Consider the following 115343-nt stretch of genomic DNA (forward strand, 5'->3'; position numbering starts at 1 on the left):
TCCACTGGAAGGTGTGCTGATAGTTAGCGATAAACTGATTAAACAGCGCCGGGAGCTCAGGAAGAGATTGCGCCTGAGCGGCAATATGCGGCGTGTCGGAGAGCAGCTGCTTGCAGTGCCAGATAAACTCGCTAAAGCCGCTAAACCCTAGCTTCTGACACAGCCGCATAATGGTGGCGGTAGAAACAAACGTCGCCTGCGCCAGCTCGCGCACCGTAATGTTGCCCACCAGCAGCGGATGCTCCGTCAGGTGGGCGAGGACGCGATACTCCGCGCGGGTCAGGGACGCCCCGCGCGTTAACAGCGTGGCCAGGCGGTTATCCATTATTTCGCCGGTTCAACTGGCAGATCGTCACGCGCCCCCCATTCGCTCCAGGCGCCGTCGTAGAGCGTAACGTCGTTGACGCCGAGGGTGGCGAGCGCCAGGATCACCACGCAGGCCGTCACGCCGGAGCCGCAGCTGGCAATAATCGGGCGATGTAAATCCACGCCCGCGCGGTCAAAAATGGCACGCAGCTCGTCGGTAGTTTTCAGCTCGCCCTCAAACACCAGGTCGCCCCACGGCACGTTCAGCGCACCTGGAATATGGCCTCGTCTCAGCCCCGGACGTGGTTCATCCGCTTCAGCGTTAAAGCGTGGTGCAGGGCGCGCATCGACGATTTGCGCCGTCTTTTCATGGCTCGCGACCAGTACGTCGGTCAGGCGCTTCACCACGTTAGCGTCGAACGTCGCGTCGAACTCGCCTTCCGGCAGCGTCACGTCGCCCTGCTGGAGCGGCAGCTCGCCACGCTTCCAGCCCGCCAGACCGCCCGCCAGAATCGAGACTTTTTCCACGCCAAACTGTTTCAGCATCCACCATGCGCGCGGCGCGGAGAACAGATTGCCTTCATCGTAAACAACAAGATGTTTGTCTTTGCTGACGCCCAGCTCGCGCATCGCCACGGAAAACGCTTCCGGGCGCGGCAGCATGTGCGGCAGGGGTGATGTATGATCGGAGAGGGCTTCGATATCAAAAAATACCGCGCCAGGCAGATGCCCGGCGCGGTATTCACCGGGAACGTCACGATGCTCTTGCCCCGGCGGGGCCATACGCGCGTCAATAATCTGGACTTCCGGATCGTCGCCGTGCTCAATCAGCCAGTCGGCGGCGACAAAATATGAGGTGGACATGGGTTGCCTCCATTCTTTTCCGTAAAAAAGGATTGTCGGTGTTTTTTCTGACACCGACAAGCAAACCACGTTCAACTCGCGAGCAAGCCCCTATTTTTTCACCGTTTCGCCGTCCTGCCAGGCTTTTTGCAGCGCAGGCCAGTAGTCGCGGTTGGCTTCTATCATCTCATCCAGAATCGCTTTTGCGTGCTCCATGGTGGGCACGGTGCGGTTGAGGGTGAACGCCTGAAGCGCTTTCTCATAGCTGCCTTCGATGGTCGCCTCTACCAGCAGTTGTTCAGATGCCAGCTGCTGTTGCAGCAGGGTCTGGTGGAACAGCGGTACCAGCCCCACGCGCACAGGCTCCGGCCCTTCGGAGGTGATGTAGGCGGGTACTTCCACCACCGCATCGTATGGCAGATTAGTAATCGCCCCGCGGTTCTCCACCATTACCAGATGGCGTTGGCGCAGGTTAAAGGCCAGCGAGCAGGCGACATCGACGATAAACTCGCCGTGAACGCCCACGTGGAAGGCATCCGGTAAAATCCCGGTGCGCTTGTACTCTTCAGCAGCAGCAAAAAGTTTTTTCTCACGCCCGTTCATCACTTCATTGGCGCGGGTATAGTCGGGGTTCTGTTGCTCCACAATCTGGTTCGGCATCAGGTAGTACTGCAGGTACGGGTTCGGCAGGTACTCCGGGAAGTTATCCATAATCGGCTTGATGTTGCGCCAGGTTTTAACCCACGAAGGATCCGAGTGCTGCGGATCGGTTTTTGCGGCATCTTCCGTCAGCAGGCCAAACTTCGCGATATGTTTACGCAGCTCCGGTAATTTGTCCTCGCCGTCCACCAGCACGCGGGTAAACCAGCCGAAGTGGTTCAGGCCAAAGTAGTCCACCTCCAGTTTGCGACGATCGACACCCAGAATGGCCCCCATATTACGCATCGCCGCGACCGGCATATCGCAGATGTTCAGCACGCGAGCATTTGGTCGCAGGCGTCGCACGCCCTCCGCGACGATCGCCGCCGGGTTGGAGTAGTTCACGATCCAGGCTTTCGCATGCGCGTAGCGATCCACCAGATCGATAAGCTCGACCATCGGCAGGATCGTGCGCAGTCCGTAGGCCAGCCCGCCGGGGCCGCAGGTCTCCTGGCCGACCACGCCGTGACGCAGCGGGATCTTCTCATCCTGCTCACGCATTTTGTACTGGCCGACGCGCATCTGGGCGAAAACGAAATGCGCGCCGCTGAAGGCCACTTCCGGGTCACTGGTGACGGTAAATTTGATGCTCTGACTGTGGTCGCGAATCACTTTCTCAACCACCGGCGCAATGGTGTTCTGACGCGCCTCGTCGATGTCATAGAGGCGGATTTCGGCCAGCGGGAAATCCTGCAGGCGCACCATCAGGCTTTTCACAATACCCGGCGTGTAAGTGCTGCCGCCGCCGGCAATCGACAGAATGAATGGGGGTGTAAACATCTTTAGCTCCTTTCAGAGAAACGTCTCAACGGCTTCTCGCATTTTTTTGACGTGCAGCCCGTAGACCACCTGAACGTTGTTACCTTGTTTGATAACCCCTTTCGCGCCGGTCGCCTTCAGGCGCGGCTCGTCGATGATGGCAACATCCTTCACCGTGACGCGTAAGCGGGTGTAGCAGTTATCCACAACCTCAATATTTTCCCGGCCGCCCAGGCCCACCACGATGGACTCGCCCAGCCCGTCGTTATTGCCTTTCGCCTGGTACTCCTGCTTGCTGTAGAGGCGTGTCTCCTGATCTTCATCCTCACGGCCCGGCGTTTTCATGTTGAAACGCAGGATCAGGAAGCGGAACACCACGAAGTAGAGGGCAAACATGATCAGCCCAACCACGATGTACATCGGCCAGTTGGATTTCTCGGTGCCGAGCGGCAGGTTGTAGAGAATGAAATCGATAATCCCGTTGGCACCGATGGCATGAACGCCCAGCAGCGAGAACAGCATCATGCCAATACCGGTCAGGACCGCATGCACCACGAACAGTAGCGGGGCGACGAACAGGAAGGAGAATTCAATCGGTTCGGTCACGCCGACCAGCAGCGAGGTTAGCGCCGCCGGGATCAGAATGGCTTTCGCAACGGCTTTACGCTCCGGCTTCGCGGTCATGTACATCGCCAGCGCCGCGGCGGGCAGGCCGAACATCTTGCTGATGCCGCGCGCGTCCCACACTACCGTGCTGCTGAGCTGCTTCACGTCCGGGCAGGCCATCTCGGCGAAGTAGATATTGCGCGCCCCCTGATAAGCCGTGCCGCACACCTCCTGCGTGCCCCCCAGTTCGGTATACAGGAACGGCGTATAAACCAGATGGTGCAGGCCGGTCGGCACCAGAATGCGCTCAAGGAAACCGTAGATCGCCACCCCGAACGGGCCAGAGCCTTTAATTGCCAGCGCCAGGGTGCTAATGCCGTGCTGGGCAAACGGCCAGAGTTCGCTCATTACCACGCCGAGCAGCATAGAGACGGGCAACATGACAATGGCGACAAAACAGTGGCCGGAGTAAATCGCCATCGCGCCGTTAAACTGTACGACGGAGTATTTGTTGTACAGATAACCGGAGAGTGCCCCGGTCAGGATCCCGGCGAAAACGCCCATCTCCAGCACCTGGACGCCCAGCACCATGCTTTGCCCGGCGGCTTTCATCTGCTCAGCAGGGGCCAGCTCGCCCTGCAGCTGCAGCGTCACGTTCATGGCGTTGATAAACACCACGAAAGTCACCAGCCCAATCAGCGCCGCGTAGCCTTTATCGCGCGTCGCCAGACCAGTCGGGATCCCGACGGCAAACACCAGCGCCAGGTTGACCAGCACCGACACGGCAGATTTGGCGATCAGCTGGCCGATACTCTGGATAAGCGGATGACCAAGGAACGGCAGGTATTCGGCCAGGTTACCGTTGCCCAGCACATTGCCAAAGGCGATAAACAGACCGACAATCGGTAAGATAAGTACCGGTCCGTATAATGATTTTCCGAAATTTTGTAGGGCGTTCACGGCTCGTTTCATGGCTTTCTCTCTTTTTGAACCGCGCACTCGGGGTGCGTCATGGTCATAAAACTAGCAGGCTCTGAGCGAACATATCCAGCTATCTTCTTGTTTTAAAAACAAATGACGTAAAAGGTAACATGTGACGTTATGCGCTGTGATCGCGGTTCCATCCCGGTGTAGCGGCGTGATGCCATTCTGCGAGGCGCTTTCCAGATTCTTAAATTGGACTTTTTGTATTAACGAAACTTGCGGATAATACTTATCCGGACGACGACCAACAGGCCCCCTCAGGCCAGGGACACAGGATGAAACCGTTTCGCTTAGCCGCGATCTCTCTCGCGCTGCTCACCACCTTTACGCTTGTCGGCTGTGATAACAGCGACGATAAACCTCAGGCTGCGGCTCCCGCAGCATCCACCGCATCAACACCGAAAGCCGCGGAAAAGCCCGACGCTGAAAAGCTGGCTAAAATGGCCGCCCAGAGTCAGGGAAAAGCGCTGACTCTGCTTGATGCGTCTGAAGTGCAACTGGACGGCGCCGCTACGCTGGTGCTGACCTTCTCTGTCCCGCTGGATCCGGAACAGGATTTCGCGAAAACAGTGCATGTTGTGGATAAGAAAAGCGGCAAAGTTGACGGGGCGTGGGAACTTGCGCCTAACCTGAAAGAGCTTCGCCTGCGCCATCTGGAGCCTAACCGAAACCTGGTTATCACCGTGGATCGTGGGCTGGTGGCGCTGAACAAAGCGACTTTTGGCATTGATTATGAAAAAGCTCTGACCACGCGAGATATAGAGCCGACGGTCGGTTTTGCCAGCCGCGGCTCGCTGCTGCCGGGCAAGGTGGTGGAAGGGCTGCCGGTGATGGCGCTTAACGTCAACAATGTGGACGTCAATTTCTACCGCGTGAAACCGGAATCGCTGGCCTCGTTTGTCAGCCAGTGGGAGTACCGCAACTCGCTGACCAACTGGGAATCTGACAATCTGCTGAAGATGGCGGAACTGGTCTATACCGGTCGTTTTGACCTCAACCCGGCGCGCAACACGCGTGAAAAACTGCTCCTGCCGCTTAAAGATATCAAGCCGCTTCAGCAGTCCGGCGTTTATATCGCCGTCATGAACCAGGCAGGGCACTACAACTACAGCAATGCCGCAACGCTCTTTACCCTGAGCGATATCGGTTTGTCTGCTCACCGCTATCATAACCGGCTGGACATTTTCACCCAGAGCCTGGAAAACGGTGCGGCGCAGTCCGGCGTCACCGTCACGCTGCTGAATGACAAAGGTCAGACGCTCGCCGAAGCCAGCAGCGACGCCGACGGCCATGCGAAGCTTGAAACAGACAAAGAAGCCGCGCTGATCCTCGCCAGCAAAGACGGCCAGACAACGCTGCTCGATCTCAAGCTGCCAGCGCTCGACCTGGCAGAGTTCGACATCGCCGGTAGCCCCGGCTTCAGCAAGCAATTCTTTATGTTTGGCCCACGCGATCTTTATCGTCCGGGTGAAACGGTGATCCTTAACGGCCTGCTGCGCGACAGCGACGGAAAACCGCTTCCAGATCAGCCCGTGAAGCTTGACGTGCTGCGCCCGGACGGCCAGGTGGCACGCACGATCGTTGTTCAGCCTGAGAACGGCCTCTACCGCTTCAACTACCCGCTGGATAGCGGCGCGCAGACCGGCATGTGGCATATTCGCGCCAATACGGGCGATAACCAGCAGCGCCTGTGGGATTTCCACGTCGAAGATTTTATGCCCGAGCGTATGGCGCTCAATCTGACGGGACAAAAAGCACCGGTTTCCCCACAGGATGAGGTGGACTTCAACATCGTGGGCTATTACCTGTATGGCGCTCCGGCCAACGGCAATTCTCTTCAGGGCCAGCTTTTCCTGCGTCCGCTGCGTGAGGCCGTTGCTGCGCTGCCCGGCTTCCAGTTTGGTGATATTGCGGAAGAAAACCTGAGCCGCAGTCTGGATGAAGTGCAGCTTACGCTGGATGAGCAGGGGCACGGGCAGGTCACCATCGAAAGCCAGTGGAAAGAGGTACACTCTCCTCTGCAGCTGATCCTGCAGGCGAGCCTGCTGGAATCAGGCGGCCGTCCGGTGACGCGCCGCGCGGAGCAGGCTATCTGGCCGGCGGCGCAACTGCCGGGTATCCGTCCGCAGTTCGCCAGTAAGGCGGTCTACGACTACCGTACCGATACCACCGTCAACCAACCGATCGTCGACGAGAACGGCAACGCCAGCTTTGACATCGTCTATGCCGATGCCAGCGGCGCGAAAAAAGCGGTATCCGGCTTACAGGTACGCCTGATCCGTGAACGCCGTGACTATTTCTGGAACTGGTCCGAGAGCGAAGGCTGGCAGTCTCAGTTTGATCAAAAAGAGCTGATTGAGGGCGAGCAGGAGCTTAGCCTTAAGGCCGATGAAACCGGCAAAGTCACCTTCCCGGTGGAGTGGGGCTCATACCGTCTGGAAGTGAAAGCGCCTGATGATGTGGTCAGCAGCGTGCGCTTCTGGGCAGGTTACAGCTGGCAGGATAACAGCGACGGCACGGGTGCGGTGCGCCCTGACCGCGTGACCCTGAAACTGGATAAACCGGCCTATCAGCCAGGCGATACCATCCAGCTGCACATAGCAGCGCCAGCCGCAGGCAAGGGCTATGCGATGATCGAGTCCAGCGAAGGGCCGCTGTGGTGGAAAGAGATCGACGTACCGGCAAACGGGCTCGATCTTTCCATTCCGGTGGATAAAGCCTGGAAACGTCACGATCTCTATCTCAGTACGCTGGTGGTGCGTCCTGGCGATAAATCCAAATCCGCCACGCCGAAGCGCGCGGTTGGTCTGCTGCATCTGCCGATGGGCGACGAAAATCGCCGCCTGAACATTGCGCTGGATAACCCGCAGAAAATGCGTCCAAACCAGACGCTCTCTGTGAAAGTGAAAGCCAGCGTAAAAGAGGGGGCGGTTCCGCAGAAAGTGAACGTGCTGGTCTCGGCGGTGGACAGCGGCGTGCTGAACATTACCGATTACGTTACGCCAGATCCATGGCAGGCCTTCTTCGGCCAGAAGCGTTACGGCGCCGATATCTATGATATCTACGGCCAGGTCATTGAAGGGCAGGGCCGCATGGCCGCGCTGCGTTTCGGTGGTGACGGCGATGAACTCAAGCGCGGCGGTAAACCGCCGGTGAACCACGTCACCATTATTGCCCAGCAGGCTCAGCCGGTTACGCTGGATGCCAACGGAGAAGGCACCGTTACGCTGCCGATTGGTGATTTCAACGGCGAACTGCGTCTGATGGCGCAGGCGTGGACGGAAGATGATTTCGGCAGCAGCGAAAGCAAGGTTGTGGTGGCCGCGCCGGTTATTACCGAGCTTAATACTCCGCGCTTCCTGGCAAGTGGAGATACCTCACGGCTGACGTTGGATCTCACTAACCTGACCGACAAACCGCAATCGCTGAACGTCGCTCTGAGCGCGACAGGAAAAGTGTCGCTGGAAGGTGCACAGCCGCAGCCGGTTCAGTTGCCGCCGGGCGCGCGCAGTACCCTGTTTATTCCGGTGCGTGCGCTGGAGGGTTATGGCGACGGTGAGGTGACGGCGCAGGTTACCGGCCTGGAGCTTCCGGGCGAAACCTTTGCCCCGCAGCAGAAGAGCTGGAAAATTGGCGTACGTCCGGCATTCCCGGCGCAGACGGTCAATACCGGTGCCATGCTGAACCCCGGCGAGTCCTGGAACGCACCGGCGCAGCACAGCAACGGTTTCTCTCCTGCCACCCTGCAGGGGCAACTGCTGCTGAGCGGCAAACCACCGCTCAACCTGGCGCGCTATATTCGTGAACTGCAGGCGTATCCGTATGGCTGCCTGGAGCAGACCACCAGCGGCCTGTTCCCGTCACTCTATACCAACGCCGCGCAGCTTACCGCGCTTGGTATAAAAGGAGATACCGATGACCAGCGCCGTGCTGCCATTGATATTGGGATCTCCCGTCTGCTGCAGATGCAGCGTGATGATGGCGGTTTTGCCTTGTGGGATAAAAATGGCCCTGAAGAGTACTGGCTGACCGCCTATGTGACTGACTTCCTGGTGCGCGCGGGCGAGCAGGGTTATAGCGTACCTGCCGATGCGGTGAACAACGCCAACAACCGTCTGCTGCGCTACCTGCAGGATCCGGGCATGATGTCTATCCGCTACAGCGACGACACCCAGGCCAGCAAATTTGCCGTGCAGGCGTATGCCTCGCTGGTGCTGGCGCGTCAGCAAAAAGCCCCGCTGGGCGCGCTGCGTGAAATCTGGGAGCGCCACGGGCAGGCGGCTTCCGGCCTGCCGCTGATGCAGCTGGGCATGGCGCTCAAACTGATGGGCGATGCGCCGCGCAGCCAGCAGGCGCTGGATCTGGCGCTCAAAACACCGCGTAACGACAGAAAAACATGGATGGCCGATTACGGCAGCCCGCTTCGCGATAACGCGCTGATGCTCTCCCTTCTGGAGGAGTATAAATTGCTGCCGGATGCGCAAAATACGCTGCTGAATGCTCTTTCTGAGCAGGCATTCAGCCAGCGCTGGCTATCCACCCAGGAGAGCAATGCGCTGTTCCTGGCCGGACGTTCGCTGCAAACCCTGTCAGGCGCATGGCAGGCGAAAACCACGTTGTCTGATACCGCATCAGGCGGCGATAAGGCGCAGGTACAAAACGTAAGCGGCGACCAGCTTGGTGCGCTTCAGGTAACCAATACCGGCACGGCACCGCTGTGGGTACGTCTGGACAGCACCGGCTATCCGGAATATGCGCCTCAGCCGAGTTCCAACGTGCTGCAGGTTGAACGTCATATCCTGGCAACCGATGGCAGCAGCAAATCGCTCTCTTCGCTGAAGAGCGGTGAACTGGTGCTGGTCTGGCTTGAAGTGAAAGCCAGCCAGAACGTTCCGGATGCGCTGGTTGTGGATCTCCTCCCTGCTGGTCTGGAGCTGGAAAACCAGAACCTGGCGAGCAGCAGCGCAAGCCTGCAGGACAGCGGCAGCGAAGTGCAGAACCTGCTCAGCCAGATGCAGCAGGCGGACATTCAGCACATGGAGTTCCGCGACGACCGTTTTGTGGCCGCCGTGCCGGTAAACAGAGGTCAGCCGGTTACGCTGGTTTATCTGGCCCGTGCCGTAACGCCGGGCACCTACCAGGTACCGGTTCCGATGGTGGAGTCTATGTACTTTCCGCAGTGGCGGGCAACGGGTGCGGCCAGCGGCCCGCTGATTGTTGTTCCGTGATATGTTGATAGCGCGTCTGACACGCTCCCGCTGGCTTTGGCTGGCGGGAGCGCTTCTCGTTTTAGGGGGGCTGATTGTCGCCGCCGACCGCCTGTGGCCGCTGCCTCTGAAAGAGGTTAACCCCGCACGAGTTGTGGTGGACGAGAAGGGCGCGCCGCTCTGGCGTTTTGCCGACAGCGAAGGCATCTGGCGCTACCCGGTGACCATTGAAGAGGTTTCTCCCCGTTATCTTGAGGCTCTGATCCAGTACGAAGATCGCTGGTTCTGGGAGCATCCGGGCGTAAACCCGCTCTCTGTCCTGCGCGCCGCCTGGCAGGATCTCAGCTCCGGAAGAGTGGTTTCGGGAGGAAGCACGCTTACCATGCAGGTGGCACGCCTGCTGGATCCGCATCCGCGCACCTTTGGCGGCAAAATTCGTCAGCTCTGGCGGGCGATGCAGCTGGAATGGCACCTCTCTAAGCGTGACATTCTTACGCTCTATCTCAATCGTGCTCCGTTTGGCGGCACGCTGCAGGGCGTGGGAGCAGCAAGCTGGACCTACCTTGGGAAACCCCCGTCGCAGCTGAGCTACTCCGACGCGGCGTTGCTGGCGGTACTGCCGCAGGCACCCAGCCGTCTGCGCCCGGATCGCTGGCCCGAGCGGGCCGAAGCGGCACGCAACAAAGTGCTCGATCGCATGATGATTCAGGGCGTCTGGTCAGCAAAGCAGGTGAAAGAGTCCCGTGAAGAGCCGGTATGGCTGGCTCCCCGGCAGATGCCGCAGCTGGCGCCGCTCTTTGCACGCATGATGCTCGGCAAAAGCCGCGACACAAAGATTGTCACTACGCTGGATGCCGGACTGCAACGGCAGCTGGAAGAGCTGGCGATGAACTGGAAATCCCGCCTGCCGGCACGCAGTTCGCTGGCGATGATCGTGGTCGATCATACCGACATGAAGGTGCGCGGCTGGGTCGGCTCGGTGGATATCAACGATGACACGCGTTTCAGCCATGTGGATATGGTTAACGCGATCCGATCCCCGGGATCGGTATTGAAACCGTTTATCTACGGTATGGCGCTGGATGATGGCCTGATCCATCCCGCCTCGCTGCTTCAGGACGTGCCCAGAAAAACCGGTGATTATCGCCCGGGAAATTTTGACAGCGGGTTCCACGGGCCGGTCAGCATGAGTGAAGCGCTGGTGCGCTCGCTCAACCTGCCAGCCGTCCAGGTGCTGGAAGCCTACGGTCCCAAACGGTTTGCCGGGATGCTGAGTAACGCAGGCCTGCCGCTGATCCTGCCTGCCGGAGCGCAGCCGAATCTGTCGCTGATCCTGGGTGGCGCAGGTGCGAGGCTGGCGGATATCGCCGCCGCGTACAGCGCCTTTGCAAGGCATGGCAAGGCGGGCCGGCTGCGCTTACAGCCGGGCGACCCGCTAACTGAACGCCCGCTGTTATCGCCAGGTTCGGCGTGGATTATTCGCCGTATTCTGGCGAATGAAGCGCAGCCGCTGCCGGACAGTGCGCTGCCGCAAATTGCGCCGCTGGCGTGGAAAACGGGCACCAGCTATGGCTACCGCGATGCCTGGGCCATCGGTCTGAATGCCCGGTATGTAATAGGTATCTGGACAGGGCGACCTGACGGCACGCCGGTAGCGGGGCAGTTTGGTTTTGCCAGCGCGGTTCCGCTATTAAACCAGGTGAATAACCTGCTTCAGTCACGCTCGACAATAGACGAGGCCCGCCTGCCGCGCGATCCGCGCCCGGAAAGCGTTGGGCGGAGCGTGATCTGCTGGCCGGGCGGCCAGTCGCTGCCGGAAGGCAGTGAAAACTGTCGGCGTCGTCTTTCGACCTGGCTGCTCGAAGGGAGTGAACCACCCACGCTGCTGCTGCCGGAACAGGAAGGCATTCGCGGCATTCGTTTCCCGGTCTGGCTGGATAAAACGGGCAAGCGTGTGGCGGCAGATTGCCCTGATGCCACAGAAAAAGTTCTCGACGTCTGGCCGCTGCCGCTGGAGCCGTGGCTGCCCGCAGCGGAAAAAAGGGCTGTGCGTCTTCCTGCGAGATCGACGCTCTGCCCGCCGCTGGATAATAACAATGCGGCACCGCTTATGATTTCGGGTATCAGAGAGGGGGCTGTTATTAAGCGACTCCCTGGTGAAGGGAACGTGACGCTATCTGTTATTACGACTGGAGGAGAAGGTGGGCGCTGGTGGTTTTTAAATGGAGAACCGTTAGAAGGCCGCAATAATACTCATTCATTAAAATTATATTTGCCTGGCGAATATCAATTACTTGTAATGGATGACTCAGGACAAACGGCGACGGTGAATTTTGAATTAGACCGTTAAGTGTTACCCCCGAAGAGTTAGTTTGATAATTATCAATATTCGTTCCTGAAAAAAAACGAGAATGCGTTTTTATTTTAAGGAACGAGCAATGAAGAAAAATAAAAATCAGGGAGAGGGGCTTATTCCCGCGCTATCCCGGCGTCATTTTATTCAGGCAGGGTCGGCGCTCGCCGCCCTTCCTTTTGTAGCGACAACAGGTAAAGCACAGGCACAGAGTACGGCGGCAACACACGCGACGCCTGAAGAAAAAGTGGTGCAAACCTGCAGCACGTTTGACTGCGGCGGTAAATGTGATATTCGCGCTCACGTCAGTGAGGGCGTAGTCACAAGAATTTCAACGCGTCCGGATAATGAACTGGATCCTCAAATGCCTGTTATGCGCGCCTGCGTTCGTGGCCGCGCTTATCGGAAATTTGTTTATCATCCCGATCGGCTTAAATATCCAATGAAACGCGTGGGTAAACGTGGCGAAGGAAAATTCGAGCGTATTACCTGGGATGAAGCCACCACGCTTATTGCGAATCAATTAAAAACGATTACACAAAAATACGGCGCTGCCTCACGCTATGTGCATGTGGGCACTGCGGTATCCGGCGGAACGTTTTCCGGCGATAAAATGGTTCGTCGTCTGCTCAACTTAACCGGCGGCTATCTCGAAAGCTATCACTCGGTCAGTATGGGCAACACGGCGGCAGCCACGCCGTATACCTACGGCACCGCCGCCAGCGGCAGCTCTCTGGACACGCTGCTGGACACCAAACTGGTCATTCTCTGGGGACATAACCCGACGGAAACGATCTTTGGTCACAGCAACTACTTCTATCAGAAGATGAAGCAAAACGGCACGCGCTTTATCGTTGTCGATCCGCGCTATTCCGATACGGTTTCCTCTCTTGCCGACCAGTGGATCCCGCTGCTTCCCACAACAGACAACGCCCTGATGGACGCGATGATGTACACGATTGTCACGGAGAACCTGCACGATCGCGACTTCATCCAGCGCTATACCCTGGGCTTTGACGAAGCATCCATGCCGGAAGGCGTTCCGGCCAATGAATCCCTGATGGCTTATCTGAGCGGCGCAAAAGATGGTGTGGCGAAAACGCCCGAGTGGGCAGAGAAAATCACGCACGTGCCTGCGCAGACCATTCGTCAGCTGGCGCGCGACTACGCAACCACCAAACCCGCCGCGCTGATCCAGGGCTGGGGACCGCAGCGCCATAACTGCGGCGAGCGCACCGCGCGCGGCTCGACGTTACTGGCAACGCTGACGGGTAACGTTGGGGTGAAGGGCGGCTGGGCGGCAGGCTATGGCGGCTGCGCTAATCGTAAATTTGCTGCCGGGCCGGAGATGCCGGATAACCCGGTAAAAGCCAAAATATCGGTGATGAACTGGGTGCAGGCCGCCGATGATGCTTCTAAGGTAACGGCGGAAGACGGCCTGAAGGATGCAGAGAAGCTGGACAGCAATATCCGCATCCTCTTCTCGCTGGCGGGAAATTATCTGGCTAACCAGAACCCGGATCTGCATCAGGCGACGCGCGTGCTGGAAGACGAGTCGAAAATCGAGTTTATCGTGGCAAGCGATCTGTTTATGACGCCGAGCGCCCGATACGCCGATCTTCTCCTGCCGGAAACCAGCTTTATGGAACGCTGGAATATCGGCGAAACCTGGGGCACGGCAAGCTATCTGATCCTGTCGGAAAAGCTGATTGAACCTGAATTCGAACGCCGTTCAGACTACGACTGGCTGCGGGAAGTTGCTGCTAAGCTTGGCGTCGAACCTGCATTCAGCGAGGGCCGTGACGAAAAAGCGTGGATTGAGCACATCTGGGAGCAGACGCGGCTCTCCATGCCAGATGAAAACCTGCCGGACTTCGCGACGTTACAAAAGACGCGCCAGCATCTTTTCAAAAGCGCGCCGTTCGTCGCTTTTGAAGACAATATTCGCGATCCGCAAAATCATCCGTTCCCGACGCCCTCAGGGAAAATTGAGATCTTCTCGAAGCGTCTGTACGACATGCAGCACCCGGAGATTCCGGCGCTGTCGCACTACGTGCCCGCCCACGAAGGGCCGGAAGACGAACTGGCGAAAACCTTCCCGCTGCAGCTGATCACCTGGAAAGGGAAAAACCGTGCTAACTCAACCCAGTACGCCAACCCGTGGCTGATTGAGGCGCAGCAGCAAAAGCTGTGGATCAACCCGCAGGACGCGCAAAAGCGCGGCATTTCCCAGGGGGATACCGTGCGCATTCATAACGCGCGCGGCATTTGTGAAATTCCGGCTGAAGTCACGCCGCGCATCATTCCGGCCGTTGTTGCCATGCAGGCAGGCGCCTGGTGGCAGCCGGACGAACAGGGCGTCGATAAAGGCGGCTGCGCGAACGTGCTCAGCTCTGCCCGTATTACCGCGCTTGCGAAAGGGAATTCCCATCAAACCATGCTGGTGGAGGTAGCTAAAGCATGAGTCAGTTTAAACACTACGCGCCGGTGAGCGATAAACAGCTGGGTTTCTATATTGACTCTTCCCGCTGCTCGGGCTGCAAGGCATGCCAGGTGGCATGCAAAGACAAAAACAACCTTGAGGTCGGACGTCGTTTCCGTCGCGTATACGAAGTCAACGGCGGGAATTTCATCCCAACCGGGCAGGGCGGCGTTAGCAACAATGTTTTTGCCTACACGCTCTCTATTTCCTGTAACCACTGTGCGGACCCGATCTGCACCAAAAACTGTCCGACCACCGCAATGCACAAGCGTCCGGGCGACGGCATCGTGCGCGTCGATACGGACAAGTGCGTTGGCTGCGGCTACTGCGCGTGGTCTTGCCCTTACGGCGCGCCACAGCTCAACGAGCAGACCGGGCAGATGTCCAAATGCGATTTTTGCGTGGATCTGCAGGCGAAGGGCGAGCAGCCCGTCTGCGTGGCAACCTGTCCGCTTGAGGCGATCAAATTTGGGCCTATTGATGAACTTCGGGCGAAATATGGTGCTGTATGCGATGTGAGGGGCTTGCCTGATTCCTCGATTACAAAACCAAACCTGGTGATCAAAGCGCATCAGGGCGCAGAGAAAGAGGGGAAACGTCATGCATGAGTTACCGCTGCTGATTTTTACGCTGTTCCTGCAGGGATCGGTTGGCGTGACGCTCTGGCTGGCGTTCGGGGGAGCGCATACTACACCGCGTAGCGCGCTGCTGCCTGCCGCTGGGGCGTTTGTGCTGGCGAGCCTGGGGCTGCTCGCCTCAGCGCTGCATATGGGCTATCCGCTCAACGCCCTGAACGCGCTACGCCACGTCTCCAGCTCGTGGCTGAGCCGTGAGATTATCTTTGCCAGCCTTTACCTGGCGGCGCTTGGCCTCGCCGTGCTGCTGATGTTTTCCAATAAGCCAGGCTGGAAGCTGCTTTTGGCCGTGGCGGGTCTTGTCGGGCTGGTGGACGTGTTCTGCATGGCACAAATCTACATGCACGCGTCCGTGGTGACCTGGCAGCACATTAACACGCTGGTACTGTTTATCGGCTCGGTGGGTATCATCGGTTCAGCCTGCATGGCAGTTGGGATGCGTTCCCAGACTACCCTGCGTGCGGCGGTTGTCATTATCACGCTGGTGGTGCTTGTGCGTCTGGTGATGCAGCCCGTCTGGCTGGCAGACATCACTGTCATGGACAATACCGTGGTGACGTTCCCTCACGCACCGCTACGGATGCTCGAACAGCTGCGCGCGGTACATCTGCTGAGCTGGTGCGTGTCCGTTGCAGGTATGTTCTGCTTTGCTGCGGGCGGCCTGAAAGCGGCGCGCGGCACGCTGCTGCTGGGCAGCGCCTTGCTGATTGTGGGTGAGTTGATGCTGCGCTTCGTTTTCTTCAGTATTGGCTGATGGGCAGATTGACGTTTGCCCCGGCGATGGACGTGACGCATGCGTGCGTCCGTCGCCGTTTTCGCCACGCTTCCTGCTGCGCCTGCGCGGACGTTTGTCCAGCGCAGGCTTTTTCTTTTACGGAAACCGGCGTCTCGGTTGATGAAAATCGCTGTATTGAATGCGGTGACTGCCTGTTCGTCTGCCCCTCCGGGGCCATTACCGGCATCGCGCCGCGAAAGCGATTTCTGCGTGGAGATACCCTTGTTGGGCCTTTTACTGAACGCGCACCTGGGATGAATGAACTGCTGCTGTGGCACGCGCAACGCCAGGTTCGTTTTATCAGTATCGACGCAGAGCAATACCCTGACTGGCTGCTGGCGCTTGCCCGGCTTAATCTTGCGCTTCGTCGCCGTGGTGAAGCGGAGTGGGGGTTTAAGCTCATACCGATCGGCGAGGTGAATATCGCTCGCCGTGCGCTGATGCACGTTCCCCGCGAGGATGTAAAAGCCTGTCGCGTTTCCCCGGGGCCGCGGGAGCTGCGCAGGGCATTCTCGACGTTTAGCGAGTCAGATATCGCACTCGATATTAATAAGTGCGTGCTGTGCGGTGCGTGCTGGCGAAGCTGCCCGGAAAACGCGATTCGGTTTGAGAACGCCGCGCTGGTGGTGGAGACCGGGCGCTGTACCGGCTGCGGTGGCTGTGAGGCAGTATGTCAGCACGAGGCGATAAACGTCGCAGAAACAGATGGACCGGCAAAAAACGTGGCCACTCCCGCATATAAAGCAGTTTGCCTGACGTGCCAGCGCCAGTTCTGGTCATTTACGCCTGATGAAAAGCAGTGCCCGCTCTGTTTACGCCATCAACACGGTATGCGAAATCCTGCCTGTTGCTAATCTTCGTCTCATTTTAAAAAAATGTTATGCAGAACCATAGGCAATGGCGCTATTGCTCTTTATAATCCGCGCCACACCATACTCAGGTATGCAAAACAACAGAACATTTTACAGAGGTTATCAATGGCTATTGAACGTACTTTTTCCATCATCAAACCAAACGCGGTGGCAAAAAACGTTATTGGCAGCATCTTCGCTCGCTTTGAATCAGCAGGGTTTAAGATCGTTGGCACCAAAATGCTGCACCTGACCGTTGAGCAGGCTCGCGGTTTCTACGCTGAGCACGAAGGTCGTCCATTCTTTGACGGCCTGGTGGAGTTCATGACCTCCGGTCCAATCGTGGTCTCCGTGCTGGAAGGCGAAAACGCAGTACAGCGTCACCGCGATCTGCTGGGTGCAACCAACCCGGACAACGCGCTGGCAGGTACCCTGCGCGCTGACTACGCGGACAGCTTCACCGAGAACGGCACCCACGGTTCCGACTCCGTTGAGTCTGCCGCGCGCGAAATCGCGTTCTTCTTCGCTGAAGGCGAAGTGTGCCCGCGCACTCGCTAATAATTTCGTAAATGCCGCGTGCAAACGTGGCATCCCTGCGCCAGACTTTGTACAATGCAACGCCCCGGACGAGCAGACCGCTTTCCGGGGCGTTTCTATTCAACCCTCCACGGGCCACAACGTGTAACAACGAGGCCGGAAAAAAATTATGTCTGAACTAGTGAATACCTCCGAAGTCGCCATTCCTGCGGTTCCCAATAAAAATGGAAAAATTAACCTGCTGGACCTGAACCGTCAGCAGATGCGCGAGTTCTTTAAAGATATGGGTGAGAAGCCGTTTCGTGCCGATCAGGTAATGAAATGGATGTACCACTACTGCAGCGACAACTTTGATGAGATGACCGACATCAACAAAGTGCTGCGCAACAAGCTCAAAGAAGTGGCTGAAATCCGCGCGCCGGAAGTGGTGGAAGAGCAGCGCTCGGCAGACGGCACCATCAAATGGGCGATTGCCGTAGGCGATCAGCGCGTTGAAACCGTCTACATCCCGGAAGACGATCGTGCCACGCTGTGCGTCTCTTCTCAGGTGGGCTGTGCGCTGGAGTGCAAATTCTGCTCTACGGCTCAGCAAGGTTTTAACCGTAACCTTCGCGTGTCTGAAATCATCGGTCAGGTCTGGCGCGCCGCGAAAATCGTGGGTGCAGCAAAAGTGACCGGCACGCGTCCTATCACCAACGTGGTAATGATGGGAATGGGCGAACCGCTGCTGAACCTGACCAACGTGGTGCCGGCGATGGAAATCATGCTGGATGACTTCGGTTTTGGCCTGTCCAAGCGCCGCGTGACGCTGTCTACCTCAGGCGTTGTGCCTGCGCTGGATAAGCTCGGCGACATGATTGACGTTGCGCTGGCTATCTCCCTGCACGCGCCAAACGATGAAATTCGTGACGAAATTGTACCGATTAACAAAAAGTACAATATCGAAACCTTCCTCGCTGCCGTGCGTCGCTACCTGGAGAAATCCAACGCAAACCAGGGCCGCGTCACCATCGAGTACGTGATGCTGGACCACGTCAACGACGGTACTGAGCACGCTCATCAGCTGGCTGAACTGCTGAAGGATACGCCATGCAAAATCAACCTAATCCCATGGAACCCGTTCCCGGGCGCGCCGTATGGCCGTAGCTCGAACAGCCGTATCGACCGTTTCTCCAAGGTGCTGATGGAGTATGGTTTCACCACCATCGTGCGTAAAACCCGCGGTGATGATATTGATGCTGCATGCGGACAGTTGGCCGGTGACGTCATTGACCGTACCAAACGTACCCTGCGTAAACGCATGCAGGGCGAGACCATTGCGGTTAAAGCTGTTTGATTATTATGCATCACGGCGCATTATCTACGCTGTGATGCATAATCTGACTGAATAATCAGTCAGATTCGTGACGTTTGATTAATAATTACGGTGCGTTTCATATGAGTTTCGGGCAGTATGTAACGACGTAACAACAGTTTAGCCACGCGGGCAGAGCTGCACTGTCATCTACCGGCTGACAGTCTTATACTGTCTGTTCAAGGTTAACTGACCTGAAGTTTCGCGGTGCGGGCGGCATTGTGACTCACCGGCACCTGAACCCTTTTTTTCACGTACCAGTAGTTGTAGCGAATGAATACTGAAGCCACTCACGACCAACATGAAGCACTCTCCACTGGCGTTCGTCTTCGCAACGCCCGTGAACAACTCGGACTCAGCCAGCAAGCTGTTGCAGAACGCTTGTGCCTGAAAGTTTCCACGGTTCGCGATATTGAAGAAGATAAGGCGCCTGCCGATCTGGCTTCAACATTTCTGCGCGGCTATATCCGCTCTTACGCAAAACTGGTGCACATCCCCGAAAACGAATTACTGCCAATGATGGAGAAGCAGGCACCGGTTCGTGCAGCAAAAGTTGCCCCGATGCAAACTTTCTCCCTGGGGAAACGTCGTAAAAAACGTGATGGCTGGCTGATGAGCTTTACCTGGCTGGTGCTGTTTGTTGTTGTCGGCCTGACTGGCGCATGGTGGTGGCAAAACCACAAGGCGCAGCAGGAAGAGATCACCACTATGGCCGATCAATCCTCCGCTGAACTCAATCAGGCGAGCAATGGTGGTGCCCAGAGCGTTCCGCTGAACACCGACGGTGCGGCGGCCTCAAGCGAGCCGCAAACAACGGCTCCGGCAACCGATGCAGCACAGGCTCCGGCCGCAACGGCGAACACCGCTGCGCCTCAGGCTCAGGATCAAAACGCGGTCGTCGCCCCTTCTCAGGCAAATGTCGATACTGCGGCGAACGCCCCTGCAGCGACTCAGCCGGCGAACAACGCCGCGGCGTCCCTGCCGACCGACCCGGCGGCAACCGCCGCGCCAGCCGCCGATCCAAACGCGCTGGTGATGAACTTTACGGCTGACTGTTGGCTGGAAGTGACTGACGCGACAGGTAAAAAACTGTTCAGCGGCCTGCAGCGGAAAGATGGCACGTTAAACCTAACGGGTCAGGCACCTTACAAACTTAAAATCGGCGCTCCGGCAGCGGTACAGATCCAGTATCAAGGAAAACCTGTCGACCTGAGCCGCTTTATCAGAACTAACCAGGTTGCACGTCTTACCGTTAATGCCGAACAATCAGCAGCACAGTAACAGACGGGCAACGCGGGAGATTTTTCATGCATAACCAGGCTCCGATTCAACGTAGAAAATCGAAACGGATTTACGTTGGGAATGTGCCAGTCGGCGATGGGGCACCTATCGCCGTCCAGTCGATGACCAATACGCGCACCACGGATGTGGAAGCAACGGTCAACCAAATCAAAGCATTAGAGCGTGTAGGCGCGGACATTGTCCGCGTCTCAGTGCCCACGATGGATGCCGCTGAGGCGTTCAAGCTGATCAAACAGCAGGTCAGCGTGCCGCTGGTTGCAGATATCCACTTCGACTACCGTATCGCGCTGAAAGTTGCTGAATACGGCGTTGATTGCCTGCGTATTAACCCGGGCAACATCGGCAATGAAGAACGCATTCGCATGGTGGTTGACTGCGCCCGCGACAAAAACATTCCAATCCGTATCGGCGTGAACGCCGGCTCTCTGGAAAAAGATCTGCAGGAAAAGTATGGCGAGCCAACGCCGCAGGCGCTGCTCGAATCCGCCATGCGTCACGTCGATCATCTGGATCGTCTTAACTTCGATCAGTTCAAGGTCAGCGTAAAAGCCTCTGACGTTTTCCTGGCCGTTGAATCGTATCGCCTGCTGGCAAAACAGATCGACCAGCCTCTGCATCTCGGGATCACCGAAGCGGGCGGCCTGCGTAGCGGTTCGGTGAAGTCTGCGATCGGCCTGGGCCTGCTGCTCTCCGAAGGGATCGGCGACACCCTGCGCGTCTCGCTGGCGGCGGATCCGGTAGAAGAGATCAAGGTCGGTTTCGATATTCTGAAATCGCTGCGTATCCGCTCGCGTGGGATCAACTTCATTGCCTGCCCAACCTGTTCGCGTCAGGAATTTGACGTGATCGGCACGGTGAATGCCCTGGAGCAGCGTCTGGAAGACATCATCACCCCGATGGACGTCTCCATCATCGGCTGTGTCGTGAATGGTCCGGGTGAAGCGCTGGTCTCAACCCTGGGCGTAACCGGCGGTAACAAGAAAAGTGGTCTCTATGAAGATGGCGTTCGTAAAGATCGTCTGGATAATAGCGACATGATTGACCAGCTTGAAGCCCGCATCCGCGCCAAAGCCGCGATGATGGACGAGACACAGCGTATCAGCGTTCAGCAGGTTGAAAAATAACGTGATGGGAAGCGTGCCGCTTCCCATGTATGATTGAACCCATTCTTTGGGTTTTTTTTGTATATAGAAAGAGAATAAACGTGGCAAAAAACATTCAAGCCATCCGCGGCATGAACGATTACCTGCCTGGCGAAACCGCCATCTGGCAGCGCATTGAAGGCACGCTGAAGCAGGTGCTCGGCAGCTACGGTTACAGCGAAATCCGTTTGCCGATTGTAGAGCAGACCCCGTTATTCAAACGCGCGATCGGTGAAGTGACCGACGTGGTTGAAAAAGAGATGTACACCTTTGAGGACCGCAACGGCGACAGCCTGACCCTGCGTCCGGAAGGTACGGCGGGCTGCGTACGCGCCGGCATCGAACATGGTCTTCTGTACAATCAGGAGCAGCGCCTGTGGTATATCGGCCCGATGTTCCGCCACGAACGTCCGCAGAAAGGTCGTTATCGCCAGTTTAACCAGCTGGGTGTGGAAGTTTTTGGCCTGCAGGGCCCGGACATCGATGCCGAACTGATTATGCTGACCGCTCGCTGGTGGCGCGCCCTCGGTATCTCTGAGCACGTTTCGCTGGAACTGAACTCAATCGGTTCTCTGGAAGCGCGCGCTAACTACCGCGATGCGCTGGTGGCGTTCCTGGAGCAGCATAAAGAGAAGCTGGACGAAGACTGCAAACGTCGCATGTACAGCAACCCGCTGCGCGTGCTGGATTCCAAAAACCCTGATGTTCAGGCGCTGCTGAACGATGCCCCTGCGCTGGGTGACTACCTGGACGACGAGTCTCGCGAACACTTTACCGGCCTGTGCAAGCTGCTCGAAGCGGCGGGCATTGCCTACACCGTGAACCAGCGTCTGGTGCGCGGTCTGGACTACTACAACCGCACCGTGTTTGAGTGGGTAACCACCAGCCTCGGTTCTCAGGGCACCGTGTGTGCCGGCGGCCGTTATGACGGTCTGGTTGAGCAACTGGGTGGCCGTGCCGCGCCTGCGGTTGGCTTCGCGATGGGTCTTGAGCGACTTGTTTTGCTGGTGCAGGCAGTTAATCCGGAATTTAAAGCAGATTCCGTTGTCGATATATACCTGGTGGCTTCAGGCGCGGAAACGCAGTCTGCGGCGATGCAGCTTGCCGAACGCGTGCGCGATGCGCTGCCGGGCGTTAAGCTGATGACCAACCATGGCGGCGGCAACTTCAAAAAACAGTTTGCTCGTGCCGATAAGTGGGGCGCAAGTATTGCACTGGTGCTGGGCGAGTCCGAAGTGGCTAACGGCGAAGTGGTAGTAAAAGACCTGCGCTCTGGTGAGCAGACAACGGTAACGCAGGACGGCGTTGCGGCGCACTTGCGCACTCTATTGGGCTAAGGAGAAAGACGGCGTGGAAATGTACGAGAACGAACACGATCAGGTCGACGCGATTAAACGCTTCTTTGCTGAAAACGGCAAAGCGCTGGTTGTTGGGGTTATTTTAGGTGTGGGTGCGCTGGTGGGCTGGCGTTACTGGAACAACCATCAGGCGGATTCCGCGCGCGGCGCGTCCCTGTCCTATGAAAATACCGTTAGCGCGATTCGTGCCGACCAGCCGCAAACGCTGGCTGCGGCAGAGAAATTTGCCGCTGACAACAAAAACACCTACGGTGCACTGGCAGCGCTGGAAGTGGCTCAGCAGTACGTTGATAAAAACGAACTGGATAAAGCCGCTGCTCAGCTGTCTCAGGGCCTTGCTGCTGCCAGCGATGAAAACCTGAAAGCGGTGATCAATTTGCGCCTGGCACGTATTCAGGTTCAGCAGAAAAAAGCTGACGACGCGCTGAAAACGCTCGATACCATCAAAGGCGAAGGTTTTGCTGCCATCGTTGCCGATCTGCGCGGTGAAGCACTGCTGAGCAAAGGTGACAAAGCGGGCGCGCGTAAAGCGTGGCAAGCTGGCGTAGAGAGCAAAGCGTCACCTGCGCTGAGCGAAATGATGCAGATGAAAATAAATAATTTGTCCGTCTGAGAGGGACCCGATGCAATTGCGTAAATTACTTCTGCCAGGACTGCTTTCTGTTACGTTATTAAGTGGTTGTTCACTGTTCAGTGGCGAAGAAGACGTTGTGAAAATGTCCCCACTGCCGACGGTTGAAAACCAGTTTACCCCATCCACCGCGTGGGATGTCTCCGTGGGCAGTGGGATTGGTGATTTCTATTCCAACCTTCATCCTGCGTATGCAGACAGCGTTGTCTATGCCGCTGACCGCAAAGGTACCGTGAAAGCGGTGAACGCCGATGACGGGAAAGAAGTGTGGTCCGTTAACCTGGCGGAAAAAGACGGCTGGTTCTCCCGTAAACCTGCACTGCTGTCTGGCGGCCTGACCGTTTCCGGTGGGCATGTCTACGTGGGCAGCGAAAAAGCGCAGGTTTACGCGCTGAATGCCAGCGATGGTTCTGTTGCATGGCAGACCGCTGTAGCCGGTGAATCCTTGTCACGTCCGGTCGTGAGCGACGGGCTGGTGCTGATCCATACCAGCAACGGCCAGCTGCAGGCGCTGAACGAAGCGGACGGTCTGGTGAAATGGACCGTTAACCTAGATATGCCTGCGCTCTCACTGCGCGGTGAATCCGCACCTGCAACCGCATTTGGTGCTGCCATTGTGGGCGGTGACAACGGTCGCGTGAGTGCCGTGCTGATGCAGCAGGGCCAGATGATCTGGCAGCAGCGTATCTCGCAGGCCACTGGCTCAACGGAAATCGACCGCCTGAGCGACGTAGACACTACCCCGGTTATCGTTGACGGTGTGGTTTACGCCCTGGCCTATAACGGCAACCTGACCGCGCTGGACCTGCGCAGCGGCCAGATCATGTGGAAACGTGAGCTGGGCTCTGTGAATGATTTCATCGTTGACGGTAACCGCATCTATATGGTTGACCAGAACGATCGCCTGCTGGCGCTGAGCACCGAAGGCGGCGTGACGCTGTGGACGCAAAGCGATCTGCTGCACCGTCTGCTGACCGCGCCAGTGCTGTACAACGGTAGCCTGGTGGTTGGCGACAGCGAAGGCTATATGCACTGGGTTGATCCAGAGAATGGCCGCTTCGTGGCGCAGCAGAAAGTGGACGGTTCAGGCTTCCTGACCGACCCGGTTGTGGCTGACGGCAAACTGCTGATTCAGGCAAAAGACGGCACGCTGTACGCGATCACGCGTTAATTACCCGGCGGTTGTAGTATACTAAACGGCTCCTGTTCACTCAGGAGCCGTTTTGACATTTTTAAAAACGCCGCGAATGCGACGTTTATTTGAATTTTATGAGGCTTCAAACATGGTACCTGTGGTCGCGCTTGTCGGGCGCCCTAACGTTGGAAAATCCACTCTTTTTAACCGTTTAACACGCACCCGTGATGCGCTGGTTGCGGATTTCCCGGGGCTGACGCGTGACCGTAAGTACGGTCGTGCAGAGGTGGAAGGACGCGAGTTCATCTGTATTGATACCGGCGGTATTGATGGCACAGAAGACGGCGTTGAAACCCGCATGGCGGAACAGTCCTTGCTGGCGATTGAAGAAGCGGATGTCGTACTGTTCATGGTGGATGCGCGCGCTGGCCTGATGCCGGCGGACTCCGCAATCGCTAAGCACCTGCGTTCTCGCGAAAAGCCAACTTTCCTGGTGGCGAACAAAACTGACGGCATCGATGCCGATCAGGCTATCGCGGACTTCTGGTCTCTGGGCATGGGGGATATCCACCCGATTGCGGCATCGCATGGTCGCGGTGTGACCAGCCTGCTGGAAACCGTTCTGCTGCCGTGGGTGGACGAAGTGAACCCGCCGGAAGAGGTGGACGAAGACGCCGCATACTGGGCGCAGTTCGAAGACGGTGAAGAGGGCGAAGAAGAAGAGCCTGAGGATGACTTCAACCCGCAGGATCTGCCGATCAAGCTGGCTATCGTCGGTCGTCCAAACGTAGGTAAGTCTACGCTTACTAACCGTATTCTGGGTGAAGAGCGCGTGGTGGTTTACGACATGCCGGGCACTACGCGTGACAGCATCTACATCCCAATGCAGCGTGATGAACGTGAGTATGTCCTCATCGACACCGCCGGTGTACGTAAGCGCGGAAAAATCACCGACGTGGTGGAAAAATTCTCCGTTATCAAAACCCTGCAGGCGATTGAAGATGCCAACGTGGTGCTGCTGGTCATCGACGCGCGCGAAGGTATCTCCGATCAGGATCTCTCTCTGCTCGGCTTTATCCTCAATAGTGGGCGCTCACTGGTCATCGTCGTCAACAAGTGGGATGGCCTGAGCAATGAAGTGCGCGAGCAGGTGAAAGAGACCCTGGACTTCCGTCTGGGCTTTATCGACTTTGCCCGCGTGCACTTTATCTCAGCGCTGCACGGCAGCGGCGTCGGTAACCTGTTCGAATCCGTGCGTGAAGCCTACGACAGCTCCACCCGTCGTCAGAGCACCGCCATGCTGACCCGTATCATGAATATGGCTGCAGAAGATCACCAACCGCCGCTGGTGCGCGGTCGTCGCGTGAAGCTGAAATATGCCCACGCCGGTGGCTATAACCCGCCAATCGTGGTGATTCACGGCAACCAGGTGAAAGACCTGCCGGATTCCTACAAGCGCTACCTGATGAACTACTTCCGTAAATCGCTGGACGTGATGGGCACGCCTATTCGTATCCAGTTTAAGGAAGGGGAAAACCCGTTCGCCAACAAGCGCAACACCCTGACGCCGAACCAGATGCGTAAGCGTAAGCGTTTGATTAAGCACATTAAGAAAAGCAAATAACCTTCATCAAGCCTCACAAAGTTTGATGCATTATCAAAACCCGCTAACCATGCGGGTTTTTTTTCATAATTAAAACAGGATCTATTTTTAGCACGGTCATAACGAAAGAAGCGGTGGAGGCGCGCTGTGGCAGCGGTACACCGCAAAGACTGCCAGATGATACTTAATAGCGTAAAGCGTCATTCAGACACCGCTGGAAATTACATATTAATATTCACAGCAATTATTTTTATCAGTGATTTATTTGAATATTCGATATGAACCAAAAATGCTGTTCGAAAATGATAAACCCTTATCCGTAGTAGAATTATTTAGTTTTTTAATTAACTGGAATTAAGGGCGTTTATATGGATCAGCAATGCACCAATGAATTAACGCCAGAAATAAAAGCCCAGCAGGAAAAGTCGCTATTTACAGCGGAAGAAATTATCGCAATGGACGATGAAGCACGCGCGATACTTGCAGAGGGAAGGGTTTTGGTACGGAAGCATCCCGCAAATGATATCTGGCGCATAGCAATGGAAGGGAGCATAACCCGCCGCGGGGAAATCGTAGCCTATCCTGACGGCAGCACAGCCGCCATAACCACCAGTGCCGGAAAGGCCAGCTTTTGCAAGGGGGCTGGCGTTGCGCTGGATGGGAGCGTGCTTAATAACGGCGATGAAATTATCAGTATCCTGCAAAGGCACACTTATCTGGTAACGCGTAATGGGATCGCATCCGGGGCGGATTTTCTGACAGTTACCGGAGCGTAACGCATGGGATACCGTACCGATAATTATGGTCGGGGGCAGGCGCTTGAGAATGATAAAACGACTACCGGTGCCAGGTGTATTGCGTCTATAACGGACAGCACCGAATTTGGCCGCAGAATACTCAGGGTAGGTGATAAAACCACACCCTGTCCCAAATGCGGGAAACAGGGCGTCATAGTATCAGGTGAAGAACGCGTGACATTTCACGGGGTGCCCGCAGCCGTTCACGGTTCAAAAGTACACTGTGATTGCCCTCCGGGTTCGAACCGGGTGATTGCTCCGGCAGGTCAGTGGCTGGGACGGGGACGGGACCCGGTTGAGGTTGCCAGGGAAGAACACGCTGCCAGGCTGGTTGCAGAAAAGCAAGCCGAAGAAAAACGCAGGGCGGAGGAAAGGGAACGTAACCGGGTATTCGCAAAATCCTGCCTGCGCGGTGAGGGGTGTAATGATGCCGGTGACCAGCGCGAGCCTCATACCAATTTTGCTGATATGGCTTTTTTTCAGGCCATGCCCGCCAGCGACCCTGCAACCGATTCAGACACCCCGCAGCACGCCCGGACCGCAAAAAAGAAAAAGCCAGACGATATCCCCAAACCGAAAAAGCGCAGCGCCCTGTATCGCTGGTGGAACGGCAACCATGAGGAGATGGATTATCAGGCCGCCGTTGCTGCCGCAGCTGCAGCTTCACGTGCACAGACGGCCACGGCAGGCGCAAGCCTGCTGGAGCTGATAAGCGGCAGGGCGCTGACCTACGGCACCTGGGCGGTACGTGGTGCCGCCGGGCTGGGTGAGACAGCCGCCGCCGGAGCGGGTGCATCCGTGGCCGGGCTGCTGGTGGGAATGATGCCCGGAAGGCTGAACGACGGCGAACAGGATTTTATCGACCGTATGCGCCTGGAGCAGATGCGTGAAGCCCCGAGCCGGGTGCGCTATACGTGGGAGAACGACAGCAGCGGGAACGCGGTCCCGCGTGGCTGGCATACGCCACCCGGCCGGGACAGTGTTCGCGTCAGAAAAATGGAGTATGACAGCAGCGCGCAGGCGTACACCTTCACCACGGAAGAAGAACCGCACATCACCATTGTGTGGACGCCTGACCGGACAGACGAGAATAAACCCTGGAATACCGGCAACCAGGCGCGTCCGGTGCTGCCGAACCCGGTTGTTGTTGACCCGCTGCCGGATAACACAGGCATAACGGCGACCACCAGCCCGGCGCCAGAGGAAAAGCGTTTCGCGGATTACATTCTGATCCTGCCGTTCCCTGACCTGCCGCCGATTTATATTTATCTGAGGCACAATCCCGGACAAGTCACGGGCAAAGGGAAAAAAGTAAGTGGCGTATGGCTGTCTGATGCTGATAAGGGGGATGGTTCTCCAATTCCAGAGCAGATAGCTGACAGACTGCGTGGAAGGTCATTTACCAATTTTGACCGCTTCAGAGAGGCTTTCTGGCAGGAGGTGGCACGAGATCCTGAATTGTCCAGACAATTTAATACCCATAATTTAGCCAATTTACAAAAAGGGAAAGCGCCAGTGCCCTGTAGGAGTGGTTGGGTAGGGAGGCGAGGTAAATTTGAAATACACCATGTAAGGCCCATAGCACAGGGTGGAGAGGTTTATAATGTCGACAATATGAGCATCACAACACCTAAGCGTCATATAGAACTGCACCTGGAAAAGTAGGAAAAAAGATGAGTGAGAAGAAAAGCTTTTGTGATTATACAGAACAAGAATTTTTAGATTTAGTTCGCAAAATATGCATGGCTGACGGAGAAACCGAAGAAGATGATATTAATAATCTTTTGGAGTTTGAAAAAGTAAGCGAGCATCCTGATGGCTCTGATCTGATTTATTACCCACAGGATGGACAGGATAATAGTCCTGAAGGAATTGTCAAAGAGGTCAAGCAGTGGCGTAAAGCCAATGGTAAACCTGGCTTTAAAGAATCTTGAGCATCAAGCCTCGGAAGGGGCTTTTTTATGTGCGTTTGATTTTGTGCATTTGAGGTTGAAGCTACAAAGTTTCTGGTAAAGCGAAAACGTCAAGTCAGTTATACGGAAAGGGAAGAACGAGAGGGAAGAGAACCAACAGAACATGCTTTTCACCGTTTGAAAGTATCTTCGAGAATTTTAGACTGCTGGTGGGAATGTATCCGGACCGCACGAACTACGGTTATGCGTAGGATTGGGTAATGCTCGTTGATTGTACAAAAGAGATAGGCACTTTTGTTTTGCGTGGGCAAATGGGTGTACACAAAGAAATTTCCATGTGTGAAAAATTCTTTTATTACAATAAATTAATGGTTTGTTTGCTATTCATACTACAAAAGCAAATATCCTTAGCTGAACCCATTAAAACCCTTGCCTGCCGCTGTTTTTTTTCGCGCTTTCACAGCAATGACTAACACTGTGTGAAGTCAATCACTATTCACTCCCAACCATCTTTAAATCCAGAAAAGTAGACAATCGTCGAATTTTCATCTTAAAGTCCCTGGTCCGGTACTAGACAAAACTAGCGACTGGTTATCAAATGGTTAACTAACTTTTCGCCGCATGTAAAAAATCGGTCAGATACGTAACTGGCCGGCGTACCTGCTGGTGTTTACAAGCACGACACATACCTTTCGGGAGAATTATGCAATCCTCTGTTAATCAAAAAGAGAGCCGAACCTTCTTCGGCCATCCTTATCCGCTCGGTTCGCTGTTCTTTACCGAGATGTGGGAGCGTTTCTCGTTCTACGGCATTCGCCCGCTGCTGATCCTTTTTATGGCCGCCACCGTCTATGACGGCGGGATGGGGCTGGCGCGCGAAAACGCCTCGGCGATTGTCGGTATTTTTGCCGGCACCATGTACCTGGCCGCGCTGCCGGGCGGCTGGCTGGCGGATAACTGGCTCGGCCAGCAGAGAGCCGTCTGGTACGGTTCGATTCTGATCGCGCTCGGCCACCTGTCGATTGCGCTGTCGGCCATCATGGGCAACAACCTGTTCTTTATCGGCCTGATGTTCATCGTGCTCGGCTCTGGCCTGTTCAAAACCTGTATCTCGGTAATGGTCGGCACCCTGTATAAAAAAGGCGATGCACGTCGTGACGGCGGTTTCTCGCTGTTCTACATGGGCATTAATATGGGCTCGTTCATCGCCCCGCTGATTTCCGGCTGGCTGATAAAAACCCACGGCTGGCACTGGGGCTTTGGTATTGGCGGCATCGGGATGCTGGTGGCGCTGATTATCTTCCGCGTGTTTGCGGTTCCGGCGATGAAGCGCTACGACAGCGAAGTCGGTCTGGACTCCACATGGAACAGCCCGGTGGTGAAGCGCAACGGCGTGGGCGTCTGGCTGCTGGCGCTGGCGGCAGGCGTGGCAACGCTCGTGACGCTGATCGCGCAGGGCGTGATTGTCATTAACCCGGTCGCGGTAGCCAGCGTGCTGGTCTACGTAATTGCGGCGTCCGTTGCCCTCTACTTCATCTACCTGTTCATCTTCGCGGGCCTGAACCGTAAAGAGCGCGCCAGGCTGCTGGTCTGCTTTATTCTGCTGGTCTCCGCCGCGTTCTTCTGGTCCGCGTTTGAGCAGAAGCCAACCTCGTTCAACCTGTTTGCCAACGACTACACTAACCGCATGATCGGTGATTTTGAAATTCCGGCGGTATGGTTCCAGTCGATCAACGCCCTGTTCATCATCCTGCTGGCCCCGGTGTTCAGCTGGGCATGGCCAAAGCTCGCGAGCATGAACATTCGCCCGAGCAGCATCACCAAGTTTGTTATCGGTATTCTGTGTGCGGCAGCGGGCTTTGGCCTGATGATGCTGGCGGCACAGAACGTGCTGAGCAACGGCGGGGCGGGCGTATCGCCGTTCTGGCTGGTGGGCAGTATCTTGATGCTGACGCTGGGTGAGCTGTGCCTGAGCCCGATCGGTCTGGCGACCATGACCCTGCTGGCGCCGGAGAGAATGCGCGGCCAGATGATGGGGCTGTGGTTCTGCGCCAGCGCGCTGGGTAACCTGGCGGCGGGCCTGATTGGCGGTCACGTGAAGGCCGACCAGCTGGATATGCTGCCGGATCTCTTCGCGCGCTGCTCCATCGCGCTGCTGATTTGTGCCGCAGTGCTGATCGTCCTCATTGTTCCGGTGCGCCGCATGCTGGAAAATGCACAAACTAAACCGGCAGCTAGCGCCTCATAAACCTCAGTGTGCCGGGGCAGGCGTTATGCCCCGGCACTGTACTTCCTGAGGTGAAACCATGCAGTTAGGATTTGTTGGTCTTGGTGCGGTAGTGGAAACAGCGTATCTGCCCGCACTACGTAATCTGTTCGATGGCGCTGTTCGTTGTTTCGGCTTTGATGTTCTCCCCGCAAAGTACCCTGAAGGCGTTACGCGCTGCGTCTCGCTTGCGGCGCTTTTAGCCACCCCGCTGGATACCCTTTTTATTACCACCGCATCGCTGCACCACCTTGAGGCCCTTGAGCTGGCGATTGCCTCGCCGGTTCCGCGGATTGTGATTGAAAAACCGATTGTCGCCACGCTTCCTCAAATCGAAAAACTCAACGCGCTGCTGGCAACGCCCGGCGTGGCGTCCCGCGTGCTGGCGCTCGACCACTGGATGGCGCGCATCGAAACGGTGAAGCGGTCGCTGGTCGGCCATGTATCTGACATTGCCAGAATCGAAGGTTTTTTGCAGGAGCCGAGCGGATATAACGCCGCAGGGGAACCCATCGCGCTCAATTTCGCGACCGGAGAACCGGATACCAGAACGCTTCGCCACCCGGACGGCGTGATTCTGGATATCGGAACGCACGTGCTGGCGATGCTGCGTGAAACGCTGCGCTATCTGGGCGGTCAGGACGATATGACGCTGCAGGTGGTAACGGCTAAAGACCGCCTGGGCCACGATATCGCAAAGGGTGACCTGACCACCGCGGAAGGCGAGGCGCACTTGCAGGGAACCATCAGCGGCGTGCCGGTGGATATCTGGCTTAATAAATACGCGGGACCCGCGGGCGGGCAAAAGGGCCTGCGTCTCTATTTACGCGACGGCCGCATTATCAACTACGACCGACGCGGCGCGGAAGATGTGCTGGAGCTAGTTAAAGGTAAGAATACTCAGCGCTGGCATATCCCCGGCACGATCTACGAACGCTGTCTTGCCGGTCATATTCTTGGCGCAAACAGTCTGTTTGAGCGCGATCCGCAGGAGGTGAGCCGCACAACGCGCCGCAGGATCGATGAGGTGGCGCTGCTGCTGACCTTGCAGCAACAGTTGCGTGGCCCGCACTGAAGACGTGGTAAAATTATCGCAGACCTGAACGCCCTGAAGGAGACACCATGACCATTACCTGCCCGGATTGCCAGGCACAGCTTGAACCCCTGAACGGGGCGGCGCACTGCGACAGCTGTAATAAAGATATTGCGCTCGAAGCCCGCTGCCCGGAGTGCCATCAGCCACTCCAGGTCTTAAAGGCCTGCGGGGCGGTGGACTATTTCTGCCAGAACGGCCACGGCTTAATTTCTAAAAAGCGCGTGGAGTTTGTTCCGGCCGAAGATTAATCGCACACGCAGTCTTCGCCTTTTTTCCACAACTCGACCAGCGACTCGGGCGCTTCCTGCTCGGGTACCAGCACGATGATATCGGCGTAGTGCGCCTGATTTTGGCCGGTCCAGATAATCTGGATACGGAAATAGCGCTGGTCACCGCTGCCGGGTGACGACGTCTGACCCGGCGGCTGACCGCGTGGAAAGGCCTGCTCAAGGATGCTCACCAGGCGCTGGCGCTGGGCCTCATTAAGCGAGGAGAGCGCGATGGTACGCTGGCCGCTCAGCTTAGGAATAAAAGCGACGCCGCCTTCCCGGGCCAGCTCAACCACGGCGTCATCCGTCAGTTCCGGAACCTGCATTTACAGCACTCCCACCTGTTCCCAGGCCTGTTTTATCGCCGCCCCAACGTCGCTACCGGAGCGTTTCTCTCCGTGCGCTATCGTCAGTTTTGCAAAGGCATCAAAATCCGCATCCTGCGCCAGATTGCGATCGCAAACCGTGTCGTACCATGCATAACCGGCTTTTTCCCAGGCGTAACCGCCGATCGCCGTCGCGGCCAGGTAAAATGCCCGGTTGGGGATGCCGGAGTTAAGATGGACGCCGCCGTTATCCTCGCGCGTTTTGATGAAATCTTTCATGTGCGCGGGCTGCGGGTCTTTGCCGAGCAGGGGATCGTCGTAGGCGGTGCCGGGTTCAGACATGGAGCGCAGCCCTTTGCCGTTAATGCCCGCGGCCAGCAGCCCTTCACCAATCAACCAGTCTGCTTTATCGGCGGTTTGCTTGAGATGGTACTGTTTCACCAGCGAACCAAACACGTCTGACAGGGACTCATTCAGCGCGCCCGACTGTTCGAAATAGATTAGCCCGGCTTCGGTCTCGGTGACGCCGTGGCTCAGCTCGTGCGCCACCACGTCGATGGCAATCGTAAAGCGGTTAAAGATCTCCCCGTCACCGTCGCCAAACACCATCTGCTGACCGTTCCAGAAGGCGTTCTGATATTCCCGGCCATAGTGAACGGTGCCGGTCAAAATCAGCCCCTTATTATCGAGCGAATCGCGCTGATATTCTTTCCAGAAGAAATCATGGGTAATACCCAAATAATCGTACGCCTCGTCCACGGCCACATCGCCATTCGACGGCTGGCCCTCGTAACGCACCTGGGTACCCGGCAGCTCTTGGGTCTGTTTCGCATCGTAGATATCGCGCTCAAGCTGACCGGCTTTATTCACGTGCGGCGCGGCGGGTTTGCCCGGCATATGCGCCATCAGCGTCTGGACGTGGGTTAAGGTCTGACGGGCATAGCGCTGCTGCGGTTCGGAACCGCTTTCGATAATACGACGAAGAATATAAGGGGGAATAACGCTACGAAGATGGGACATGCTGCTCTCCTTATTAAAAAAGGGAATAGCAGCAGTATAGTAAGTAACCGGCGAAGAATTATCCGGTTTTGCGCTGACGCGTCTTTTTCACCGGTTTAATTGATTTCACTTCGCTTTCCACCCAGCCGTCAGACAGGCGGGTGGTAAGAACGTCACCGGTGTTCACCTGTTTGGTTTGCTTCAGCACTTTGCCGTCCGCTGCCGTCGTTACGCTATAGCCGCGCGCCAGCGTGGAGAGGGGGCTGACGGCTTCCAGATGGGTCACCGCGTTGCCAAAACGCTCACGTGTGGTGCTCAGGCGCGCCCGGAGAGTCTCCGCCAGACGATATTCCAGCTGCTGAATGCGCGTTTGCGCACGATAGATTTTCGGTTGCGGATTCTGCTGGTTCAGGCGCTGGGTCACACGCTGCTGGCGCGTCACCGCGCGCTTAAGCTGATTATCAAGCGCAAAGTTCATGCGCTGACGCAGGCGTTCCAGCACGGTCTGCTGACGCGCCAGACGAAGCTGCGGGTGCTGCTGCTGAAGACGGTGATGAAGCTGGGTAAAGCGGCGGGTACGGTTGGCAAGGAAGTAGTCCATCGCTATCTCAAGACGCTGCTGGCCGTTCTGAAGCTGACGCAGCAGCTCCAGCTGGTTACGGCTCACCACTTCCGCCGCCGCGGACGGCGTAGGCGCACGCAGATCCGCAACAAAATCCGCGATTGTCACGTCCGTTTCATGCCCGACGGCGCTCACCACGGGGATCTCGCTTGCAAAGATTGCCCGCGCCACGCGCTCGTCGTTAAAGCTCCACAGGTCTTCCAGCGAGCCACCGCCGCGCCCGACGATCAACACGTCACACTCCTTACGCGCATTTGCCAGTTCAATGGCGCGTACAATCTGGCCTGGCGCATCGTCACCCTGAACGGCGGTCGGGTAGATAATGACGGGCAGGGAAGGATCGCGACGCTTCAGTACGTGCAAAATGTCGTGCAGGGCGGCACCGGTTTTCGAGGTGATGACACCCACGCAGTGGGCAGGTGAGGGCAGCGGCTTTTTGAACTGTTGGTCGAAAAGTCCCTCTTCGGAGAGCTTCGCCTTTAACTGTTCATACTTTTGCTGCAGCAGGCCTTCGCCCGCGGGCTGCATGCTTTCAACGATGATTTGATAATCGCCGCGCGGCTCATACAGGGTGATATTGGCGCGAACCAGAACCTGCTGGCCGTGCTGCGGACGGAACGTCACGCGACGGTTGCTGTTGCGGAACATCGCGCAGCGCACCTGGGCGGTATCGTCTTTTAAGGTAAAGTACCAGTGTCCGGAAGACGGTTGCGTGAAGTTTGAGATTTCACCGCTGATCCAGACCTGCCCCATTTCCTGCTCAAGCAGCAAACGCACCGTCTGATTAAGGCGGCTGACAGTATAAATTGAGGGGGATTGAGAGGATAACATGTGAGCGGGATCAAATTCTAAATCAGCAAGTTATTCAGTCGATAGTAACCTGCTGAGAGGCATTAGCAAGCATTTTTTCAAAAAAGTGTAGATGCAATCGGTTACGCTCTGTATAATGCCACGGCAATATTTAACCACCCAGGTCAGAGATATTGCCCATGCTACGTATCGCTAAAGAAGCACTGACGTTTGACGACGTCCTCCTCGTTCCCGCTCATTCCACCGTTCTGCCGAATACTGCCGACCTCAGCACGCAGTTGACGAAAACCATTCGTCTGAACATTCCTATGCTCTCCGCGGCAATGGACACCGTGACTGAAGCGCGCCTGGCTATCGCCCTGGCACAGGAAGGCGGCATTGGCTTTATCCACAAAAACATGTCTATCGAGCGTCAGGCGGAAGAAGTTCGCCGCGTGAAGAAGCATGAGTCCGGCATCGTGTCCGATCCTCAGACCGTTCTGCCAACCACTACCCTGCACGAAGTGAAAGCCCTGACCGAACGTAACGGCTTTGCCGGCTACCCGGTAGTGACCGAAGACAATGAACTGGTGGGCATCATCACCGGTCGTGACGTGCGCTTCGTGACTGACCTGAACCAGCCTGTCAGCGTCTACATGACGCCAAAAGAGCGTCTGGTGACCGTCCGCGAAGGCGAAACTCGCGACGTGGTGCTGGCGAAAATGCACGAAAAACGCGTTGAGAAAGCGCTGGTTGTGGATGCGAACTTCCACCTGCGCGGCATGATCACCGTTAAAGATTTCCAGAAAGCAGAACGTAAACCGAACGCCTGTAAAGACGAGCATGGCCGCCTGCGCGTCGGCGCTGCCGTAGGCGCGGGTGCAGGTAACGAAGAGCGCGTTGACGCGCTGGTGGCGGCGGGCGTTGACGTCCTGCTGATTGACTCCTCTCACGGCCACTCCGAAGGCGTGCTGCAGCGTATTCGCGACACCCGTGCAAAATACCCTGACCTGCAGATCATTGGCGGCAACGTGGCGACGGGCGCAGGCGCTCGCGCGCTGGCTGACGCCGGCTGCAGCGCGGTGAAAGTGGGTATCGGCCCTGGCTCCATCTGTACCACCCGTATCGTGACCGGCGTAGGCGTTCCACAGATCACCGCGGTTTCTGACGCGGTTGAAGCGCTGGAAGGCACCGGTATTCCGGTTATCGCTGACGGCGGTATCCGCTTCTCTGGCGATATCGCGAAAGCCATCGCCGCGGGCGCTGCTGCCGTAATGGTAGGCTCCATGCTCGCTGGTACCGAAGAATCCCCGGGCGAAATCGAACTCTACCAGGGCCGTTCTTACAAATCTTACCGTGGGATGGGCTCCCTGGGCGCGATGTCCAAAGGTTCCTCTGACCGTTACTTCCAGACCGATAACGCTGCTGACAAACTGGTACCGGAAGGTATCGAAGGCCGCGTGGCCTATAAAGGCCGTCTGAAAGAGATCATTCACCAGCAGATGGGCGGCCTGCGTTCCTGTATGGGTCTGACCGGCTGTGGTACCATTGACCTGCTGCGTACCAAAGCGGAATTCGTACGCATCAGCGGTGCGGGTATCCAGGAGAGCCACGTTCACGACGTGACTATCACCAAAGAGTCCCCGAACTACCGTCTGGGCTCCTGATAAGTTTCCGCGCCCGGCTTCTGCCGGGCGCTTTGTTTTGTTTCACTTGCCTCGGAATTAGCGTCAATGACGGAAAACATTCATAAACATCGCATTCTCATCCTGGACTTCGGTTCTCAGTACACTCAGCTGGTCGCGCGCCGCGTGCGTGAACTGGGCGTTTACTGTGAGCTGTGGGCGTGGGATGTCACGGAAGCACAGATTCGCGAATTCAATCCAAGCGGCATCATCCTGTCCGGCGGCCCTGAAAGCACCACCGAAGAGAACAGCCCGCGCGCGCCGCAGTACGTGTTCGAAGCGGGCGTACCGGTATTCGGCGTCTGCTACGGCATGCAGACCATGGCGATGCAGCTGGGCGGCCACGTAGAAGGCTCTAACGAGCGCGAGTTCGGCTACGCGCAGGTTGAAGTCGTCACCGACAGCGCGCTGGTGCGCGGTATCGAAGACTCCCTGACCGCAGACGGCAAGCCGCTGCTGGACGTGTGGATGAGCCACGGCGACAAAGTCACCGCCATCCCGTCCGACTTCGTGACCGTTGCCAGCACCGAAAGCTGCCCGTTCGCCATCATGGCGAACGAAGAAAAACGCTTCTACGGCGTGCAGTTCCACCCGGAAGTGACCCACACCCGTCAGGGTATGCGCATGCTGGAGCGCTTCGTGCGTGACATCTGCCAGTGTGAAGCCCTGTGGACCCCGGCAAAAATCATCGACGACGCCGTTGAGCGTATCCGCCAGCAGGTTGGCGATGACAAAGTGATCCTCGGCCTCTCCGGCGGCGTGGACTCCTCCGTCACCGCGATGCTGCTGCACCGTGCCATCGGCAAAAACCTGACCTGCGTCTTCGTGGACAACGGTCTGTTGCGTCTGAACGAAGCGAAGCAGGTCATGGACATGTTCGGCGACCACTTCGGTCTGAACATCGTTCACGTGGAAGGCGAGCAGCGCTTCCTGGACGCGCTGAAAGGCGAGAACGATCCGGAAGCGAAACGTAAGATCATCGGCCGCGTGTTCGTGGAAGTGTTCGACGAAGAAGCGCTGAAGCTGGAAGACGTGAAGTGGCTGGCGCAGGGTACTATCTACCCTGACGTGATCGAGTCTGCGGCATCCGCAACCGGTAAAGCGCACGTCATCAAATCTCACCACAACGTGGGCGGCCTGCCGAAAGAGATGAAGATGGGTCTGGTTGAACCGCTGCGCGAGCTGTTCAAAGACGAAGTGCGTAAGATCGGTCTGGAACTGGGTCTGCCGTACGACATGCTCTACCGTCATCCATTCCCGGGTCCGGGTCTGGGCGTGCGCGTGCTGGGCGAAGTGAAGAAAGAGTACTGCGACCTGCTGCGTCGCGCGGACGCGATCTTCATCGAAGAGCTGCACAAAGCTGACCTGTACAACAAAGTGAGCCAGGCGTTCACCGTGTTCCTGCCGGTTCGCTCCGTCGGGGTAATGGGCGATGGCCGTAAGTACGACTGGGTTGTTTCCCTGCGTGCGGTGGAAACCATCGACTTCATGACCGCGCACTGGGCGCACCTGCCGTATGACTTCTTAGGCCGCGTGTCTAACCGCATCATCAACGAAGTGAACGGTATTTCCCGCGTGGTCTATGACATCAGCGGTAAGCCACCGGCTACGATTGAGTGGGAATGATGGAGTAAATTTTTTCATTGCCTGACTTAATAAAAGAACACCAATAAATTTTATCTATTGGTGTTCTTTTTAAAAGTTAAAGATTTAAATATCCTAATTGAATTTATAATACCTTATTGTTCATAATCCCAGCCCCATGAATGTAAGCATTGTATTGCATGAAGGAGAGCACATAAATAAATACTTTTGGATATTGAGAAATAATTCCTCCCACTAAAAGATTTATCCAAGTCCTCAGGTATATTTATATAGCCTAATGTTTTCAATTGTGTTTTTGTTCTTTTTATTTCAGAATAAAGTTGTGGAGATTCTCTCAGTGGGAAGTGCTCTTTATTTCCCTGAAGGATTAAATCGTCAAGATAATTAGCACTTATGGAGAGATCGGCTTTTAGATTGTTGTGCAACATATTAAAGTTAATCATTTCTTTTTGAACGTTGCTCATCAGTTCTTGCAGTTTAGATTGATCAACTCTTGCTTTCATCTCTAAAACCAGATTGCAAAAATAAGTATCATTCAATAAATCCGCCTCTAGATATGCATTTGGATCTAAATCATACTTTGAATGAATTTTCTTCCTGAAAGAACGATCTCCAAATATATTTTTAATAGGATTAAGGTTATCCTCAAGGAAGGATATTTGGTAAAATCTATGTGATATGTTTTCTGAGGTTTGCCAGGCGAGTTGCCCTTGGAATGTACGGAAAACCATTTCTGAACTTTCATGCAGTAAATGTCGTAGATATCTCTCTGCATGCTGATTGGTATCATATTGATCGAAGTGGTTTACTATTCTTATTAATGTTTCCCCAGCTAGTCTACTTAATTTAATAAGATCATTTTTATGTTTTTTTTGTGTTTCAGTTAGTGCACTTCTATATTTTAAATGAGATTGAGATAAATGAGAACGATAGTCATTGAAATGATCTTTCTTCGCAAAATCACTTTGCTTTTTTGCATATAACATACTTAATGCCGATACAATTAATGCGGCAAATGATAAAATTTCAGTTAGTCCAATATTCATCGTATCCATAACATATCATCTATTATTCCACGTCCTAGGATTATACTTTGTTGAACATTTCTGCATCAAGGAAATTGTTTAGAGGATTAGAATTTTAAATATCCAATAGCGATCGTTATGAGACTGATTATTCTGAACCCTGCATGGTTACCGCTGCAGGATATATTTACATCACTGCAATAAATGAATTAGCCAGAAGAGTATGCATTTCGCGTAGTCTTGTAAGCGTTAGTGTAGGGGAACACTGAATTTGTCCTCGTGGACTTAGGAGTTATGCTCATCTCAGACCAATACATAAGTCCCAATGAAATGAAGAAATTTCAGCGTAGAGTTTAAACATAAATACGCCAAACTATTATATTTAGTTGTTGAATTGTTAGTTGAGTTATGTCTGCAGGATATTCCTGTTGTTTGACATATTATTCTCTCAAATCACCATCTATCAAACCGCAATCTCGCAACCTTCGAGAAAGTAAACTGATTGATTTTTCTTCTATAAATGCCTTCAATAAAAGGCTCAGATAGTCCTTTGAATAAAAGAACTGACCGAAATGCCGGATGACGGCTGTGTCGTTTCCGGCCGGCTAAGGCAATGCAGACTATTTCTCTCCACTCCCCAACCTATACGCCAGCGCCACCACCAGCGACTGCACCAGGCACAGCGTTGCCGACTGAGACCGAAACGCGTCCACCTGCGCCTCCTTCACCACAAAGCAGAGATCGCTGAACGTTGCCAGCGGGCTTATCTGACTGTCCGTAATCACGATCTGCCGGGCGCCGACGCTGGCGGCGGTTTCGCTGACCATCACCGTCTCTTCCGCGTACGGCGAGAAGCTGATCGACACCACGATGTCGCGCGCCTTAATGCGGCTGATTTGCTCGCGCAGCATCCCGCCCATGCCGTCGAGCAGGATAGGGCGGCACTCCAGGTGGCTCAGGGCGTAGGTGAGGTAGGCAGCGACGCTAAACGAGCGGCGCAGTCCGGCGATGTAGATAGTGTCGGCGTCGGCCAGCAGCTGTACCGCGCGCTCCAGCATTTCCGGCTCGGCGCGGGCGGCCAGCTGCTGCAGCGCCTGCGCGTTCGAGCGGGCGAACTCCTGCAGAATATCGAGCGGCGTTTCCGGCACGGCCTCGCTCTCCATTTCGCGGAACAGCCGCGCGCGGTCGCTGTAGCTGGCAGTCTCCTCCACCAGGTTCATGCGAAACAGCTGTTTCATTTCGTTGAAACCGGTGAAGTCAAAGGCGTTAGCAAAGCGGATCAGCGTCGAAGGCGGCACGTCGGCGCGCTCGGCAATGACGGCAACCGTATCAAAGGCCACGCTGTTGGTGTTATCCAGCACGTAGCGGGAGACCTGCTGCAGCCTCTTGCTCAGGCTATCGTAACGATCGCGGATTTGCTGCTGCAGTTCGTTCAGGCTGGTTGCTGTCGTCATGTTATCCCCCAAATACAGTCTGATGATTCTAAACGCAAAACCGCGTCTTTTAAATGTCGGCCATCCATCTGGCAGCAAAAATGAAACAGAAGCTTCAGTTATTTCCTCGCCCGAAATCCCTTAATAGCGCACGCAGCGCCAGTGTTGCTGGCTGTTAACATAAAAATCCATCCTTGATCACAATAATCATCATTTATTTTATTTCAACTTAAAATGGAATATTTGTTTCATATATAGTGTCCAGTACACAGCGTTCAGGTAACAGTCACGTATCAACAGCGAGAGGTTAAGGATGGAGACGGTAGCGAATTTTATTCACGGCGAATGTGTCACCGGTTCAGGCCAGCGCGTTCAGGCGATCTTCAACCCGGCCACCGGCGAGCAGATCCGCCAGGTGGTGATGAGTACGGCACAGGAAACGGAGCAGGCGATTGCCGCCGCGCAGCAGGCGTTTCCCGCGTGGGCGCGCCAGGCTCCGCTTAAGCGCGCGCGCGTGATGTTCCGCTTCAAGGCGCTGCTGGAAGAGAACATGACGCGCCTGGCCCGCATCATCAGCGAAGAGCACGGCAAGGTCTTCTCCGACGCGGTGGGCGAACTGACCCGCGGCCTGGAAGTGGTGGAATTTGCCTGCGGTATCCCGCATCTGCAAAAGGGTGAACACTCTGCGAACGTCGGTACCGGCGTCGACAGCCACTCGCTGATGCAGCCGCTCGGCGTCTGCGCCGGGATCACGCCGTTTAACTTCCCGGCGATGGTGCCGATGTGGATGTTCCCCATTGCGCTGGCGACCGGGAATACCTTCGTGCTGAAGCCGTCGGAAAAAGCCCCTTCTCTCGCGCTCGCGCTGGCACAGCTGCTAAAAGAGGCAGGCCTGCCGGACGGCGTCTTCAACGTGGTGCAGGGGGATAAAGAGTCCGTTGACGTGCTCCTGACCGACCCGCGCGTGCAGGCGGTGAGCTTTGTCGGCTCCACGCCGATTGCCGAATACATTTACCAGACCGCCTCCTCCCACGGTAAGCGCTGTCAGGCGCTGGGCGGCGCGAAAAACCACTGCATTTTAATGCCGGATGCCGACATGGAGATGGCGACCAACGCCATCATGGGCGCGGCGTACGGCGCGGCGGGGGAACGCTGCATGGCGCTCTCGGTGGTGCTGGCGGTGGGGGATAAAACCGCCGATGACCTCTGCACCCGGCTGGAAAAACAGATTGAAGCGCTACGCGTCGGGCCGGGGCTGGACCAGACGCCGGAAAACGAAATGGGGCCGCTTATCTCCTCCGCGCACCGCAGCAAGGTGCTGGGCTATATCGACAGCGGGGAAGCGCAGGGGGCGAAATTGCGCGTGGACGGGCGCGGCTTCAGCGTGAAGGGCCACGAGCAGGGCTACTTCGTCGGGCCGACGCTGTTCGATAACGTCACACCGGAGATGACCATCTATAAAGAAGAGATTTTTGGCCCGGTGCTTTCTGTGGTGCGCGTAGCAGATTACGCCAGCGCGGTGGACCTCATTAACCGCCATGAATATGGTAATGGCTCGGCGATCTTCACCCGTGACGGCGGCTGCGCGCGCCGCTTCTGCGAAGAGGTGCAGGCGGGCATGGTGGGGGTCAACGTGCCGATCCCGGTGCCGATGGCATTCCACAGTTTCGGTGGCTGGAAGCGTTCCATCTTTGGCGCGCTCAACGTACACGGCAACGACGGCGTGCGTTTCTACACCCGAATGAAAACCATCACCGCGCGCTGGCCGGAAATGCAGCAGGAGACAGGCGCTGCGTTCTCCATGCCGACGCTGGGCTGACAGGAGGCATTATGCAAACCGAACGTATGACCATGGCCCAGGCGCTGGTCCGGTTCCTGAATCAACAGTACGTCAGCGTTGACGGCAACGAAACGCCCTTCGTGGAGGGCGTGGCGACGATCTTTGGGCACGGCAACGTGCTGGGTATTGGCCAGGCGCTGGAGCAGGATCCCGGTCATCTGAAAATCATGCAGGGGTGCAACGAGCAGGGCATTGCCCACATGGCGACGGGATTCGCCAAACAGCACCGCCGCCAGCGCATTTTTGCCGTCACCTCCTCGGTCGGGCCGGGCGCCGCCAATATGGTCACGGCAGCGGCCACCGCCACGGCGAACCGCATCCCGCTTTTACTGCTGCCGGGCGATATCTACGCCAGCCGCCAGCCGGACCCGGTGCTGCAGCAGATCGAGCAGTATCACGATCTCAGCATCAGCACCAACGACTGCTTCCGTCCGGTTTCCCGCTACTGGGACCGCATCAACCGCCCCGAGCAGCTCATGAGCGCCATGCTAAGCGCGATGCGAACGCTTACTGACCCCGCAGATACCGGAGCGGTGACCCTCTGTCTGCCGCAGGACGTGCAAGGGGAAGCGTGGGACTACCCGCTAAGCTTCTTCGCGCGTCGGGTGCACCACATCGAACGCCGTCCGCCCGATCCGCAGCGACTGGCGCAGGCGCGGACGCTGATCGCCCGCAAGCGCCGTCCGCTGGTGGTGTGCGGCGGCGGCGTGCGTTACTCCGGCGCGCATGAGGCGTTTCGCGAATTTGTCGAGACGCTGCAGCTGCCGTTTGCCGAAACGCAGGCCGGGAAGGGGGCGCTGGTAAGTGACCACCCACTTAACCTCGGCGGCGTAGGAGTGACGGGCGGAATGGCCGCCAACCAGCTCGCGCCACAGGCTGACTTAGTGATTGGCGTCGGCACGCGCCTGACCGACTTTACCACCGGCTCCAAGGCGCTCTTTTCCCACCCGGACGTCGAATTCCTGCTGCTGAACGTGGCCGAGTTTGACGCCCTGAAGCTGGACGCCACCGCGCTGATTGCCGATGCCCAAACCGGGCTCCAGGCCTTAACCCACGAGCTCGGCGATTACCGCAGCGGCTGGGGAGAGGCGATCGCCCAGGCGAAATCCGCGTGGCGCGATGAGTGCCGCCGCCTGTGGGATCGCCAGTGGCATCCGGACGACGCGCCCGAAGTGGCGGGGCATTTGGACGCGCAGCTGGCGGAATACGGCGAGACGCTCAACACCCGCCTGACCCAGACGCGGGTGCTGGGGCTGATCAATCAGCATGTGGAAGATAACGCCATCGTGGTGGGCGCGGCCGGTTCGCTGCCGGGAGATTTACAGCGCCTCTGGCAGGTCAAAACGCCGGACAGCTATCACCTGGAGTACGGCTACTCCTGCATGGGCTACGAGATTGCGGCGGCCATCGGCGCGAAGCTCGCCCGCCCCGGGCAGCCGGTTTACGCCATGGTGGGGGATGGCTCCTACATGATGCTGCACTCCGAGCTGCAAACCGCCGTACAGGAGGGCATTAAGGTCACCGTTCTGCTGTTTGATAACGCCAGCTTCGGCTGCATTAACAACCTGCAGATGGGTCACGGGATGGGCAGCTTCGGCACGGAAAATCGCCATCGCAACCCGGAAACCGGGCGGCTTGACGGGCCGCTGGTGAAAGTCGATTTTGCGCAAAACGCGGAAAGCTACGGTTGCCGCGCGTGGCGGGTGAACGACGAGCAGAGCCTGCTGGCGGCGCTTGAGGCGTCACGCGCCCATCCGGGCCCGACGCTGCTGGACATCAAGGTATTGCCGAAGACCATGACCCATGACTACGCCTCGTGGTGGCGAACCGGTGACGCGCAGGTGGCAGAGTCGTCTGCCGTGCGTGAGGCCGCGGAGCAAACGCAGGCGCAGGTGAAAAAAGCCCGTCAGTATTGAGTTTTCCTGTCTTAACGAAATTTTCATTTCATTTTCCCCTCACCCTAACCCTCTCCCAAAAGTGGAGAGGGGATGGGGTGGTGCACTCTTTTCTCCCTCGCTCCTTTGGGGAGAGGGCCGGGGTGAGGGGTGAGCAGTACCTTCTTTCATGTTGTGAGATTGATAACAAAAATTATCTCATACATCTCAAAAGTGTTAACCCGCACTCAAAAACATAATTTTCACTATTTATAAAAATGAAATAAATGTTTTATTTATAGGGTCGTTAGTTTACAGCATTCACCAACACCGGGAGCCGTTATGTTTAACATTGCTTTACTGGGCGCTGGCCGAATTGGCCAGGTACATGCAGCTAACATCGCCAGCCACGGCGCGACCACGCTCTGGTCCGTGGTTGACCCGAATCAGGAATTTGCCACCCGTCTCGCCGCACACTATCAGGCCCGCCAGCAGAGCGTGGATGAGGCGATGACCGACCCTAACGTTCACGCCGTGCTGATCGCCTCCGCCACCGACACCCACGCGGATCTGATTGAAATGGCCGCCCGCCACGGCAAGGCTATCTTCTGCGAAAAGCCGGTACACCTCGACCTCGCCCGCGTGCGCGACTGCCTGAAAGTGGTTAAAGAGTACGACGTGCCGCTGTTCATCGGCTTTAACCGCCGCTTTGACCCGCAGTTCCGCCGCGTGAAAACCGATGCCCAGGCCGGGCGCATCGGCAAGCCGGAATCGTTGCTGATCATCTCCCGCGACCCGTCTCCGCCGCCCGCGGAGTACGTGCGCGTCTCCGGCGGCATGTTCCGCGATATGACCATTCACGACTTCGACATGGCCCGTTTCATCATGGGCGAAGAGCCGGTGTCGGTGTATGCCCAGGGCAGTAACCTGGTGGATCCGGCGATTGGCGAGGCGGGGGATATCGATACCGCGTTTATCGTTCTGAAATATGCCTCCGGCGCGATGGCGACCATCGTCAACAGCCGCCGCTCCTCTTACGGTTACGACCAGCGCCTGGAGCTGCACGGCTCCGAAGGGCTGCTGTGCGCCGGCAATATTCTGGAAAACCAGGTGCAGCACTACGGCAAAGAGGGCTGCACCAGCGCGCTGCCGGAACACTTCTTCCTGCAGCGCTACAAATCCGCTTACGCCGCGGAATGGGAACACTTTGTTGCGGTCCTGCGCGGCGAAGCGATGCCTGACTGCAGCGGCGATGATGGTGAACGTGCGCTGTACCTCGCGGATAAAGCGCTGGAGTCGCTGCGTAGCCAGCGCGAGATCGTCCTCTAAACACAACAACCCTACACAGAGAGACATAATAATGAAAAAACTGATCTTAGCCGCCCTCATCGCCATGACGTCCGGGGCCGCCCTCGCCGAAAACGAGCAGATTGTTTTCAGTACGCCAAACCTGGCCATGCCGTTTGAGGTTCACATGCAGCGTACGGCGGTGAAAGCCGCGAAAGAGATGGGCGTGAAGCTTCAGGTACTGGACGGGCAGGGCAGTTCACCCAAGCAGGTGGCTGATCTGGAAAACGCCATCACCCGCGGGGCGCAGGGCTTTATCGTCTCCCCGAACGACGTGAACGCGGTCTCCAGCGCGGTGGATGAAATTCAGGATGCGAAGCTGCCGGTGGTCACCCTTGACCGCTCCGTCGACAGCCAGAAGAAAGTGCCCCACTTTGGCGCCAACAACTACAAAGGCGGCCAGGCGATTGGCGACTTCGTCAAAACCAAATTCCCCGACGGGGCAGAGATCATCCTGCTCACCGGCCAGCCGGGTTCCTCTTCCAATATTGAACGCACCAAAGGGATCCGCGATAGCCTGAAGGCGGGCGGGGATAAGTACAAGATCGTCGCCGATCAGACCGGCAACTGGATGCGTTCTGAAGGGATGCGCATCGTCGAAAGCGTTCTGCCTTCGCTACCGAAACGCCCGCAGGTGATCCTCTCCGCCAACGACGATATGGCGCTGGGCGCGATTGAAGCCCTGCAGAGTCAGGGCGTGAAGCCGGGTGAAATCCTCGTGACCGGCTTTGATGCGGTGCCGGAAGCGCTGGCCCGTGTGCGCGATGGCTGGCTGGCGGTAACGGCGGATCAGCGTCCGGGCTTTGCGGTGCAGACGGCGATGAGCCAGCTGGTGGCCAACGTGCGCGAGAAGAAAGCCATCACCGGGGCCGACTACCCGCCAACGCTTATCACCAAAGAGAACCTGCAGCAGGCTGAGCGTATCGGTGAGGCCGGTAACTGATATGTCCCGAGCCGCCTCTGGCGGCTCAACATGAGGAGGAGCAGACCGATGTCGCAACCCTTACTGAAAGTGACCGACCTGGCAAAAAGCTTTTCCGGCGTCTGGGCGCTAAGCAGCGCCCAGCTGACCGTCGGCGCGGGGGAGATCCACGCCCTGCTGGGGGAAAACGGAGCGGGAAAATCCACGCTGCTGAAGGCGCTTGCGGGCGCGCAGCCGCAAACCCGCGGGGATATCTGGTTCAACGGCGAAATGCTGCCGGTGGACGACTCCCCGGTGGAACGGCAGAACAAGGGCATTATCACCATCTATCAGGAATTCAACCTGCTGCCCAACATGACCGTCGCGGAAAACATGTTTCTCGGGCGCGAGCCGCGTAAACGGAACCTGATCGTCGACGAAAGGGCGGTAAATCAGGAGGCGCAGGTCATTCTCGATTACCTGCAGCTAAACGTTGCGCCGACCACGCCGGTCGCCCGTCTGAGCGTGGCCCAGCAGCAGATGGTGGAGATCGCCCGGGCGCTGACCCTCAACGCTCGCCTGATCATCATGGATGAACCTTCCGCCGCGCTGAGCGACAGCGAGGTGGAAAGCCTGCACCGCGTGGTGCGGGAGCTTAAAAACCGCGGCGTGAGCATTATTTACGTTACCCACCGCCTGCACGAAGTTTTCCAGCTCTGCGATCGCTTCACCGTATTTCAGGACGGCCGCTTCACCGGCACCGGCGCGGTGGCGGAGACCAACGTCGAACAGCTGATCCGCCTGATGGTCGGGCGCGACGTGGCCTTTAACCGTCGCCCCGCCAGCGAAACCCATCATCAAGACAAACCCGTCCGCCTGGCGGTGAAGGGGCTGAGCCGCGAAAAGCCGCCGCTGGATCCGCACGGCATCGCCCTGCACGACATCAGCTTCCACGTCCATGCCGGGGAGGTCTTAGGGATTGCCGGGCTGGTGGGCGCGGGACGCACCGAGGTGGCCCGCTGCCTGTTTGGCGCAGACGCCTTTACCTCCGGGAGCTTTGAGCTGGACGGCGTGCCGTACCAGCCGCGCGACCCGCTGTATGCCCTCGACCAGGGCGTGGCGCTGGTGCCCGAAGACCGTAAAAAAGAGGGGGCGGTGCTCGGGCTGTCGATTCGCGACAACCTGTCGCTCTCGTGCCTCTCCTCGCTGCTGCAGTGGCGCTGGTTTGTGAACACCCGTAAAGAGGACGATCTGATTGAGTCCTACCGGCAGGCCCTGCAGATCAAAATGGTCAACAGCGCGCAGGAGGTGCGCAAGCTCTCCGGCGGTAACCAGCAGAAGGTGATCCTCGCGCGCTGCATGGCGCTCAACCCGCGGGTGCTGATCGTCGATGAGCCGACGCGCGGCATTGACGTGGGGACCAAATCGGAAGTGCACCAGGTGCTGTTTGACATGGCGAAAAAGGGCGTGGCGGTGATCGTGATCTCCTCCGATCTGCCTGAAGTGATGGCGGTGTCTGACCGGATCATCACCCTCAGCGAAGGCCGGGTGACCGGCGAGATCCACGGTGACGACGCTAACGAAGAACGGCTGATGACGATGATGGCCATCAACCACAACGCCCTGAACGCGGCATAACGGAGTTTCTCATGACGCAGATGATTTCTAAAACGCAGGCCCCGGTCAAACGCGCCGGACGCATCGATCCCATCGCCTTCTTCGAGCGCTTCGGGGTGTTGATTTTCATGATTCTGCTGCTGATCTTCTTCCAGTCGCAGAACAGCAACTTTTTCTCTGAACGCAATATTTTCAACATCCTGACCGAAGTCTCAATCTACGGGATCATGGCCGTGGGGATGACCTTCGTCATTCTGACCGCCGGGATCGACCTCTCCGTGGGCTCCATTCTGGCGGTGTGCGCCATGACCGCGGCGTACGTCATTAAGGGCGATAACTTCACCACCGTCGACCCGAACGCCTGGGGCGGCATGAGCTGGCTGATCGGGCTGGGGATTTGTCTGGCGATGGGTACGGCGATTGGCTTCCTGCACGGTCTGGGCGTCACCCGCCTGCGTCTGCCGCCGTTTATCGTCACCCTCGGCGGGATGACCATCTGGCGCGGCCTGACCCTGGTGATTAACGACGGCGCACCGATCGCTGGTTTCGACCCTGGCTACCGCTGGTGGGGACGCGGCGAGCTGCTCGGCATCTCCATTCCGATCTGGATCTTCGCCATCGTCGCCGTCGGCGGCTATCTGGCGCTGCATAAAACCCGCTGGGGCCGCTTCGTCTACGCCATCGGCGGCAACCCGGAGGCGGCGCGCCTGGCGGGGGTTAACGTCAAGCGCGTGCTCGTCAGCGTCTACGTGCTGATTGGCTGTCTGGCCGGGCTGGCGGGCTTCATCCTGAGCGCGCGTCTGGGGAGCGCCGAGGCGGTGGCCGGGATCTCCTTTGAGCTGCGCGTTATCGCCTCAGTGGTGATTGGCGGCACGTCGCTGATGGGCGGCTACGGGCGCATCGGCGGCACCATTATCGGCTCCATCATTATGGGCATTCTGATTAACGGCCTGGTGCTGATGAACGTCTCGGCTTACTACCAGCAAATTATCACCGGGTTAATTATCGTTCTGGCGGTGGCGTTTGATACCTACGCCAAGAGCCGTCGCGGCGCACTGTGAGGATCGTGATGAAAGAGGTTCGTATTGGATTGATTGGCACCGGGTATATCGGCAAGGCGCACGCTATCGCTTATGCCCAGGCCCCGACGGTGTTCAACCTGCGCGGCAGGCTGGTGCGCGAGATGGTGGCGGAAGTCACGCCGGAGCTGGCGGCAGAGCGCGCCCGGGCGTTTGGCTTTAACCGTTCAACGGGAGACTGGCGGGCGCTGGTGGCCGACCCGGCCATTGACGTGGTGGATATTTGCTCACCTAACCACCTGCATAAAGAGATGGCGCTGGAGGCGATCCGCCACGGCAAGCACGTCTACTCGGAGAAGCCTCTGGCGCTCAACGCCCACGATGCGCGCGAGATGGTCGACGCCGCGAAGCGGGCCGGGGTGAAAACGCTGGTGGGGTTCAACTACATGAAGAACCCGACGGCGCAGCTGGCGAAGGAGATTATCGCCCGCGGCGAGATAGGCGATGTGATCCACTTCTACGGCACCCACAACGAAGACTATATGGCCGACCCGCTGTCGCCCATCCACTGGCACTGCTTTAAAGAGACCGCCGGGCTGGGCGCGCTGGGCGACCTCGCGGCGCATATCGTCAATATGGCTCAGTACCTGGTGGGCGATATCGAGCAGGTCTGCGGCGATCTGAAGATCGTGGTCCCGGCGCGCCCGGCGAAGGCCGGATCGTCAGAGATGATTGCGGTGGAAAACGAGGATCAGGCCCACGCGATGGTGCGCTTCGCGGGCGGGGCGCAGGGTGTCATTGAAACCTCCCGCGTCGCCTGCGGCCGCAAGATGGGGCTCTCGTACGTGATCACCGGGACGAAGGGCGCCATCAGCTTCACCCAGGAGCGCATGGCGGAGCTAAAGCTCTATCTGCATGACGATCCGGTGAACCGTCAGGGGTTCCGCACGCTGCTCGTCGGCCCGGCGCACCCGGACTACGCCGCGTTCTGCATGGGCGCAGGCCACGGAATTGGCTTTAACGATCAAAAAACGGTGGAGGTGCGCGACCTGGTGGACGGGATTGCCGCCGACGCGCCGATGTGGCCGGACTTCGAAGAGGGCTGGAAGGTGTCGCGCGTGCTGGACGCGATTGCGCTCTCGCACCTGCAGGGCCGCTGGCTGAACGTGAACGACATTGTCTGATGAGGTATCAACGTGGAAAAGCAGTTTGATGTGATATGCATGGGCCGCGTGGCGGTAGACCTCTATAGTCAGCAGATTGGTGCCCGCCTGGAGGACGTGTCGAGCTTCGCCAAATACCTTGGCGGATCCTCCGGCAACGTGGCGTACGGCACCGCGCGCCAGGGCCTGCGCTCGTCTATGCTGGCGCGCGTCGGCGATGAACATATGGGCCGCTTCCTGCGCGAAGAGCTCAACCAGGTAGGCTGCGATACCAGCCATCTGATTACCGATAAAGAGCGCCTCACGGCGCTGGTGCTACTCGGCATTAAAGACCGGGACACCTTTCCTCTGATTTTTTATCGCGATAACTGCGCGGATATGGCGATTACCGCCAGCGATGTGGATGAAAGCTACATTGCCTCCGCACGTTGTCTTGCCATCACCGGGACCCATCTTTCTCATCCGCAGACCCGCGAGGCGGTGCTGACGGCACTGGGCTATGCCCGCCGTCACGGCGTGCGCACGGTGCTGGACATCGACTACCGTCCGGTGCTGTGGGGGCTCACCTCCTTAGGCGACGGCGAAACGCGCTTTATCGCCGCCGACCAGGTCACCCGCGAGCTGCAGGAGGTATTGCACCTCTTCGACGTCATTGTCGGCACCGAAGAGGAGTTCCACATTGCGGGCGGCAGCACGGATACCCTGCAGGCGCTGGGGCAGGTGCGCGCCGTCAGTGAAGCAACGCTGGTCTGCAAGCGCGGCGCGCTGGGCTGCTCGGTCTATACCGACGCCATTCCGCCCCGGCTGGACGACGGCCTGACGGTGACAGGCGTGCGCGTGGAGGTGCTGAACGTTCTCGGGGCGGGGGACGCGTTTATGTCCGGCCTGCTGCGCGGCTACCTGAACGACGAGGGCTGGGAGCAGGCGTGCCGCTACGCCAATGCCTGCGGCGCGCTGGTGGTCTCGCGCCACGGCTGCGCCCCGGCGATGCCGAGCAAAATCGAGCTGGATGACTATCTCTCCCGCGCTGCGGTTGTGCCGCGCCCGGATCTTGACCCGCGTCTTAATCATCTGCACCGGGTCACCACGCGCCGCCGCGAATGGCCGGAGCTGTGCGTGATGGCCTTCGATCACCGCAGCCAGCTTGAGGATATGGCGATGCAGTGCGGTGCGTCGCTTAAGCGCATTCCGGCGCTGAAGCAGCTGATCCTGCAGGCCAGCCGCGAGGCGGCGAGCCGCGCCGGGCTGGAGGGCAAAGCCGGCCTGCTGTGTGACGGCACCTTTGGTCAGGACGCGCTGAACGCGATCACCGGGGAAGGGTGGTGGATTGGTCGCCCCATTGAGCTGCCGGGCTCCCGCCCGCTGGAGATGGAGCACGGCAACATCGGCACCCAGCTTATCAGCTGGCCGCAGGAGCACGTGGTGAAGTGCCTGGTCTTCTTCCACCCGGAAGACGCCCACGGCCTGCGTCTGGAGCAGGAGCAGAAAATCGCTGAGGTGTACCACGCCTGCTGCCGGTCCGGGCACGAGCTGCTGCTGGAGGTGATCCTGCCCGCCAGCATGCCGCGCAGCGACGAGCTCTACCTGCGCGCCATCTCCCGCTTCTACAACCTGGGCATTTACCCGGACTGGTGGAAGCTGCCGCCGCTTTCCGCCGACGTCTGGACGGCGCTCGGCGAGATTATCGAACGCCGGGATCCGCACTGCCGCGGGGTGGTGATCCTCGGTCTGGACGCTCCGGCGGAACAGCTGCGCGCGGGCTTCAAGGCCGCAGCGGGGCAGCCGCTGGTTAAAGGCTTCGCCGTGGGGCGCACGCTGTTTGGCGACGCCTCCCGCGCGTGGCTGAAGCACGATATTGACGATGCGCAGCTGGTAGCGCGCATCCGGGACAACTACCTGCAGCTTATCGCCTGGTGGCGCGAGCGCGGACACGCATAATGGAGATAACAATGAGTGTGCAATTAGGCATTAACCCGCTGACGTGGACGAACGACGATCTGCCTTCCCTCGGCGCGGAAACCTCGCTGGAGACCTGCCTGAGCGAAGGGAAAGAGGCCGGTTTTGCCGGCTTTGAGCTGGGCAATAAATTCCCGCGTGAAGCGCGCCTGCTTGGCCCGATTTTGCAGCGCCACGACCTGCAGCTCGTCTCAGGCTGGTACTCCGGCCGCCTGCTGGAGCGCAGCGTGGAGGCGGAGATCGCCGCCGTGCAGCCGCACCTGACGCTGCTGCGCGAGCTGGGGGCGAAGGTGCTGGTCTTTGCGGAAGTGAGCGGCTGCATTCACGGCGAGCAGCAGACCCCGGTGCATCTGCGTCCGCGCTTCCCTCAGGCGCGCTGGAAGGAGTACGGCGAGAAGCTCACCGAATTTGCCCGCTACACCCAGCAGCAGGGAGTCCAGATTGCTTACCATCATCATATGGGCACGGTGATTGAGTCCGCCGACGACGTGGACAACCTGATGACCCACACCGGAGAGGCGGTGGGACTGTTGCTGGACACCGGTCACCTGACCTTTGCCGGGGCCGATCCGCTGGCGGTGGCGCAGCGCTGGGCGTCGCGCATCAACCACGTTCACTGCAAAGACGTGCGCGCCGACGTGCTGGCGGACGTGAAAAACCGCAAAACCAGCTTCCTCGATGCGGTGCTGAGCGGCGTGTTTACCGTGCCGGGCGACGGCTGCGTCGATTACCCGCCGATCATGAGTCTGCTGAAGGCGCAGGACTATCGCGGCTGGCTGGTGGTGGAGGCCGAGCAGGATCCGGCGATTGCCCATCCGCTGACCTACGCTCGTCTGGGGTATAACAACCTGAGCCGCCTGGCGCGCGACGCCGGGCTTATTTGAGGAGGTGACATGTCACGTCTGTTATCACGCTGGCAGCAGCCGAACGCGGAGGGGCGCACTCAGTCCGTCACCCCGGAACGCGCAGGGTGGGGGTACGTCGGATTTGAGGCGTATGAGCTGCAGGAGGGGCAGACGCTGACGCTGCCCGCCGTCAGGGAAGAACGCTGCCTGGTGCTGGTCGCCGGGCGCGCCTCTATCACCACGCCTTCCGCGCAGTTTAACGATATCGGCGAGCGGATGAGCCCCTTCGAGCGCATCAAACCGTGGGCGGTATACGTCACCCCGCAGGAGACGGTGCAGGTGAAGGCGCTGACGGCGCTGGAGCTGGCGGTCTGCGCCGCGCCGGGCAAGGGCTCGTACCAGACGCGGCTGATTGCCCCGCAGGATATCGACGCTGAAGCGCGCGGCAAGGGGCACAACCAGCGCTACGTGCACAACATTCTGCCGGAAGACAAGCCCGCCGACAGCCTGCTGGTGGTGGAGGTCTGGACTAACGAGGGCTGTACCAGCTCGTACCCGAGCCACAAGCATGACACGGATAACCCGCCGCAGGAGACCTACCTGGAGGAGACCTACTATCATCGCCTCAACCCGGAGCAGGGGTTCTGCATGCAGCGCGTCTACACCGAAGACAGAACGCTGGATGAGTGTATGGCGGTCTACAACCGTGACGTGGTGATGGTGCCGAAGGGGTATCACCCGGTGGCGACGATAGCGGGGTATGACAGCTACTACCTCAACGTGATGGCCGGTCCGGTGCGCAAATGGATGTTCACCTGGGAAGAGGACCACGCGTGGATTAATCGCGATTATCCCGCAGAGAGGGGGGGCTGAGACGGCCTTTCTTGTCGGGTGGCGCTGCGCTTACCCGGCCTACGAAATCGTGGGTTCGTGCAAGCGTAGCGCCGCCGGGCGAATTGTCCTCAGTGTGTCCGCCTCGCCTGCTCAATCGTCCGGGCGATGGCTTCCGGCTGACTCACCATCGACACGTGGCTCGCGGCCACCTCGGTGGTTTTCGCATGTATCGCCTTCGCCATCGCACGTTCCAGGTTGGGGTTGATCATCCGGTCATGCTTGCTGACCACAAACCAGCTCGGTTTATCATGCCACGCCGCGTGAGTCACCTTTTCACCAAACGCATCGGCTTTAATCGGCCCCTGCGTAGCCGCGATAGCGTTTTGTTCACCCGGCTTCACGTCAGGCGCGAAGTCCTTCCTGACGGCTTCTGTCGGCAGGTATAAATAGCCGTCCGCCGTTTTGGCGATGCCCGCGCTGCCCGGCGGCGGAGGGAAGCTACCTGCCAGATCCGCCGTCGACTGGCCGGAATCCGGCGCGAACGCCGCCACATAGACCAGCGATTTTACCCGTGCATCGTTGCCCGCCTCGCTAATCACGGTGCCGCCCCAGGAGTGGCCTACCAGCACCACGTCGCCGTGCGCCCGGGCGATGGCCCGTTTTGTGGCGGCAACATCATCATTAAGCGAGGTGAGCGGGAGCTGGACGGCAATGACCTCTGCGTGCTGTTTCTGCAGAAGGGTTATCACCTTATTCCAGCTGCTGCCGTCGGCAAACGCGCCGTGCACCAGCACGACGCTGGTTTTATTTTCCGCGAAGGCGCTGGCAGAAAGCGCCAGCAGGGCCGCCGTCAGTACAGACAGTACTTTCATGTTCAGACTCCTTAAAAATGGTGGGTCGCCGCGTGGGGCGGGACGGTGAATTCAATGGTTTTGTGGTCGAGCGGCTTGTGCGTCGGGTCAGCCAGGATGAGCGTTACCTTGTGCTTGCCGGCGGGCAGCCCCACCAGGATCACCGGCTCGCCGCTGGCGTCAGCCCAGTGCCACGGCGCGTCGTCCACCACCACGTGAATGTGTCCGATACGCGGGGTCACCTTGAGCGCCTCGGGGCCGAATACCGGCTCGATGCGCAGGTTTTCGGCCCGGTACTGAATAAACACCGCGCCTTTGCTCAGCGGCCCGGCAAGCGGCGGATCGACGATCAGTTTTGCAGGCGGTTGCGGCTGCGCCAGCGGGGCAACGGCGGTGGGGCCGTTAACGTCCGCGGCGCTCAGGTTGTTCAGCGGCGTGGCCTGGGCATGTGTTACAGAGGCCAGGACGAGCAGGGGTAAAATTGCGTAACGACGAATCATGGTTCTCTCCTCATCAGTTCTGAATGACGACAGGTAAAGAAAACCATTTTTATGTATCGGAGATATTTGCCGGAGGGGGCGTTTTGTACCCGTTTGTCAGCGCGTCGCGCGGGATACAGTGCGATACAGTTTGCTTACCGGGATGGCGCACGATCGCTATCGCCAGCCCGGCAATCACCAGCGTTAACCCCGTCGACACTCCCATTGCACCCGCGATCCCCAGCGTTTTGTTCAGCCACGCATAGGCAAACGGTGCGGCTGCGGCCATCAGCTGGCCCGGGATAAGCAGCATACCCGTGCGGCGGGCATAGCTTTCCGTGCTAAACAGCTCCAGTGGCAGCGTGGCTTTTACTATGGTGACCAGCCCGTTGATGGCGCCGTAGCCCAGCACAAACCCGGCCGCACACCACGCAAAGAGGGGGCTGCTCATCCCCAGAATAAAGCAGAGCGGCATGGCGAGGGCGGTGAAGAGCGTGAGTTTGAAGGGGGTTAAGCGGCCTCCTGCCAGCACCTCCAGCGAGCGCGCGCCCGTCTGGCCGATCCCCCACAGCATGCCGATGGCGACCGGCAGGCCAAAGTGGGCAATAAACTCCGGCAGATGGGTGGAGGTGCCGTTAGAGACAAAGGTGATAAGGGCGATGAAGGCCGCATAAAGCCAGGCGTTACGCCGCTCGTTGCGCAGGGGCGGCGCGATGGCCTTTGTGTTTTCCGTCAGCCGCTGCTGGGGAAGCGTGCGGATCAGCACTGCGCTCAGCAGGCCAAGCAGGACATAAATGCGTAACGCGTCCTGCCAGCTCATGATGTGAAGCAGGCCATCGCCCAGCGGCCAGAAGACGGCAGACGCCAGCCCGCCCATCAGCGTAATACGTGAGATCGTCCCGCGTGCCTGCTGACCATATAGATTAACCAGCGCGGCGAACAGTGCGTCATACAGCGACAGACGCATCCCGATGCCGCACAGTAGCCAGGCGCCGTACCAGCCAGACAGCGTCCGGGTATACGCCATACCGGCGCAGCTTGCGGCAATCAGCAGCGTTCCGCTCATTACCACTTTCTGTCCGCCAAAGCGTGCCAGCAGACGGGCGACGAAAGGGGAGACCGCGGCCATCACCAGCATCGCCAGCGTCAGGCCGAGGTAAATCTGCGGCGCTGACCATCCCCGGTCGGCTGAAATGGTCCGCGCAAAGGTGCCGGGCAGATAAAACGAGATCCCCCAGTTGATAAGCTGATTACATCCGGCAGTAAGGGCAAGGCGACGAGGCAGGGCAGGTGTTTCCATTGTTTTTCATTCCGTTATGCAGTTGTCCTGAGCATAGCGAGCGCGGTATTGTGCTGGCAGGCCTGCAACCTTATGCGCTGTATAAGAGAAACTTTGGATGACGACGCTTAACCTTGGCTATCTCGCGACGTTCCGTCTGGTGATCCAGCGCGGCAGCTTTTCGGCGGCGGCGGATCTGCTGGGCATTTCCCAGCCCGCCGTTAGTCTGCAAATACGTCAGCTGGAGCAGTTTCTGCAAACGCGGCTGGTGGAGCGTACCGGGCGGGGCATTAAGGCCACGGCGGCAGGAGAGTCACTGCTGGTTCACGGAGAGCGCATTCAGCAGGTTGTGGACGAAACCCTGCGGTCCGTGAGCGCGTTCAGCCACGATGTCAGCGGGACCATTACTCTTGGCACGGGGGCGACGGCCTGTATCCACCTTCTGCCGCCCCTGCTGGCGCAGCTGCGCCGCGACTATCCGCTCCTGCGGGTGGGCGTAACAACGGGCAACACCCTCGATATCGTCAGGGCCATTGAAGAGAACCGTCTCGATATGGGGCTGGTGACGCTGCCGGTAAGCGGCAGAGCGCTGGACGTTATGCCGGTGATGGACGAGGAGTTTGTTTTTATCGCGTCGCGGGAACAGCAGGATGCTTTCAGGGAGTTAACCCCGGAGGCGCTCCATGCCCAGCCGCTGATCGCCTTTGAGTCTGGCAGCGGTACCCGGGCGCTCATTGATGGCTGGTTTGCGGCCAATGGGTTAGCGATCGCGCCGGTGATGCAGCTTGGCAGCATTGAGGCGATTAAGCGTATGGTTCGGGTGGGGCTCGGCTACAGTATCGTTCCGCGAATGGCGGTTGAGCATGATGCTGACCGTGAAGGGCTCTGCGTCATGTCGCTCACGCCCGTGCTGCAGCGACAGCTCGCCATCGTGATGCGGCAGGACAAGATCCTCAGCAAAGGGATCGCGGGGATTATTCGGCTGGTGCAAAACCCATCGCAGGGCTAGCGGTCAGCGGCGTCGACGTTCAGGCTGGACTGCTGCGACTGGATTTTGTCCTGATGGTGATACCAGGCGCCGATGGAAGAGTAAACGAAGCGGCCAAAGAAAAACAGAAAGCTGATGAGCAGTATAATGCGGGTCATCCGGGTGTTAAAACGGTGTCGTTTGCGCATACGCGTGGCCTGACTCACTCTTCTTTTTCCTGGGCATGCCCTTCTGGGCGACGGGGATATTAAGGCACAGCGGAAAGAGAGGGTCAATTCCGTCATGTGTAAATAACCGTCAACGTTTACATTAATTATTGTTATTGAAATTAATATTTGCATTTACCATATTGATAATATGAAGAAAATTATTTCAAAAAAACGCTGTGCAAAGCTTATTTGCGTAAAATAATTTGATTTATGTCAACGGATTTCCGGCCCTGATATTTAAAATCCCTCCTCCATACCGTTCGCCCCGCACGTCGCCGGGCTGCGCCAGGTCAGGTTGGATGCCTGTCATTATTTTCCTTCTGGAGAAAAAGGGGTTTAACCGGGCATCTATGAACATTTTTGCTTTCCTGAAAAAGAATCAACACCGCTGGTGGGTATTGCCGCTTATTTTACCGGTGGTTTTACTTCCCGTACTGAGCGTGGCGAATACGTTCACGCACCTGGGCGACGGGATAGCGGCACTTTATTATTTACCGCTCTCGTTTTTGCTTTCGCTGATGATGTTTTTTGGTCTGGAAGCCCTTCCCGGGATCGTGTTGTCGCTGTTTATCCGCTATTACCCGTCGGTCGGGATGTTTGAAACCGTCGCCGGCGTGCTCCATTTTATTGTCCCTATAGTGCTTAGCTGGGGCGGCTACCGGGTGTTTGCGCCCAGACGCAATATGACGGCGTACGGTGACGTACGGCTGATGGCGCAGCGCATCTTCTGGCAGGCCTTCTGCCCCGCGACGCTGTTTCTGCTGTTGTTCCAGTTTGCGGTGTATTTGGGAGTGTATGAGAGTCGCCAGAGCCTGGCAGGGCTTAACCCCCTCAACATTCGCACGCTGATCAACTATCAGGCCTTGCTGGTCAGCGGTCTGACGGGCGTGCCGTTAAGTTATCTGCTGATCCGCTTGATTCGTCATCCGCGCTATCTCAAAAGCCTCATCTCGCAGATCCGTACCCAGATAGACAAAAAGGTGACGCGCGCTGAGTTTCTGATTTGGGCCATTGCGCTTGCCGGGCTGCTTTCGCTCCTGCTGCTGCCGATGAATGAAAACAGTTCGATTTTCACCACTAACTACACCCTGTCGCTGCTGATGCCGGTGATGCTCTGGGGGGCGATGCGCTTTGGCTATAAGCTGATTTCGCTTATCTGGATCCCGATACTGCTGGTGTCTATTCACTATTTTTACCGCTATATTCCCGTGAACCAGGGGTACGACATTCAGCTGGCAATCACCTCATCCAGCTATCTGGTCTTCTCGTTTGTGGTGATTTACATGTCGATGCTGGCGACCCGGCAGCGGGCGGTGAACAAACGCTCCCGCAGGCTGGCGCTGCTCGACCCGGTTCTGCATATGCCTAACCTGCGGGCGCTTTCGCGAGATCTGGCAAAAAACCCGTGGTCGGCGCTCTGTTTACTCCGCGTTCCGGAGCTTGAAATTCTGGGCCGTAACTATGGCGTGTTACTGCGCATTCAGTACAAACAGCAGCTGGCGCAATGGGTTAACGGCACGCTCCAGCCCAATGAGCAGGTCTATCACCTGACGGGCTGTGACATGGCGGTTCGCCTAAATGCCGAATCGCACCAGCAGCGGATTGAAACCCTGGACGAGCACATCAAGCAGTTCCGCTTTGTCTGGGACGGCATGCCGCTGCAGCCGCAGGTGGGGGTGAGCTACTGCTATGTGCGTTCGCCGGTTAACCACCTCTATCTGGTGCTGGGTGAGCTGGGGGTGGTGGCCGATCTGTCGCTCTCCTCTAACCACCCGGAAAATCTTCAGCAGCGCGGCGCCGTCCATCTGCAGCGCAGCCTGAAGGATAAAGTCGTGGTGATGAGTCGCCTGCAGCGTGCGCTGGATAACAACGCATTCACGCTGCTCGTTCAGCCCGTACGCGGCCTGCGTGGCGATAGGTATCATGAGGTCTTGCTGCGGATGACTGATGCAAACGGGCTGTTGATCTCCCCTGAACAATTCCTGCCGATAGCCCAGGAGTTTGGCCTCTCTTCGCGGGTGGATTTGTGGGTGCTGGAGCATACGCTGCGCTTCCTCGCCGCGCATCGCGAACGGCTGCCCGGCCAGCGCTTTGCCATTAATCTGGCCCCTTCAACGGTGTGTCGGGTGCAGTTCCCGCTTGAGGTGAGTCGCCTGCTGGCGAAATATGCCATTGAGCCGTGGCAGCTGATCTTTGAAGTGACAGAGTGCAGCACCTTCTGCAACGCGGAGCAGGGGCTCCACATCCTTCGGCAGCTGCAGAAAATGGGGGTACGCATTGCGATCGATGATTTTGGTACCGGCTATGCGAGCTATGCGCGGCTGAAAAGCGTGGATGCGGACATTCTCAAAATCGACGGCGATTTCATCCGCAATATCGTCAACAACAGTCTGGATTACCAGATTGTGGCCTCTATCTGTCATCTGGCTCGCATGAAGAAGATGCTGGTGGTGGCGGAATATGTCGAGACCGAAGAGATACGTAGCGCGGTGCACGCGCTAGGCATTGATTATGTGCAGGGCTATCTGATTGGCAGACCGGCACCGCTTGAGTCACTGCTGGAAGCAGAGGCGTCCACGGCGGACGCCTGAGCCGTTACGCGGCGACGTCGGCGCTATCTTCCTCGATTTTGAGCATCCAGCCGGTGACCGCTTCCCAGTACTGCTGCTCTTTTTCCAGGTCCAGCAGGACCAGCGCGTTCTGGCTGAACCAGTCGTGCGGGAAGCTCAGCGTCCAGTGGTGATCGTCGGTTTTCAGCTTCAGCGTCGGCGGTGTGGTGGTGGCCTGACGCTGATTGTTCAGCAGCACGCCCAGGCGCAGCAGCTGAATAAGCGGCAGGAACTGCTTTTTCTTAAACAGCGTGAAGCGCGGCAGATCGTCGAGCTTGATGGCTTTACGGTGATAGCGCACCAGGGTCGCCATCATGGTTTGCTGCTCCTGATTGAAGCCGGGCAGATCGCTGTTTTGCAGAATATACGCTGAATGGCGGTGCATCCCGCTGTGGTTGATGTTCAGCCCCACCTCGTGCAGCATCGCGGCCCATTTCAGCAGCGCGGCAAGCTGCGGGTGCGCCAGCTTGGGGTTCTGCTCCTGCCACTGCTCGTACATCTGCACCGTGGTTTCCAGCACGCGCTTAGCCTGCTCGCGGTCGATGTTGTACTGGTTGGCCAGGCTCTGCGCGGTGCGGCTGCGAATGTCCTGATGGCGGAAGCGGCCCTCCATCTCATACAGCACCCCCTCACGCAGCGCGCCGTCGGAAAGGCGCAGCTCTTTAATCGCCAGGGCGTCAAACACGCCGCAGAGAATAGCCAGGCCCGGCACGAAGACTGCCTTACGCTCGTCGGAAAGCCCCGGCAGGCTTAGGGCGTCAAAACTTTTATGCTTCAGCACCTCTTCGGCCAGCAGGGTCAGGCGTTCAGGCGTGATAAAACCGTCTTTTTCACCCATCGCCAGCAGCACTTCATGCGCCGCCTTGATGGTGCCCGACGCGCCCAGCGCCACGTTCCAGCCCTGAATGCGGTACTGCCAGGCCAGATTCTCCAGCTTCTGGATCGCAGCCATTTTCGCCCGCTGGAAGTTTTCACGGGTAATGGTGCCGCCGGGGAAGTACATCTGCGCGAAGCTGACGCAGCCCATGCGACGGCTCTCCACCAGGCGCGGCTCAAAGTCTTCGCCGATCACCAGCTCCGTAGAACCACCGCCGATGTCGATCACCAGCTTGCGCCCTTTTTCCGGCTGGGTATGTTCAACGCCCATGAAAATCAGACGCGCCTCCTCGTTACCGGAGATGATCTCAATCGGGTAGGGGATCACTTTTTCGGCCCGCTTGAGGAACTCCGGCGCGTTCAGCGCCTGGCGCAGCGTGTGGGTGCCCACGATGCAAACGCTGGAGGGCGAGAAGCCCTGCAGGCGTTCGGCAAACAGCGACAGGCAGTTTAAACCACGCTCCATCGCCTCTTCGCTGAGCATGCTGCGCTCATCAAGCCCATCCGCCAGGTGTACGCGCTGCTTCAGACGACCGATGATCTGCAGCGCGCCATCCACCTCACGGGCGATGACCATGTGAAAACTGTTAGAGCCAAGATCGACCGCGGCGTATTCCTGCGGGCGTGGGGTCTTATCATTTATCGGCATAGGTTAATCGGGTTGCTCGAGTGATTTGATATAGTCGTAAATCGCCAGCTGTGACCGCACTTTACGGCGGTTGCCGCGCGGTACGTAGCGGTTACTGAGTTCTTTGTCGATATAGCGCGCCTTCACCGTATCGCTGAACAGGATCTCGATAATGTCGAGGATACGCTGTTTCAGACGCGGATCCAGCAGCGGCGTCGCGACTTCAATTCGATAGTCAATATTGCGCGTCATCCAGTCTGCCGAAGAGAGATAGACCTGTTTATCGCCCGCATTATCGAAAATATAGACCCTATCGTGCTCCAGGTAGCGGTCAACGATGCTGATAACGCGAATATTGTCGCTGATGCCTTCCAGTTCCGGAATAAGCGAGCACATGCCGCGGATCAGCAGGTTAACCGGCACGCCGGAGCTGGACGCCGCATACAGCCTGTCCACCAGCCCTTTATCGACCAGGTTGTTAAGCTTCAGCGTGATGCCGGACGACAAGCCTTTCTGCGCATTGGCGATCTCTTTATCGATCATATCGTACAGCAGGCGGCGCGAGTTCTGCGGTGAGACCAGCAGATAGTCGAAGCTCACCGGACGGTACGGGTTTTCGATAAAGTTAAAGACCCGGCGCACTTCGTTGGTAATGCGGGCGTCAGCGGTTAAGAGCGAGTAGTCGGTATAAATCCGCGCAGTTTTTTCGTTAAAGTTCCCGGTGCCGATGTGGGCATAGCGCACCACGTCATCACCCTCTTTACGAGAGAGCAGGAACAGCTTGGCGTGAATTTTCAGACCCGGCGCGGAGAAGATCACGTGCACGCCCGCTTCCGTCAGGCGGCGCGCCCAGTGAATGTTCGCCTCTTCGTCGAAGCGCGCCTGCAGCTCAACCACCACGGTGACTTTTTTGCCGTTGTGTGCCGCGTGGATCATCGCGTCGATGATGCGGGAATCTTTTGCCACGCGGTAGATGTTGATTTTGATCGCCAGCACGTTCGGGTCGAACGAGGCCTGACGCAGCAGCTCCAGCACGTGTTCAAAGGTGTGGTACGGGTAGTAGAGCAGCACATCGCGCTCGCGGATAGCGTCGAATCCGTTGCGGAATTTATCGAACCAGATATGACGCAGGCGCGGCAGCGGTTTGTTCACCAGATTGGCTTTGCCAACGTTCGGGAAGCCAATGAAGTCTTTAAAGTTGTGGTAACGGCCACCCGGCACGATGGAGTCATAGCGTGAAATGGTTAGCTTCTCGCGCAGCATCTCCACCATGGCGTCCGGCATGTCGCGTTGATAGACAAAGCGCACCGGCTCGGCCGTCAGGCGCTGTTTCAGGCTGGAGGACATCAGCTCCATCAGGCTGGCTTCCATCTCGTGCACCAGGTCATATTCGGCGTCACGGGTCATCTTCATCGAGTAGGCGTTTAACGCATCGTAATCGAAGAAGCCTTTGAAAATGTCGTCCAGGCAGTAGCGCAGGATGTTATCCAGCAGGATCATCGGCTTGCGTCTGCGCGGCGTTTCCGGCGGCAGGTTCACGAAGCGCGGGACCTTGTCGGACGGGATCTCCAGCAGGGCATAACGGATGGATTCACCGCGAATAATTTCCACCGCCAGGTAGGTGTAGTCATCCTTCAGGAATTGCACCAGATCGGTTTCACGGTTGATGAGAATCGGGGTAATGTGCTGGCGCAGGTACTGTTTAAAGTAGTGGCGCAGCCAGTTTTGTTGGTTAACGGAAAGCTGACGTTCGTTAATCAGGAAGATTTGATTGCGCGCCATCTCCAGCAGCAGTTCGTTATACAGGCCGTCAAATTCCTGATCGGCTTTCAGCACGCGGGACTGGATTTTGCCCAGCAGATGCCGCGAGTGCGAGTTTAAGCCCTGTTCTTCGCTGATGATGATGCGTCTTTTCAGCTCGGCAAAGCGAACCTTGTAGAACTCATCCAGGTTGTTGGAATAAATGCCTAAAAAACGCATGCGTTCGATCAGCGGGTTACTTTTGTCTGCCGCTTCCTGGAGTACACGTTCGTTAAATGCTAACCAGCTTAGCTCTTTCTCGATATATAACTTTTCCTGACCCATTACAGCTCACACTCCAGTTCAATCACAGGACGTGGTAAATCCGTCTCGTCCTTATTATGGCGAGCATTTCCACGATATGTCCAACAGTGCCAGAAAAGTATGACAGTTATTTTTTTTGTTGAGGAATTTAGCGGGTTGGGGGAGGGAATATCGGGTAAGCGAAGCGCCACCCGACATAGCAAACTACTCTTCGGCCGCATAACCCTGCGGGGGCAACTTCACGCCGTCCAGCCAGGCTGCGCCGTCGCGCATCTCCAGACGCCCGTCGACAAACCAGCTTACCACCAGCGGATAAATGGCGTGCTCCTGCGTCTGCACGCGTTCGGTCACGTCGTCTTCGTTGTCGCCGTCAAAGACCGGGACTTTCGCCTGCAGGATCACCGGGCCACCGTCCAGCTCGTCGGTCACGAAATGGACGGAGGTACCGTGCTCCTCGTCACCGTTTTCCAGCACCTGACGATGGGTATGCAGGCCGGGATATTTTGGCAACAGGGAAGGGTGAATATTCAGCAGTCGACCGGCGTAGTGTTCGACGAAGGCCGGGCTCAGAATACGCATATAGCCCGCCAGCACCACGAGGTCGGGCGCGTAGGCGTCAATCTCCTGCACCAGCTCGCGGTCAAAGGCTTCACGTCCGGCGAACTGGCTGGCTTCCAGCGCGTGAGCGGGAATGTTCGCTTCCCGCGCGCGCTCAAGGCCGAACGCGTCGGCCTTGTTGCTGAAAACTGCCCGAATGGTGCCATTGATTTTCTTCTGTTTGCAGGCGTCTATGATGGCCTGCAAATTGCTTCCGTTGCCGGAAATGAGCACCACGATGTTTTTCATTCAATGACCACACGCTGTTCGGAATCGGAGGCTTTAATCGTACCGATTTTCCACGCGTTTTCACCTTTCTCGGTCAGCAGCTTAACCGCTTTATCCGCTTCGCTTGCCGGCAGGGCGATAACCATGCCCACGCCGCAGTTAAAGGTGCGGTACATTTCGTGAGAGCTCACGTTGCCTGCATTCTGCAGCCAGTTAAAGACGGCTGGCCACTGCCATGAGGATTCGTCGATCACCGCCTGGGTGTTGTCCGGCAGCACGCGCGGGATGTTTTCCCAGAAGCCGCCGCCGGTCAGGTGAGCAATAGCGTGAACGTCAACGTTCTCGATAAGCTCCAGCACGTTTTTCACGTAGATGCGGGTTGGGGCCAGCAGGTGGTCGGCCAGCGGTTTACCGTCCAGCTCGGTGGTCAGCGGATCGCAGCCGCTTACTTCGAGGATTTTACGCACCAGAGAGTAGCCGTTAGAGTGCGGGCCGCTGGAGGCCAGCGCGATCAGCACATCGCCATCGGCCACTTTGCTGCCGTCGATAATTTCTGATTTTTCTACTACGCCGACGCAGAAGCCCGCGACGTCATAATCTTCGCCGTGGTACATGCCCGGCATTTCAGCGGTTTCACCGCCCACCAGCGCACATCCGGACTGCAGACAGCCTTCGGCGATACCGTTAATGACGCTGGCTGCGGTATCCACATCCAGTTTGCCGGTCGCGTAGTAATCGAGGAAGAACAGCGGCTCTGCGCCCTGAACCACCAGGTCGTTCACACACATCGCAACCAGATCGATACCGATCGTGTCGTGACGTTTTAAATCCATCGCCAGGCGCAGCTTGGTGCCTACGCCGTCAGTACCCGAGACCAGAACAGGTTCACGATATTTTTGCGGCAGCGCGCACAGTGCGCCGAATCCACCCAGACCACCCATCACTTCCGGGCGGCGGGTTTTCTTCACCACACCTTTGATTCGGTCAACCAGCGCATTACCTGCGTCAATATCAACACCGGCATCTTTGTAGCTGAGAGAAGTTTTGTTGGTCACGGCTTAAATCCCCACGCGATTGCATAGCTAGTAAGAAAAATCGGCGCAATTCTAACAGTCCAGGCAAACGTTTGCGAGCCTATTCTGGACGTGGGGATCTTTTTTTCTGTATAGCCCGTAAATGCAGCCAAACTTGACTCCGTTCACGAAAATGAAACCGGTTTCGGCGATCTGCTTGCAACGAATATCCCCTTTGCACATCATCGAACTGAAACCGGTTTCTGTAATTGTTTTTGCAGAAAATAACGCAGAATGAGGGAAAGCGAATGTCAGGATTCAAAGCAGATTTTCTGTGGGGTGGGGCCGTTGCAGCTCACCAGCTTGAGGGCGGCTGGAAAGAGGGCGGTAAGGGCGTAAGCGTTGCCGACGTCATGACCGCGGGCGCCCACGGCGTGCCGCGTGAAATCACCAACGGCGTGCTGGAGGGGAAAAACTACCCTAACCATGAGGCTATCGACTTCTACCACCGTTATAAAGAAGACATCAAACTCTTTGCCGAGATGGGGTTCAAATGCTTTCGTACCTCCATCGCCTGGACGCGTATCTTCCCGAAAGGCGACGAGCTGGAGCCGAACGAGGCAGGCCTGAAATTCTATGACGATCTGTTCGACGAATGCCTGAAGTACGGCATTGAACCGGTTATTACGCTTTCCCACTTCGAGATGCCGTTCCACCTGGTGACGGAATACGGCGGCTGGCGCAATCGTAAGCTGATCGACTTCTTTGTCCGCTTTGCGAAGGTCGTTTTTGAGCGCTACCAGCATAAAGTGAAGTACTGGATGACCTTTAACGAGATCAACAACCAGGCCAACTTCCACGAAGACTTTGCGCCATTTACCAACTCCGGGCTGAAGTACGCGCCGGGTGAAGACCGCGAGCCGGTGATGTTCCAGGCGGCGCACTACGAACTGGTGGCCAGCGCCCTGGCGGTGAAGGCGGGCCGCGAGATTAACCCGTCGCTGCAGATCGGCTGCATGATTGCCATGTGCCCCATCTACCCGCTGACCTGTGCGCCGGACGACATGATGATGGCGATGAACGCCATGCACCGTCGCTACTGGTTTACCGACGTTCACGTGCGCGGCAAATATCCGCAGCATCTGCTCAACTACTTCGAGCGTCGCGGCTTCGCGCTGGATATCACCGAAGAAGATAAGGCGGCGCTCACGCAGGGCTGCGTGGATTACATCGGGTTCAGCTACTACATGTCTTTCGCCACCAAAGCGACGGCAGATAACCCGGCGCTGGACTACGACGAGAGCAAGAGCCTGGTCTCCAACCCGTACGTGCAGAAATCCGACTGGGGCTGGCAGATTGATCCGGTCGGGCTGCGCTACTCTCTGAACTGGTTCTGGGATCACTACCAGCTGCCGCTGTTTATCGTTGAGAACGGCTTTGGCGCGATCGACGTGCAGGAGAGCGACGGCACGGTGAACGACCAGTACCGCATCGATTACCTTTCCGCACACATCCGCGAGATGAAAAAAGCGGTGGTGGAAGACGGCGTGGATCTGATGGGCTATACCCCGTGGGGCTGTATCGACCTGGTGTCTGCCGGAACGGGCGAAATGAAAAAACGCTACGGCTTTATCTTTGTCGATAAAGATAACGAAGGTAACGGCACCCTGAACCGCAGCAAGAAGAAATCGTTCGACTGGTATAAGCAGGTGATTGCGAGCAACGGCGATAACCTCTAATTGTCGGGTGGCGCTAACGCTTACCCGACCTACAATACACGTAGGCCCGCGTAAGCGCAGCGCCACCGGGCAAGACCCCGCACCCAAGCCGGAGCCCAGCCTCCGGTTTTTTTGTTTTTGATTGATATACGTCAAGCAAGTTGGGTATGGCGCAATCCGAAAAAAGCGGTATAATCCCGCGATTTTTTTGCGGATGCCACCTCAGAGGAGAAAGAGAATGAAGATTGTGGAAGTGAAACACCCACTCGTTAAACACAAGTTGGGCCTGATGCGTGAGCATGACATCAGCACGAAGCGTTTTCGCGAACTGGCTTCTGAAGTGGGCAGCCTGCTGACCTACGAAGCAACCTCCGATCTGGAAACAGAAAAAGTGACCATCGAAGGCTGGAACGGTCCGGTGCAGGTTGAGCAGATCAAAGGTAAGAAAATTACCGTAGTGCCTATCCTGCGTGCCGGTCTTGGCATGATGGAAGGCGTGCTGGAGCACGTACCGAGCGCGCGCATCAGCGTGGTCGGTATCTACCGTAACGAAGAGACGTTGGAGCCGGTACCTTACTTCCAGAAGCTGGTCTCTAACATCGACGAGCGCATGGCGCTGGTGGTTGACCCAATGCTGGCAACCGGCGGTTCAATGATCGCCACCATCGATCTGCTGAAAAAAGCGGGCTGCAGCAGCATTAAGGTGCTGGTTCTGGTTGCTGCTCCGGAAGGGATCGCGGCGCTGGAAAAAGCGCACCCGGACGTTGAGCTGTACACCGCCTCTATCGACCAGGGGCTGAACGAGCACGGGTACATCATCCCGGGGCTCGGCGATGCCGGCGATAAGATCTTTGGTACGAAATAATCGAATAACGATAAATAAGCCGACTTTGATAGTCGGCTTTTTTTTGAATAAAAACCAACAATACTACACAGAGGAAAACACTATGACGCGCCGTGCTATCGGGGTGAGTGAAAGACCGCCGCTTTTACAGACTATCCCGCTTAGTTTGCAGCACCTGTTCGCTATGTTTGGCGCAACCGTGCTGGTGCCAATCCTGTTTCACATTAACCCGGCTACCGTGCTGCTGTTCAACGGCATCGGTACGCTGCTGTACCTCTTTATCTGTAAAGGCAAAATCCCGGCGTATCTGGGGTCGAGCTTTGCTTTTATCTCGCCGGTGCTGTTGCTGCTGCCGCTGGGTTATGAGGTCGCGCTGGGCGGCTTTATCATGTGTGGTGTGCTGTTCTGCCTGGTTTCCTTCATTGTGAAGAAAGCCGGTACCGGCTGGCTGGACGTGATGTTCCCGCCTGCGGCGATGGGCGCCATCGTTGCCGTTATCGGCTTGGAGCTGGCGGGCGTGGCGGCGAATATGGCCGGCCTGCTGCCTGCGGACGGCCAGTCACCGGACTCCAAAACCATTATCATCTCGCTGGTGACGCTGGGCGTGACGGTATTTGGCTCCGTGCTGTTCCGCGGTTTTATGGCGATTATCCCGATCCTGATCGGCGTGCTGGCGGGCTACGCGCTCTCCTTCGTCATGGGCGTTGTGGATACCACCCCGATTGCCGAGGCGCACTGGTTCGCGCTGCCAACTTTCTACACCCCACGCTTTGAATGGTTCGCCATTTTCACCATTCTGCCTGCCGCGCTGGTGGTAATTGCGGAGCACGTTGGCCACCTGGTGGTGACGGCGAACATCGTGAAGCGCGACCTGATCCGCGACCCGGGTCTGCACCGCTCCATGTTTGCCAACGGTTTCTCCACCATCATCTCCGGTTTCTTCGGTTCCACGCCAAACACCACCTACGGTGAAAACATCGGTGTAATGGCGATTACCCGCGTCTACAGTACCTGGGTTATCGGCGGCGCGGCGATCATCGCCATTCTGCTCTCCTGCGTGGGCAAGCTGGCGGCAGCGATCCAGATCATTCCTGTGCCGGTAATGGGCGGCGTTTCTCTGCTGCTGTACGGCGTGATCGGTGCCTCCGGTATTCGCGTGCTGATTGAATCCAAAGTGGATTACAGTAAGGCGCAAAACCTGATTCTGACCTCCGTTATCCTGATCATCGGCGTGAGCGGCGCGAAGGTGCACATCGGTGCGGCCGAGCTGAAGGGCATGGCACTGGCGACCATCGTGGGCGTGGGCCTGAGCCTGATTTTCAAGCTGATCTCGGTGATCCGCCCGGAAGAGGTGGTCCTGGACGCTGACGAAAGCGAAAAAGCCCCACACTGATCCATTAACTGGGCGAAGGATCGCCCGGTTCTCTCCTGGCGGGTTCCGTGTTAAACTCATCGCCGATTTTATGTAAGATCTCTGGTTGAGGTATTTCTGAACGGACCGGCACAGCTCTCTCTGCCACTCTATCTCCCTGACGACGAAACTTTTGCGAGTTTCTGGCCGGGTGATAACCCCTCTTTACTGGCTGCACTGCAAAACGTGCTGCGTCAGGATCACAGCGGATACATCTATATCTGGTCACGCGAAGGCGCGGGGCGCAGCCATCTGCTGCATGCCGCCTGCGCAGAGCTTTCGGCGCGCGGCGATGCGGTCGGCTACGTGCCGCTGGATAAACGTACCTGGTTTGTGCCTGAAGTGCTTGAGGGCATGGAACATCTCTCGCTGGTCTGCATCGATAATATCGAATGCGTGGCGGGGGACGAGCCGTGGGAAATGGCGATCTTTAACCTCTACAACCGCATTCTGGAGTCGGGCAAAACCCGGCTGCTGATCACCGGCGATCGTCCGCCGCGCCAGCTTAACCTTGGGCTGCCGGATCTGGCGTCTCGTCTGGACTGGGGACAAATCTACAAGCTCCAGCCGCTATCAGATGAAGATAAGCTGCAGGCGTTACAGCTGCGAGCAAAGCAGCGCGGCTTTGAGCTGCCGGAAGACGTGGGCCGTTTCCTGCTCAAGCGTCTGGACCGTGAGATGCGCACCCTGTTTGATACGCTCGATCAGCTCGATCGCGCCTCCATTACCGCCCAGCGCAAGCTGACCATTCCGTTTGTGAAAGATATTCTTAAGCTGTAGTTATGCCGGGTGGCGGCTGCGCCTTACCCGGCCTACATATGGCGCCCGTAGGCCCGGTAAGCGCAGCGCCACCTGGCTAAAGATCCCCCAGCAAGTGCTCCACCAGCAGCGGAATCGGCCTTCCCGACGCCACGCTCCTGCCATTCTCGCGCCACAGCGCCGTGCCGCTGATGTCCAGATGCGCCCACGGGATCGTCTGCGGGCAAAAATGGTGCAGCAGCCACGCCGCAGAGGCGCTGATTGCCGCATTGTTGGTTGGCGTGTTGCACAGATCGGCAATCGCGCTGTCGGTCTGCTTTTTCAGCCGCGCGTCCAGCGGCAGGGACCACACTTCGTCACCGCTCCGCTTACCCGCCTGCGTCAGCGCGGCGCGCAGCGGCTCGTCCTGCGTCATTAATCCACTCAACTCATACCCCAGCGCTTTCACCACCGCACCGGTTAAGGTCGCCATATCAATGATATAGCGCGCCTGCGGATGGCGCTGGCTGGCCCAGGCGATGGCGTCCGCCAGCACCAGTCGGCCTTCGGCATCGGTGTTGTTGATTTCAACCGTCATGCCGTTGCAGGCCGTTGCTACCGAGCCGGGCTGCATGGCGTCCGGTCCGATGGCGTTTTCCGCCAGCGCCAGCACGCCCATGATGCGTACGGGCAGCGCCAGCTCTGCTACGGTCAGCATCAGCCCCAGCACGTTGGCCGCACCGCACATGTCGTATTTCATGGTGTACATGCCTGCGCCTTCCTTCAGCCACAGGCCGCCGGTATCGAAGGTAATGCCTTTACCTACGTAGCAGCGCACCGGGCCGTCAGAAACGCCGTCGTAATGAATAGCCAGCAGACGTGGCGGGCAGGTCGCCCCTTTGCCGACGGCGTTCAGCAGCCCAAGACCCTGCTCAACAATAGCCTTTTCGTTCAGCACCTCGCAGCGCAGCGCAGGGCAGGGTAGGCGGCACACAGTTTTTGCGCCTCTTCGACCATAAACTGCGGCGTACAGCGATCGGAGGGTATATCCGCCAGGCGACGCGCTGCGACCATGCCGTGAGCGATGGCCTGCTGCTGGCGGAAAATTGTTTCCAGCTTCGCCTGCTGTTCCGGCAGGCAGAGGGCGGTGATGTGCTTAATACGAACGCACTCACTGGTTTTTTTCAGCTGTAAATCGCTCAGCCTGTGCGCCTGATTAAAGAGAAAACGCAGCACCTGCGCCAGCACGACGTCGTCGATATTTGTTGCGTCCAGCACGATATCTGCGCTGACGGGAGTGGCAAACAGCGGTCGCAGGGCGGCAAGCAGGCCTTCAGTGAGCGCGTCATGCCAGAGCGCATCCGGCAGCAGGGTGATGCGCGCAAAGGGCGCGCAGCCAAAGCGGGTGTCCGCGATGCCGTCAGAGTCACGCATTTCCGCAACAAGCGCGGTTTGCGGCAACTGTGCACAGGAGACGCGGGCGATTAAATGGCTTCGCGGCTTCGCGTCAGAAAGCGCGGTGATAAACTGATACGCGATCATCATGACTCCTCAATCGGTGCGCGGATCCGCGCGGCGTAGGCCTGCATCCACTCTTCGTCCACGGCGTGATAGTGCGTTTTCTCCAGCAGGCGCTCGGTACGAAAAACGGTGAGGGGCTGACGGGCCGTCGCCACCACAAACGAGAAGGTTTTGATGTTAGTGGCGGCGCCAAATTCGCCCCTGTTGTTCATGCACACCACGGAGAGATCGCCCACGCGACCGAAGCGCGACATCAGCTTGTCTTCCAGCTCGAACACCACGGAGTCTGCCGCCTGCTGCGGCGTCATACCCTGCGCCATGCGACGAACGATTTCGTAGCTCGTGCAGCCCTTCATTAGATCTTCACCGACGCCCGTAGCGGTGGCCGCGCCGGTTTCGCTGTCGCAGTAAAAGCCGGAGCCGATAATCGGCGAGTCCCCAATGCGGCCGCGTTTTTTCATAAACAGGCCGCTGGTGGAGGTGGCAACGCTCATTGCCCCCTGCTTATCGAGGCCGATAATGCCGACGGTGTCGTGTCCGTCGTACGGGCTTAAGCCCTTATCCAGCGTCTCGCGGCAGCGTTTGCGGTAGTGCTGCATAGCCCGTTCGGTGAGCATGCTTTTGTCGGCAAAGCCCTGACTCAGCGCCCATTCACGCGCGCCCTGGCCGACCAGCAGGCTGTTGTAGCGCTGGCGGCTGAGCGCGTGCGCCACGCGCACCGGGTTGGCGATATCCACCAGGTTCCCCACGGCACCGAACGCCAGCGTGTCGCCGTCCATGAATGCCGCGTCCAGCTCGACTTCGCCGTTTTCGGTCGGCAGTCCGCCGTAGCCGACGGATTTATAAAACGGAAAGTCTTCGACGGCGGCGACGGCATCAACCACCGCCGTAGCGACCGGTTTTCCCGCCGCCAGGGCAGACGCAGATTCCGTTACCCCTTCAAGCGCCATTCGCCAGGTTGCGATAATTCCCCACATGCTTTACTCCTGTTTTGCAAGGGTGGTGTCGGTTTGCGTAACGGTGGCAATTTCCGCCGCGCGGTACTGTTTGTCCACGATACGCATGAAAGGCAGGTACAGCATGGCGCCAATCAGCAGGTTGATCAGCTGCATCACGCTGCCGCTCAGGTGTCCGGTGACGATAAAACCGCTGATCACCGGCGGCAGCGTCCAGGGGATAAACACCCCGGTGGTGACGGCGACCGCGCCAACCTTCATCGCCGCATACTGCACGGTGACCAGCACCAGCGGCACCAGGTTGAACGGAATAAGCATGATCGGGTTCATGATCACCGGCAGGCCAAACAGAATCGGCTCGTTGATGTTAAACACCGACGCCCCGGCGCCGAGGCGCGCCACTTCGCGCATGTTTTTACTGCGGGCGAAAATCAGCATCGCAATCACCAGCGACAGCGTAGCACCCGCGCCGCCCATCCAGATCATGTCAAAAAACTGTTCCGTGATAATGTGCGGCGGCGTCGTCCCCGCCTGAATCGCGGCGATGTTGTCGGTCTGGTTTTCCATCCACAGCGGACGAATGATGCCGTTAATCATCGAGCCGGAGTTAATGCCCACTGACCAGAGAATGGTGATGCTGAAGACGGTCATCAGCGCACCGAAATAGGAGGTGCCGTAGTGGCGCACCGGGGTAGCAACCACTTCATAAATAAACTGGTGGATGGTGTTGTAGTGAGTGTTTTCGAAGACGATGCGGATACCCAGCACCAGAATCATCACCAGCAGGGCGGGGATCAGCGCCGCGAACGACTCCTGCACCGCTGGAGGCACGCCGTCCGGCATTTTAATGACCAGATTTTTGCGCTTCAGCCAGCAGAACAGCTCCGTCCAGAGCAGCGAGCCGATCATCGCCACGAACAATCCTTTGCTGCCAATCCACTCCACCGGCATCACGGTAATCCCGCCGTTTTCCGCCACCTTAATAAACGGCGTCAGGATCAGAAACGCGACAAGCGCCAGAATGCCGCAGGAGATGCGGTCCTCGCCGTAGTGTTCCGCCAGGCGGAAGGCGACCAGAAAGCTGATGAACAGCGACATGGTGGAGAACACCGCGTTGAATGGAATTTCAATAATCGCGCTCCAGCTCTCACCAAAGGCCTGAGACATAAACTGCTGATAGGCCTGGTTAGGGAAGGAGGAGATAACCAGCAGAATGGAGCCGACGATAATAAACGGCATGAATGACACGTAGGCACCGCGAATGGCCCCGAGATGACGCTGCTGGGCCGTTTTCGCCGCCAGGGGCATCAGTTTTGCTTCAAGAAATCCCAGAACATTGTTCATTGTGAACTCCGTACAAGATTGAGGGGTGTTGTTTATGTTATGTCTGTGGATTATCAGTGAAGCGCGGCGAGCGAAAGGTGAAATCGGTCACAAAGCAATCGCCTGTGTTATATAAATCTCATATGATTAGTTAACGGAATTGTTGCGATGGAAATTAAACTGCATGCCAATGCGACCACCACGCCGCGCATCCGCCGCTATCTGCAACAGTCAGATAAAAGCGACAGAGAGCTTGCTGTTGAGCTGGGGATCTCGGTCACGACCGTCAGGCGCTGGCGCAACCGCGACCAGGTTTCGGATAACCACACCACGCCAAAAGTGATACACAAAGCGTTGAGACAGGAACAGATTGCGCTGGTGAATGCGCTGCGCGACATCTCAGGGGCGCCGTTAGATGAACTGCTGCAGATGGTTAACGACGTGCTGGGGATCCGCGTTTCAAGGGCAACGCTGAATCGCTATCTCAAACCGGCCTCCGCGAAGCTAAAAGGGGGGCCGTTGCAGGGAATAACAGCGCTGAAGGCTGGCATGCGGCCGCATACGCTGATGCTCCATCATCTGCCTTTATCCCTGCACATGGACGATGGGGGTGAACAACACCTGCTCTGGGCGCGCGAACCGGTGAGCGGCTGGTGCTATGCCCGGCTCTATGCGGGACTGTCGCCCCAGTTGCTCAATACCTGGACGCGGGCGCTGCTTGATGACTGTCCGGCTGATATACAATCTATTGAGACTTTTGGTTTTGAGCTGACGGAGGCTGCAAAAGATGTGGCTGTAAAAACGCATCCCCAAAAACACAACGCGCTTCAGGTAGCGGTGCCATTAGGCGATGTTATTCCTCGCGTGAATGATGAACCGGCGGGAGAGGTGTTGATCGCGCTGTGCGAGTTTTATAACCGGGGCAAAACGCAGAAAAAGCTGGGAGAGAGTACGCCGCAGGCGTTTCTGGAAGCGCTGCGGCGTAAGGACTAGAGAATTTCGAGCACATCTTCCGGCGGACGGCCAATCCGCGCCTTGCCATTCGCCACCACAATCGGGCGCTCAATCAGCTTTGGATTGTCGACCATCGCCTGTACCAGCTCAGCCTCGGTGAGGCGGCTGTCATCCAGATTAAGCGATTTATACAGATCCTCTTTCTGACGCATCAGTTCGCGCGCGCTGCCCATCCCCAGCATGTGCAGCAGCTCGCGGATCGTCTGCGCGTCCGGCGGCGTCTCCAGATACAGCACCACTTCCGGGTCGATGCCGTTAGATTTCAGCAGGCTGAGGGTGTCGCGGCTCTTGGAGCAGCGAGGGTTATGGTAAATTTTTACCGCGTCTGTCATGACTTCTCCTTTATTACATCTTCTCGTACGGCTTAAAGCGTTGTTGCAGGCCGCGCAGCTGGTCGATGCGCGCGTCGTAGCGGGCCTGCTGCAGGCTGCCGAGCTTCACCTGCGAGCTGGCGCTGCTGAGCAGGGAAATAGCCTGATCGAGACGGCCCGCCAGCGCCAGCCCTTCAGCACGCGCCGCCAGTTCCTGATCGCGGTTACCCAGTTGCCCCTGCGCCTGAGCGAGCAGCTCCCAGCCGTTCTGGTCGTCTTTATTGTTAAACGTGTAGCGGTTCAGAATGGTTACGGCCTGCGCAGGCTGACCGCCCTGCAAGTAAGCGTTCGCCAGGTTAAGCTGCAGCACCGGGTTGGTCCGTATGTCTTTCGCCCCTTTCAGGCGGTTAATCGCATCAGTGGCTTTCTTCTGCCCCAGATCGATATCCGTCGAGAGATCGAGATACCACGGATTGTTCGGGTCGGCTGCTAGCAGCGGCTGCAGCGCTTTACGCGCCTCGTCGTATTTACTGGCTTCCATCGCCTGTAGCGCCTGACCATACTGCGCGGCATTTTTTTCCCGCACGTTGCCTTTCGCCAGGGTATCCAGCAGATCGCTGGTGAGCTGGTTACGTCCGGAGTTGTACATGCCGAGCGTTCTTACTTTCGCCATGTAGAAGTCCTGCGAAGACTGCACGACCACCGGGCGCATCTGGTTGGCACGGTTGCGTGCATCCGAGAGACGGCTTTCCGGCAGCGGGTGGGTGAGCAAAATTTCCGGCGGACGGGAAGAATACCGTGCCTGGTCGAGCAGTTTTTCCAGGAAGCTCGGCATGGCCTGCGGGTCAAAGCCGGAGCGCTGTAAAACCTGAATGCCGATGCGGTCAGCTTCCTGCTCGTTTTGCTGGGTGAAGCTGATCATCCCCTGACGTGTTCCCGCAAGCGTACCGGTCAGGGCCGCCATCCCGGCCTGCGGGCTGGCCATCGCCAGCAGAATAGAGCCCAGTGCACCCACCCAGGTGAGCGGGGCGTTACGTTTCTGGTCTTCCATTGCACGCGCGAGGTGGCGCTGGGTAACGTGCGAAATTTCGTGCGCCATTACCGAAGCCAGCTGGCTTTCGTTGTCTGAGTAACGGAATAACGCCGAATGCAGCACCACGTTTCCGCCGAAAAAGGCGAAGGCGTTGATTTCGTCGTTATTAATCAAATAGAAGTGGAAGGGCGTTTTTACCGAATCGGCGTGCGCCACCAGGCGCATCCCCAGCCCGTTAATGTACTGCACCAGCAAAGGGTCGTTGATCAGCGGGGCGCTACCGCGCAGCTGGCGCACATAGTAATCACCCATCTGCATCTCTTGCCCGATAGAGAGCGTGCTTCCTGCCGTGGTGCCCATGTCCGGCAATGAATCGGACGAGTCAGCGAAAGCGGGCAACACCTGACCGACCGTCACTGCGGCAATCAGTGTTGCAACCAGTGTTTTTCTCAACTGCCTGAACATAACCACTGTCCTGTATGTTGGAGGTGCTAATTTGACCGATGAACCGGCATATCGTTCATCTCTGCTGCCCTGCGAGTGTAGCCGTGTTACCGCATGAAGAAAATCCCATTCATCAGGCTTTTGCGGATTGTGACAGGGATACAAAAAGCGAAAGTCTTTTTTGTGACAGTTAGATACAATTCACCGTCTCACTCCCGCCAATCGATTCAGGGAAGGGTTGTATGCTCGAAATGTTAATGCAGTGGTATCGGCGTCGGTTCAGTGACCCGGAAGCCATTGCTTTGCTGGTTATTCTGGTTGCCGGGTTCGGTATTCTGTTCTTCTTCAGCGGCCTTCTCGCCCCTCTGCTGGTGGCGATTGTGCTCGCATACCTGCTGGAGTGGCCAACGGCGCGCCTGGAACATATCGGCTGTTCGCGCCGCTGGGCAACGAGTATTGTGCTGGTGCTGTTTGTCGGCATTCTGCTACTGATGGCATTTGTGGTGATGCCGGTTGCCTGGCAGCAGGGGATCTACCTGATCCGCGATATGCCCGGCATGTTGAACAAGCTGTCTGATTTCGCCGCCACGCTGCCGCGTCGTTACCCCGCGCTGATGGATGCGGGGATCATAGATGCGATGGCCGAAAACATGCGCGCCCGCATCATGACGATGGGCGATTCGGTGGTGAAATACTCTCTGGCCTCGCTGGTGGGTCTGCTGACGCTGGCCGTCTATCTTGTGCTCGTGCCGCTAATGGTGTTCTTCCTGGTCAAGGACAAAGAGCAGATGCTGAACGCGGTACGCCGCGTGCTGCCGCGCAATCGCGGGCTGGCCGGGCAGGTCTGGCAGGAGATGAACCAGCAGATCACCAACTACATTCGCGGCAAGGTGCTGGAGATGATCGTGGTGGGCGTGGCGACCTGGATTGGCTTCCTGATCTTCGGCCTGAACTACTCGCTGTTGCTGGCGGTGCTGGTCGGATTTTCGGTTCTGATCCCGTATATCGGCGCGTTTGTGGTAACCATTCCGGTGGTGGGCGTTGCGCTGTTCCAGTTTGGGCTGGGTACTGAGTTCTGGAGCTGCTTCGCGGTGTACCTGATCATTCAGGGGCTGGACGGTAACCTGCTGGTGCCGGTGCTGTTCTCCGAGGCCGTGAACCTGCATCCGCTGGTGATTATCCTGTCGGTGGTGATTTTCGGCGGGCTGTGGGGATTCTGGGGCGTGTTCTTTGCCATTCCGCTGGCGACGCTGATTAAAGCGGTGGTGCACGCGTGGCCGGATGTGCCTGCGGTGGAAGAGAAGTAGATTTTGTGCGGCCTGATGCCCTCACCCCGACCCTCTCCCTGTGGGAGAGGGGGAAAACACTAAAAACGGCAACCTGGGTTGCCGTTTTGCTGTTTATCAGGCGCTTTGTTTCAGCCAGTTCAACACCACGTCGTGGTGGTTGCTGGTTTTGAAGTCGTCAAACACATGTTCAACTTTACCGTCAGCGTCAATCAGGAAGCTGATGCGGTGAATGCCGTCGTAGGTTTTACCCATAAAGGTCTTTTCACCCCAAACGCCGAACTGCTCGCAGACCTGGTGGTCTTCGTCGGAAAGCAGCGTGAAGTTCAGCAGCTCTTTTTCCGCAAATCGTGACAGCTTTTCTGGTTTATCCGTGCTGATTCCCAGCACTTCCACGCCGACTTTCTTCAACTCGTCCATGTTGTCGCGTAAGCCGCAGGCCTGTACGGTGCAGCCGGGGGTCATGGCTTTCGGGTAGAAATAGACCAGAACACGCTGTCCCTGGAAGTCGGTCAAATTTACTTGCTCACCGTCTTGATCCGGTAAGCTAAATTTCGGTGCGATATCACCGGCTTTCAGTGGATTCATTACTCAACTCCATCCTGTTCGTGCTGCGAATAATTGACGACGCTTATACTGCCCTGCGCGTTTAATTCTGTACAGAGGGCTTTGAACGCTTGCTCGATATTTGACGCATCCTGCGAGGCAGGGCTGTGTGCGGTAATTTGAATAAAGAGCGTGGGAACGGTGCTTTCGTCGCCCGGCTGCGTGCGGGAGACGAGTTCCGCAATGTTCATCTGATGGCTGTCGAACAGCGCGGTAAAGCGCTCAATCAGATGCGGAGAATCAGGGACTTCAACCTGCACCCAGACGGTCGCGGGCATGGCCGGACGCGGGCGCGCGGTGGTGCGCTTCATGACGATCAGTAAATCCAGCTCCGCGCCTTTCAGCGGCAGGGTGGATTCAATAAGGGTAATGGCATTCCATGTTCCGGACAGCAGCATGATAAACGTGAACTCTTCGCCGAGCATCGCCAGGCGGCTGTCTTCGATGTTACAGCCGCAGCTGCTCACGTGACGGGTGATGGTGTTCACGATACCCGGCCTGTCGGCACCCAGCGCGGTGATAACCAGGTAATGTTGTGATGAGGTTGTCAAACCTGTTCTTCCTTTGCATGGTTAAGTCTTCCTAAGGAAAGCATAAAAAAAACGTGCATACAACCGCCAGAGGGCCTCAGGTCGCTTGCTTTTATTACAGTTCCAAACGTACCATTGAGGCTCTTGTTCGCACAGAGGATGGCTCATGTTCACGGGAAGTATTGTCGCGCTTGTTACACCGATGGATGAAAAAGGTAATGTCTGCCGGTCCAGCATGAAAAAGCTGATTGATTACCATGTCGCCAATGGAACCTCGGCGATCGTTTCGGTAGGGACTACCGGTGAATCTGCAACGCTGAGCCACGAAGAGCACGGCGATGTGGTTATGCTGACCCTGGAACTGGCTGACGGACGTATTCCGGTCATTGCGGGGACAGGTGCTAATGCGACCGCAGAAGCGATCAGCCTGACCAAACGTTTTAACGACAGCGGCATCGTGGGCTGTCTGACGGTCACCCCTTACTACAACCGTCCTACTCAGGAAGGTTTGTTCCAGCACTTCAAAGCCATCGCTGAACATACTGACTTGCCACAAATTCTGTATAATGTGCCGTCCCGTACCGGCTGCGATATGCTGCCGGAAACCGTTGGTCGTCTCTCGGAAGTAAAAAATATTATCGGTATTAAAGAGGCGACAGGGAACTTAAGCCGCGTTCATCAGATCAAAGAGCTGGTTTCAGACGACTTTATCCTGTTGAGTGGTGATGATGCGACCTCGCTGGACTTTATGCAGCTTGGTGGTCATGGCGTGATCTCCGTAACGGCGAACGTTGCGGCGCGCGATATGGCTGAAATGTGCAAACTGGCCGCAGCCGGTCACTATAATGAAGCGCGTGTCATTAATCAGCGTCTGATGCCGTTGCACAATAAATTATTTGTCGAACCCAATCCGATCCCAGTGAAATGGGCGTGTAAGGAGTTGGGGCTTGTAGCATCCGATACGCTGCGTTTGCCAATGACACCGATTACCGACCACGGTCGCGACATCGTCAGGGCAGCGCTGAAGCATGCCGGTTTGCTGTAAAGTTTAGGGAGATTTGATGGCTTATTCAGTACAGAAGTCGCGCCTGGCGAAGGTTGCGAGTGTTTCGCTTGTTATGCTGCTCGCTGCCTGTAGTTCAGACTCGCGCTACAAGCGCCAGGTGAGCGGTGATGAATCCTATCTGGATGCGACCCCGCTTGCTGAACTTCATGCACCGGCTGGTATGATCCTGCCGATTCAAAACGGCGATTATAATATTCCCGTGACCAACGGCAGCGGCCTGGTTGGTAAAGCGCTTGATATTCGTCCGCCAGCACAGCCTCTGGCGCTGGTAAGCGGGGCGCGTACCCAGTTCACCGGTGATACGGCGTCTCTGCTGGTTGAAAGCGCGCGCGGAAGCAATCTGTGGCCACAGGTCGTCAGCGTTATTCAGGCGAAGAATTACACCATTGATAAGCGAGATGACGCCAGCCAGACGTTAACCACCGACTGGATCGAGTGGAACCGTCTTGATGAAGATCAGCAGTACCGTGGACGCTATCAGGTCTCCGTGAAACCACAGGGTTACCAGCAGGCGGTTAACGTTAAGCTGTTGAACCTGGAGCAGGCGGGTAAACCAGTTGCGGATGCCGCCTCTATGCAGCGTTACAGCACTGAAATGCTGAACGTGATCGCCGCAGGTCTGGATAAGACCGCTACCGATGCCGCGAACGCCGCGCAAAACCGTAACGGCGTCACGTACGACGTTCAGAGCGGCGCGGATGACACCGGTCTGCCAATGCTGGTGGTGCGTGCACCGTTTAACCAGACCTGGCAGCGCCTGCCAGCGACGCTGGAAAAAGTGGGCATGAAAGTGACCGACAGCACCCGTTCAACCGGCAGCATGACGGCGACCTATAAGCCGCTGTCCGACAGCGCGTGGCAGGAACTGGGCGCCAAAGATCCTCAGCTTGCCTCCGGTGATTACAAGATTCAGGTAGGTGACCTCGATAACCGCAGCAGCCTGCAGTTTATTGATCCAAAAGGTCACACGCTGACCCAGGCGCAGAACGATGCGCTGGTCGCTGTCTTCCAGGCAGCATTCAGCAAATAAATACGAGGGCGGGTTAATCCCGCCCTTTTTATTTTCGTGCCACGCAAACGTGTGCGTGGCATAATATACCCCGTTTTGAACGCAAATTATCACACCAGGAGTAATGAAGATGCAGAAGCAAGCTGAGTTGTATCGTGGCAAAGCGAAGACCGTATACAGCACGGAGAACCCGGATCTGTTGGTGCTCGAGTTCCGCAATGATACGTCAGCAGGGGATGGCGCACGCATTGAGCAGTTCGATCGTAAAGGCATGGTGAACAACAAGTTCAACCACTTCATTATGACCAAACTGGCCGAAGCGGGTATCCCGACCCAGATGGAAGCGTTGCTGTCCGATACGGAATGTCTGGTGAAAAAACTGGATATGGTTCCGGTTGAGTGCGTGATTCGTAACCGTGCGGCAGGCTCCCTGGTGAAGCGTCTGGGCATTGAAGAAGGTATCGAGCTGAATCCACCGCTGTTCGACCTGTTCCTGAAAAACGATGCCATGCATGACCCAATGGTCAACGAATCCTACTGCGAAACCTTCGGCTGGGTGAGCAAAGAGAACCTGGCGCGCATGCAGGAACTGACCTACAAAGCCAACGACGTGCTGAAAAAGCTGTTTGATGACGCGGGCCTGATCCTCGTCGACTTCAAGCTGGAGTTTGGTCTGTTCAAAGGTGAAGTAGTGCTGGGCGACGAGTTCTCCCCGGACGGCAGTCGCCTGTGGGATAAAGAAACCCTGGATAAAATGGACAAAGACCGTTTCCGTCAGAGCCTGGGTGGCCTGATTGAAGCCTACGAGGCGGTAGCTCACCGTTTAGGCGTTAAGCTCGACTAAGTTCCTCAGTTGCCAAAGGATGTTCGCATCCTTTGGCGTCTTACCTTTGTTTCCTATGGTAATCTTGCCGTTAACCGCCTACGATCATAGCTATTATTAATGGAATAGTTCGAGGTGGTTATGCGCTGGCAAGGGCGTCGTGAAAGTGACAATGTAGAAGACAGACGCAGTGATGGTGGCGGCGGTCCTTCAATGGGCGGGCCCGGCTTCCGCTTACCCAGCGGCAAGGGCGGTATCATCCTGCTGATTGTGGTGCTGGTCGCAGGTTACTACGGGGTCGACCTCACCGGTCTGATGACCGGTCAACCGCTGCAGCAGCAACAGCATTCTCAGCGCTCCATCAGCCCGAATGAAGATGAAGCGGCCAAATTTACCTCCGTTATTCTCGCCACAACTGAAGACACCTGGAGTCAGCAGTTCGAGAAGATGGGGCGCACCTACCAGCAGCCGAAGCTGGTGATGTACCGGGGCGCAACCCGCACCGGATGCGGTACCGGGCAATCTGTTATGGGGCCGTTCTACTGCCCGGCAGACGGCACCGTCTATATCGATCTCTCTTTTTACGATGACATGAAACGCAAGCTTGGCGCTGACGGTGATTTTGCTCAGGGCTACGTTATCGCGCATGAAGTCGGCCATCACGTGCAAAAGCTGCTGGGGATTGAGCCCAAAGTGCGCCAGCTTCAGCAGAACGCGTCTCAGGCCGAAGTGAACCGCCTTTCCGTCAAAATGGAACTGCAGGCGGACTGCTTCGCGGGCGTCTGGGGCCACAGCATGCAGCAGCAGGGCGTGCTGGAATCCGGGGATCTTGAAGAGGCATTAAACGCGGCTGAGGCCATCGGCGACGACCGTTTGCAGCAGCAGAGCCAGGGTCATGTCGTGCCGGACAGCTTCACTCACGGTACGTCACAGCAGCGCTACAGCTGGTTCAAGCGCGGCTTTGACAGCGGCGATCCGGCCCAGTGTAATACCTTCGGCAAAGCCATGTGATGGTGTCGTTTGAACATCTGACGCGCGAGCTTGAGCGTACCGGCCACCGCCGTCTGGTGGTGCTCACTGGCGATGAACAATGGACGTTGAGCCAGGCGGCTGGCCTGCGTGATGCCTTGCCGGGAGACTGGCTGTGGCTGGATGAGAATCCCTCAAAAGCCGTTAGCGGGCTGCTGGGGCGCGAATACCTGCACGCCGTTTTTGACGCGCGTGCCGGGTTTGATGTCTCAGCCTTTGCCGCACTCAGCGGGACGCTGCGCGCCGGAAGCCTGCTGGTGCTGCTGGTGCCGCCTCTCGCTGACTGGGCCGACAGGCCCGACGGCGATTCCGTGCGCTGGAGCGACAGCGCAGAACCCATCGCCACCCCGCGCTTCGTTCACCATTTTTGCCGGACGCTTGCCGCCGATGCGGATGCGATCGTCTGGCAACAGCATCGTCCTCTCTCTCTTCCCGCTGCGCCGGATTCGCCCGCCTGGCAGCCAGCCAGCGGCGAGCCGCAGCGCGAGCAGGCGGAGATCCTCGACGCGCTTCTGACCATGCCTGCGGGCGTCGCTGCCGTTACGGCACCGCGGGGGCGCGGAAAGTCAGCCCTCGCGGGGATGCTGCTCAACAGCATTCAGGGGAGTGCGGTGGTCACTGCACCGGCCAAAGGGGCAACGGATGTCATTGCGCGCTTCGCTGGCGGGCGTTTTCACTTTATGGCCCCGGATGCGCTGCTGGCCTCCACGACAGAAGCCGACTGGCTGATTGTTGATGAAGCCGCAGCCATCCCCGGCCCGCTGCTGGACAAGCTGGTGTCGCGCTTTCCCCGCGTGTTGCTGACCACCACGGTCCAGGGTTATGAAGGTACGGGCAGGGGGTTTCTGCTTAAGTTCTGCGCCCGGTTCAGCGGGCTGCGGCGCTATACCTTAACCACCCCCATTCGCTGGGCGGCCGGGTGTCCGCTTGAGCGGATAGTGGCGAATACGCTGCTGTTTGACGACGCGCTTATTGACCGTAAACCGGAAGGTGACGTGCGTTTACGGTCGCTAGAGCCGCGGATGTGGGAGAGCGACCCGGCGCGCGTGGCAAGCGTGTATGAACTGCTGTGTGCCGCGCACTACCGGACGTCCCCGCTCGATTTACGCCGGATGATGGACGCCCCCGGACAGTACTTTGCGGTTGCACACGCGGGGGCGGATATGTCGGGCGCGCTCTGGCTGGTGGAAGAGGGGGGATTGCCCCCCGAACTGAGCCGCGCGGTGTGGGCGGGCTTTCGTCGTCCTCGCGGGAACCTTGTGGCGCAGTCACTGGCGGCGCACGGCGGGTCGCCTCTCGCAGCGACGCTGAAGGGGCGGCGGATTAGCCGCATTGCGGTGCATCCCCACCGTCAACGGGAAGGCATCGGCCAGCGGCTTATTCGCAGCGTCAGCGGTGAAGATTATCTCTCGGTAAGCTTTGGCTATACCGACGAGCTGTGGCGTTTCTGGCGGCAGTGCGGCTTTGTGCTGGTGCGAATGGGCAGCCATCGGGAAGCCAGCAGCGGGTGCTACACGGCGATGGCCTTACTGCCGCATAGCGAGGCCGGGCACCGCCTGTGCGCGCAGGAGCACCAGCGCCTGTGTCGTGATATGCGCGTTCTTTCAGCCTGGAACGGCGAAAAGATCCCGGTGACCGATGCCTGGGAAGCTACCCTTAATAGTGACGACTGGCTGGAGCTGGCGGGGTTTGCCTTTGCGCACCGGGCATTTTCAACCTCGGTTGCTGCCCTGACGCGGCTGATGTTAGCCACAGACATGCCGCTCCCGGCGTTGCGCGGGAAAATAGAGGGTAAGACGGAGGAGAAGGGGCGAAAAGCGCTGCTGGCTAAACTGCGGAGTGAAACCGCGCAAGCGCTTGAGAGCCTTGATTATTCCCGCTGCCAGCAGCTGAAAGCCGACATTTTGCAATGGCAATTTTTTCAATGACTTCTTCAGTAAAGTGGCATGGTCATTACCCCGCAGAGGCGTAAAATCCTGCTCATCAATTAAGGAGACCGCCATGAAACACGACCATTTTGTTGTTCAAAGCCCTGACAAACCGGCTAAACAGTTACTGCTCCTGTTTCATGGCGTGGGCGATAATGCCGTCAATATGGGACAGATTGGCCGCTGGTTTGCGCCCGTTTTTCCGGAAGCATTGATCGTCAGCATCGGCGGCGTGGAGCCGTGCGGTCCAGACGGACGGCAGTGGTTCCCGGTTCAGGGCGTGACGGAGGAGAACCGTCAGGCGCGCATTGATGCGATCATGCCCACGTTTATCGACATCGTGCGCTACTGGCAGCAGCAGAGCGGCGTAGGCGCTGACGCAACGGCGCTGATTGGCTTCTCGCAGGGGTCAATCATGTCGCTGGAAAGCGTAAAAGCGCAGCCCGGCCTGGCTTCACGCGTCATCGCCTTTAACGGGCGTTATGCAACGCTACCGACAAGCGCGACCACGCAGACCACCATCCATCTCATTCACGGTGGTGAAGATCGGGTGATTGAGCTTTCGCATGCGGTAGCTGCCCAGGAAGCGCTGGTGCGTGAGGGCGGGGATGTGACGCTGGATATTGTTGACGATCTGGGCCACGCGATCGACGACCGCAGCATGCAGTTTGCGCTCGACCATCTGCGCTATACCGTGCCGAAGCACTACTTTGATGAAGCGCTCAGCGGCGGTAAGCCGAATGATGATGATATTGTTGAGTTTATGTGAGGTTATCCCCTCTCCACAGGAGAGGGGATACAGACCGATTACTTCTTCTGGTCCTTCTTCGGCCAGTCGTCGTCATCGTCCCACTTGTCGTTAAAATCACGGTGCGGCGGGAGATCCGGCTTATTCGCGAGAAACTTTTTGTGGTCAACGCGCTTAAGGTCTTTAATCACGTTAAGCAATACACCCACCAGAAACACCAGCACCAGAATCCACCAGTACTTTGCAAGCCAATCCATTCGCTATTCCTCTCTGAGCGCTCATCAGGCGACGAGTTGCTCCATAATACGTTGATACATGCGGGCCAGCAGTTGTAAATCGGCTGCGTTCACACACTCGTTGATTTTGTGAATCGTCGCGTTAACCGGACCCAGTTCGACAACCTGTGCACCCATGCGGGCGATAAAGCGTCCGTCTGAGGTGCCGCCCGTCGTCAGCAGCTGCGGCTTAATTTCATTATAGTGCTCAATGGCGTTCACCACCGCATCCACCAGCTTGCCGCGCTGCGTCAGGAACGGCTGGCCGGAAAGCCACCAGTCAACGGTGTAGCGCAGGTTGTATTTTTCCAGCAGAGCGACAACGCGCGCTTTGATCGTCTCGTCGGTCAGTTCGGTACTGAAGCGGAAGTTGAACTGGACGAAGAAGTCTCCCGGGATGACGTTGTTGCTGCCGGTTCCGGCCTTGACGTTGGCGATCTGCATGCTGGTCGGCGGGAAGAACTCGTTGCCTTTATCCCACTCGATGCCTACCAGTTCGTTCAGCATTGGCGCGGCGCGGTGGACCGGGTTATCGGCCAGATGCGGGTAGGCCACATGCCCCTGAACCCCATGTATGGTCAGGTTACAGGTCAGCGAGCCGCGGCGACCATTTTTGACGACATCACCCACCACTTCGGTACTGGACGGCTCGCCGACCAGACAGTAGTCAAGACGTTCATTGCGCGCCATCAGCGCCTCAACGACCTTCACGGTACCGTTATGGGCGCTGGCTTCTTCATCGGAGGTAATCAAGAACGCGAGACGGTTTTTGTGGTTCGGATGCTGAGCCACAAAGCGCTCTGCCGCCACAACCATCGCCGCCAGCGAGCCTTTCATGTCTGCCGCGCCGCGGCCGAAGAGCATGCCATCGCGGATGGTCGGCTCAAACGGCGGATTAATCCAGCGATCAGCGTCACCCGCGGGAACGACGTCAGTGTGCCCGGCAAAGGCCAGCGTTTCGCCTTGGCCGCGCCATGCCCAGAAGTTCTGGGTGTCGCCAAAATCCATGCGCTCAACGGTAAAACCGATGGCGCGCAGGCGCTCAATCATTAATGCCTGACAACCTGCGTCGTCCGGGCTAAGGGAGGGACGGCGAATAAGCTGTTGAGTCAGCTCAATGACCGGGCATGACATACACTACACCTCTACGAAAAAGTCAGAATAAAGGGTTTCACTGAAACCCAGCAGCATAGGCTGACCTGGCTTGCAGAGCAATGGGCGTTTGATAATTGCCGGCATGTCGAGCATCAACTTTGCCGCGCTGTCGGCGTCAACGATGCTGGCGCGCACGGATTCGTCCAGCTTACGCCAGGTGGTGCCGCGGGTGTTCAGCAGCGCTTCCCATCCCAGTTCGTTAATGGCGGTATGCAGAAATTCTGCATCAAGCCCGTCGGCACGATAATCGTGGAAGCGGTACTCGACGTTATTAGTTTCCAGCCAGCGGCGTGCTTTTTTGATGGTGTCGCAATTTTTAATGCCGTACATCACAACCATGTTGAATCCTTTTGCTCTTATGGCGATTAAACGTTCAGTAAATTCGAAGATATATCTTTAGGTGGAATATAACACACTCAGGAATGTTCTGGATTTACACTTCTTCTTAATTCAACTCACACTTGTACGCTGAATATACTTTCACCATTTAAGCATAGATGTCCACCGTGTTTAAATTCTGAATAAACTCAGCGCGTAAAATAAAACTCACCCGTTCGTAGGGCTATTTCAAAATATTGCTGGCCGTCACACAAAATTTAAACTCCTCCATTCATATTTATCATAAATCCCCAACGGTGGCGGGGTACAATCACAGCGATTGGTTAAACAGTCTTCACAATGATGATACGTTTTCGTAGAATGCGCATAATAATAAGAGAGGTTGTTATGATTGAACGTGAACTGGGGAACTGGAAAGATTTTATCGAAGGCATGCTTCGTAAATGACATTCAGTAAGAATTGCAAGAGCACTAAAATAAGTAAAATAACCATAGTGTGAATTAATCACACAATAAAAAGGCGGCCGATTAAGCCGCCTTTTTTATGACTGCGGGTTATTCCTGTCGCTCCCGGAGCGGGAAGCGACGACGCACCAGCACAAAGAACAGCGGCACAAAATAAATCGCCAGGATGGTGGCCGAAATCATCCCCCCCATGACGCCGGTACCCACCGCATGCTGGCTGCTTGAGCCTGCACCCGTGCTGGTTGCCATCGGCAGTACGCCAAAAATAAACGCCAGTGAGGTCATCAGGATCGGACGTAGGCGCTGGCGGCAGGCGTGCAGCGTGGCGGCCATCAACTCGTGGCCTTTGGCATTCATCTCGTTGGCAAACTCAACGATCAGAATGGCGTTTTTCGCCGACAAGCCGATCACCGTAAGTAGCCCCACCTGGAAGTAAACGTCGTTCTCCAGGCCGCGCATCCAGGTCGCCAGCAGCGCACCGATAACCCCAAGCGGCACCACCAGCATGACCGAGAACGGAACCGACCAGCTCTCATACAGCGCGGCAAGGCAGAGGAAGACCACCAGCAAAGAAAGCGCATAGAGAGCAGGGGCCTGCGCCCCGGAGAGGCGTTCCTGGTAAGACATGGCCGTCCATTCCAGACCAAAACCGGCAGGCAACTGCTGCACCAGTTTTTCCATGGTGTCCATGGCGGTACCGGTGCTGACGCCCGGCGCGGCTTCCCCGACGATTTCAACTGCCGAATAGCCGTTATAGCGCTCCAGGCGCGGCGAACCGCTCTCCCAGCGCGACGTGGCAAAGGCGGAGAAGGGGACCATCCCGCCAGAATTATTGCGTACAAACCAGCGGTTAATATCATCCGGCAACATGCGGAACGGCGCGGCTGCCTGGACATACACTTTTTTCACGCGGCCGCGATCCATAAAGTCATTTACGTAGCTTGAGCCCCATGCGGTTTGCAGGGTGTCGTTGATATCGTCGATCGACACGCCCAGCGCCTGCGCCTTACGCTGGTCGATATCCACCTGAAGCTGCGGGCTGTCGTCAAGACCGTTGTGACGAACGCGGGTCAGGCCGGGATCTTTCCCTGCTAGTTCTAGCAGCTTATCGCGCGCGGCCATCAGAGCCGAGTGGCCCGCGCCGGCGTGATCCTGCAGCTCCATATCAAACCCGGCGGAACTGCCCAGGCCGCTGATCGCGGGCGGGCTGCTGGCAAAGACGCGCGCCTCTTTAATACGGGCAAACGCTTTGGTTGCGCGTTCAATGATGGCGAACGAGGTTCCTGTTCTGGCGTCGCGTTCGTCCCAGTCTTTCAGGCGGACAAACATGCGGGCGACGTTCTGCCCGTTCCCGCCCGGGCCGGAGCCGACGGTAGAGAAGACCGAAACAACGTTATTTTTCTCTTTGGTGAAGAAGTACTGCTCAACGTTCTGAACCACCTTCAGCGTCTGCTGCTGGGTGGATCCGCTCGGGAGCTGCACCGAGGTGATGAACATCCCCCGGTCTTCCTGCGGCAGGAACGAGGTGGGAAGATGCAGGAACAGCCACACCATGCCGCCCAGCAGCACAACGTAAATCATCATCCAGCGCAGGCTGCGGTGTAGCACTTTACCGACGGCAGATTCATACCGCTCGGCGTTGCGGTTGAACATGCGGTTAAACCAGCCGAAGAACCCTTTCTGGCCGTGATGTTCCCCTTTGTGCAGCGGCTTAAGAAGGGTGGCGCAGAGCGCAGGGGTGAGGATCAGCGCCACCAGCACGGAGAGCACCATCGCCGAGACGATGGTGATTGAGAACTGACGGTAAATCGCCCCGGTTGTACCGCCAAAGAAGGCCATCGGGATAAAGACCGCCGACAGCACCATCGCGATACCGACCAACGCCCCCTGAATTTGTCCCATCGATTTACGCGTCGCCTGGCGCGGGGAAAGCCCCTCTTCGCTCATGATGCGCTCGACGTTTTCGACCACCACGATGGCATCGTCAACCAGCAGACCAATCGCCAGCACCATGGCAAACATCGTCAGGGTGTTGATGCTGTAGCCGAACGCGTAAAGCACCGCAAAGGTGCCCAGCAGCACCACCGGGACGGCAATGGTGGGGATCAGCGTGGCGCGGAAGTTTTGCAGGAACAGGTACATGACCAGGAACACCAGGGCGATCGCTTCCAGCAGGGTTTTGACTACGTCCTCAATCGAGGCTTTAACGAAGGAGGTGGTTTCATAGGCGACTTTGTACTCCAGCCCGTGCGGGAAATACTGCGACAGCTCATCCAGACGGTCCAATACCAGCTTCGCCGTCGCCATTTCGTTTGCGCCGGAGGCCAGCTTAATTCCCAGTCCAGAGGCCGGGTTGCCGTTAAAGCGGCTCAGGTAATCGTATTTCTCCGCACCCATTTCCACCTTAGCAACGTCGCCCAGACGCACTTCTGAGCCATCCTGATTCACGCGCAGGGTGATGTTGCGGAACTGGTCCGGGGTCTGAAGCAGAGATTGCGAATTAATGGTGGCGTTCAGGGCCTGTTTATCGACGGAAGGCGTGCCTCCCAGTTGCCCCACGGCAATTTGGGCGTTCTGGGCTTTGATGGCGTCCGTCACGTCGGTTGCCGTCATCTGATAGCTGTTCAGCTTGTTGGGATCCAGCCAGATACGCATCGAGTACTGTGAGCCATAGGCGTCGATATCCCCCACGCCGTTAATACGGCTGAGCGGGTCCTGAATATTACTGGCAACGTAGTCCGCAATGTCCTGTTTATCCATTGAGCCATCGGTGGAGACAAACGCGATGGTCAGAATGTTGGTATCACCGGTTTTACGCACGGTGACGCCCTGGTTCTGCACGGCCTGGGGCAATTTACGCATGGCCGACTGCAGCTGGTTTTGTACCTGCTGCACCGCTTCGTCCGGGTCGGTGCCCGCCTCAAAGCTCAGGGTGACAGTCGCCTGTCCCGTGGCGCTGCTTTGGGAGGACATGTACATCAGGTTATCGAGACCCGTCATGTTCTGCTCGATAACCTGCGTCACGGTATTTTCCAGCGTTTGTGCGGACGCGCCGGGGTAGTTTGCTGTGACACGCACGTTAGGCGGTGCCAGATCGGGATATTGCTCAACGGGAAGAGAAGTAATCGCCAGGACACCTGTCAGACACAACAGGATGGCAAGCACCCAGGCAAAAATGGGGCGATCGATGAAAAAATTCGCCATGAAAGTGTGACCTCGTTTTGCTGCACGTCATTATTGTTTATTGCCCGCATCACTTTAGCGGTAAGGCCCAGGCCAAACGTGGAGAAATAAAGGAGATAATGTAAATTATCATGCGCTTTTCCCGGCGCTTCCCCCTTTACCGTTATTTACCGGTTAACGGCGCGGGTGCGGGGAACGTCACGCTGACCTGCGTGCCGCCGTTTTGCGGCTGCGAGAAGTGCAGCATTCCGCCGAGCCGTTGCGCGCGTTCTCGCATAATGTTCAGCCCGTAGTGTCCCGGCGGCTCGCTGGCCTCGCCAATCCCGATGCCGTTGTCGCGAATGCTGACGCTGTGCGTGCCGTCCACGGCGGTCACGCAGCTGACGGTGATCTCGCTGGCCTGCGCGTGCTTAATCGCATTCAGGACGGCCTCCCGCACGATCTGCAGCAAATGCACCTGCTTCTGCGCGTCAAGCGCCAGGGTGGAGAGGCGGCAGTCGAGGTGCAGCTTCGCCTGCGTCTGGCTCTGCAGGACATCGAGGGACTCCTGCAGCGCCGCGGGTAAATTCGCATGGTTTAGCGTCAGGCGGAAGGTGGTCAGCAGTTCGCGCAGCTGCTGCCAGGCGTTGTTCAGCTCGCGGGAGAAGTCGGTGATGATCGTCTGCGCGGTGGCATTTTCCGCCGGCACGGCGTGTTTAAGCAGCGTGAGCTGGATCCGCAGATAGGAGAGTACCTGCGCCAGCGAATCATGCAGCTCGCGGGCGATGGTGGCGCGCTCCTCCATCAGCAGCAGCTGCTGGTAATGCTTCTGCGCCTGGTTAAAGTACAGCCCACGTCCGAGCATGGTCGCCACGCTTCTCATCAGCGGAAGAGGAACGCTGCTCGTCTCGCTTTGCCAGCGCAGCTCGCCGTAGAGGGTATCCTGCATCAGCACCGGCAGGGTTTGCAGAGAAATGCCGCTCACCTCTGTTCCTTCACACAGCCGCCAGTCGTCGCTGGTGCGTAGCTCCAGGTAATTCATCTGCGTGTATTCATGCACAATCTGCAAAATATGCCGGAAGCACAGGCTGTCTATCTGCCCGGTATTCAGCGCCTGGGAGCATTTGAACAGCATGTCGAGCTGCTGGTGGGCTTCATGCAAATGCCGCGTCTTTTCCGCGACGGAGGCTTCGAGCGACCGATAGAGAGTATGTAGCTCGCCCGACATATGGTTGAAGGCGCGGGAGAGCTGGCCCAGCTCGTTGGGGAGCGCGGTGTCCGGCGCCGGGGTGGTAAATTCCCCTCGCTCAATGCGTTCGCTGGCGGCCACCAGGTTGTTCAGCGGCAACACCACCTGGCGACGGATGCGCCGCAGGGTAAAGAGCGTCAGCAGCAGGATCCCGAGCGCGCCAGCCAGAGAGAGGAGCGTCACCGTCTGGATTTTATTTTCGGTGTAGTGCTGGAGGGCGAGCACAAAGGCATCAATACGGCCGACAAAATCCTCAATGTGAGCGTCATACCATGCGCTGTCGCCGCGGGCGATGTGCTTGTCCATGTCCAGCCAGGCCACATGCAGCTGCTGATAGCGCGCCTTGACGTTGTCCGGGACGTACCAGCGGTTCAGCTTCTCCAGGGAAGGCGCGCTTAACGTTCGCTGCCAGTTCTCACGATGCGCCATAAGGGAGGGGCTGTTGCGCTGCATCTCGTAGCCGAGGCGGTAGCTCTGCATGCGCAGCGATCCCGCAATGTTGATAGCTTCGGCGTCACGCTGGCTGCTGGCAAGCGTCAGCAGCGCGACGGTGCTGGTCAGCACGGACAGGGCAATGATCGAAAAGAAAGCCCAGGCAAGGCTTCCGGAAACGGGGCGTTTAACGGTCACGGAACGGATCTCTGCATAAAATGGCTCAGCCACAGGTCATGGGCAGTTGTACATTGCCTGATAACGCGGTGGCGAGCAAATAGCTTATACATACTAAAGATAAGGTTATTGATCCAAAAGCCGCTTTGGGCATTAACCTGAAATTTGGCGAGAAGTAACGCGCCGCCTGAGCCGACGGACGACAAAGCGGGCTTCACGGGGTAGTATAAACAGACTCATTTAGCCGTGGAGCCCGTATGTCCCTGAACATTACCGTTATCAAAGACAAAATCCTTTCTGAAAATTACTTTGTCCTGCGTAACATCACTTACGATTTAACCCGTAAGAACGGTGACGTGATTCGCCACAAACGCGAAGTCTACGACCGGGGCAATGGCGCAACCATTCTGCTGTATAACCGTGAAAAGCAAAGCGTAGTGCTGATTCGCCAGTTTCGGGTCGCGACCTGGGTCAACGGCAATGCGGACGGGCGCCTGATTGAAACCTGCGCCGGCCTGCTTGATGACGATGAGCCGGAAGTCTGCATCCGCAAGGAGGCCGTTGAGGAGACCGGTTTTGAAGTGGGCGAGGTGCAAAAAGTCTTTGAGCTTTTCATGTCCCCCGGCGGGGTGACCGAGCTGGTCCATTTCTTCATTGCGGAATACACCGATGCCCAGCGCACGCATCGCGGCGGCGGCGTGGAGGATGAAGACATTGAAGTGCTGGAAATGCCTTTCACCCAGGCCGTTGAGATGGTGAAAAGCGGCGAGATCCGCGACGGTAAAGCGGTGATCCTGTTACAGTATCTGCAAACCAGCGGCTTAATGAACCCTAAACCGATGTCGTGATAACGTGTATTTCAGATAAATCTATCCGATAAATCCGATTGAGCCCGCTCGCCCTGGGCACGAAGATACGCCCCAGATTGACCTTTTCGTTTCCGGGGCTGTGCCATTCATGCGCTACTGCGTTTTGCTTCTCTTCTTTTTCTGCGTGCTACCCGCACCTCTGGTGTGGGCTGCGCCCGCGCAGCAGTCTTTTTCAGACTGGCAGGTTACCTGCAATAACCAGAATTTTTGTGTTGCCCGGAATACCGGCGAGCATCGCGGTCTGGTCATGACGCTGAGCCGTAGCGCAGGCGCGAAAACGGACGCCAGCCTGCGCATCGATCTCGGCGGGCTTTCGGCCCCGCCGGTTAAAGAGCCTGACATTGCCCCGCGCCTGCTGCTCGACAACGTTCCGTTAAAGCTCAATTCGCAGCACTGGCAGTTAACCCCCTGGCATCTCAAAACTGACGATGCGGGTACCATCACCACGTTTCTGAAAACCATTCAGGAAGGGCAGGCGCTGACCCTGCGCGGGGGGAAGCAGACGATCTCGCTGGTCGGTCTGAAGGCGGCGCTGCTGTTTATCGACGCCCAGCAGAAGCGCGTTGGCAGCGAAACGGCATGGATTAAAAAAGGAGATAGCCCGCCGCTCAGCGTGCCTCCTGCACCGGCATTAAAAAAGGTGACCGTGGTGAACCCGACGCCGACGCCGCTGACGCATAGCGAGCTGAACGATCTGCTGGATTATGGGACGTGGCGGATGAACAACAGCCAGTGCTCGCTGGATCCTAACCGTCGTGAAGTACGCGTCACTGCATTAACGGATGACAAAGCGCTGTTGATCGTCAGCTGTGAAGCGGGGGCCTATAACACGGTCGATCTGGCGTGGCAGGTCTCGCGTAAAAAACCGTTCGCCGCCCGTAGCGTCAGGTTACGTCTGCCGTTCACCCCCTCCAGCCAGAGCAGCGACATGGAGCTGATGAACGCCCGCTTTGATGAGAAAACGCGCGAGTTGACGACGCTGGCGCTGGGACGCGGTATTGGAGACTGCGGGATCCAGACGCGCTGGCGTTTTGATGGCCAGCGCTTCCGCCTGGTGCGCTACGCGGAAGAGCCAAGCTGCGATAGCTGGAATGGGCCAGACGCCTGGCCCACGCTGTGGATCACTCGCTAGTTTTGCCGGATGGCGCTGTCGCACTACAACACGCTCAGCGCTTTCTCCACCACGTTCTCAACGGTAAAGCCGAAATACGGGAACAGCTTGTCGGCAGGAGCGGATTCACCGTAACCCCGCATGCCCACAATTGCCCCTTTCAGCCCCACGTACTTATACCAGTAGTCGGCAATACCCGCTTCCACCGCCACGCGCGCCGCAACGCTGGAAGGCAGCACCGATTCCCTATACGCCTCGTCCTGCGCATCAAAAATATCCGTAGAAGGCAGAGATACCACGCGCACCGCGTGACCTTCGGCGGTCAGCTTCTCCGCCGCTTTCACCGTGATTTCCACCTCGGAACCGGTGGCAATCAGGATCACGTCCGGCTTGCCGCCGCTGTCTTTCAGGATGTACCCGCCGCGGGCGATGTTTTTTACCTGCTCCGGCGTGCGCTCGATCTGCGCCAGGTTCTGGCGCGACAGGATCAGCGCCGTGGGCCCGTTATGACGCTCAACGGCCAGCTTCCAGCCCACCGCCGCTTCCACCTGGTCGCACGGACGCCAGGTGCTGAAGTTTGGCGTTAAGCGCAGGCTCGCCAGCTGCTCTACCGCCTGGTGCGTCGGACCATCCTCACCCAGCCCGATGGAGTCATGGGTGTAGACCATAATCTGCCGGGCCTTCATCAGCGCCGCCATACGCGCCGCGTTTCGGGCGTACTCGACGAACATCAGGAAGGTGGCGGTGTAGGGCACGAAGCCGCCGTGATGGGCGATGCCGTTAGCAATCGCGGTCATCCCAAACTCGCGCACGCCGTAGTGGATGTAGTTCCCGGCAATGTCTTCCTTCAGGGATTTAGAGCCGGACCAGATGGTGAGGTTGCTTGGTGCCAGATCCGCTGAGCCGCCGAGCAGCTCAGGCAGGAGAGGGCCAATCGCGTTCAGGGTATTTTGCGACGCCTTACGGGTAGCGATTTTCGCCGGGTTGGACTGCAGATTTTCTATCAGCGCCTGGGTTTTATCGTCCCAGTCTTCCGGCAGGCCGCCGCTCATGCGGCGGGAAAACTCGGCGGCCAGCTCCGGGTGCGCTTTTTTGTAGGCGGCAAATTTTTCGTTCCAGGCCTGCTGCGCTTTTTCACCCGCTTCGCGCGCATCCCATGCTCTGTAGATCTCTTTCGGGATCTCAAACGGCGGATATTTCCAGCCCAGTTTCTGGCGGGTTAACGCCACTTCCTCTTCGCCCAGCGCCGCGCCGTGCGCCTCTTCTTTGCCCGCTTTGTTCGGCGAGCCGAAGCCAATGGTGGTACGGCAGATAATCAGGGACGGTTTGTCCTTCACGCTCTGCGCTTCCTGAATCGCTTTTTTCACCGCTTCCGGATCGTGGCCGTCAATCTCGTGCACCACGTGCCAGTGATAGGCCTCAAAGCGTTTTGCCGTGTCGTCGGTAAACCAGCCCTCGGTTTCCCCGTCGATGGAGATGCCGTTGTGGTCATAGAAGCCAATCAGCTTGCCAAGCCCCAGCGTGCCCGCCAGCGAGCAGACCTCGTGGGAGATCCCCTCCATCAGGCAGCCGTCGCCCATAAACACGTAGGTGTAGTGATCGACAATCTCGTGGTCGGGCTGGTTGAACTGCGCGGCCAGCGTACGCTCGGCAATTGCCAGGCCGACGGCATTCGCCAGCCCCTGGCCCAGCGGGCCGGTGGTCGTTTCCACGCCCGGCGTATAGCCGATCTCCGGGTGGCCCGGCGTTTTGGAGTGCAGCTGGCGGAAGTTTTTTAACTCCTCAAGCGGCAGGTCATAGCCGGAAAGGTGCAGCAGGCTGTAGAGCAGCATCGAGGCGTGACCGTTGGAGAGAATAAAACGGTCGCGGTCGTACCAGGTTGGGTCAGTGGGGTTGTGCTTCAGGAAGTCGTTCCACAGCACTTCGGCAATATCGGCCATCCCCATCGGGGCGCCAGGGTGGCCGGAATTGGCTTTTTGTACGGCATCCATGCTGAGGGCGCGAATGGCGTTGGCGAGCTCTTTACGGGACATAGTTCACTCCGTGGCAAGGTTAAAGTTTGGCGGCGAGAAGATCTTCGAGTTTTCGCTGGTCGACGGCGAACTGGCGGATGCCGTCCGCCAGTTTTTCCACGGCCATAGGGTCCTGATTATGCTCCCAGCGGAACTCCGCTTCGGTCATGGCTTTCGGTTTTGGCAGGACGGTAGAGGTCGGCACCAGCTTGCGGATCACCGTTTCGTCGCTCTCCTGCAGCTTTTTCAGCAGGTCAGGGGAGATGGTCAGACGGTCACACCCTGCGAGCGCCAGGATCTGCTCGGTGCGGCGGAAGCTGGCCCCCATCACAATGGTCTCGTAGCGGTGTTGCTTGTAATAATCGTAGATATTACGCACCGACTTCACGCCCGGATCCTCTTCCACCACGTACGGGTCCATCGGCTGTTTCGCCTGATACCAGTCGTAGATGCGCCCGACAAACGGCGAGATCAGGAACACGCCCGCTTCGGCACAGGCGCGCGCCTGGGCAAAGGAGAACAGCAGCGTCAGGTTGCAGTGGATCCCCTCTTTTTCCAGAACCTCTGCCGCGCGGATGCCTTCCCATGTGGACGCGAGCTTGATCAGAATGCGTGACTTATCGATCCCCTGTTCCTGGTAGAGCTCCACCAGGCGGCGCGCTTTGTTAATACTCTTTTCCTGATCGAATGAGAGGCGGGCATCCACTTCGGTCGACACGCGCCCCGGAATGCTTTTCAGAATTTCCGCACCAAAATTAACCGCCAGCTTGTCGCTGGCTTCAGCAACCTGCTGCTCCTGCGTTTTCCCGCGCTGTTTACCGTAGGCAATCGCGTCGTCAATCAGATGGCTAAAATGGGCAAGCCCCGCCGCTTTCAGAAGCAGCGAAGGGTTGGTGGTCGCGTCCTCTGGCTGATAGTGGCGAATCGACTCGATATCGCCGCTGTCTGCAACCACGGTGGTGAATTGTTTGATGCCGTCTAGCTGGTTCATAAATAATTACTCCTTGGAAATAAAAGAGTTAGATGAGTGCGTTAGTTCACACTTCTGAGAAAATCATGATGGACTTAACAAAAAAGCATAGCAGACGGGGCAGGCATTGCTTTTGAGACGGGTAACATGGCTGTTATAAATTGATAACAATTTTTAATGTGTGATGGCGAGAGTTTGGCAGCCTTCAAAGTTTATGCGCTGCTCAGCGGCGATACTATCTGACCGATACGTAAAAGGAATAACAAGATGGACGATCAGTTAAAACAGAGTGCCCTCGATTTTCACGAGTTCCCTGCCCCCGGTAAAATTCAGGTCTCCCCAACCAAGCCGCTGGCGACCCAGCGCGATCTGGCGCTGGCCTACTCGCCGGGCGTGGCTGCGCCGTGTCTGGAGATCGAAAAAGATCCGCTGGCGGCCTACAAATACACCGCGCGCGGTAACCTTGTCGCCGTTATCTCTAACGGTACGGCGGTGCTGGGCCTGGGCAACATTGGTGCCCTGGCCGGTAAACCGGTGATGGAAGGGAAGGGCGTACTGTTTAAGAAATTCGCCGGTATCGACGTGTTCGATATCGAAGTGGACGAACTCGATCCCGATAAGTTCATCAACGTGGTGGCCGCGCTGGAGCCGACCTTCGGCGGGATCAACCTGGAAGACATCAAAGCGCCGGAATGTTTCTATATCGAGCAGAAGTTGCGCGAGCGTATGAATATTCCCGTGTTCCATGACGACCAGCACGGCACGGCGATTATCAGCACCGCTGCCATTCTCAACGGCCTGCGCGTGGTGGAGAAAAATCTCTCCGACGTGCGCATGGTGGTCTCCGGCGCGGGCGCGGCGGCCATCGCCTGTATGAACCTGCTGGTGGCGTTGGGCATGCAGAAACACAATATCGTGGTCTGCGACTCTAAGGGCGTTATCTACAAAGACCGCGAGCCGAACATGGCGGAAACCAAAGCGGCCTACGCGGTTGAAGACGACGGCAAGCGCACGCTTGAGGACGTGATTGACGGCGCGGATATCTTCCTCGGCTGTTCAGGCCCGAAAGTGCTGACCCAGGAAATGGTGCAGAAAATGGCGCGCGCGCCGATGATCCTGGCGCTGGCGAACCCGGAACCGGAAATCCTGCCGCCGCTGGCGAAAGCGGTGCGCGAAGACGCCATTATCTGTACCGGCCGTTCGGACTACCCGAACCAGGTGAACAACGTGCTCTGCTTCCCGTTCATCTTCCGCGGGGCGCTGGACGTTGGCGCGACGGCGATCAACGAAGAGATGAAGCTTGCCGCCGTTCACGCCATCGCCGAGCTGGCGCACGCTGAGCAGAGCGAAGTGGTCGCCTCCGCGTACGGGGATCAGGATCTGAGCTTTGGCCCGGACTACATCATTCCAAAACCGTTCGATCCGCGCCTGATTGTCAAAATTGCGCCAGCCGTTGCCAAAGCGGCGATGGACTCCGGCGTGGCGACGCGTCCGATTCAGGATTTTGACGCGTACGTCGATAAACTCACCGAGTTCGTCTACAAAACTAACCTGTTTATGAAGCCGATCTTCTCTCAGGCTCGCGCAGACGCGAAGCGCGTGGTGCTGGCGGAAGGGGAAGAGGCGCGCGTGCTGCACGCCACGCAGGAGCTGATCACCTTAGGGCTGGCGAAGCCGATCCTGATTGGTCGTCCGAGCGTGATCGAGATGCGCATTCAGAAGCTGGGCCTGCAGATTAAGCCGGGCGTGGACTTCGAGATTGTTAACAACGAATCCGATCCGCGCTTCAAGGAGTACTGGAACGAATATTACGCGATCATGAAGCGTCGCGGGATCACCCAGGAGCAGGCGCAGCGGGCGGTGATCAGCAATACTACGGTCATCGGCGCGATCATGGTCCATCGCGGCGAGGCGGATGCGCTGATCTGCGGCACCATCGGCGATTACCACGAGCATTTCAGCGTGGTGCAGGAGATCTTCGGCTATCGCGACGGCGTCCATACCGCCGGGGCGATGAACGCGCTGCTGCTGCCGAGCGGCAACACCTTTATTGCCGATACCTACGTTAACGACGATCCAACCCCGGACGAGCTGGCGGAGATCACCGTGATGGCCGCCGAGACCGTGCGTCGCTTTGGTATTGAGCCGAAGGTGGCGCTGCTGTCGCACTCAAACTTTGGTTCGTCCAAATCCGCGGCGGCGTGCAAAATGCGCCAGACTCTGGAACTGGTGCGCGAGCGTGCGCCGGAGCTGATGATTGACGGGGAAATGCACGGTGATGCCGCGCTGGTGGAGAGCATCCGCAACGAACGTATGCCGGACAGCCCGCTGAAGGGATCGGCGAACATTCTGATTATGCCGAACGTGGAAGCGGCGCGTATCAGCTACAACCTGCTGCGCGTCTCCAGCTCTGAAGGGGTGACCGTAGGACCGGTGCTGATGGGCGTGGCAAAACCGGTGCACGTGTTAACGCCGATTGCCTCCGTGCGCCGTATCGTGAACATGGTGGCGCTGGCGGTGGTTGAGGCGCAGACGCAGCCGCTGTAAGGGCGCGAGTGCTTACCCGACCTGGGGATTGAGTAGGCCGGATAAGCGCAGCGCCATCCGGCAGTTAAATCCAGTCGCGTACTTTAAGGAACTCACTCAAGGCAGCCTCCGGGCTGCCTTCTTTTGGCTCGTAGCTGTACTCCCAGCGCACCAGCGGCGGCATCGACATCAGAATCGACTCCGTGCGTCCGCCGGTCTGCAGGCCGAACAGCGTCCCGCGATCCCACACCAGGTTGAACTCTACGTACCGCCCGCGACGATAAAGCTGGAACTCACGCTCGCGCACGCCGTAGTCGGTGTTTTTACGGCGTTCGACAATCGGCAGGTACGCATCGGTGAACCCTTCACCCACCGCGCGCATAAAGCTAAATGCCGTATCAAAATCCGGCGTGTTGAGATCGTCAAAGAACAGCCCGCCGATGCCGCGCTGCTCGTCGCGGTGCTTCAGGTAAAAATAATCGTCGCACCACTTTTTATATTTCGGGTAAACGTCTTCGCCAAACGGCAGGCAAAGGTCCCGCGCGGTGGTGTGCCAGTGCACGGCATCCTCTTCGAAGCCGTAGTAGGGCGTCATGTCGAAACCGCCGCCAAACCACCAGACCGGATCGGCTCCTGGCTTCTCCGCGATGAAAAAGCGGACGTTGGCGTGGCTGGTCGGAACAAACGGGTTATGCGGGTGGATCACCAGCGAGACGCCCATCGCTTCGAAGCTGCGGCCCGCCAGCTCAGGGCGGTGCGCGGTAGCGGACGCGGGCATGGCGTCGCCGTGAACGTGGGAAAAATTCACGCCCGCCTGTTCGAAGATGCCGCCGTTACGCAGCACGCGGCTGCGCCCGCCGCCGCCCGCTTCGCGCTGCCAGCTATCTTCCTGGAATTCACCGCCGTCTGCGGCGGCCAGTTTCCGGCAAATCTCATCCTGCAGCTGCAGCAGGAACGTTTTGACCAGCTGTGCATTAGGTTTCATCAGCGTTTCCTGGAGTGCGCTTTCTGGTTATCGAACCAGTTGAAGTAACTGATAATGCCGGAGGCGATGGCGTTGGCGATCTTCTGGCGAAACGCCGTGGTGCCGAGCAGGCGCTCTTCTTCCGGATTGGTAATAAAGGACGTTTCCACCAGCACGGACGGGATAGACGGTGACTTCAGCACCACAAACGCCGCCTGTTCGGTGCTTTTACTGTGCAGACGGTGCACCGGCTTAATCCGCTTGAGGATATGCGAGCCGAGCGTCAGGCTGTTTTTGATGGTGTCCGTTTGCACGAGATCGAACAGCACCTGCTGCAACAGATGATCTTTATCCGTGGCTTTCTTCCCGGCTACTTCATCCGCCCGGTTTTCGCGATCGGAAAGGTATTTCGCCATAGCGCTACTGGCGCCGCGGTTGGAGAGGGCAAACACCGACGCGCCCGCGGCGGAAGGGTTTGTGAAGCCATCCGCGTGAATGGACATAAACAGGTCGGCGCCGTGCTTGTGGGCAATTTCCACGCGGTCGTACAGCGGAATGAACGTGTCGCCCGTGCGCGTCAGGCGGGCGTCAATGCCGTTGCTGCGTAAAATCGATCGCACATTTTTTGCAATTGCCAGCACGACGTGTTTTTCTTTCGAACCGTTTCTGCCGATGGCGCCGGTATCAATACCGCCGTGGCCCGGATCGAGCATCACCAGACGCTTTGCGCCCGGCTTTTTGGTTTTCGGTTTGCTGTGTCCGTTACTGGTTTTGAGCGTGCTCTCGTCTTTTGCCTGAGCCTGCTTAGCGATGCCCGTTAACGTTAAGGCCGCCAGCCCCGCTTTGAGAACCTGACGACGCGATGTGAGTGCTTTTAATGGTTTGAATGTGCTCATGCGGCCTGAATACTGAAAAATGGGGTCCTGGTGTTATATCGTATCGTGTTTCCCGTTACGACAGTCCTTATTGAGAATTGTTTTACTTTTCATTTCAATACGTGACAAAGTGACATTATGCCAAATTTTGGCGAGATTTTCCCCGGTTATTGGCTAAACGCCCCGTTCACGCCATAATCACTGTTTTTAAACCCGAAAAGGCGGTTAATACCATGGAGATACGCGTTTTTCGCCAGGAAGATTTCGAAGAGGTGATCACCCTTTGGGAGCGCTGCGATCTGCTGCGTCCGTGGAACGATCCGGAAATGGATATCGAACGTAAGGTGAATCACGACGTTAGCCTGTTTCTGGTCGCGGAAGTGAACGGCGAGGTGGTCGGGACGGTAATGGGCGGCTACGACGGCCACCGCGGCTCGGCCTATTATCTGGGCGTGCACCCGGAATACCGGGCGCGTGGCATCGCCAACGCGCTGCTCAATCGTCTGGAAAAGAAACTCATCGCCCGCGGCTGCCCGAAAATCCAGATCATGGTGCGGGAAGATAACGACGTGGTGCTGGGCATGTATGAGCGTCTGGGCTACGAGCACGCCGACGTGCTGACGCTGGGTAAGCGCCTGATCGAAGATGAAGAGTACTGAGATCCACCCGGCTGACTATGACGCGCAGGGCCGCGTCAGGCTGCCGTTTTTATTCTGGTGCGTTTTGCTCCTCCAGGCCCGTACCTGGGTACTGTTTGTGATGGCCGGTGCGTCGCGCGGGCAGGGCGATACGCTGCTGAATCTCTTTTATCCCGACCACGATGCCTTCTGGCTCGGCTTACTGCCGGGCGTACCGGCGGTGGTGGCTTTTTTGTGCAGCGGTCGACGGCATGTAATCCCGCGTCTGTGGCGTGCGCTTCGCTGGCTGCTGATCCTCGCCCAGATTGCGCTGCTGTTCTGGCAACCCGTGCTCTGGTGGCTGGGTGAACCGCTTTCCGGTATCGGCATCGCGCTGGTGGTGGCGGATATTGTGGCGCTGATGTGGCTGCTGACGAATCCCCGCTTACGCGCCTGTTTTACGCAAGAGTCAGATTAGCGCGGCACTTTTTGCCGATGCCGCACTCCAACAAGCGTTGATTTAATTAGAAAGGACGTTTCAATGAAATCGCTGCGTTTACTTTTATGCGCTCTCCCGCTGGCGTTAACCGGCTGTTCGACGCTCTCCTCCATTAACTGGTCCGCCGCGTATCCGTGGAACTGGTTTGGCTCTTCCACCGAAGTGACCGAGCAGGGCGTGGGAAAAATTACCGCGTCAACGGCGCTCGATCAGGACGCCATTCAGGATGCCCTGAGCAGTGACTATCGCCTGCGTAGCGGGATGAAAACCGAGAATGGTAACATTGTACGTTACTTTGAAGCGTTGAAGGGCGACAAGCTGGCGCTGGTGATTAACGGTGATAAAGGGACGGTGAACCGCATTGCCGTGCTGGACGAAGATATTCCGACCGCCAGCGGCGTAAAGGTGGGCACCCCGTTTAGCGATCTTTATAAACAGGCCTTTGGTAACTGCAGCAGCGCCCCTTCAGACGATGGCGTGGCGGTGGAATGTAAGGCAGAAGGCAGCCAGCACATCAGCTATGTCTTCACCGGAACCTGGAGCGGTCCGGAAGGATTGATGCCCTCTGACGACACGCTGAAGAGCTGGAAAGTGAGCAAAATACTCTGGAAGCAGTAATTTGCGCCTGAACAAACCGCCTCGCTGAAATCCGGGTATAATAGCCGCCATCAATGCCACGCTGACGTGGCATCTTTATTTCAGGAGGAGCGATGTCTCAGGTTCAGAGTGGCATTTTGCCAGAACATTGCCGCGCGGCGATTTGGATTGAAGCCAATGTTAAAGGGGACGTGGATGCCCTGCGCGCGGCCAGCAAAGTTTTCGTTGATAAACTGGCCACCTTCCAGGCCAAATTCCCGGACGCCCATCTGGGGGCCGTTGTCGCTTTCGGCAATAACGTCTGGCGTCAGCTGAGCGGCGGCGAAGGCGCGGAAGAGCTGAAGGACTTTATCCCTTACGGCAAAGGCCTGGCGCCAGCCACCCAATACGACGTGCTGATCCACATCCTCTCTCTGCGCCACGACGTGAACTTCTCCGTTGCTCAGGCGGCGGTTGAAGCGTTTGGCGACAGCATCGACGTGCAGGAAGAGGTTCACGGCTTCCGCTGGGTGGAAGAGCGCGATCTGAGCGGCTTCGTTGACGGCACCGAAAACCCGGCGGGTGAAGAGGTTCGTCGCGACGTGGCGGTCATCAAAGACGGCGTGGACGCGGGCGGCAGCTACGTGTTCGTCCAGCGCTGGGAGCACAACCTCAAGCAGCTTAACCGCATGAGCGTGCACGACCAGGAGATGATGATTGGCCGCACCAAAGAAGCCAACGAAGAGATCGACGGCGATGCGCGCCCGGTGACCTCGCACCTGTCCCGCGTTGACCTTAAGGAAGACGGCAAGGGGCTCAAAATTGTTCGTCAGAGCCTGCCGTATGGCACGGCAAGCGGCACGCACGGCCTCTACTTCTGCGCCTACTGCGCGCGGCTGCACAATATTGAGCAGCAGTTGCTGAGCATGTTCGGTGACACTGACGGCAAGCGCGACGCCATGCTGCGCTTCACCCGCCCGGTAACCGGCGGCTACTATTTTGCGCCGTCCGTTGAGCGCCTGCTGGCGCTGTAAAACGCTCTCCATACGTAGGCCGGGTAAGCGTTAGCGCCACCCGGCAATTTTCCCCGCACCCTTATTCCCTTTTCTGCTTGTAAATCACCAAACGGTATATAAAACCGTTACTCCTTTCATCCCCGTTATAAATATTATGACTATAAGATAGTCATCACATTTATAAGGGTGCGCAATGGCCGTTACTGTACTGAAAAAAGGAACTCTGGCGCTGGCAGGTTTACTGCTGGTGGCCCAGGCGCAGGCGACCGAGCTGCTGAACAGCTCGTATGATGTCTCCCGCGAGCTGTTTGCCGCCCTTAACCCACCGTTCGAGCAGCAGTGGGCGAAAGAAAACAATGGCGATAAGCTGACCATCAAGCAGTCCCACGCCGGTTCATCCAAGCAGGCGCTGGCGATTTTGCAGGGGCTGAAAGCAGACGTCGTGACCTACAACCAGGTGACTGACGTGCAGATCCTGCACGACAAGGGCAAGCTGATCCCTGCTGACTGGCAGAGCCGCTTGCCGAACAATAGCTCGCCGTTCTACTCCACCATGGGCTTCCTGGTGCGTAAGGGCAACCCGAAGAACATCCACGACTGGAGCGACCTGGTGCGTTCCGACGTGAAGCTGATTTTCCCGAACCCAAAAACTTCAGGTAACGCGCGCTACACCTATTTAGCCGCGTGGGGCGCGGCAGACAAGGCTGACGGTAAGGATAAAGCGAAGACCGAGCAGTTCATGACCCAGTTCCTGAAAAACGTCGAAGTGTTTGATACCGGCGGCCGCGGCGCGACCACGACCTTCGCCGAGCGTGGTCTGGGCGACGTGCTGATCAGCTTTGAATCCGAAGTGAACAATATTCGCAAGCAGTACGAAGCGCAGGGCTTCGAGGTGGTTATTCCGAAAACCAACATCCTGGCCGAGTTCCCGGTGGCGTGGGTGGATAAAAACGTGCAGGCGAACGGCACCGAGAAAGCGGCAAAAGCCTATCTCAACTACCTGTACAGCCCGCAGGCGCAGACCATCATTACCGACTACTACTACCGCGTGAACAATCCGGACGTGATGAACAAGCTGAAAGATAAATTCCCGCAGACCGCGCTGTTCCGGGTGGAAGATCATTTCGGCTCCTGGCCTGAGGTGATGAAAACGCACTTTGCCAGCGGCGGTGAGTTAGACAAACTGCTGGCGGCGGGGCGTAAGTAATGTTTGCAGTCTCGACTAAACGCGTGCTGCCGGGCTTTACCTTAAGCCTCGGGACCAGCCTGCTGTTCGTCTGCCTGATCCTGCTGTTGCCGCTCAGCGCGCTGGTGATGCAGCTTGCGCAGATGAGCTGGGCGCAGTACTGGGACGTGGTCACCAACCCGCAGGTGGTGGCGGCCTATAAGGTGACGCTGCTGTCGGCGTTTGTTGCCTCCATTTTTAACGGCGTGTTTGGCCTGCTGATGGCGTGGATCTTAACCCGCTATCGTTTCCCGGGCCGTACGCTGCTTGATGCCCTGATGGATCTGCCGTTTGCGCTGCCGACGGCGGTTGCGGGCTTAACCCTCGCGTCGCTCTTCTCCGTGAACGGGCTGTACGGCGAGTGGCTGGCGAAATTTGACATCAAGGTGACCTATACCTGGCTCGGGATCGCGGTGGCGATGGCCTTTACCAGCATCCCGTTTGTGGTGCGTACCGTGCAGCCGGTACTGGAAGAGCTGGGTCCGGAATACGAAGAAGCGGCGGAAACGCTGGGCGCCACGCGCTGGCAGAGCTTCCGTAAAGTGGTTCTGCCGGAGCTCTCTCCGGCGCTGATGGCGGGCGTCGCGCTGTCGTTTACCCGCAGCCTGGGTGAGTTCGGCGCGGTGATTTTTATCGCCGGGAACATCGCCTGGAAAACGGAAGTCACCTCGCTGATGATTTTCATCCGCCTGCAGGAGTTTGATTATCCGGCGGCGAGCGCGATTGCCTCGGTGATCCTGGCGGCCTCGCTGCTGCTGTTGTACTCGATTAACACTCTGCAAAGTCGCTTTGGTCGACGTGTGGTAGGTCACTGATGGCGGAAGTTACGCAATTGAAGCGATACGATGCGCCCCGCATCAACTGGGGTAAATGGTTTCTGATTGGCGTGGGCGTGCTGGTTTCCGCCCTCATTCTCGTCGTGCCGACGATTTATATCTTCGTCCAGGCGTTCAGCAAGGGGCTGATGCCCGCGCTGGAGAACCTGGCGAACCCGGACATGCTACACGCCATCTGGCTGACGGTGCTGATTGCCCTGATCACCGTGCCGGTGAACCTGGTCTTCGGTACGCTGCTGGCCTGGCTGGTGACGCGCTTTAACTTCCCGGGCCGTCAGCTGCTGCTGACCCTGCTGGATATTCCGTTTGCCGTGTCGCCTGTTGTTGCCGGTCTGGTTTACCTGCTCTTTTACGGCTCCAACGGCCCGCTGGGCGGCTGGCTGGATGAACATAACCTGCAGATCATGTTCGCCTGGCCGGGCATGGTGCTGGTGACCATCTTCGTGACCTGTCCGTTCGTGGTACGTGAGCTGGTGCCGGTGATGTTAAGCCAGGGCAGCAATGAAGACGAAGCGGCCGTTCTGCTTGGCGCATCCGGCTGGCAGATGTTCCGCCGCGTGACGTTGCCGAATATCCGCTGGGCGCTGCTTTACGGCGTGGTGCTGACCAACGCCCGCGCCATCGGTGAGTTTGGTGCGGTGTCGGTGGTTTCCGGCTCGATTCGCGGTGAAACGCTGTCGCTGCCGCTGCAGATTGAACTCCTGCAGCAGGACTACAACACTATCGGCTCGTTTACTGCCGCAGCGTTGCTGACGCTGATGGCGATTTTGACCCTGTTTTTGAAGAGTGTGGTGCAGTGGCGTTTAGAGAATCAGGAAAAACGTCAGCATCAGGAGGGAAATCATGAGCATTGAGATTGCCAATATTAAGAAGTCTTTTGGTCGCACCCAGGTGCTGAATGATATCTCGCTGGATATCCCTTCCGGACAAATGGTGGCGCTGCTGGGGCCGTCTGGCTCGGGCAAAACGACGCTGCTGCGGATCATCGCCGGGCTTGAGCATCAGACCAGCGGGCACATCCGCTTCCACGGCACCGACGTGAGCCGCCTGCACGCCCGCGATCGTAAAGTGGGTTTTGTCTTCCAGCATTACGCGCTGTTCCGCCACATGACCGTTTTCGACAATATCGCCTTTGGCCTGACGGTGCTGCCGCGTCGTGAACGCCCGGATGCAGCAACCATTAAGGCGAAAGTAACCAAACTGCTGGAGATGGTGCAGCTGGCGCATCTGGCGGACCGTTTCCCGGCGCAGCTTTCCGGCGGGCAGAAGCAGCGCGTGGCGCTGGCGCGCGCGCTGGCCGTTGAGCCGCAAATACTGCTGCTGGATGAACCCTTCGGCGCGCTGGATGCGCAGGTGCGCAAAGAGCTGCGTCGCTGGCTGCGCCAGCTGCATGAAGAGCTGAAATTCACCAGCGTCTTCGTGACCCACGATCAGGAAGAGGCGATGGAAGTCGCGGACCGCGTGGTTGTCATGAGCCAGGGCAACATCGAGCAGGTTGACGAGCCGGAACAGCTCTGGCGCGAGCCGGCGACCCGCTTCGTGCTGGAGTTTATGGGCGAGGTGAACCGACTGCAGGGCACCATTCGCGGTGGACAGTTCCACGTCGGCGCGCACCGCTGGCCGCTGGGCTACACCTCCGCGCATCAGGGGCCGGTCGATCTGTTCCTGCGCCCGTGGGAAGTGGACGTCAGCCGCCGCACCAGCCTGGATTCCCCGCTGCCGGTGCAGGTGCTGGAAGCTAGCCCTAAAGGTCACTACACCCAATTGGTGGTACAGCCGCTGGGCTGGTATACCGAGCCGCTGACCGTGGTCATGCGCGACGACGTCCCGCCGCACCGGGGAGAGCGCCTGTTTGTTGGGCTGCAGCATGCGCGCATCTATCACGGTAAGGAGCGGATTGAGACGCGCGAGGATATTGCTCTGGCGGAGTCAGCCTGATAGGTTATTGAGTATGTTTTTCGCCCGGTGGCGTGATGCTTACCGGGCTTTTTATTGAGTAAAAATCGTGAATACACTCGAACACACCATCGGCAACACCCCTCTGGTCAAGCTTCAGCGCATGGGATGTGCCAACGGCAGCGAAATCTGGGTCAAACTCGAAGGCAACAACCCGGCAGGGTCGGTGAAAGACCGTGCGGCGCTGTCGATGATTGTCCAGGCCGAGAAACGCGGTGAAATTAAGCCAGGTGATGTGCTGATTGAAGCCACCAGCGGCAACACCGGTATCGCGCTGGCAATGATTGCGGCGCTGAAAGGCTACCGCATGAAGCTGCTGATGCCGGACAACATGAGCCAGGAGCGCCGCGCCGCGATGCGCGCCTACGGGGCCGAGCTGATTCTGGTAACCAAAGAGCAGGGGATGGAAGGGGCGCGCGACTTAGCGTTAGCGATGGCCGAGCGCGGAGAAGGTAAACTGCTCGATCAGTTCAATAACCCGGACAACCCGTACGCGCACTACACCACCACCGGGCCGGAAATCTGGCAGCAAACCGGCGGGCGCATCACCCATTTTGTCTCCAGCATGGGCACCACCGGCACCATTACCGGCGTGTCCCGTTTTTTGCGCGAGCAGGAGAAACCGGTCACCATTGTTGGTCTGCAGCCGGAAGAGGGGAGCAGCATTCCGGGCATTCGCCGCTGGCCTGCGGAGTATATGCCGGGCATTTTTAATGCGCAGCTGGTGGATCGGGTGCTGGATATTCATCAGCGCGAGGCGGAGAATACCATGCGTGAACTGGCCGTGCGTGAAGGCATCTTCTGCGGGGTCAGCTCGGGGGGCGCGGTAGCGGGGGCGTTGCGCGTGGCGCAGGCAAATCCCGGTGCGGTCGTGGTGGCGATTATCTGCGATCGCGGCGATCGCTATTTGTCTACCGGCGTCTTTGGTGAAGAGAGTTATTCGCAGGGGGCGGGGATTTAAGCGTCATGGAGATGATTCTATTCCGGGATAACACCCGGGCGCAGCAAACCGACATTGTCGCGGTGCAGTCGCAGGTGGTTTACGGCAGCGTGGGGAACAGCATTGCTGTGCCGAACATTCGTACCCACAGGCTGAACGTTACCGCCGTGCCGACGGTGCTGTTTAGCAACACGCCGCACTACGACACCTTCTACGGCGGGGTGATCCCCGACGAGTGGTTCAGCGGCTACCTGAAGGCGCTGGAAGAGCGCGAGATCCTGCGCGAGCTTAAAGCGGTCACTACCGGCTATATGGGCAGCGCCAGCCAGATCGCGCTGCTGGCGCAGTGGCTGAGGGCGGTCAAAGCGCAGCATCCTGACCTGCTGGTGCTGGTCGACCCGGTTATCGGCGATATCGACAGCGGAATGTACGTGAAGCCGGATATCCCGGAAGCCTACCGGGAACACCTGCTGCCGCTGGCGCAGGGGATTACGCCAAACGTCTATGAGCTGGAAGTGTTAAGCGGTAAGCCGTGCCGGACGCCGGAAAGCGCTATTGCCGCCGCGCAGGGATTGCTTTCTGACACTCTGAAATGGGTGGCGATCACCAGCGCGCCGGTCGCCGACGACCCGCAAAACATCCACGTGGTGCTGGTGACGCGTGAGGGCGTGACCGTCAGCGCGCATCCGCGCGTAGAAACCGATCTGAAAGGGACGGGGGATCTGTTCTGTTCAGAACTGGTGAGCGGAATTGTTGAGGGGAAAACCGTTGCCGACGCCATTCGCATGGCCGGCGATCGGGTGACTGACGTGATGCTTTATACCCAGTCGAAAGGCTACGACGAGCTTATCCTCCCTGTATAAACAAAAATGGCGCCCGAAGGCGCCATTTTTCTGTGCGGCAAGAATTACTTCTTGATGCGGATAACCGGGGTTTCGCCCACGGTGACGCTGCCAGACAGTTTGATCAGTTCTTTGATTTCGTCCATGTTGGAGATAACAACCGGCGTCAGGGTAGACTTGGCTTTTTCTTCCAGCAGTGGCAGATCGAATTCAATCACCGGGTCGCCAACTTTAACACGCTGGCCTTCTTCCGCGATACGCTTGAAGCCTTCGCCTTTCAGTTCAACGGTGTCGATACCGAAGTGAACGAACAGTTCGATACCGCTATCAGATTCGATAGAGAACGCATGGTTGGTTTCAAAAATTTTACCGATGGTGCCGTCAACTGGAGCAACCATTTTGTTGCCAGTTGGTTTGATAGCAATGCCATCACCAACGATTTTCTCAGCAAACACTACATCCGGCACGTCTTCGATGTTGACGATCTCGCCGGAGAGCGGAGCAACAATCTCAATAGTTCCGGAGTCTTTCTTATCATCAGAAACCAGAGATTTCAGTTTATCGAACAAACCCATGATCTTCTCCTAAGCAGTAATTTGGGCCGCATCTCGTGGATTAGCAGATTGTTTTTTCTTCAATGAACTTGTTAACCAGCGTCATTAACTCGTCCGTTGTCGGTTGAGCAAGAGCCTGCTCTGCTAACACCTTCGCATCTTCGAAGTTCGTGTTACGGATAATCTTCTTAATGCGCGGGATGGAAATGGCGCTCATAGAGAATTCGTCCAGACCCATACCCAGCAACAGAAGTGTAGCACGTTCGTCGCCTGCAAGCTCACCACACATGCCAGTCCATTTACCTTCTGCATGAGAAGCATCAATAACTTGCTTGATCAAGTTCAGTACGGACGGTGACATTGGCTGGTAGAGATGTGAAATCATATCATTACCACGGTCAACTGCCAGGGTGTACTGCGTTAAATCATTGGTACCGATACTAAAGAAATCAACTTCTTTGGCTAAATGACGCGCAATGGTCGCCGCCGCTGGTGTTTCCACCATCACGCCGATCTCAATTGACTCGTCAAATGCTTTACCTTCGTCGCGCAGTTCCTGTTTGTAGATTTCGATCTCTTTCTTCAGTGCACGCACTTCTTCAACAGAGATGATCATCGGGAACATGATGCGCAGCTTACCGAAAGCGGAGGCACGCAGGATAGCGCGAACCTGGTCACGCAGGATCTCTTTACGATCCATCGCGATACGCACGGCACGCCAGCCCAGGAACGGGTTCTCTTCTTTCGGGAAGTTCATGTACGGCAGCTCTTTGTCGCCACCGATGTCCATGGTACGGACGATAACCGCCTGTGAGCCACACGCTTCTGCGACGGCTTTATACGCAGCAAACTGCTCTTCTTCCGTTGGCAGCGCGTCGCGGTCCATGAACAGGAATTCTGTACGATAGAGACCAACACCTTCCGCACCGTTGCGCTCAGCGCCATCAACGTCGCGTACGGTACCGATGTTTGCGCACACTTCTACCTGATGGCCGTCCAGGGTGATGGCTGGCAGGTCTTTCAGCTTAGCGAGTTCCGCTTTTTCAGTCGCAACCTGCTCCTGAACCGCGCGCAGTTTTTCGATCTCTTCGTTAGTTGGGTTGACGTAAACCAGATTGTTTACGGCATCCAGAATCAGATAGTCGCCGTTTTTCACCTGAGAGGTGACGCTACCGGTGCCCACGATGGCAGGCAGTTCCAGAGAACGCGCCATGATTGAGGTGTGGGAGGTACGGCCACCCGCGTCGGTGATGAAACCGAGAACCTTTTTCAGGTTCAGCTGTGCGGTTTCAGACGGGGTGAGGTCAGCGGCAACCAGGATCACTTCATCCTGAATCGCGCTCAGGTCGATAATGGCCAGGCCCAGGATGTTGCGCAGCAGGCGCTTACCGATGTCACGTACGTCAGCCGCACGCTCTTTCAGGTATTCATCATCCAGCTCTTCCAGGGCAGTTGCCTGACCTTCGATAACTTCATGCGCAGCCGCGTCGGCCGTCATGCCTTTATCTTTAATCAGGGCTATGATTTCCTGCTCCAGCTCCTCATCTTCGAGCAGCATGATGTGCCCTTCGAAGATGGCTTCTTTTTCTTCACCGAAAGTTTCGCCAGCTTTAGTTTTGATCGCTTCCAGTTGCGCAGATGCCTTGGCACGACCGCTCAGAAAACGTTCAACTTCCTGATCAACCTTGTCGGCAGAAATTTTTTTCCGGTCGATGACGATCTCGTCTTCTTTCAGCAGCAGTGCTTTGCCGAAAGCGATACCCGGGGATGCTAAAATGCCTGAAATCATAACCCTACCTTACTTGTGACTGATATTTAAAAGAACCCGGAAACTTACTCGAGCTCAGCCATCAGTTTAACCAGATGCTCAACTGCTTTCTGCTCGTCTTCACCTTCAGCAGAGATGGTAACAACGGTGCCCTGAGTCAGGCCCAGAGTCTGCAGTTTGAACAGGCTTTTTGCGCTAGCGCTTTTGCCGTTGGAAGTTACAGTGATTTCAGAAGTGAAGCCTTTCGCTTCTTTAACAAACTGAGCAGCAGGGCGGGTGTGCAGACCGTTCGGAGCGGTAATGGTAACTTCTTGCTGGAACATTGTATTTCCCCAACTTATAGGTTTAGTGTTGTGGAACTAAAGTCTAGCCTGGCGGCTTAACTTTAGCCTGTATTGTTAGCGCTGACGTTTCAATCGTCATTAAACATTATGCAGCGAAAGGAAGACTTGAACCAAATCATAAAATCGATTCAGCAAGGGTATTTCGTTCACTGATTAATTTCACGCTTCAAAATAATTGCTGGTTTAAATACCAGACACATCGGGGTGAAGCAATGCCAAGAGGGGCAAAAGTCTGAAGCAGGTCACAAAAAAGCACCCGAAAAGGTGCTTTTTTACGCGTTATTAACATACTGGCACTACTGTTGCAGCTCTTTTTCCGTGAACAGATCGGCAAACAGTGCGGTGCTCAGGTAACGCTCACCCGAGGAAGGAAGGATAACCACAATATTCTTATTGGTAAAGGCTTCATCTTCCTGAAGTTTGAGCGCTGCCGCAACGGCCGCTCCGGAAGAGATACCCGCCAGAATGCCTTCTTCATCCATCAGACGACGCGCGGTAGAGATGGCCTCTTCGTTCGTGATGGCAACGACTTTATCGATCAGCTTCAGATCCAGGTTACCCGGAATGAAGCCCGCGCCGATGCCCTGAATTTTATGCGGGCCAGGCTTGAGCTCTTCGCCCGCCAGCGCCTGAGCGATAACCGGGGAGTCGGTAGGTTCAACGGCAACGGTAATCAGCTCTTTTTTACCTTTTGTGCCTTTAATATAGCGAGACACGCCGGTCAGCGTGCCGCCGGTGCCGACGCCGGAGATAAATACGTCAACCTGGCCGTCAGTATCTTCCCAGATTTCCGGGCCGGTGGTCTTCTCGTGAATTTCAGGGTTAGCCGGGTTGCTGAACTGCTGCAGCAGAAGATATTTCGCCGGATCGCTGGCCACGATCTCTTCCGCTTTCTGAATGGCACCTTTCATGCCCTTCGCGCCTTCGGTCAGGACCAGGTTCGCCCCCAGCGCTTTGAGCAGTTTGCGACGTTCGATGCTCATGGTTTCCGGCATGGTCAGGGTCAGCTTGTAGCCGCGTGCGGCAGCAACATAGGCCAGAGCGATACCGGTGTTACCGCTGGTCGGTTCCACCAGCTCAACGCCTGGCTTCAGCACGCCGCGTTTTTCAGCATCCCAAATCATGTTTGCACCGATGCGGCATTTTACGCTGAAGCTCGGGTTGCGTGATTCGACCTTCGCCAGAATGCGTCCATTACCGATACGGTTCAGTCGAACCAGGGGCGTATGACCGATAGTCAGCGAGTTGTCTTCATAAATCTTACTCATGGCCTGTCCTTAACTGTATGAAATTGGGATACCGACCCAGCATACCTGCTAAGCAGGTAGGGGGAAGTAAGGAATTCGCATATCTATATACTGCAAGGAAATAATGGGGATCAGTATGGAATAAGGGACGGCATAAGCCACCCCTGCTTTACACATTTTTGCATTATTTCCATAACGCGTGCTTAGCACGATAACAGTCCACCCACATCGCCGTCGCGCCGCAAACCGCAACCGGCATGATGAACAAATTAAGGAAGGGAATCATGGTGAACAGGCTGGTCAGCGCGCCGAACTGCATATTGGCGACCTTCCGGGTGCGCAGAGCGGTGCGCATCGCTTTAAACGGCACCTTGTGGTTATCGAACGGATAGTCGCAGTA

At 57.4% G+C, this 115343-nt stretch carries 97 protein-coding genes and 1 pseudogene (2 of these 98 cut by a window edge); 60 read left to right on the top strand and 38 right to left on the bottom strand.

Annotation, left to right across the window (positions count from 1 at the left end; translation table 11 throughout):
* From INF77_RS08790 to INF77_RS08805, 4 genes are all read right to left on the bottom strand, one after another.
* Positions 1 to 325: the start of a MurR/RpiR family transcriptional regulator gene (locus INF77_RS08790; RefSeq protein WP_028014071.1), read on the bottom strand. 446 nt of this gene lie to the left of the window's left edge; 325 of the gene's 771 nt are visible here — the first part of the coding sequence; the start codon lies at positions 323 to 325; its stop codon lies off the left edge, out of view.
* Positions 325 to 1170 carry a 3-mercaptopyruvate sulfurtransferase gene (gene sseA / locus INF77_RS08795; RefSeq protein ID WP_048960053.1) on the bottom strand — a complete coding sequence of 282 codons (846 nt, stop codon included), beginning with the start codon at positions 1168 to 1170 and terminating at the stop codon, positions 325 to 327. Before sseA ends, INF77_RS08790 begins: the two co-directional genes overlap by 1 nt.
* A gap of 90 nt (positions 1171 to 1260) precedes the next feature.
* A complete protein-coding gene (locus INF77_RS08800) occupies positions 1261 to 2628 on the bottom strand; it encodes a 6-phospho-alpha-glucosidase (RefSeq protein ID WP_193532632.1) in 1368 nt (455 codons plus the stop codon).
* 12 nt (positions 2629 to 2640) lie between these two features.
* Positions 2641 to 4185: a PTS transporter subunit EIIC gene (locus tag INF77_RS08805; RefSeq protein WP_193532633.1), complete on the bottom strand. Its 1545-nt coding sequence runs from the start codon at positions 4183 to 4185 to the stop codon at positions 2641 to 2643.
* 287 nt (positions 4186 to 4472) lie between these two features.
* On the opposite strand from INF77_RS08805, the gene INF77_RS08810 reads away from it, so the two are divergent.
* The 20 genes from INF77_RS08810 (at position 4473) to INF77_RS08905 (ending at position 31882) form a co-directional block, all read left to right on the top strand.
* On the top strand, positions 4473 to 9425 hold the full coding sequence (locus tag INF77_RS08810; protein WP_193532634.1) for an alpha-2-macroglobulin: 4953 nt from the start codon (positions 4473 to 4475) through the stop codon (positions 9423 to 9425).
* A 1-nt stretch (position 9426) separates the two neighbouring features.
* Positions 9427 to 11754, top strand: a complete 2328-nt coding sequence (gene pbpC / locus INF77_RS08815) for a peptidoglycan glycosyltransferase PbpC (protein ID WP_193532635.1) — start codon at positions 9427 to 9429, stop codon at positions 11752 to 11754.
* Between the two features lie 88 nt (positions 11755 to 11842).
* Positions 11843 to 14221, top strand: a complete 2379-nt coding sequence (locus INF77_RS08820; protein WP_305047239.1) for a DMSO/selenate family reductase complex A subunit — start codon at positions 11843 to 11845, stop codon at positions 14219 to 14221.
* The gene (locus INF77_RS08825; RefSeq protein WP_048960059.1) at positions 14218 to 14847 is read left to right on the top strand and encodes a DMSO/selenate family reductase complex B subunit; all 630 of its coding nucleotides are present in this window, start codon (positions 14218 to 14220) and stop codon (positions 14845 to 14847) included. Before INF77_RS08820 ends, INF77_RS08825 begins: the two co-directional genes overlap by 4 nt.
* Positions 14840 to 15628 carry a DmsC/YnfH family molybdoenzyme membrane anchor subunit gene (locus INF77_RS08830; protein WP_048960060.1) on the top strand — a complete coding sequence of 263 codons (789 nt, stop codon included), beginning with the start codon at positions 14840 to 14842 and terminating at the stop codon, positions 15626 to 15628. The genes INF77_RS08825 and INF77_RS08830 overlap by 8 nt, the downstream gene beginning before the upstream one ends.
* The gene (locus INF77_RS08835) at positions 15628 to 16503 is read left to right on the top strand and encodes a 4Fe-4S dicluster domain-containing protein (RefSeq protein ID WP_193532637.1); all 876 of its coding nucleotides are present in this window, start codon (positions 15628 to 15630) and stop codon (positions 16501 to 16503) included. The genes INF77_RS08830 and INF77_RS08835 overlap by 1 nt, the downstream gene beginning before the upstream one ends.
* 123 nt (positions 16504 to 16626) lie before the next feature.
* Positions 16627 to 17058 carry a nucleoside-diphosphate kinase gene (gene ndk / locus INF77_RS08840; RefSeq protein ID WP_003860625.1) on the top strand — a complete coding sequence of 144 codons (432 nt, stop codon included), beginning with the start codon at positions 16627 to 16629 and terminating at the stop codon, positions 17056 to 17058.
* 148 nt (positions 17059 to 17206) lie between these two features.
* The gene (locus tag INF77_RS08845; protein ID WP_028014062.1) at positions 17207 to 18373 is read left to right on the top strand and encodes a bifunctional tRNA (adenosine(37)-C2)-methyltransferase TrmG/ribosomal RNA large subunit methyltransferase RlmN; all 1167 of its coding nucleotides are present in this window, start codon (positions 17207 to 17209) and stop codon (positions 18371 to 18373) included.
* A gap of 291 nt (positions 18374 to 18664) precedes the next feature.
* Entirely contained in the window at positions 18665 to 19672 is a 1008-nt protein-coding gene (rodZ, locus tag INF77_RS08850) for a cytoskeleton protein RodZ (RefSeq protein ID WP_126345901.1), read from the top strand.
* Between the two features lie 26 nt (positions 19673 to 19698).
* Positions 19699 to 20817 (top strand): flavodoxin-dependent (E)-4-hydroxy-3-methylbut-2-enyl-diphosphate synthase, encoded by a 1119-nt coding sequence (ispG, locus tag INF77_RS08855; RefSeq protein WP_025757688.1) that lies wholly within the window; start codon positions 19699 to 19701, stop codon positions 20815 to 20817.
* Between the two features lie 80 nt (positions 20818 to 20897).
* Positions 20898 to 22172 carry a histidine--tRNA ligase gene (hisS, locus tag INF77_RS08860; protein WP_028014060.1) on the top strand — a complete coding sequence of 425 codons (1275 nt, stop codon included), beginning with the start codon at positions 20898 to 20900 and terminating at the stop codon, positions 22170 to 22172.
* Positions 22173 to 22185: 13 nt separating this feature from the next.
* Complete coding sequence (locus INF77_RS08865; RefSeq protein WP_028014059.1) at positions 22186 to 22806, top strand: YfgM family protein; 621 nt, start codon at positions 22186 to 22188, stop codon at positions 22804 to 22806.
* Positions 22807 to 22816: 10 nt separating this feature from the next.
* A complete protein-coding gene (bamB, locus tag INF77_RS08870; protein WP_028014058.1) occupies positions 22817 to 23995 on the top strand; it encodes an outer membrane protein assembly factor BamB in 1179 nt (392 codons plus the stop codon).
* A gap of 112 nt (positions 23996 to 24107) precedes the next feature.
* Complete coding sequence (gene der, locus INF77_RS08875) at positions 24108 to 25583, top strand: ribosome biogenesis GTPase Der (RefSeq protein ID WP_028014057.1); 1476 nt, start codon at positions 24108 to 24110, stop codon at positions 25581 to 25583.
* A gap of 347 nt (positions 25584 to 25930) precedes the next feature.
* Positions 25931 to 26338: a hypothetical protein gene (locus INF77_RS08880; RefSeq protein ID WP_193532638.1), complete on the top strand. Its 408-nt coding sequence runs from the start codon at positions 25931 to 25933 to the stop codon at positions 26336 to 26338.
* A 3-nt stretch (positions 26339 to 26341) separates the two neighbouring features.
* The gene (locus tag INF77_RS08885) at positions 26342 to 28024 is read left to right on the top strand and encodes an S-type pyocin domain-containing protein (RefSeq protein WP_193532639.1); all 1683 of its coding nucleotides are present in this window, start codon (positions 26342 to 26344) and stop codon (positions 28022 to 28024) included.
* An 8-nt stretch (positions 28025 to 28032) separates the two neighbouring features.
* Positions 28033 to 28293: a bacteriocin immunity protein gene (locus tag INF77_RS08890; protein ID WP_063437001.1), complete on the top strand. Its 261-nt coding sequence runs from the start codon at positions 28033 to 28035 to the stop codon at positions 28291 to 28293.
* 682 nt (positions 28294 to 28975) lie between these two features.
* A complete protein-coding gene (locus INF77_RS08895) occupies positions 28976 to 30520 on the top strand; it encodes a peptide MFS transporter (RefSeq protein WP_041908728.1) in 1545 nt (514 codons plus the stop codon).
* A 58-nt stretch (positions 30521 to 30578) separates the two neighbouring features.
* Positions 30579 to 31613: an oxidoreductase gene (locus INF77_RS08900; RefSeq protein ID WP_136343631.1), complete on the top strand. Its 1035-nt coding sequence runs from the start codon at positions 30579 to 30581 to the stop codon at positions 31611 to 31613.
* 47 nt (positions 31614 to 31660) lie between these two features.
* Complete coding sequence (locus INF77_RS08905; RefSeq protein WP_028014054.1) at positions 31661 to 31882, top strand: zinc ribbon domain-containing protein; 222 nt, start codon at positions 31661 to 31663, stop codon at positions 31880 to 31882.
* On the opposite strand, the gene INF77_RS08910 is transcribed toward INF77_RS08905, so the two are convergent.
* From INF77_RS08910 to xseA, 3 genes are read right to left on the bottom strand one after another with little or no spacing between them, the layout of a single operon-like run.
* Positions 31879 to 32229, bottom strand: a complete 351-nt coding sequence (locus INF77_RS08910; protein WP_028014053.1) for a protealysin inhibitor emfourin — start codon at positions 32227 to 32229, stop codon at positions 31879 to 31881. The two genes, INF77_RS08905 and INF77_RS08910, sit on opposite strands and share 4 nt — an antisense overlap.
* Entirely contained in the window at positions 32230 to 33249 is a 1020-nt protein-coding gene (locus INF77_RS08915) for a M4 family metallopeptidase (protein ID WP_028014052.1), read from the bottom strand. It abuts the gene before it with no gap.
* A gap of 58 nt (positions 33250 to 33307) precedes the next feature.
* A complete protein-coding gene (gene xseA / locus INF77_RS08920) occupies positions 33308 to 34681 on the bottom strand; it encodes an exodeoxyribonuclease VII large subunit (RefSeq protein ID WP_193532640.1) in 1374 nt (457 codons plus the stop codon).
* 158 nt (positions 34682 to 34839) lie between these two features.
* Between xseA and guaB the strand changes: the two genes are divergently transcribed.
* Together guaB and guaA are read left to right on the top strand one after the other, a co-directional pair.
* Positions 34840 to 36306 (top strand): IMP dehydrogenase, encoded by a 1467-nt coding sequence (guaB, locus tag INF77_RS08925; RefSeq protein WP_014884799.1) that lies wholly within the window; start codon positions 34840 to 34842, stop codon positions 36304 to 36306.
* 66 nt (positions 36307 to 36372) lie between these two features.
* The gene (gene guaA, locus INF77_RS08930) at positions 36373 to 37950 is read left to right on the top strand and encodes a glutamine-hydrolyzing GMP synthase (RefSeq protein WP_003860599.1); all 1578 of its coding nucleotides are present in this window, start codon (positions 36373 to 36375) and stop codon (positions 37948 to 37950) included.
* Positions 37951 to 38063: 113 nt separating this feature from the next.
* Here the strand turns inward: guaA and INF77_RS08935 are convergent, their stop codons facing one another.
* Both INF77_RS08935 and INF77_RS08940 read right to left on the bottom strand, forming a co-directional pair.
* Complete coding sequence (locus INF77_RS08935) at positions 38064 to 38984, bottom strand: hypothetical protein (RefSeq protein WP_227415156.1); 921 nt, start codon at positions 38982 to 38984, stop codon at positions 38064 to 38066.
* A gap of 590 nt (positions 38985 to 39574) precedes the next feature.
* Complete coding sequence (locus INF77_RS08940) at positions 39575 to 40408, bottom strand: MurR/RpiR family transcriptional regulator (RefSeq protein WP_024908667.1); 834 nt, start codon at positions 40406 to 40408, stop codon at positions 39575 to 39577.
* Positions 40409 to 40700: 292 nt separating this feature from the next.
* Between INF77_RS08940 and INF77_RS08945 the strand changes: the two genes are divergently transcribed.
* The 10 genes from INF77_RS08945 to iolB all read left to right on the top strand — a co-directional run bounded on the left by INF77_RS08945 (position 40701) and on the right by iolB (position 53822).
* The gene (locus INF77_RS08945) at positions 40701 to 42206 is read left to right on the top strand and encodes a CoA-acylating methylmalonate-semialdehyde dehydrogenase (protein ID WP_193532974.1); all 1506 of its coding nucleotides are present in this window, start codon (positions 40701 to 40703) and stop codon (positions 42204 to 42206) included.
* Between the two features lie 11 nt (positions 42207 to 42217).
* Positions 42218 to 44143 (top strand): 3D-(3,5/4)-trihydroxycyclohexane-1,2-dione acylhydrolase (decyclizing), encoded by a 1926-nt coding sequence (iolD, locus tag INF77_RS08950; protein ID WP_193532975.1) that lies wholly within the window; start codon positions 42218 to 42220, stop codon positions 44141 to 44143.
* A 300-nt stretch (positions 44144 to 44443) separates the two neighbouring features.
* Complete coding sequence (gene iolG, locus INF77_RS08955) at positions 44444 to 45430, top strand: inositol 2-dehydrogenase (protein ID WP_193532280.1); 987 nt, start codon at positions 44444 to 44446, stop codon at positions 45428 to 45430.
* 31 nt (positions 45431 to 45461) lie between these two features.
* Positions 45462 to 46391 (top strand): sugar ABC transporter substrate-binding protein, encoded by a 930-nt coding sequence (locus INF77_RS08960; RefSeq protein ID WP_041908742.1) that lies wholly within the window; start codon positions 45462 to 45464, stop codon positions 46389 to 46391.
* Positions 46392 to 46439: 48 nt separating this feature from the next.
* On the top strand, positions 46440 to 47987 hold the full coding sequence (locus INF77_RS08965; RefSeq protein WP_028014046.1) for a sugar ABC transporter ATP-binding protein: 1548 nt from the start codon (positions 46440 to 46442) through the stop codon (positions 47985 to 47987).
* 11 nt (positions 47988 to 47998) lie between these two features.
* Positions 47999 to 49027, top strand: a complete 1029-nt coding sequence (locus INF77_RS08970; protein WP_028014045.1) for an ABC transporter permease — start codon at positions 47999 to 48001, stop codon at positions 49025 to 49027.
* Between the two features lie 8 nt (positions 49028 to 49035).
* The gene (locus INF77_RS08975) at positions 49036 to 50169 is read left to right on the top strand and encodes a Gfo/Idh/MocA family protein (RefSeq protein WP_063155437.1); all 1134 of its coding nucleotides are present in this window, start codon (positions 49036 to 49038) and stop codon (positions 50167 to 50169) included.
* Positions 50170 to 50181: 12 nt separating this feature from the next.
* Positions 50182 to 52086 carry a 5-dehydro-2-deoxygluconokinase gene (iolC, locus tag INF77_RS08980; RefSeq protein WP_193532281.1) on the top strand — a complete coding sequence of 635 codons (1905 nt, stop codon included), beginning with the start codon at positions 50182 to 50184 and terminating at the stop codon, positions 52084 to 52086.
* An 11-nt stretch (positions 52087 to 52097) separates the two neighbouring features.
* Complete coding sequence (gene iolE, locus INF77_RS08985; RefSeq protein WP_028014042.1) at positions 52098 to 52988, top strand: myo-inosose-2 dehydratase; 891 nt, start codon at positions 52098 to 52100, stop codon at positions 52986 to 52988.
* A 9-nt stretch (positions 52989 to 52997) separates the two neighbouring features.
* Positions 52998 to 53822 carry a 5-deoxy-glucuronate isomerase gene (gene iolB / locus INF77_RS08990; RefSeq protein WP_193532282.1) on the top strand — a complete coding sequence of 275 codons (825 nt, stop codon included), beginning with the start codon at positions 52998 to 53000 and terminating at the stop codon, positions 53820 to 53822.
* Positions 53823 to 53911: 89 nt separating this feature from the next.
* Here the strand turns inward: iolB and INF77_RS08995 are convergent, their stop codons facing one another.
* Genes INF77_RS08995 through INF77_RS09005 form a run of 3 tightly spaced genes read right to left on the bottom strand, consistent with a single transcriptional unit; the run spans position 53912 to position 56413 of the window.
* Complete coding sequence (locus INF77_RS08995) at positions 53912 to 54655, bottom strand: alpha/beta fold hydrolase (protein ID WP_193532283.1); 744 nt, start codon at positions 54653 to 54655, stop codon at positions 53912 to 53914.
* 11 nt (positions 54656 to 54666) lie between these two features.
* Positions 54667 to 55134, bottom strand: coding sequence for a DUF6130 family protein (locus INF77_RS09000; protein WP_193532284.1), 468 nt, complete (start codon positions 55132 to 55134; stop codon positions 54667 to 54669).
* A gap of 49 nt (positions 55135 to 55183) precedes the next feature.
* Complete coding sequence (locus INF77_RS09005; protein WP_193532285.1) at positions 55184 to 56413, bottom strand: MFS transporter; 1230 nt, start codon at positions 56411 to 56413, stop codon at positions 55184 to 55186.
* A 97-nt stretch (positions 56414 to 56510) separates the two neighbouring features.
* Between INF77_RS09005 and INF77_RS09010 the strand changes: the two genes are divergently transcribed.
* Complete coding sequence (locus INF77_RS09010; protein WP_150144517.1) at positions 56511 to 57401, top strand: LysR family transcriptional regulator; 891 nt, start codon at positions 56511 to 56513, stop codon at positions 57399 to 57401.
* Here INF77_RS09010 and INF77_RS09015 read toward each other — a convergent pair.
* Positions 57398 to 57568: a YfgG family protein gene (locus INF77_RS09015; protein WP_023337595.1), complete on the bottom strand. Its 171-nt coding sequence runs from the start codon at positions 57566 to 57568 to the stop codon at positions 57398 to 57400. The genes INF77_RS09010 and INF77_RS09015 overlap by 4 nt on opposite strands.
* A 371-nt stretch (positions 57569 to 57939) precedes the next feature.
* On the opposite strand from INF77_RS09015, the gene INF77_RS09020 reads away from it, so the two are divergent.
* Positions 57940 to 60180, top strand: coding sequence for an EAL domain-containing protein (locus INF77_RS09020; RefSeq protein ID WP_088204564.1), 2241 nt, complete (start codon positions 57940 to 57942; stop codon positions 60178 to 60180).
* A gap of 4 nt (positions 60181 to 60184) precedes the next feature.
* On the opposite strand, the gene ppx is transcribed toward INF77_RS09020, so the two are convergent.
* The 4 genes from ppx to purM form a co-directional block, all read right to left on the bottom strand.
* On the bottom strand, positions 60185 to 61723 hold the full coding sequence (gene ppx, locus INF77_RS09025; protein WP_193532286.1) for an exopolyphosphatase: 1539 nt from the start codon (positions 61721 to 61723) through the stop codon (positions 60185 to 60187).
* Positions 61724 to 61726: 3 nt separating this feature from the next.
* A complete protein-coding gene (gene ppk1, locus INF77_RS09030) occupies positions 61727 to 63787 on the bottom strand; it encodes a polyphosphate kinase 1 (RefSeq protein WP_193532287.1) in 2061 nt (686 codons plus the stop codon).
* 183 nt (positions 63788 to 63970) lie between these two features.
* Complete coding sequence (gene purN / locus INF77_RS09035) at positions 63971 to 64612, bottom strand: phosphoribosylglycinamide formyltransferase (RefSeq protein WP_028014032.1); 642 nt, start codon at positions 64610 to 64612, stop codon at positions 63971 to 63973.
* Positions 64609 to 65646 carry a phosphoribosylformylglycinamidine cyclo-ligase gene (gene purM, locus INF77_RS09040; RefSeq protein WP_041908759.1) on the bottom strand — a complete coding sequence of 346 codons (1038 nt, stop codon included), beginning with the start codon at positions 65644 to 65646 and terminating at the stop codon, positions 64609 to 64611. Before purM ends, purN begins: the two co-directional genes overlap by 4 nt.
* Before the next feature lie 266 nt (positions 65647 to 65912).
* Between purM and INF77_RS09045 the strand changes: the two genes are divergently transcribed.
* From INF77_RS09045 to INF77_RS09060, 4 genes are all read left to right on the top strand, one after another.
* Positions 65913 to 67343 (top strand): 6-phospho-beta-glucosidase, encoded by a 1431-nt coding sequence (locus INF77_RS09045; RefSeq protein ID WP_028014031.1) that lies wholly within the window; start codon positions 65913 to 65915, stop codon positions 67341 to 67343.
* Positions 67344 to 67560: 217 nt separating this feature from the next.
* Complete coding sequence (gene upp, locus INF77_RS09050; protein WP_008501641.1) at positions 67561 to 68187, top strand: uracil phosphoribosyltransferase; 627 nt, start codon at positions 67561 to 67563, stop codon at positions 68185 to 68187.
* 82 nt (positions 68188 to 68269) lie between these two features.
* Positions 68270 to 69559 (top strand): uracil permease, encoded by a 1290-nt coding sequence (gene uraA, locus INF77_RS09055; protein WP_017692944.1) that lies wholly within the window; start codon positions 68270 to 68272, stop codon positions 69557 to 69559.
* A 96-nt stretch (positions 69560 to 69655) separates the two neighbouring features.
* Positions 69656 to 70357 (top strand): DnaA inactivator Hda, encoded by a 702-nt coding sequence (locus INF77_RS09060; RefSeq protein WP_211438414.1) that lies wholly within the window; start codon positions 69656 to 69658, stop codon positions 70355 to 70357.
* 76 nt (positions 70358 to 70433) lie between these two features.
* On the opposite strand, the pseudogene INF77_RS09065 reads toward INF77_RS09060, so the two are convergent.
* The 3 genes and pseudogenes from INF77_RS09065 to celB all read right to left on the bottom strand — a co-directional run bounded on the left by INF77_RS09065 (position 70434) and on the right by celB (position 74136).
* Positions 70434 to 71857 (bottom strand): annotated as a pseudogene (locus INF77_RS09065) (M17 family metallopeptidase).
* Positions 71857 to 72813 carry a N(4)-(beta-N-acetylglucosaminyl)-L-asparaginase gene (locus INF77_RS09070; RefSeq protein ID WP_193532288.1) on the bottom strand — a complete coding sequence of 319 codons (957 nt, stop codon included), beginning with the start codon at positions 72811 to 72813 and terminating at the stop codon, positions 71857 to 71859. The pseudogene INF77_RS09065 and the gene INF77_RS09070 overlap by 1 nt, the downstream one beginning before the upstream one ends.
* Positions 72814 to 72816: 3 nt before the next feature.
* Entirely contained in the window at positions 72817 to 74136 is a 1320-nt protein-coding gene (gene celB, locus INF77_RS09075; protein ID WP_047368073.1) for a PTS cellobiose transporter subunit IIC, read from the bottom strand.
* A gap of 147 nt (positions 74137 to 74283) precedes the next feature.
* On the opposite strand from celB, the gene INF77_RS09080 reads away from it, so the two are divergent.
* A complete protein-coding gene (locus INF77_RS09080; RefSeq protein WP_193532289.1) occupies positions 74284 to 75108 on the top strand; it encodes an XRE family transcriptional regulator in 825 nt (274 codons plus the stop codon).
* Here the strand turns inward: INF77_RS09080 and arsC are convergent.
* Both arsC and bepA read right to left on the bottom strand, forming a co-directional pair.
* Entirely contained in the window at positions 75105 to 75461 is a 357-nt protein-coding gene (arsC, locus tag INF77_RS09085; RefSeq protein WP_048959914.1) for an arsenate reductase (glutaredoxin), read from the bottom strand. The two genes, INF77_RS09080 and arsC, sit on opposite strands and share 4 nt — an antisense overlap.
* A gap of 13 nt (positions 75462 to 75474) precedes the next feature.
* Complete coding sequence (gene bepA, locus INF77_RS09090; RefSeq protein WP_041908772.1) at positions 75475 to 76938, bottom strand: beta-barrel assembly-enhancing protease; 1464 nt, start codon at positions 76936 to 76938, stop codon at positions 75475 to 75477.
* Between the two features lie 221 nt (positions 76939 to 77159).
* Between bepA and INF77_RS09095 the strand changes: the two genes are divergently transcribed.
* Complete coding sequence (locus tag INF77_RS09095) at positions 77160 to 78224, top strand: AI-2E family transporter (RefSeq protein WP_028014023.1); 1065 nt, start codon at positions 77160 to 77162, stop codon at positions 78222 to 78224.
* Between the two features lie 96 nt (positions 78225 to 78320).
* Here INF77_RS09095 and bcp read toward each other — a convergent pair whose 3' ends face one another.
* Entirely contained in the window at positions 78321 to 78791 is a 471-nt protein-coding gene (gene bcp / locus INF77_RS09100; protein ID WP_014171119.1) for a thioredoxin-dependent thiol peroxidase, read from the bottom strand.
* A complete protein-coding gene (locus tag INF77_RS09105; protein ID WP_028014022.1) occupies positions 78791 to 79360 on the bottom strand; it encodes a glycine cleavage system transcriptional repressor in 570 nt (189 codons plus the stop codon). Before INF77_RS09105 ends, bcp begins: the two co-directional genes overlap by 1 nt.
* 145 nt (positions 79361 to 79505) lie before the next feature.
* Here INF77_RS09105 and dapA point away from each other — a divergent pair, with 145 nt between their 5' ends.
* The 6 genes from dapA (at position 79506) to ypfH (ending at position 85963) form a co-directional block, all read left to right on the top strand.
* A complete protein-coding gene (gene dapA, locus INF77_RS09110; protein WP_028014021.1) occupies positions 79506 to 80384 on the top strand; it encodes a 4-hydroxy-tetrahydrodipicolinate synthase in 879 nt (292 codons plus the stop codon).
* Between the two features lie 16 nt (positions 80385 to 80400).
* Positions 80401 to 81435, top strand: a complete 1035-nt coding sequence (gene bamC, locus INF77_RS09115) for an outer membrane protein assembly factor BamC (protein ID WP_028014020.1) — start codon at positions 80401 to 80403, stop codon at positions 81433 to 81435.
* Between the two features lie 109 nt (positions 81436 to 81544).
* Positions 81545 to 82258, top strand: coding sequence for a phosphoribosylaminoimidazolesuccinocarboxamide synthase (gene purC, locus INF77_RS09120; RefSeq protein ID WP_023332985.1), 714 nt, complete (start codon positions 81545 to 81547; stop codon positions 82256 to 82258).
* A gap of 120 nt (positions 82259 to 82378) precedes the next feature.
* Positions 82379 to 83248, top strand: coding sequence for a neutral zinc metallopeptidase (locus tag INF77_RS09125; protein ID WP_041908778.1), 870 nt, complete (start codon positions 82379 to 82381; stop codon positions 83246 to 83248).
* Positions 83248 to 85194 carry a tRNA(Met) cytidine acetyltransferase TmcA gene (locus tag INF77_RS09130; protein ID WP_193532308.1) on the top strand — a complete coding sequence of 649 codons (1947 nt, stop codon included), beginning with the start codon at positions 83248 to 83250 and terminating at the stop codon, positions 85192 to 85194. Before INF77_RS09125 ends, INF77_RS09130 begins: the two co-directional genes overlap by 1 nt.
* 73 nt (positions 85195 to 85267) lie before the next feature.
* Positions 85268 to 85963 (top strand): esterase, encoded by a 696-nt coding sequence (ypfH, locus tag INF77_RS09135; RefSeq protein WP_028014017.1) that lies wholly within the window; start codon positions 85268 to 85270, stop codon positions 85961 to 85963.
* A gap of 38 nt (positions 85964 to 86001) precedes the next feature.
* Here ypfH and INF77_RS09140 read toward each other — a convergent pair whose 3' ends face one another.
* The 3 genes from INF77_RS09140 to INF77_RS09150 are packed head-to-tail and all read right to left on the bottom strand — an operon-like array spanning position 86002 to position 87711.
* Positions 86002 to 86199 carry a YpfN family protein gene (locus INF77_RS09140; protein WP_013098222.1) on the bottom strand — a complete coding sequence of 66 codons (198 nt, stop codon included), beginning with the start codon at positions 86197 to 86199 and terminating at the stop codon, positions 86002 to 86004.
* A gap of 24 nt (positions 86200 to 86223) precedes the next feature.
* Positions 86224 to 87351, bottom strand: a complete 1128-nt coding sequence (dapE, locus tag INF77_RS09145; protein WP_028014016.1) for a succinyl-diaminopimelate desuccinylase — start codon at positions 87349 to 87351, stop codon at positions 86224 to 86226.
* A gap of 3 nt (positions 87352 to 87354) precedes the next feature.
* On the bottom strand, positions 87355 to 87711 hold the full coding sequence (locus INF77_RS09150) for an ArsC family reductase (protein WP_045261161.1): 357 nt from the start codon (positions 87709 to 87711) through the stop codon (positions 87355 to 87357).
* 387 nt (positions 87712 to 88098) lie between these two features.
* On the opposite strand from INF77_RS09150, the gene ypfM reads away from it, so the two are divergent.
* Positions 88099 to 88158: a protein YpfM gene (gene ypfM / locus INF77_RS09155; RefSeq protein ID WP_015572204.1), complete on the top strand. Its 60-nt coding sequence runs from the start codon at positions 88099 to 88101 to the stop codon at positions 88156 to 88158.
* A gap of 108 nt (positions 88159 to 88266) precedes the next feature.
* Here the strand turns inward: ypfM and acrD are convergent, their stop codons facing one another.
* Together acrD and narQ are read right to left on the bottom strand one after the other, a co-directional pair.
* Positions 88267 to 91380: a multidrug efflux RND transporter permease AcrD gene (gene acrD / locus INF77_RS09160; RefSeq protein WP_028014014.1), complete on the bottom strand. Its 3114-nt coding sequence runs from the start codon at positions 91378 to 91380 to the stop codon at positions 88267 to 88269.
* 142 nt (positions 91381 to 91522) lie between these two features.
* Positions 91523 to 93217: a nitrate/nitrite two-component system sensor histidine kinase NarQ gene (gene narQ, locus INF77_RS09165; RefSeq protein ID WP_193532290.1), complete on the bottom strand. Its 1695-nt coding sequence runs from the start codon at positions 93215 to 93217 to the stop codon at positions 91523 to 91525.
* A 236-nt stretch (positions 93218 to 93453) separates the two neighbouring features.
* On the opposite strand from narQ, the gene nudK reads away from it, so the two are divergent.
* Both nudK and INF77_RS09175 read left to right on the top strand, forming a co-directional pair.
* The gene (gene nudK, locus INF77_RS09170; RefSeq protein ID WP_041908784.1) at positions 93454 to 94044 is read left to right on the top strand and encodes a GDP-mannose pyrophosphatase NudK; all 591 of its coding nucleotides are present in this window, start codon (positions 93454 to 93456) and stop codon (positions 94042 to 94044) included.
* A 109-nt stretch (positions 94045 to 94153) separates the two neighbouring features.
* On the top strand, positions 94154 to 95197 hold the full coding sequence (locus INF77_RS09175) for a DUF1176 domain-containing protein (protein ID WP_193532291.1): 1044 nt from the start codon (positions 94154 to 94156) through the stop codon (positions 95195 to 95197).
* A gap of 23 nt (positions 95198 to 95220) precedes the next feature.
* Here the strand turns inward: INF77_RS09175 and tkt are convergent, their stop codons facing one another.
* The gene (tkt, locus tag INF77_RS09180) at positions 95221 to 97209 is read right to left on the bottom strand and encodes a transketolase (RefSeq protein WP_028014010.1); all 1989 of its coding nucleotides are present in this window, start codon (positions 97207 to 97209) and stop codon (positions 95221 to 95223) included.
* 19 nt (positions 97210 to 97228) lie between these two features.
* A complete protein-coding gene (gene tal / locus INF77_RS09185) occupies positions 97229 to 98179 on the bottom strand; it encodes a transaldolase (protein WP_028014009.1) in 951 nt (316 codons plus the stop codon).
* A 246-nt stretch (positions 98180 to 98425) separates the two neighbouring features.
* Here tal and maeB point away from each other — a divergent pair, with 246 nt between their 5' ends.
* On the top strand, positions 98426 to 100705 hold the full coding sequence (gene maeB / locus INF77_RS09190; protein ID WP_193532292.1) for an NADP-dependent oxaloacetate-decarboxylating malate dehydrogenase: 2280 nt from the start codon (positions 98426 to 98428) through the stop codon (positions 100703 to 100705).
* Positions 100706 to 100769: 64 nt separating this feature from the next.
* Here the strand turns inward: maeB and hemF are convergent, their stop codons facing one another.
* Positions 100770 to 101669 carry an oxygen-dependent coproporphyrinogen oxidase gene (hemF, locus tag INF77_RS09195; RefSeq protein ID WP_047368064.1) on the bottom strand — a complete coding sequence of 300 codons (900 nt, stop codon included), beginning with the start codon at positions 101667 to 101669 and terminating at the stop codon, positions 100770 to 100772.
* Positions 101669 to 102544, bottom strand: a complete 876-nt coding sequence (gene amiA, locus INF77_RS09200; protein ID WP_028014006.1) for an N-acetylmuramoyl-L-alanine amidase AmiA — start codon at positions 102542 to 102544, stop codon at positions 101669 to 101671. Before amiA ends, hemF begins: the two co-directional genes overlap by 1 nt.
* 212 nt (positions 102545 to 102756) lie before the next feature.
* Between amiA and INF77_RS09205 the strand changes: the two genes are divergently transcribed.
* From INF77_RS09205 to pdxK, 10 genes are all read left to right on the top strand, one after another.
* Entirely contained in the window at positions 102757 to 103182 is a 426-nt protein-coding gene (locus tag INF77_RS09205; protein WP_003861292.1) for a GNAT family acetyltransferase, read from the top strand.
* Positions 103169 to 103618 (top strand): DUF2919 domain-containing protein, encoded by a 450-nt coding sequence (locus INF77_RS09210; protein WP_041908792.1) that lies wholly within the window; start codon positions 103169 to 103171, stop codon positions 103616 to 103618. Before INF77_RS09205 ends, INF77_RS09210 begins: the two co-directional genes overlap by 14 nt.
* 63 nt (positions 103619 to 103681) lie before the next feature.
* Positions 103682 to 104257, top strand: a complete 576-nt coding sequence (locus tag INF77_RS09215; RefSeq protein ID WP_048957147.1) for an RpoE-regulated lipoprotein — start codon at positions 103682 to 103684, stop codon at positions 104255 to 104257.
* Positions 104258 to 104349: 92 nt separating this feature from the next.
* Positions 104350 to 105249: a Dyp-type peroxidase gene (locus INF77_RS09220; RefSeq protein ID WP_047368060.1), complete on the top strand. Its 900-nt coding sequence runs from the start codon at positions 104350 to 104352 to the stop codon at positions 105247 to 105249.
* A gap of 175 nt (positions 105250 to 105424) precedes the next feature.
* Positions 105425 to 106438: a sulfate ABC transporter substrate-binding protein gene (locus INF77_RS09225; RefSeq protein WP_041908798.1), complete on the top strand. Its 1014-nt coding sequence runs from the start codon at positions 105425 to 105427 to the stop codon at positions 106436 to 106438.
* The gene (gene cysT, locus INF77_RS09230) at positions 106438 to 107271 is read left to right on the top strand and encodes a sulfate/thiosulfate ABC transporter permease CysT (protein WP_004123378.1); all 834 of its coding nucleotides are present in this window, start codon (positions 106438 to 106440) and stop codon (positions 107269 to 107271) included. The genes INF77_RS09225 and cysT overlap by 1 nt, the downstream gene beginning before the upstream one ends.
* Entirely contained in the window at positions 107271 to 108146 is an 876-nt protein-coding gene (cysW, locus tag INF77_RS09235; RefSeq protein WP_063155457.1) for a sulfate/thiosulfate ABC transporter permease CysW, read from the top strand. The genes cysT and cysW overlap by 1 nt, the downstream gene beginning before the upstream one ends.
* A complete protein-coding gene (gene cysA, locus INF77_RS09240) occupies positions 108136 to 109230 on the top strand; it encodes a sulfate/thiosulfate ABC transporter ATP-binding protein CysA (RefSeq protein ID WP_008501607.1) in 1095 nt (364 codons plus the stop codon). The genes cysW and cysA overlap by 11 nt, the downstream gene beginning before the upstream one ends.
* Positions 109231 to 109297: 67 nt before the next feature.
* The gene (gene cysM, locus INF77_RS09245; RefSeq protein WP_028013998.1) at positions 109298 to 110209 is read left to right on the top strand and encodes a cysteine synthase CysM; all 912 of its coding nucleotides are present in this window, start codon (positions 109298 to 109300) and stop codon (positions 110207 to 110209) included.
* Positions 110210 to 110214: 5 nt separating this feature from the next.
* Positions 110215 to 111051, top strand: coding sequence for a pyridoxine/pyridoxal/pyridoxamine kinase (pdxK, locus tag INF77_RS09250; RefSeq protein ID WP_063437029.1), 837 nt, complete (start codon positions 110215 to 110217; stop codon positions 111049 to 111051).
* Between the two features lie 44 nt (positions 111052 to 111095).
* On the opposite strand, the gene crr is transcribed toward pdxK, so the two are convergent.
* From crr to cysZ, 5 genes are all read right to left on the bottom strand, one after another.
* The gene (gene crr / locus INF77_RS09255) at positions 111096 to 111605 is read right to left on the bottom strand and encodes a PTS glucose transporter subunit IIA (protein ID WP_003861316.1); all 510 of its coding nucleotides are present in this window, start codon (positions 111603 to 111605) and stop codon (positions 111096 to 111098) included.
* 40 nt (positions 111606 to 111645) lie between these two features.
* The gene (ptsI, locus tag INF77_RS09260) at positions 111646 to 113373 is read right to left on the bottom strand and encodes a phosphoenolpyruvate-protein phosphotransferase PtsI (RefSeq protein ID WP_008501604.1); all 1728 of its coding nucleotides are present in this window, start codon (positions 113371 to 113373) and stop codon (positions 111646 to 111648) included.
* 44 nt (positions 113374 to 113417) lie between these two features.
* Positions 113418 to 113675 carry a phosphocarrier protein Hpr gene (ptsH, locus tag INF77_RS09265; protein WP_000487600.1) on the bottom strand — a complete coding sequence of 86 codons (258 nt, stop codon included), beginning with the start codon at positions 113673 to 113675 and terminating at the stop codon, positions 113418 to 113420.
* Between the two features lie 317 nt (positions 113676 to 113992).
* Positions 113993 to 114964: a cysteine synthase A gene (cysK, locus tag INF77_RS09270; protein WP_028013996.1), complete on the bottom strand. Its 972-nt coding sequence runs from the start codon at positions 114962 to 114964 to the stop codon at positions 113993 to 113995.
* Positions 114965 to 115127: 163 nt separating this feature from the next.
* Positions 115128 to 115343, bottom strand: the 3' portion of a protein-coding gene (gene cysZ / locus INF77_RS09275) for a sulfate transporter CysZ (RefSeq protein WP_028013995.1). It continues 546 nt past the right edge of the window; only the last 216 of its 762 coding nucleotides appear in the window; its start codon lies off the right edge, out of view; it ends in the stop codon at positions 115128 to 115130.

The organism is Enterobacter cloacae complex sp. P1B (genome assembly GCF_014982345.1).
Lineage (GTDB): Bacteria > Pseudomonadota > Gammaproteobacteria > Enterobacterales > Enterobacteriaceae > Enterobacter > Enterobacter bugandensis.

Excerpts from the sequence above, each read along its gene's own strand:
- tkt (WP_028014010.1), bottom strand. The coding sequence starts at position 97,209 with ATGTCCCGTAAAGAGCTCGCCAACGCCATTCGCGCCCTCAGCATGGAT.
- cysT (WP_004123378.1), top strand. The coding sequence starts at position 106,438 with ATGTTTGCAGTCTCGACTAAACGCGTGCTGCCGGGCTTTACCTTAAGC.
- INF77_RS08970 (WP_028014045.1), top strand. The coding sequence starts at position 47,999 with ATGACGCAGATGATTTCTAAAACGCAGGCCCCGGTCAAACGCGCCGGA.
- nudK (WP_041908784.1), top strand. The coding sequence starts at position 93,454 with ATGTCCCTGAACATTACCGTTATCAAAGACAAAATCCTTTCTGAAAAT.
- INF77_RS08825 (WP_048960059.1), top strand. The coding sequence starts at position 14,218 with ATGAGTCAGTTTAAACACTACGCGCCGGTGAGCGATAAACAGCTGGGT.
- INF77_RS08835 (WP_193532637.1), top strand. The coding sequence starts at position 15,628 with ATGGGCAGATTGACGTTTGCCCCGGCGATGGACGTGACGCATGCGTGC.
- uraA (WP_017692944.1), top strand. The coding sequence starts at position 68,270 with ATGACGCGCCGTGCTATCGGGGTGAGTGAAAGACCGCCGCTTTTACAG.
- guaA (WP_003860599.1), top strand. The coding sequence starts at position 36,373 with ATGACGGAAAACATTCATAAACATCGCATTCTCATCCTGGACTTCGGT.
- INF77_RS08845 (WP_028014062.1), top strand. The coding sequence starts at position 17,207 with ATGTCTGAACTAGTGAATACCTCCGAAGTCGCCATTCCTGCGGTTCCC.
- INF77_RS09070 (WP_193532288.1), bottom strand. The coding sequence starts at position 72,813 with ATGTGGGGAATTATCGCAACCTGGCGAATGGCGCTTGAAGGGGTAACG.
- INF77_RS08905 (WP_028014054.1), top strand. The coding sequence starts at position 31,661 with ATGACCATTACCTGCCCGGATTGCCAGGCACAGCTTGAACCCCTGAAC.
- iolD (WP_193532975.1), top strand. The coding sequence starts at position 42,218 with ATGCAAACCGAACGTATGACCATGGCCCAGGCGCTGGTCCGGTTCCTG.
- INF77_RS09045 (WP_028014031.1), top strand. The coding sequence starts at position 65,913 with ATGTCAGGATTCAAAGCAGATTTTCTGTGGGGTGGGGCCGTTGCAGCT.
- INF77_RS09210 (WP_041908792.1), top strand. The coding sequence starts at position 103,169 with ATGAAGAGTACTGAGATCCACCCGGCTGACTATGACGCGCAGGGCCGC.
- INF77_RS08965 (WP_028014046.1), top strand. The coding sequence starts at position 46,440 with ATGTCGCAACCCTTACTGAAAGTGACCGACCTGGCAAAAAGCTTTTCC.
- pdxK (WP_063437029.1), top strand. The coding sequence starts at position 110,215 with ATGGAGATGATTCTATTCCGGGATAACACCCGGGCGCAGCAAACCGAC.
- INF77_RS09080 (WP_193532289.1), top strand. The coding sequence starts at position 74,284 with ATGGAAATTAAACTGCATGCCAATGCGACCACCACGCCGCGCATCCGC.
- INF77_RS08910 (WP_028014053.1), bottom strand. The coding sequence starts at position 32,229 with ATGCAGGTTCCGGAACTGACGGATGACGCCGTGGTTGAGCTGGCCCGG.
- bamC (WP_028014020.1), top strand. The coding sequence starts at position 80,401 with ATGGCTTATTCAGTACAGAAGTCGCGCCTGGCGAAGGTTGCGAGTGTT.
- INF77_RS09000 (WP_193532284.1), bottom strand. The coding sequence starts at position 55,134 with ATGATTCGTCGTTACGCAATTTTACCCCTGCTCGTCCTGGCCTCTGTA.
- INF77_RS08895 (WP_041908728.1), top strand. The coding sequence starts at position 28,976 with ATGCAATCCTCTGTTAATCAAAAAGAGAGCCGAACCTTCTTCGGCCAT.
- INF77_RS09215 (WP_048957147.1), top strand. The coding sequence starts at position 103,682 with ATGAAATCGCTGCGTTTACTTTTATGCGCTCTCCCGCTGGCGTTAACC.
- INF77_RS08800 (WP_193532632.1), bottom strand. The coding sequence starts at position 2,628 with ATGTTTACACCCCCATTCATTCTGTCGATTGCCGGCGGCGGCAGCACT.
- crr (WP_003861316.1), bottom strand. The coding sequence starts at position 111,605 with ATGGGTTTGTTCGATAAACTGAAATCTCTGGTTTCTGATGATAAGAAA.
- cysA (WP_008501607.1), top strand. The coding sequence starts at position 108,136 with ATGAGCATTGAGATTGCCAATATTAAGAAGTCTTTTGGTCGCACCCAG.
- INF77_RS08885 (WP_193532639.1), top strand. The coding sequence starts at position 26,342 with ATGGGATACCGTACCGATAATTATGGTCGGGGGCAGGCGCTTGAGAAT.
- upp (WP_008501641.1), top strand. The coding sequence starts at position 67,561 with ATGAAGATTGTGGAAGTGAAACACCCACTCGTTAAACACAAGTTGGGC.
- INF77_RS09125 (WP_041908778.1), top strand. The coding sequence starts at position 82,379 with ATGCGCTGGCAAGGGCGTCGTGAAAGTGACAATGTAGAAGACAGACGC.
- ndk (WP_003860625.1), top strand. The coding sequence starts at position 16,627 with ATGGCTATTGAACGTACTTTTTCCATCATCAAACCAAACGCGGTGGCA.
- bcp (WP_014171119.1), bottom strand. The coding sequence starts at position 78,791 with ATGAATCCACTGAAAGCCGGTGATATCGCACCGAAATTTAGCTTACCG.
- purN (WP_028014032.1), bottom strand. The coding sequence starts at position 64,612 with ATGAAAAACATCGTGGTGCTCATTTCCGGCAACGGAAGCAATTTGCAG.
- INF77_RS08880 (WP_193532638.1), top strand. The coding sequence starts at position 25,931 with ATGGATCAGCAATGCACCAATGAATTAACGCCAGAAATAAAAGCCCAG.
- iolB (WP_193532282.1), top strand. The coding sequence starts at position 52,998 with ATGTCACGTCTGTTATCACGCTGGCAGCAGCCGAACGCGGAGGGGCGC.
- INF77_RS09020 (WP_088204564.1), top strand. The coding sequence starts at position 57,940 with ATGAACATTTTTGCTTTCCTGAAAAAGAATCAACACCGCTGGTGGGTA.
- iolE (WP_028014042.1), top strand. The coding sequence starts at position 52,098 with ATGAGTGTGCAATTAGGCATTAACCCGCTGACGTGGACGAACGACGAT.
- INF77_RS09005 (WP_193532285.1), bottom strand. The coding sequence starts at position 56,413 with ATGGAAACACCTGCCCTGCCTCGTCGCCTTGCCCTTACTGCCGGATGT.
- cysW (WP_063155457.1), top strand. The coding sequence starts at position 107,271 with ATGGCGGAAGTTACGCAATTGAAGCGATACGATGCGCCCCGCATCAAC.
- INF77_RS09225 (WP_041908798.1), top strand. The coding sequence starts at position 105,425 with ATGGCCGTTACTGTACTGAAAAAAGGAACTCTGGCGCTGGCAGGTTTA.
- INF77_RS08975 (WP_063155437.1), top strand. The coding sequence starts at position 49,036 with ATGAAAGAGGTTCGTATTGGATTGATTGGCACCGGGTATATCGGCAAG.
- INF77_RS08940 (WP_024908667.1), bottom strand. The coding sequence starts at position 40,408 with ATGACGACAGCAACCAGCCTGAACGAACTGCAGCAGCAAATCCGCGAT.
- sseA (WP_048960053.1), bottom strand. The coding sequence starts at position 1,170 with ATGTCCACCTCATATTTTGTCGCCGCCGACTGGCTGATTGAGCACGGC.
- INF77_RS09015 (WP_023337595.1), bottom strand. The coding sequence starts at position 57,568 with ATGCGCAAACGACACCGTTTTAACACCCGGATGACCCGCATTATACTG.
- INF77_RS08915 (WP_028014052.1), bottom strand. The coding sequence starts at position 33,249 with ATGTCCCATCTTCGTAGCGTTATTCCCCCTTATATTCTTCGTCGTATT.
- acrD (WP_028014014.1), bottom strand. The coding sequence starts at position 91,380 with ATGGCGAATTTTTTCATCGATCGCCCCATTTTTGCCTGGGTGCTTGCC.
- INF77_RS09175 (WP_193532291.1), top strand. The coding sequence starts at position 94,154 with ATGCGCTACTGCGTTTTGCTTCTCTTCTTTTTCTGCGTGCTACCCGCA.
- purC (WP_023332985.1), top strand. The coding sequence starts at position 81,545 with ATGCAGAAGCAAGCTGAGTTGTATCGTGGCAAAGCGAAGACCGTATAC.
- bamB (WP_028014058.1), top strand. The coding sequence starts at position 22,817 with ATGCAATTGCGTAAATTACTTCTGCCAGGACTGCTTTCTGTTACGTTA.
- xseA (WP_193532640.1), bottom strand. The coding sequence starts at position 34,681 with ATGTTATCCTCTCAATCCCCCTCAATTTATACTGTCAGCCGCCTTAAT.
- rodZ (WP_126345901.1), top strand. The coding sequence starts at position 18,665 with ATGAATACTGAAGCCACTCACGACCAACATGAAGCACTCTCCACTGGC.
- tal (WP_028014009.1), bottom strand. The coding sequence starts at position 98,179 with ATGAACCAGCTAGACGGCATCAAACAATTCACCACCGTGGTTGCAGAC.
- INF77_RS09140 (WP_013098222.1), bottom strand. The coding sequence starts at position 86,199 with ATGGATTGGCTTGCAAAGTACTGGTGGATTCTGGTGCTGGTGTTTCTG.
- hemF (WP_047368064.1), bottom strand. The coding sequence starts at position 101,669 with ATGAAACCTAATGCACAGCTGGTCAAAACGTTCCTGCTGCAGCTGCAG.
- maeB (WP_193532292.1), top strand. The coding sequence starts at position 98,426 with ATGGACGATCAGTTAAAACAGAGTGCCCTCGATTTTCACGAGTTCCCT.
- dapE (WP_028014016.1), bottom strand. The coding sequence starts at position 87,351 with ATGTCATGCCCGGTCATTGAGCTGACTCAACAGCTTATTCGCCGTCCC.
- der (WP_028014057.1), top strand. The coding sequence starts at position 24,108 with ATGGTACCTGTGGTCGCGCTTGTCGGGCGCCCTAACGTTGGAAAATCC.
- ppk1 (WP_193532287.1), bottom strand. The coding sequence starts at position 63,787 with ATGGGTCAGGAAAAGTTATATATCGAGAAAGAGCTAAGCTGGTTAGCA.
- INF77_RS08830 (WP_048960060.1), top strand. The coding sequence starts at position 14,840 with ATGCATGAGTTACCGCTGCTGATTTTTACGCTGTTCCTGCAGGGATCG.
- dapA (WP_028014021.1), top strand. The coding sequence starts at position 79,506 with ATGTTCACGGGAAGTATTGTCGCGCTTGTTACACCGATGGATGAAAAA.
- INF77_RS09205 (WP_003861292.1), top strand. The coding sequence starts at position 102,757 with ATGGAGATACGCGTTTTTCGCCAGGAAGATTTCGAAGAGGTGATCACC.
- ptsI (WP_008501604.1), bottom strand. The coding sequence starts at position 113,373 with ATGATTTCAGGCATTTTAGCATCCCCGGGTATCGCTTTCGGCAAAGCA.
- INF77_RS08935 (WP_227415156.1), bottom strand. The coding sequence starts at position 38,984 with ATGGATACGATGAATATTGGACTAACTGAAATTTTATCATTTGCCGCA.
- guaB (WP_014884799.1), top strand. The coding sequence starts at position 34,840 with ATGCTACGTATCGCTAAAGAAGCACTGACGTTTGACGACGTCCTCCTC.
- INF77_RS09130 (WP_193532308.1), top strand. The coding sequence starts at position 83,248 with ATGGTGTCGTTTGAACATCTGACGCGCGAGCTTGAGCGTACCGGCCAC.
- INF77_RS09010 (WP_150144517.1), top strand. The coding sequence starts at position 56,511 with ATGACGACGCTTAACCTTGGCTATCTCGCGACGTTCCGTCTGGTGATC.
- INF77_RS09095 (WP_028014023.1), top strand. The coding sequence starts at position 77,160 with ATGCTCGAAATGTTAATGCAGTGGTATCGGCGTCGGTTCAGTGACCCG.
- ispG (WP_025757688.1), top strand. The coding sequence starts at position 19,699 with ATGCATAACCAGGCTCCGATTCAACGTAGAAAATCGAAACGGATTTAC.
- bepA (WP_041908772.1), bottom strand. The coding sequence starts at position 76,938 with ATGTTCAGGCAGTTGAGAAAAACACTGGTTGCAACACTGATTGCCGCA.
- cysK (WP_028013996.1), bottom strand. The coding sequence starts at position 114,964 with ATGAGTAAGATTTATGAAGACAACTCGCTGACTATCGGTCATACGCCC.
- ptsH (WP_000487600.1), bottom strand. The coding sequence starts at position 113,675 with ATGTTCCAGCAAGAAGTTACCATTACCGCTCCGAACGGTCTGCACACC.
- INF77_RS09150 (WP_045261161.1), bottom strand. The coding sequence starts at position 87,711 with ATGGTTGTGATGTACGGCATTAAAAATTGCGACACCATCAAAAAAGCA.
- INF77_RS08890 (WP_063437001.1), top strand. The coding sequence starts at position 28,033 with ATGAGTGAGAAGAAAAGCTTTTGTGATTATACAGAACAAGAATTTTTA.
- arsC (WP_048959914.1), bottom strand. The coding sequence starts at position 75,461 with ATGACAGACGCGGTAAAAATTTACCATAACCCTCGCTGCTCCAAGAGC.
- pbpC (WP_193532635.1), top strand. The coding sequence starts at position 9,427 with ATGTTGATAGCGCGTCTGACACGCTCCCGCTGGCTTTGGCTGGCGGGA.
- iolG (WP_193532280.1), top strand. The coding sequence starts at position 44,444 with ATGTTTAACATTGCTTTACTGGGCGCTGGCCGAATTGGCCAGGTACAT.
- amiA (WP_028014006.1), bottom strand. The coding sequence starts at position 102,544 with ATGAGCACATTCAAACCATTAAAAGCACTCACATCGCGTCGTCAGGTT.
- INF77_RS08945 (WP_193532974.1), top strand. The coding sequence starts at position 40,701 with ATGGAGACGGTAGCGAATTTTATTCACGGCGAATGTGTCACCGGTTCA.
- ypfH (WP_028014017.1), top strand. The coding sequence starts at position 85,268 with ATGAAACACGACCATTTTGTTGTTCAAAGCCCTGACAAACCGGCTAAA.
- INF77_RS08805 (WP_193532633.1), bottom strand. The coding sequence starts at position 4,185 with ATGAAACGAGCCGTGAACGCCCTACAAAATTTCGGAAAATCATTATAC.
- INF77_RS08810 (WP_193532634.1), top strand. The coding sequence starts at position 4,473 with ATGAAACCGTTTCGCTTAGCCGCGATCTCTCTCGCGCTGCTCACCACC.
- INF77_RS08900 (WP_136343631.1), top strand. The coding sequence starts at position 30,579 with ATGCAGTTAGGATTTGTTGGTCTTGGTGCGGTAGTGGAAACAGCGTAT.
- INF77_RS08995 (WP_193532283.1), bottom strand. The coding sequence starts at position 54,655 with ATGAAAGTACTGTCTGTACTGACGGCGGCCCTGCTGGCGCTTTCTGCC.
- INF77_RS09220 (WP_047368060.1), top strand. The coding sequence starts at position 104,350 with ATGTCTCAGGTTCAGAGTGGCATTTTGCCAGAACATTGCCGCGCGGCG.
- celB (WP_047368073.1), bottom strand. The coding sequence starts at position 74,136 with ATGAACAATGTTCTGGGATTTCTTGAAGCAAAACTGATGCCCCTGGCG.
- INF77_RS08960 (WP_041908742.1), top strand. The coding sequence starts at position 45,462 with ATGAAAAAACTGATCTTAGCCGCCCTCATCGCCATGACGTCCGGGGCC.
- ppx (WP_193532286.1), bottom strand. The coding sequence starts at position 61,723 with ATGCCGATAAATGATAAGACCCCACGCCCGCAGGAATACGCCGCGGTC.
- INF77_RS08820 (WP_305047239.1), top strand. The coding sequence starts at position 11,843 with ATGAAGAAAAATAAAAATCAGGGAGAGGGGCTTATTCCCGCGCTATCC.